The sequence below is a fragment of the Alcaligenes sp. Lyrl_28 genome (assembly GCF_051948705.1).
GTDB lineage: Bacteria > Pseudomonadota > Gammaproteobacteria > Burkholderiales > Burkholderiaceae_B > Alcaligenes > Alcaligenes ammonioxydans.
This window is the reverse complement of sequence record NZ_JAYJLG010000002.1, coordinates 1-115343: the sequence shown is the minus strand read 5'-3', so window position 1 is coordinate 115343 and position 115343 is coordinate 1. Positions and strand designations below refer to the sequence as shown.

105 protein-coding genes and 1 tRNA gene are annotated in these 115343 nt (G+C 56.8%); 56 read left to right on the top strand and 50 right to left on the bottom strand.

Features of this window, described 5'->3' with window-relative positions:
* Positions 1-13 precede the first annotated feature (13 nt).
* The gene (locus tag VF694_RS05125) at positions 14-970 is read right to left on the bottom strand and encodes a LysR family transcriptional regulator (protein WP_003803852.1); all 957 of its coding nucleotides are present in this window, start codon (positions 968-970) and stop codon (positions 14-16) included.
* 291 nt (positions 971-1261) lie between these two features.
* Between VF694_RS05125 and uraD the strand changes: the two genes are divergently transcribed.
* The 6 genes from uraD (at position 1262) to VF694_RS05095 (ending at position 6380) form a co-directional block, all read left to right on the top strand.
* The gene (uraD, locus tag VF694_RS05120; RefSeq protein ID WP_003803856.1) at positions 1262-1792 is read left to right on the top strand and encodes a 2-oxo-4-hydroxy-4-carboxy-5-ureidoimidazoline decarboxylase; all 531 of its coding nucleotides are present in this window, start codon (positions 1262-1264) and stop codon (positions 1790-1792) included.
* 146 nt (positions 1793-1938) lie between these two features.
* On the top strand, positions 1939-2451 hold the full coding sequence (locus tag VF694_RS05115) for an ureidoglycolate lyase (protein WP_003803858.1): 513 nt from the start codon (positions 1939-1941) through the stop codon (positions 2449-2451).
* A complete protein-coding gene (locus VF694_RS05110; RefSeq protein ID WP_003803860.1) occupies positions 2448-3239 on the top strand; it encodes a class II aldolase/adducin family protein in 792 nt (263 codons plus the stop codon). The genes VF694_RS05115 and VF694_RS05110 overlap by 4 nt, the downstream gene beginning before the upstream one ends.
* Positions 3240-3262: 23 nt before the next feature.
* Positions 3263-3448 carry a 4-oxalocrotonate tautomerase gene (locus VF694_RS05105; protein ID WP_003803864.1) on the top strand — a complete coding sequence of 62 codons (186 nt, stop codon included), beginning with the start codon at positions 3263-3265 and terminating at the stop codon, positions 3446-3448.
* Between the two features lie 368 nt (positions 3449-3816).
* Entirely contained in the window at positions 3817-5301 is a 1485-nt protein-coding gene (locus VF694_RS05100; protein WP_003803867.1) for a nucleobase:cation symporter-2 family protein, read from the top strand.
* Positions 5302-5501: 200 nt separating this feature from the next.
* Positions 5502-6380 carry a hypothetical protein gene (locus tag VF694_RS05095; protein ID WP_003803868.1) on the top strand — a complete coding sequence of 293 codons (879 nt, stop codon included), beginning with the start codon at positions 5502-5504 and terminating at the stop codon, positions 6378-6380.
* Between the two features lie 26 nt (positions 6381-6406).
* Here VF694_RS05095 and VF694_RS05090 read toward each other — a convergent pair whose 3' ends face one another.
* Entirely contained in the window at positions 6407-7324 is a 918-nt protein-coding gene (locus VF694_RS05090; RefSeq protein ID WP_059318628.1) for a LysR family transcriptional regulator, read from the bottom strand.
* 110 nt (positions 7325-7434) lie between these two features.
* Here VF694_RS05090 and gcl point away from each other — a divergent pair, with 110 nt between their 5' ends.
* The 7 genes from gcl (at position 7435) to VF694_RS05055 (ending at position 15235) form a co-directional block, all read left to right on the top strand.
* Complete coding sequence (gene gcl / locus VF694_RS05085) at positions 7435-9210, top strand: glyoxylate carboligase (RefSeq protein ID WP_003803878.1); 1776 nt, start codon at positions 7435-7437, stop codon at positions 9208-9210.
* 28 nt (positions 9211-9238) lie between these two features.
* Complete coding sequence (gene hyi / locus VF694_RS05080; protein WP_003803881.1) at positions 9239-10027, top strand: hydroxypyruvate isomerase; 789 nt, start codon at positions 9239-9241, stop codon at positions 10025-10027.
* 39 nt (positions 10028-10066) lie between these two features.
* Entirely contained in the window at positions 10067-10951 is an 885-nt protein-coding gene (locus tag VF694_RS05075) for a 2-hydroxy-3-oxopropionate reductase (protein WP_003803882.1), read from the top strand.
* Between the two features lie 223 nt (positions 10952-11174).
* The gene (locus tag VF694_RS05070) at positions 11175-12452 is read left to right on the top strand and encodes a glycerate kinase type-2 family protein (protein WP_440163867.1); all 1278 of its coding nucleotides are present in this window, start codon (positions 11175-11177) and stop codon (positions 12450-12452) included.
* Between the two features lie 23 nt (positions 12453-12475).
* Entirely contained in the window at positions 12476-12874 is a 399-nt protein-coding gene (locus VF694_RS05065; protein WP_003803889.1) for a GlcG/HbpS family heme-binding protein, read from the top strand.
* A 29-nt stretch (positions 12875-12903) separates the two neighbouring features.
* Positions 12904-14325, top strand: a complete 1422-nt coding sequence (pyk, locus tag VF694_RS05060; RefSeq protein WP_003803891.1) for a pyruvate kinase — start codon at positions 12904-12906, stop codon at positions 14323-14325.
* A gap of 610 nt (positions 14326-14935) precedes the next feature.
* Positions 14936-15235 carry a hypothetical protein gene (locus VF694_RS05055; RefSeq protein WP_440163866.1) on the top strand — a complete coding sequence of 100 codons (300 nt, stop codon included), beginning with the start codon at positions 14936-14938 and terminating at the stop codon, positions 15233-15235.
* Positions 15236-15442: 207 nt separating this feature from the next.
* On the opposite strand, the gene coq7 is transcribed toward VF694_RS05055, so the two are convergent.
* Genes coq7 through VF694_RS05025 form a run of 6 tightly spaced genes read right to left on the bottom strand, consistent with a single transcriptional unit; the run spans position 15443 to position 20331 of the window.
* Positions 15443-16111, bottom strand: coding sequence for a 2-polyprenyl-3-methyl-6-methoxy-1,4-benzoquinone monooxygenase (gene coq7 / locus VF694_RS05050; protein ID WP_003803894.1), 669 nt, complete (start codon positions 16109-16111; stop codon positions 15443-15445).
* Positions 16112-16142: 31 nt separating this feature from the next.
* Positions 16143-16778: a hypothetical protein gene (locus tag VF694_RS05045; protein WP_131071276.1), complete on the bottom strand. Its 636-nt coding sequence runs from the start codon at positions 16776-16778 to the stop codon at positions 16143-16145.
* The gene (locus VF694_RS05040) at positions 16778-17413 is read right to left on the bottom strand and encodes an SCO family protein (protein ID WP_003803897.1); all 636 of its coding nucleotides are present in this window, start codon (positions 17411-17413) and stop codon (positions 16778-16780) included. The genes VF694_RS05045 and VF694_RS05040 overlap by 1 nt, the downstream gene beginning before the upstream one ends.
* A gap of 21 nt (positions 17414-17434) precedes the next feature.
* A complete protein-coding gene (locus VF694_RS05035; protein WP_003803899.1) occupies positions 17435-18022 on the bottom strand; it encodes a c-type cytochrome in 588 nt (195 codons plus the stop codon).
* Positions 18023-18077: 55 nt separating this feature from the next.
* Entirely contained in the window at positions 18078-18668 is a 591-nt protein-coding gene (locus tag VF694_RS05030) for a cbb3-type cytochrome c oxidase subunit II (protein ID WP_003803902.1), read from the bottom strand.
* Positions 18669-18675: 7 nt separating this feature from the next.
* Positions 18676-20331, bottom strand: coding sequence for a cbb3-type cytochrome c oxidase subunit I (locus VF694_RS05025; RefSeq protein ID WP_039943885.1), 1656 nt, complete (start codon positions 20329-20331; stop codon positions 18676-18678).
* A gap of 539 nt (positions 20332-20870) precedes the next feature.
* Between VF694_RS05025 and VF694_RS05020 the strand changes: the two genes are divergently transcribed.
* The 3 genes from VF694_RS05020 to VF694_RS05010 are packed head-to-tail and all read left to right on the top strand — an operon-like array spanning position 20871 to position 22589.
* Positions 20871-21293: an OsmC family protein gene (locus tag VF694_RS05020; protein ID WP_003803905.1), complete on the top strand. Its 423-nt coding sequence runs from the start codon at positions 20871-20873 to the stop codon at positions 21291-21293.
* A gap of 7 nt (positions 21294-21300) precedes the next feature.
* On the top strand, positions 21301-22101 hold the full coding sequence (locus tag VF694_RS05015) for a thymidylate synthase (RefSeq protein ID WP_003803907.1): 801 nt from the start codon (positions 21301-21303) through the stop codon (positions 22099-22101).
* A complete protein-coding gene (locus VF694_RS05010; RefSeq protein WP_003803908.1) occupies positions 22098-22589 on the top strand; it encodes a dihydrofolate reductase in 492 nt (163 codons plus the stop codon). The genes VF694_RS05015 and VF694_RS05010 overlap by 4 nt, the downstream gene beginning before the upstream one ends.
* 355 nt (positions 22590-22944) lie before the next feature.
* Here VF694_RS05010 and gcvH read toward each other — a convergent pair whose 3' ends face one another.
* From gcvH to apbC, 7 genes are all read right to left on the bottom strand, one after another.
* A complete protein-coding gene (gene gcvH / locus VF694_RS05005; protein ID WP_039943780.1) occupies positions 22945-23319 on the bottom strand; it encodes a glycine cleavage system protein GcvH in 375 nt (124 codons plus the stop codon).
* 92 nt (positions 23320-23411) lie between these two features.
* Positions 23412-24635 carry an NAD(P)/FAD-dependent oxidoreductase gene (locus tag VF694_RS05000; RefSeq protein ID WP_440163864.1) on the bottom strand — a complete coding sequence of 408 codons (1224 nt, stop codon included), beginning with the start codon at positions 24633-24635 and terminating at the stop codon, positions 23412-23414.
* A gap of 6 nt (positions 24636-24641) precedes the next feature.
* Positions 24642-26915: an arginine/lysine/ornithine decarboxylase gene (locus VF694_RS04995; protein ID WP_003803916.1), complete on the bottom strand. Its 2274-nt coding sequence runs from the start codon at positions 26913-26915 to the stop codon at positions 24642-24644.
* Positions 26916-26924: 9 nt separating this feature from the next.
* On the bottom strand, positions 26925-27488 hold the full coding sequence (gene dcd, locus VF694_RS04990) for a dCTP deaminase (RefSeq protein ID WP_003803918.1): 564 nt from the start codon (positions 27486-27488) through the stop codon (positions 26925-26927).
* Positions 27489-27615: 127 nt separating this feature from the next.
* On the bottom strand, positions 27616-31665 hold the full coding sequence (locus tag VF694_RS04985) for a translocation/assembly module TamB domain-containing protein (RefSeq protein ID WP_440163862.1): 4050 nt from the start codon (positions 31663-31665) through the stop codon (positions 27616-27618).
* The gene (locus tag VF694_RS04980; protein WP_415302143.1) at positions 31665-33443 is read right to left on the bottom strand and encodes an autotransporter assembly complex protein TamA; all 1779 of its coding nucleotides are present in this window, start codon (positions 33441-33443) and stop codon (positions 31665-31667) included. Before VF694_RS04980 ends, VF694_RS04985 begins: the two co-directional genes overlap by 1 nt.
* A gap of 6 nt (positions 33444-33449) precedes the next feature.
* Positions 33450-34535 carry an iron-sulfur cluster carrier protein ApbC gene (gene apbC / locus VF694_RS04975; RefSeq protein WP_003803924.1) on the bottom strand — a complete coding sequence of 362 codons (1086 nt, stop codon included), beginning with the start codon at positions 34533-34535 and terminating at the stop codon, positions 33450-33452.
* 102 nt (positions 34536-34637) lie between these two features.
* Here apbC and VF694_RS04970 point away from each other — a divergent pair, with 102 nt between their 5' ends.
* The 3 genes from VF694_RS04970 to VF694_RS04960 all read left to right on the top strand — a co-directional run bounded on the left by VF694_RS04970 (position 34638) and on the right by VF694_RS04960 (position 38273).
* Positions 34638-34895, top strand: coding sequence for a hypothetical protein (locus VF694_RS04970; protein ID WP_440163860.1), 258 nt, complete (start codon positions 34638-34640; stop codon positions 34893-34895).
* Between the two features lie 216 nt (positions 34896-35111).
* The gene (gene metG / locus VF694_RS04965) at positions 35112-37181 is read left to right on the top strand and encodes a methionine--tRNA ligase (protein ID WP_440163859.1); all 2070 of its coding nucleotides are present in this window, start codon (positions 35112-35114) and stop codon (positions 37179-37181) included.
* Between the two features lie 195 nt (positions 37182-37376).
* Positions 37377-38273 (top strand): cation diffusion facilitator family transporter, encoded by an 897-nt coding sequence (locus VF694_RS04960; RefSeq protein WP_003803929.1) that lies wholly within the window; start codon positions 37377-37379, stop codon positions 38271-38273.
* A 42-nt stretch (positions 38274-38315) separates the two neighbouring features.
* On the opposite strand, the gene VF694_RS04955 is transcribed toward VF694_RS04960, so the two are convergent.
* The gene (locus VF694_RS04955; protein ID WP_336579845.1) at positions 38316-39221 is read right to left on the bottom strand and encodes a LysR family transcriptional regulator; all 906 of its coding nucleotides are present in this window, start codon (positions 39219-39221) and stop codon (positions 38316-38318) included.
* 410 nt (positions 39222-39631) lie between these two features.
* Between VF694_RS04955 and VF694_RS04950 the strand changes: the two genes are divergently transcribed.
* The 10 genes from VF694_RS04950 to VF694_RS04905 all read left to right on the top strand — a co-directional run bounded on the left by VF694_RS04950 (position 39632) and on the right by VF694_RS04905 (position 50494).
* Positions 39632-40468 (top strand): bifunctional allantoicase/(S)-ureidoglycine aminohydrolase, encoded by an 837-nt coding sequence (locus tag VF694_RS04950; protein WP_131071273.1) that lies wholly within the window; start codon positions 39632-39634, stop codon positions 40466-40468.
* 172 nt (positions 40469-40640) lie between these two features.
* Positions 40641-41114 carry a nucleoside deaminase gene (locus VF694_RS04945; RefSeq protein ID WP_059318622.1) on the top strand — a complete coding sequence of 158 codons (474 nt, stop codon included), beginning with the start codon at positions 40641-40643 and terminating at the stop codon, positions 41112-41114.
* Positions 41115-41373: 259 nt separating this feature from the next.
* On the top strand, positions 41374-42543 hold the full coding sequence (locus VF694_RS04940; RefSeq protein ID WP_440163856.1) for a YncE family protein: 1170 nt from the start codon (positions 41374-41376) through the stop codon (positions 42541-42543).
* Between the two features lie 370 nt (positions 42544-42913).
* The gene (locus tag VF694_RS04935) at positions 42914-44326 is read left to right on the top strand and encodes a GNAT family N-acetyltransferase (protein WP_426345515.1); all 1413 of its coding nucleotides are present in this window, start codon (positions 42914-42916) and stop codon (positions 44324-44326) included.
* A gap of 13 nt (positions 44327-44339) precedes the next feature.
* Complete coding sequence (locus VF694_RS04930) at positions 44340-44519, top strand: hypothetical protein (RefSeq protein WP_131071271.1); 180 nt, start codon at positions 44340-44342, stop codon at positions 44517-44519.
* Positions 44520-44699: 180 nt separating this feature from the next.
* The gene (locus tag VF694_RS04925) at positions 44700-45485 is read left to right on the top strand and encodes an aldolase (protein ID WP_003803942.1); all 786 of its coding nucleotides are present in this window, start codon (positions 44700-44702) and stop codon (positions 45483-45485) included.
* Between the two features lie 39 nt (positions 45486-45524).
* Complete coding sequence (locus VF694_RS04920; RefSeq protein ID WP_240208947.1) at positions 45525-46853, top strand: MFS transporter; 1329 nt, start codon at positions 45525-45527, stop codon at positions 46851-46853.
* Entirely contained in the window at positions 46850-47458 is a 609-nt protein-coding gene (locus tag VF694_RS04915; protein WP_440163854.1) for a 2-hydroxychromene-2-carboxylate isomerase, read from the top strand. The genes VF694_RS04920 and VF694_RS04915 overlap by 4 nt, the downstream gene beginning before the upstream one ends.
* Positions 47459-48096: 638 nt before the next feature.
* Complete coding sequence (locus VF694_RS04910; RefSeq protein WP_230406241.1) at positions 48097-49026, top strand: response regulator transcription factor; 930 nt, start codon at positions 48097-48099, stop codon at positions 49024-49026.
* Between the two features lie 334 nt (positions 49027-49360).
* The gene (locus VF694_RS04905; RefSeq protein WP_440163852.1) at positions 49361-50494 is read left to right on the top strand and encodes a calcium:proton antiporter; all 1134 of its coding nucleotides are present in this window, start codon (positions 49361-49363) and stop codon (positions 50492-50494) included.
* Between the two features lie 56 nt (positions 50495-50550).
* On the opposite strand, the gene VF694_RS04900 is transcribed toward VF694_RS04905, so the two are convergent.
* Together VF694_RS04900 and VF694_RS04895 are read right to left on the bottom strand one after the other, a co-directional pair.
* A complete protein-coding gene (locus VF694_RS04900) occupies positions 50551-51588 on the bottom strand; it encodes a DUF72 domain-containing protein (protein ID WP_440163851.1) in 1038 nt (345 codons plus the stop codon).
* A 473-nt stretch (positions 51589-52061) separates the two neighbouring features.
* Positions 52062-52135: transfer RNA gene (locus VF694_RS04895), tRNA-Gly, on the bottom strand.
* Between the two features lie 202 nt (positions 52136-52337).
* Here VF694_RS04895 and trmB point away from each other — a divergent pair.
* From trmB to lysM, 4 genes are all read left to right on the top strand, one after another.
* The gene (gene trmB, locus VF694_RS04890; RefSeq protein WP_003803950.1) at positions 52338-53105 is read left to right on the top strand and encodes a tRNA (guanosine(46)-N7)-methyltransferase TrmB; all 768 of its coding nucleotides are present in this window, start codon (positions 52338-52340) and stop codon (positions 53103-53105) included.
* Entirely contained in the window at positions 53102-54049 is a 948-nt protein-coding gene (gene pip / locus VF694_RS04885) for a prolyl aminopeptidase (RefSeq protein WP_440163849.1), read from the top strand. The genes trmB and pip overlap by 4 nt, the downstream gene beginning before the upstream one ends.
* A 42-nt stretch (positions 54050-54091) precedes the next feature.
* Positions 54092-54292 carry a sulfur carrier protein ThiS gene (thiS, locus tag VF694_RS04880; protein WP_003803952.1) on the top strand — a complete coding sequence of 67 codons (201 nt, stop codon included), beginning with the start codon at positions 54092-54094 and terminating at the stop codon, positions 54290-54292.
* A gap of 129 nt (positions 54293-54421) precedes the next feature.
* Positions 54422-54865 carry a peptidoglycan-binding protein LysM gene (gene lysM, locus VF694_RS04875; RefSeq protein WP_240208943.1) on the top strand — a complete coding sequence of 148 codons (444 nt, stop codon included), beginning with the start codon at positions 54422-54424 and terminating at the stop codon, positions 54863-54865.
* Between the two features lie 155 nt (positions 54866-55020).
* Here lysM and ffh read toward each other — a convergent pair whose 3' ends face one another.
* Entirely contained in the window at positions 55021-56445 is a 1425-nt protein-coding gene (ffh, locus tag VF694_RS04870) for a signal recognition particle protein (RefSeq protein WP_003803954.1), read from the bottom strand.
* A gap of 103 nt (positions 56446-56548) precedes the next feature.
* Between ffh and VF694_RS04865 the strand changes: the two genes are divergently transcribed.
* The 3 genes from VF694_RS04865 to ampD are packed head-to-tail and all read left to right on the top strand — an operon-like array spanning position 56549 to position 58284.
* Positions 56549-57400: a cytochrome C assembly family protein gene (locus VF694_RS04865; protein WP_003803955.1), complete on the top strand. Its 852-nt coding sequence runs from the start codon at positions 56549-56551 to the stop codon at positions 57398-57400.
* The gene (locus tag VF694_RS04860) at positions 57393-57644 is read left to right on the top strand and encodes a PP0621 family protein (protein WP_131071264.1); all 252 of its coding nucleotides are present in this window, start codon (positions 57393-57395) and stop codon (positions 57642-57644) included. The genes VF694_RS04865 and VF694_RS04860 overlap by 8 nt, the downstream gene beginning before the upstream one ends.
* A 4-nt stretch (positions 57645-57648) precedes the next feature.
* Positions 57649-58284 (top strand): 1,6-anhydro-N-acetylmuramyl-L-alanine amidase AmpD, encoded by a 636-nt coding sequence (gene ampD, locus VF694_RS04855; protein WP_131071263.1) that lies wholly within the window; start codon positions 57649-57651, stop codon positions 58282-58284.
* Here ampD and VF694_RS04850 read toward each other — a convergent pair.
* From VF694_RS04850 to VF694_RS04830, 5 genes are all read right to left on the bottom strand, one after another.
* Positions 58272-59384: an alpha-hydroxy acid oxidase gene (locus VF694_RS04850; protein WP_440163847.1), complete on the bottom strand. Its 1113-nt coding sequence runs from the start codon at positions 59382-59384 to the stop codon at positions 58272-58274. The two genes, ampD and VF694_RS04850, sit on opposite strands and share 13 nt — an antisense overlap.
* Positions 59385-59405: 21 nt before the next feature.
* Complete coding sequence (locus tag VF694_RS04845) at positions 59406-60086, bottom strand: Fe2+-dependent dioxygenase (RefSeq protein WP_003803959.1); 681 nt, start codon at positions 60084-60086, stop codon at positions 59406-59408.
* 99 nt (positions 60087-60185) lie between these two features.
* Complete coding sequence (locus VF694_RS04840; protein ID WP_003803960.1) at positions 60186-62381, bottom strand: TonB-dependent receptor; 2196 nt, start codon at positions 62379-62381, stop codon at positions 60186-60188.
* A 412-nt stretch (positions 62382-62793) separates the two neighbouring features.
* The gene (gene htpG / locus VF694_RS04835) at positions 62794-64698 is read right to left on the bottom strand and encodes a molecular chaperone HtpG (RefSeq protein ID WP_003803961.1); all 1905 of its coding nucleotides are present in this window, start codon (positions 64696-64698) and stop codon (positions 62794-62796) included.
* 93 nt (positions 64699-64791) lie between these two features.
* Positions 64792-65676, bottom strand: a complete 885-nt coding sequence (locus VF694_RS04830; RefSeq protein ID WP_003803963.1) for an EamA family transporter — start codon at positions 65674-65676, stop codon at positions 64792-64794.
* A gap of 166 nt (positions 65677-65842) precedes the next feature.
* Between VF694_RS04830 and VF694_RS04825 the strand changes: the two genes are divergently transcribed.
* Positions 65843-66154 carry a monooxygenase gene (locus VF694_RS04825; RefSeq protein WP_003803965.1) on the top strand — a complete coding sequence of 104 codons (312 nt, stop codon included), beginning with the start codon at positions 65843-65845 and terminating at the stop codon, positions 66152-66154.
* 64 nt (positions 66155-66218) lie between these two features.
* Here VF694_RS04825 and VF694_RS04820 read toward each other — a convergent pair whose 3' ends face one another.
* Positions 66219-66761, bottom strand: a complete 543-nt coding sequence (locus tag VF694_RS04820) for a carboxymuconolactone decarboxylase family protein (protein WP_003803967.1) — start codon at positions 66759-66761, stop codon at positions 66219-66221.
* Positions 66762-66892: 131 nt separating this feature from the next.
* Here VF694_RS04820 and VF694_RS04815 point away from each other — a divergent pair, with 131 nt between their 5' ends.
* Positions 66893-67747, top strand: a complete 855-nt coding sequence (locus tag VF694_RS04815; protein ID WP_003803969.1) for an AraC family transcriptional regulator — start codon at positions 66893-66895, stop codon at positions 67745-67747.
* Here VF694_RS04815 and VF694_RS04810 read toward each other — a convergent pair.
* Positions 67739-68632, bottom strand: a complete 894-nt coding sequence (locus tag VF694_RS04810) for a LysR substrate-binding domain-containing protein (protein WP_003803971.1) — start codon at positions 68630-68632, stop codon at positions 67739-67741. The genes VF694_RS04815 and VF694_RS04810 overlap by 9 nt on opposite strands.
* Before the next feature lie 156 nt (positions 68633-68788).
* Here VF694_RS04810 and VF694_RS04805 point away from each other — a divergent pair, with 156 nt between their 5' ends.
* The 7 genes from VF694_RS04805 to VF694_RS04775 all read left to right on the top strand — a co-directional run bounded on the left by VF694_RS04805 (position 68789) and on the right by VF694_RS04775 (position 76213).
* Positions 68789-69781 carry a Bug family tripartite tricarboxylate transporter substrate binding protein gene (locus tag VF694_RS04805; protein WP_003803973.1) on the top strand — a complete coding sequence of 331 codons (993 nt, stop codon included), beginning with the start codon at positions 68789-68791 and terminating at the stop codon, positions 69779-69781.
* A 15-nt stretch (positions 69782-69796) separates the two neighbouring features.
* Positions 69797-70972 carry an amidase gene (locus VF694_RS04800; RefSeq protein ID WP_440163846.1) on the top strand — a complete coding sequence of 392 codons (1176 nt, stop codon included), beginning with the start codon at positions 69797-69799 and terminating at the stop codon, positions 70970-70972.
* 262 nt (positions 70973-71234) lie between these two features.
* The gene (locus VF694_RS04795; RefSeq protein ID WP_059318795.1) at positions 71235-72548 is read left to right on the top strand and encodes a ferric reductase-like transmembrane domain-containing protein; all 1314 of its coding nucleotides are present in this window, start codon (positions 71235-71237) and stop codon (positions 72546-72548) included.
* Positions 72549-72626: 78 nt separating this feature from the next.
* Complete coding sequence (locus tag VF694_RS04790) at positions 72627-73007, top strand: RNA-binding S4 domain-containing protein (RefSeq protein ID WP_003803980.1); 381 nt, start codon at positions 72627-72629, stop codon at positions 73005-73007.
* A gap of 300 nt (positions 73008-73307) precedes the next feature.
* A complete protein-coding gene (locus VF694_RS04785; RefSeq protein ID WP_131071254.1) occupies positions 73308-74462 on the top strand; it encodes a mandelate racemase/muconate lactonizing enzyme family protein in 1155 nt (384 codons plus the stop codon).
* 30 nt (positions 74463-74492) lie between these two features.
* Entirely contained in the window at positions 74493-75467 is a 975-nt protein-coding gene (locus VF694_RS04780) for a Bug family tripartite tricarboxylate transporter substrate binding protein (RefSeq protein WP_003803983.1), read from the top strand.
* A gap of 104 nt (positions 75468-75571) precedes the next feature.
* The gene (locus tag VF694_RS04775; protein ID WP_440163843.1) at positions 75572-76213 is read left to right on the top strand and encodes an HD domain-containing protein; all 642 of its coding nucleotides are present in this window, start codon (positions 75572-75574) and stop codon (positions 76211-76213) included.
* A gap of 24 nt (positions 76214-76237) precedes the next feature.
* On the opposite strand, the gene VF694_RS04770 is transcribed toward VF694_RS04775, so the two are convergent.
* From VF694_RS04770 to kynU, 14 genes are all read right to left on the bottom strand, one after another.
* Positions 76238-76612, bottom strand: coding sequence for a nucleotide pyrophosphohydrolase (locus VF694_RS04770; RefSeq protein WP_003803988.1), 375 nt, complete (start codon positions 76610-76612; stop codon positions 76238-76240).
* A gap of 71 nt (positions 76613-76683) precedes the next feature.
* Positions 76684-77145: a YaiI/YqxD family protein gene (locus VF694_RS04765; protein WP_003803990.1), complete on the bottom strand. Its 462-nt coding sequence runs from the start codon at positions 77143-77145 to the stop codon at positions 76684-76686.
* Between the two features lie 3 nt (positions 77146-77148).
* Entirely contained in the window at positions 77149-77415 is a 267-nt protein-coding gene (locus VF694_RS04760; RefSeq protein WP_003803991.1) for a hypothetical protein, read from the bottom strand.
* 311 nt (positions 77416-77726) lie between these two features.
* On the bottom strand, positions 77727-78008 hold the full coding sequence (locus VF694_RS04755; RefSeq protein WP_003803993.1) for a peptidylprolyl isomerase: 282 nt from the start codon (positions 78006-78008) through the stop codon (positions 77727-77729).
* A gap of 100 nt (positions 78009-78108) precedes the next feature.
* Positions 78109-78810 carry a TerC family protein gene (locus tag VF694_RS04750; RefSeq protein ID WP_059318540.1) on the bottom strand — a complete coding sequence of 234 codons (702 nt, stop codon included), beginning with the start codon at positions 78808-78810 and terminating at the stop codon, positions 78109-78111.
* A 382-nt stretch (positions 78811-79192) separates the two neighbouring features.
* The gene (locus VF694_RS04745) at positions 79193-80002 is read right to left on the bottom strand and encodes a phosphodiesterase (protein WP_131071253.1); all 810 of its coding nucleotides are present in this window, start codon (positions 80000-80002) and stop codon (positions 79193-79195) included.
* A gap of 9 nt (positions 80003-80011) precedes the next feature.
* Positions 80012-80854: a carbohydrate ABC transporter permease gene (locus VF694_RS04740; RefSeq protein ID WP_059318538.1), complete on the bottom strand. Its 843-nt coding sequence runs from the start codon at positions 80852-80854 to the stop codon at positions 80012-80014.
* Positions 80854-81744: a carbohydrate ABC transporter permease gene (locus VF694_RS04735; RefSeq protein ID WP_440163842.1), complete on the bottom strand. Its 891-nt coding sequence runs from the start codon at positions 81742-81744 to the stop codon at positions 80854-80856. The genes VF694_RS04740 and VF694_RS04735 overlap by 1 nt, the downstream gene beginning before the upstream one ends.
* Before the next feature lie 12 nt (positions 81745-81756).
* Complete coding sequence (locus VF694_RS04730; protein ID WP_003804003.1) at positions 81757-83019, bottom strand: ABC transporter substrate-binding protein; 1263 nt, start codon at positions 83017-83019, stop codon at positions 81757-81759.
* 19 nt (positions 83020-83038) lie between these two features.
* Complete coding sequence (locus tag VF694_RS04725; RefSeq protein WP_003804005.1) at positions 83039-84133, bottom strand: ABC transporter ATP-binding protein; 1095 nt, start codon at positions 84131-84133, stop codon at positions 83039-83041.
* Entirely contained in the window at positions 84130-84900 is a 771-nt protein-coding gene (locus VF694_RS04720) for a DeoR/GlpR family DNA-binding transcription regulator (protein ID WP_003804007.1), read from the bottom strand. The genes VF694_RS04725 and VF694_RS04720 overlap by 4 nt, the downstream gene beginning before the upstream one ends.
* 170 nt (positions 84901-85070) lie before the next feature.
* Positions 85071-86933 carry an amidohydrolase gene (locus tag VF694_RS04715; protein WP_440163840.1) on the bottom strand — a complete coding sequence of 621 codons (1863 nt, stop codon included), beginning with the start codon at positions 86931-86933 and terminating at the stop codon, positions 85071-85073.
* A 167-nt stretch (positions 86934-87100) separates the two neighbouring features.
* Complete coding sequence (locus VF694_RS04710; RefSeq protein ID WP_240208929.1) at positions 87101-88474, bottom strand: amino acid permease; 1374 nt, start codon at positions 88472-88474, stop codon at positions 87101-87103.
* A 36-nt stretch (positions 88475-88510) separates the two neighbouring features.
* Positions 88511-89761, bottom strand: coding sequence for a kynureninase (kynU, locus tag VF694_RS04705; RefSeq protein WP_003804016.1), 1251 nt, complete (start codon positions 89759-89761; stop codon positions 88511-88513).
* Between the two features lie 143 nt (positions 89762-89904).
* Here kynU and VF694_RS04700 point away from each other — a divergent pair, with 143 nt between their 5' ends.
* Complete coding sequence (locus tag VF694_RS04700) at positions 89905-90366, top strand: Lrp/AsnC family transcriptional regulator (protein ID WP_003804018.1); 462 nt, start codon at positions 89905-89907, stop codon at positions 90364-90366.
* A gap of 42 nt (positions 90367-90408) precedes the next feature.
* Here VF694_RS04700 and VF694_RS04695 read toward each other — a convergent pair whose 3' ends face one another.
* The gene (locus VF694_RS04695; protein WP_059318535.1) at positions 90409-91113 is read right to left on the bottom strand and encodes a GntR family transcriptional regulator; all 705 of its coding nucleotides are present in this window, start codon (positions 91111-91113) and stop codon (positions 90409-90411) included.
* 114 nt (positions 91114-91227) lie between these two features.
* Entirely contained in the window at positions 91228-91656 is a 429-nt protein-coding gene (locus VF694_RS04690; protein ID WP_059318534.1) for a hypothetical protein, read from the bottom strand.
* Positions 91657-92124: 468 nt separating this feature from the next.
* Here VF694_RS04690 and lldP point away from each other — a divergent pair, with 468 nt between their 5' ends.
* From lldP to dld, 4 genes are all read left to right on the top strand, one after another.
* The gene (gene lldP, locus VF694_RS04685) at positions 92125-93792 is read left to right on the top strand and encodes an L-lactate permease (RefSeq protein WP_003804023.1); all 1668 of its coding nucleotides are present in this window, start codon (positions 92125-92127) and stop codon (positions 93790-93792) included.
* Between the two features lie 77 nt (positions 93793-93869).
* Positions 93870-94649 carry a transcriptional regulator LldR gene (gene lldR / locus VF694_RS04680; RefSeq protein WP_003804025.1) on the top strand — a complete coding sequence of 260 codons (780 nt, stop codon included), beginning with the start codon at positions 93870-93872 and terminating at the stop codon, positions 94647-94649.
* Entirely contained in the window at positions 94646-95785 is a 1140-nt protein-coding gene (gene lldD / locus VF694_RS04675; protein WP_003804027.1) for an FMN-dependent L-lactate dehydrogenase LldD, read from the top strand. Before lldR ends, lldD begins: the two co-directional genes overlap by 4 nt.
* Positions 95786-95787: 2 nt before the next feature.
* Entirely contained in the window at positions 95788-97509 is a 1722-nt protein-coding gene (dld, locus tag VF694_RS04670; RefSeq protein ID WP_003804029.1) for a D-lactate dehydrogenase, read from the top strand.
* A 135-nt stretch (positions 97510-97644) separates the two neighbouring features.
* On the opposite strand, the gene VF694_RS04665 is transcribed toward dld, so the two are convergent.
* The 4 genes from VF694_RS04665 to chrA form a co-directional block, all read right to left on the bottom strand.
* On the bottom strand, positions 97645-98196 hold the full coding sequence (locus tag VF694_RS04665; protein ID WP_131071246.1) for a GNAT family N-acetyltransferase: 552 nt from the start codon (positions 98194-98196) through the stop codon (positions 97645-97647).
* 120 nt (positions 98197-98316) lie between these two features.
* The gene (locus VF694_RS04660; RefSeq protein WP_131071245.1) at positions 98317-99318 is read right to left on the bottom strand and encodes a 2Fe-2S iron-sulfur cluster-binding protein; all 1002 of its coding nucleotides are present in this window, start codon (positions 99316-99318) and stop codon (positions 98317-98319) included.
* A gap of 763 nt (positions 99319-100081) precedes the next feature.
* A complete protein-coding gene (locus VF694_RS04655; protein WP_131071243.1) occupies positions 100082-100603 on the bottom strand; it encodes a ferritin-like domain-containing protein in 522 nt (173 codons plus the stop codon).
* 189 nt (positions 100604-100792) lie between these two features.
* Positions 100793-102019, bottom strand: coding sequence for a chromate efflux transporter (gene chrA, locus VF694_RS04650; protein WP_003804039.1), 1227 nt, complete (start codon positions 102017-102019; stop codon positions 100793-100795).
* A gap of 494 nt (positions 102020-102513) precedes the next feature.
* Here chrA and VF694_RS04645 point away from each other — a divergent pair, with 494 nt between their 5' ends.
* The gene (locus tag VF694_RS04645) at positions 102514-103890 is read left to right on the top strand and encodes a phage integrase central domain-containing protein (protein WP_440163836.1); all 1377 of its coding nucleotides are present in this window, start codon (positions 102514-102516) and stop codon (positions 103888-103890) included.
* A gap of 179 nt (positions 103891-104069) precedes the next feature.
* Here the strand turns inward: VF694_RS04645 and VF694_RS04640 are convergent, their stop codons facing one another.
* The 4 genes from VF694_RS04640 to VF694_RS04625 form a co-directional block, all read right to left on the bottom strand.
* Positions 104070-105395: an McrC family protein gene (locus VF694_RS04640; protein WP_440163835.1), complete on the bottom strand. Its 1326-nt coding sequence runs from the start codon at positions 105393-105395 to the stop codon at positions 104070-104072.
* Positions 105373-107355, bottom strand: coding sequence for an McrB family protein (locus VF694_RS04635; RefSeq protein ID WP_440163834.1), 1983 nt, complete (start codon positions 107353-107355; stop codon positions 105373-105375). Before VF694_RS04635 ends, VF694_RS04640 begins: the two co-directional genes overlap by 23 nt.
* Positions 107356-107415: 60 nt before the next feature.
* Entirely contained in the window at positions 107416-108765 is a 1350-nt protein-coding gene (locus VF694_RS04630; RefSeq protein WP_440163833.1) for a DNA cytosine methyltransferase, read from the bottom strand.
* 359 nt (positions 108766-109124) lie between these two features.
* A complete protein-coding gene (locus VF694_RS04625; protein WP_440163832.1) occupies positions 109125-110066 on the bottom strand; it encodes a helix-turn-helix transcriptional regulator in 942 nt (313 codons plus the stop codon).
* Between the two features lie 106 nt (positions 110067-110172).
* On the opposite strand from VF694_RS04625, the gene VF694_RS04620 reads away from it, so the two are divergent.
* The 5 genes from VF694_RS04620 to VF694_RS04600 all read left to right on the top strand — a co-directional run bounded on the left by VF694_RS04620 (position 110173) and on the right by VF694_RS04600 (position 114771).
* Complete coding sequence (locus tag VF694_RS04620; protein ID WP_424256443.1) at positions 110173-110349, top strand: hypothetical protein; 177 nt, start codon at positions 110173-110175, stop codon at positions 110347-110349.
* A gap of 106 nt (positions 110350-110455) precedes the next feature.
* Positions 110456-111529 carry a CBASS cGAMP-activated phospholipase gene (locus VF694_RS04615; protein WP_440163831.1) on the top strand — a complete coding sequence of 358 codons (1074 nt, stop codon included), beginning with the start codon at positions 110456-110458 and terminating at the stop codon, positions 111527-111529.
* Positions 111522-112661 (top strand): CBASS cGAMP synthase, encoded by a 1140-nt coding sequence (locus VF694_RS04610; protein ID WP_440163829.1) that lies wholly within the window; start codon positions 111522-111524, stop codon positions 112659-112661. Before VF694_RS04615 ends, VF694_RS04610 begins: the two co-directional genes overlap by 8 nt.
* Entirely contained in the window at positions 112661-114301 is a 1641-nt protein-coding gene (locus VF694_RS04605) for a ThiF family adenylyltransferase (protein ID WP_440163827.1), read from the top strand. Before VF694_RS04610 ends, VF694_RS04605 begins: the two co-directional genes overlap by 1 nt.
* Complete coding sequence (locus VF694_RS04600; RefSeq protein WP_440163825.1) at positions 114289-114771, top strand: Mov34/MPN/PAD-1 family protein; 483 nt, start codon at positions 114289-114291, stop codon at positions 114769-114771. Before VF694_RS04605 ends, VF694_RS04600 begins: the two co-directional genes overlap by 13 nt.
* Positions 114772-115343: the final 572 nt, after the last annotated feature.

The following is a 115343-nucleotide window of genomic DNA, read 5'->3' as shown; positions in this document are numbered from 1 at the left end:
GCGGGATTGACGCTCAGGAATCGGGTTGGGGCAACGGTTCGGTAGAAGCCAGTTGATTGCCGCACTCGGTCAAGAGCCGGCGCAACCAGCGATGACTGGGCGAGTGCCGGTTGCGTTCATGCCAGAGCTGATAAAACCGCATGGGCGGGAACTCCAGCGGAGCCTCCAGAATTGCCAGGGGCAGCAGGCGGCAATAGAACTCGGCAAAGTGGCGCGAAGTGGTAAACACCAAGTCTGTATTCTGTAGCAAATACGGTGCTGCCGAAAAAGACTGCACCACGACACTCTCATCACGCTGAATGCGCAGAGCCGACAAGGTAGTGTCGATGACACCGCGCTGATTGATGGAATACGGCATGGGCACCACATGGCGTGCACGCACGTAATCGTCCAGGGTCAGGCCCTTGCGCGCCAAAGGGTGGGTCGCCGCGACCAGACAGACGATCTGATCTTCCAACAGCACCGACAAGTGCATGCGATCGGGCGGCTCGGGCCAGTTGCCGATGACCATATCCAGATCCCCTTCAGCCAGCGAACGCTCAAAATCGAAACTGGCATCCAGGGAATGCAAATTCAGGCGTGCGCCCGGTGCTTCCCGGCGCAGACGCTCGACGACCCCACCAATAAAAACAGGCGCCAGGTAATCCGGCGCGCCGATATGAAATTCGCTACGGCTGACCTGCGGGTCGAAACTGTCCGGCGCATTGACCATGCAATCAATTTCAGCCAAAGCGCCCTTGGCGTGAGCCAGCAGGCTGATGGCACGCTCGGTAGGCACCATGCCGCCTTTCTCACGAACCAGCAATGGATCGCCAATAATGTCGCGCAAGCGTCGTAGAGCCGCACTGATAGCAGGCTGCGACTGGTTCATTTTGAACGCGGTACGCGAGACACTGCGCTCGGTAACGAGTAGGCAAAACACCCTCAAAAGATAGGTATCAAGCGGGTTATCCCCACGTCGGGCGGCCATCCTGGTCTCTCCTTCTTACGCTTTTTTCCAGCATGATAATGACATACATGCACAATACGAGATGGCATATATCATTTATACGCCTAATTCTATTTTATTTATAAGCAGAAAACTTAAACTGGTCCCACATAAGAAAATCATAGCCCCCCCTGGCGGTGGTTTATAAGGGTTTGATTAAAACAAGCAAACCATGTAAACGCCTCCCCACTACCCTTGATACAACGGCTCCCAGGCCTGGCCCTGGAGTCGGCTCGGCTCGCATTCTTTACGCTTAGACAATCGGACTGACACATGACTACTCAAACCCTCACCACCTCCCAGGCGCTGGCTGAACTCTCCAGCCTGGACCAGAGCCAATTTGTGGACAAGCTCGAAGGTATTTTTGAACACTCCCCTTGGGTCCCTGAGCGTAGCTGGAACCAACGTCCCTTTGAGAGCGTGGATCAACTGCATGCCTGCATGGTGCATGTGGTCGAACAAGCCTCTTACGAGGAACAGAAAAACCTGATCTGTGCTCACCCCGAACTGGCGGGCAAAGAAGCCGAGCAAGGCACGTTGACCACGGCGTCAACGGGTGAGCAGCGTGGCGCCGGCCTGGACCAGTGCTCAGCCGAGGAGCTGGCTCGCCTGCGCAGTCTGAATGCACAGTACCGCGAACGCTTTGGCTTTCCCTTTGTCATCGCTGTCAAAGGACTGAGCCGCTACCAGATCATGGACACGGTTCAAGCGCGTCTGAACAACAGCGCTGAAACCGAGTTCCAGACCTGCCTGACCGAAATCGGCAAGATCGCCCGCTTCCGTCTGGACGCGCTGCTGGCCTGAACCTGAAGCCTGCCGGATCACGCATTGATCCAACAAGATTATCAGGGCAGCGACAGCCTGCGGCACGCTGCCCTTTGTTTGCTCTGACCTTGCCTGCGCGGGGCTGCTTGCCACACCGCGCAGCTTTGCCTCATCGAGGATCTGCCATGACCATCACATTGAAGCTGGAAACCCTGACCGCTGATGCCTTCGCCCCGTTTGGCGACGTTATCGAGGCGAGCGACACGGTGCAGCATTTCACCATCAACGAAGGCAATACCGAGCGCTACCACGACCTGGCCAACATTGACCCCGGCACGGACGGTCGAGCCATCGTTTCGATTTTTCGCGGCCAGCCGCGCAGCCTGCCCTTTACCGTGGAGATGATGGAACGTCATCCCAAAGGCAGCCAAGCCTTCATCCCCCAGTCGGGCCAACCCTACCTGGTCATCGTGGCCCCCGCCGGTCCCGCCCCTAAAGCCAGCGAATTGCGCCTGTTTCTGGCCCGCGGCGATCAGGGTGTGAACTATGCAACCGGCGTGTGGCACCATCCGCTGATGGCATTGAATCAGGTCGCCGATTTCATCGTCATCGACCGTAAAGGCCCGGGTGACAACTGCGATGTCATCCAATTGGAAGAAAAAGCCATCATCGCGGAATTGGAGACCACCGCAGCGTGAGCCAGTCCTGTCCGATCACGCCGGACCTAGCGCCCATTTACGCGCATCGTCCGGCAGATATTGACCCCGAGCATTGGCGCGCCCGTGTCAATCTGGCCGCTGCTTACCGGCTGGCCGCCCGCCAGGGCTGGGACGACCTTATCTACACCCACCTGTCTCTGCGTCTGCCGGGCCAGGATGGGCTGTTCCTGATCAATCCTTTTGGTTTGCGCTTTGCGGAAATCTGCGCGTCCAATTTATTGCTGATTGACACGCAAGGGCAGGTCGCGGACGGAACCGGTCGCCGTGCCAATCCCAGTGGTTTTGCCATTCATGGCGCGGTTCACCGCGCCCGTGCGGATGCACACTGTGTCATCCATCTGCATACCGACGCCTCCATCGCCGTATCAGCGCTGCCCTGCGGACTTCTGCCCCTGTCACAGCACGCCATGCGCTTCTGGCAAGACATCGGCTATCACGACTATGCTGGACTGACCTTCCCGCCTCAGGAGCAAGAAGCCCTGCTGCAGCAGCTAGGTGCCCATCCGGCCCTGCTGCTTCGTAATCACGGCGCCCTGACTTGTGGGCGCACCGTTGCCGAAGCCTATGTCTTGATGGATGCTCTGGAGCGCGCCTGCCGCATTCAGCTCTCGGCCATGGCAGCCAGCCCGCAACTGCATCTGCCCCCGAAGGATGTGCTGGATTTGACACATCGCCAGCTTTTACCGGGGAACGAGCCCGAGGGCTTGCTAGAATGGCCGGCTCTGCTGCGCAAGCTCTACCAGAGCGAGCCGGACTTTTGCCGCTAATCCATCCCCCTTACGGAGTCTTTATGCCTTCTATCAACGTACAACTATTCGACGGCCGTCCAGTGGAAATCAAGCGTGAACTTGCTCAGGCCCTGACCAAAGAAGCCTGTCGCGTGCTTGGCTGTTCACCAGAGGCGGTTGATATTGTCTTTACCGACGTCAAGCGCGAGAACTGGGCCACAGCCGGTGTCCTGTGGTCGGACAAATAAGCGAATTTCCCAAAGCGGCTGGCAAGCCGCTTTTTTTTCATCAGCCTCGTCATCCCGCGACAAGCTGGCACGAATCAGTAATTTGGCGGCCTCTAACACAGTTTTTGACGCTGGACTAGGTGGGCAATACCCCTAGCAGCGAAAAACACCTGAAAAAAGCAGGAATAGACTCGACTACGGCGTGAACACAGCCCCCCGTCTACCGGGCTTATATCCTTTCACCCTTGCACCGATCAGCCTGCCATATGTTTTTACGTATTCTACTTATCAAGCCGTACCGCCTTCCAGTGATACCGCCCATCCGATAACTTTATGCTTACGCGGCCCAGGCATCGGCTGCGCATAACGTATTAAATAAGGAGACCCGGATGTCCGCCAACCCAGAAGTGTCCACACCCACTGCTTGCGACGGTGTAGACGAGCGCCTGCCAACGGCGCGCCTGGCAACCCTTGGTTTACAGCACGTCATGGTGATGTACGCAGGTGCAGTTGCTGTCCCCCTGATTATTGGCGCCGCCCTGGGCCTGACCAAAGAACAGATCGCATTCCTGATTAATGCTGACCTGCTGTGCTGTGGCCTGATTACCATCATCCAGGCTCGCGGCTTGGGTATCTTCGGCATCAAGCTGCCGGTGATGATGGGAGTGTCTTTTGCGGCAGTCAGCCCCATGATTGCCATTGGCCTGGACCCTCAACTGGGTCTGCCGGGCATTTTCGGTGCCACCATCCTGGCCGGTATCTTCAGCATTGTGATCGCCCCGGTATTCAGCCGTCTGATGGGGCTTTTTCCGCCCGTTGTGACTGGCATCATCATTACCGTCATTGGCGTGACGCTGATGCGTGTGGGCCTGAACTGGATCGGCGGCGGCTCTCCAACGATTACTGACCCAGCCACTGGCCTGTCCATGCCCAACCCTGAATACGGCTCGTTGGAGAACCTGGCCATTGCTTTGATGGTACTGACCGTCATCTTGCTGATCACCAAGTTCGCACGCGGTTTTCTGGCAAACGTAGCGGTGCTGATTGGGCTGCTTGCGGGCTTTTTCGTTTCACTGGCCATGGGTCGCATCACCTTCGATGGCCTAGATCAGACCAGCTGGTTTGCCGTGGTGACGCCCTTTCACTTCGGGGTTCCCACATTCAGTTGGGCACTGCTGGGCGCGGCGGCAGTATTGTCACTGATCATGGTGGTCATCATGGTTGAATCCCTGGGCATGTTCCTGGCACTGGGTTCCATCTGTGGCCGTCCTACTGACCGTGAAGCGCTGGTGCGTGGCCTGCGCACTGATGGGCTGGGTACGCTGGTCGGTGGCATCATGAACACCTTTCCACACAGCTCCTTCTCGCAAAACGTGGGGCTGGTCAGCGTGACCGGCGTACGCAGCCGCTGGGTATGCGTCATGGGCGGTGCTTTCCTGATCATACTGGGCCTGTTTCCCAAAATGGCCTTTGTCGTGGCTTCCATCCCCAACTACGTTCTGGGTGGCGCGGGCATCGTGATGTTTGGCATGGTGGCTGCCACCGGCATCAAGATCCTGATGTCTGCCAACCTGAATCGCAACCCCTACAACCCCTACATCGTGGCCATCAGCCTGGGCTTTGGCATGATTCCCCTGGTCGCCGAGCACCTGCTGGACAAGATGCCTCCCGCTCTGGCTCCCCTGCTGCACAGCGGAATCCTGTTGGCCGCCGTCTCTGCCATCGTGCTGAATCTGTTTTTCAACGGTGTTCAGAAATACGCAGATCAGGGCCACACGGTCGAATCCACTGCCGCCACCCAGGCCCGCAAGCAGGCCGACGCAGCCGAAACGACCGAAGACAGCAGCAACCATCTGGCCGCACAAAACGGCTAAGCAGCCCTCCTTTTCGAGTAAGCGCCCGACCTGAAACGGGCGCTTACTCAAATTTCCGCAGTACATACGGAAAAGTATCGACTGTCCATAATTAATCTAAGCACAGTCAGTAGCACCCCCTATCCAAAAACCAAAGCCTCAGGCCGAAAGGGACATCAGATCCCAAGGGCCTGCTTGCGCTCAAACAAAGAGGAGACACCATGAAACATCGACGCCCCGCCGCCCGTTGGGCATGCACCTTGCTGGCCGCCCCCCTGCTATCGGGCACTGCTCTGGCCGCAGACTGGAGCGACACGTTCCTGGGCTATCGCTTCAGCACGCAATACACCGAGCCCATGAACGATCGGACTATCCAGAAGCACATCCTGAGCCTGACGCACGTCAACGGCTACAGCCTGGGGCAGAACTTTTTTAATCTGGATGTTTTGCAGTCCGACCGCTACGACCCGTCCAGCGGAAATGGCAGCAATGGCGCCACCGAGTTCTACGCGACCTACCGCCACCAGCTTTCCATGGGCAAAGTGTTCGACAAGGACCTGGGCTTTGGACCGGTCAAGGACGTAGCCATCACGGCAGGCTTTGATCTGAACACCAAGAACACCGCCTTTGCACCTCGTAAGCGTCTGCTGGTGCTGGGCCCGACCTTCAAGTTTGATGTGCCCCGCGGCTTTGTCGATCTCAGCCTGATGATCGGTAAAGAATGGAACCACTGCGGCCTGGGAGCACCAGCCTGCCCCGATAGCCGCCGCTCGTTTGACCCTCAGTTCATGGCTAGTCTGAACTGGAACCTGCCTTTCGAGGTAGGCGCCTTGCCGCTGAAGTTCCAGGGTTTTGCCAACTATGCCAGCCCCAAAGGCCATGACTACGCCGGGATCAGCACCAAGTCTGAAGTCCTGGTGCGTACCTCCCTGATGGCGGACGTAGGCAAAGTGGCCTTCGACAAGAAAAACACCCTGTGGGTGGGCATTGGCTATGAATACTGGCACAACAAATTCGGCAACCGCTACATGGCGAACGGCAACCTGAAGCCCGGTATTAAAACCAGCGCTCCGACCGTACAGGTGGAATGGCATTTCTAAGCAGGAGACAAGAAAACAGCCCCCGTCTAGAACTGCACCTCGCCATCCCAGTAGCCTGGCGTGTTGTAGATGACTCGCAGGTAATCGATAAAGCGCCGCACCTTGGCGGGCAAATAGCGTTGCTGCTGATACACCGCCTGAATGTCATAGCTGGGGACTTCGAACTCATTAAGCACGGTGACCAGCTCGCCTCGCTTGAGTTCGGGCTGGATCTCCCAAGTGGACCGCCAGCCTATGCCCCAGCCCTGCTTGACCCAGTTAAAAAGCAGCTCACCGTCATTGCAATCGAGGTCTCCATCGACTCGTACCGCAAAAGGCCGGCCATCACGCAAAAAGGTCCAGCCCCGCTGCTGCCCGCCCTGCAAATTGAACGCCAGACAATTGTGACGCGCCAGGTCCTCGGGCACACGCGGCACGCCGTGGCGCTCAAAATACTCGGGCGTACCACACACTACCCGACGGTTCGGATACAAGCGCACCGCCACGTAATTGGGGTCGGTGACCTCGCCAATCCGCAAGGCCATGTCATAGCCTTCGCGCACCAGATCGACCACGCTGTCCGTAAAGTTAAAGGACAGCTTCAGTTCGGGATAGCGTTTTTTAAAGGACAAGGCATGCGGGGCTACATGGCGCCGTCCAAAGGCCGCCGGAGCCGATACCACCAGGTGCCCACGCACCACCTTGCGCTGGGCGCTGATACTGGCCTCCGCCTCCTCAAAGTCCTTCAGGATCTGCTTGCATTGCTCCAGAAATTGTTCGCCCAAATCCGTCAGGGTCAGACCACGAGTGGAACGGTGCATCAAACGTACGCCCAGACGCTGCTCCAGTGCATCCAGGCGACGGCCCATGACCACGGGGGTCACGCCCTCGACCACGGAAGCAGCCGCAAAACTGCCTTTTTCAGCGACCAACGCAAAACTTCTAATTTCGGTGTAACGGCTCATTCAATACTCCAAGTATCGATAGAAACAATCGTACCACCATTTCTAGGCAGGTCTATCACTCCTTATTATCGAGTTGTGAATTTCGTCAAACGATGATCTAGGAGATATCAATGGCTCGAATGAGAGCAGTGGACGCCGCCGCCGCAATTTTACGTAAAGAAGGCGTGAGCACCGTATTTGGCGTGCCCGGCGCCGCCATCAACCCCTTCTACTCCGCGTTGCGCAAAGAAGGTGGCTTTGATCACATTCTCGCCCGCCACGTGGAAGGTGCCTCCCACATGGCCGAAGGTTTTACCCGTGCCAATCCCGGCAATATCGGCGTGTGCATCGGCACATCCGGCCCCGCTGGCACAGACATGATTACCGGTCTGTACTCCGCATCGGCTGACTCGATCCCGATTCTGTGCATTACCGGCCAGGCCCCTCGCGCCCGCCTGTACAAAGAGGATTTCCAGGCTGTGGACATCGAATCCATTGCCAAACCCGTGACCAAGTGGGCAGTGACCGTTCGCGAACCCGATCTGATCCCGCGTGTGTTCCAGCAAGCCTTTCACATCATGCGCTCGGGCCGCCCCGGTCCTGTGCTGATTGATATGCCTATCGACGTGCAGATGGCCGAGATCGAATTCGATCTGGACACCTACTCGCCCCTGGAAGCGTACAAACCGACGGCCACCCGCGCTCAGGCTGAAAAAGCCATCGAACTGCTGAACGCTTCCGAGCGTCCGCTGATCGTCTCCGGTGGTGGTGTCATCAACGCCAACGCCTCCGAGCTGCTGCAAGAATTTGCTGAACTGGTCAATGTGCCGGTCATCCCGACCCTGATGGGCTGGGGCACCGTGGCTGACGATCACCCGCTGATGGCCGGTATGGTCGGACTGCAAACCTCGCACCGCTACGGCAACCAGACCTTGCTGGCATCGGACTTTGTATTTGGTATCGGCAACCGCTGGGCCAACCGCCATACCGGTTCGGTTGACGTCTACACCGAAGGCCGCAAGTTCGTGCACGTGGATATTGAACCCACCCAGATCGGGCGTGTGTTCGGTCCGGACCTGGGCATTGCCTCGGACGCCGGTGCTGCGCTGAAACTGTTTATTGAAGTGGCCAAAGAGTACAAGGCTGCCGGCAAGTTGCGTGACCGCGCCGCATGGGTTGCAGAATGCCAGAAACGTAAAGCCACCTTGCAGCGCAAGACCAGCTTTGACAATGTGCCCTTGAAGCCGCAGCGCGTTTACGAAGAGATGAACCGTGCCTTTGGCCCCTCCACCACCTACGTCAGCACCATTGGTCTGTCGCAGATTGCCGCCGCCCAGTTCCTGCACGTGTACAAGCCACGCCACTGGATCAACTGCGGTCAGGCAGGCCCGCTGGGCTGGACCATTCCTGCCGCTTTGGGTGTGGTTGCGGCTGACCCAGGCCGTGAAGTGGTGGCCATTTCGGGCGACTACGACTTCCAGTTCATGATTGAAGAGCTGGCCGTGGGCGCACAATTCAAGCTGCCTTACCTGCACATTCTGGTCAACAACGCCTACCTGGGTCTGATTCGTCAGGCACAACGCGGCTTTGAGATGGACTATTGTGTGCAACTGGCGTTTGACAATATCAATGCCCCTGAAACCGAAGGTTATGGTGTGGATCACATCACCGTGGTGGAAGGTCTGGGTTGCAAGGCCATCCGCGTCCACAAACCCGAAGACATTCAGCCTGCCATTGAACAGGCTCGTGCATGGATGAAAGAATTCAGCGTGCCGGTTGTGATTGAACTGATCCTGGAGCGCGTCACCAACATTGCCATGGGCACCGAACTGCACAATGTGACAGAGTTCGAATCCCTGGCCGAAGCGGGTATTGACGCCCCCACCGCCATCTCGCTGATGGACTGATTGCTGATTTAAAAAACGGAGTAGCACTATGCCAAAATTTGCCGCCAACCTGACCATGCTGTTTAACGAGCACGACTTCCTGGATCGCTTCCAGGCAGCGGCCCAAGCCGGTTTCAAGGGAGTGGAGTACCTGTTCCCCTACGCCTACGACAAACAGCAGCTGGCTGACAAACTGCAACAACACGGTCTGACCCAGGTGTTGCACAACCTGCCTGCGGGCGACTGGGACGGCGGCGAGCGCGGCATTGCAATCCTGCCCGAGCGTGTGGGCGAATTCCAGGACGGCGTTGGCCGTGCCATCGAATACGCCACCGCGCTGGGCTGCAAACAGGTGAACTGCCTGGCCGGCAAACTGGCCGACGGCGCTGATCGCGAACTGGCCCACAAAACGCTGGTCAGCAACCTGCAGTTTGCGGCAGCCAAGCTGAAAGACGCTGGTCTGCGTCTGCTGGTTGAACCCATCAACACCTTCGACATCCCCGGTTTCTACCTGAATCGCACCGAACAGGCTGCGGCTCTGTTGCAGGACGTCGGTTCGGACAATCTGTTCATTCAGTACGACGTCTACCACGCCCAGCGCATGGAAGGCGAGCTGGCCAACACACTGAAAAAGCACCTGGACAAGATCGCACACATTCAGATTGCAGATAACCCCGGTCGTAACGAACCGGGTACGGGCGAGATCAACTACGCCTGGCTGTTCAAGTACATCGACAGCATCGGCTATCAAGGCTGGATCGGCGGCGAGTACAAGCCCGCTGGCGTGACCAAGGATGGCCTGGGCTGGATGACGGAGCTGACAGAAGTCACCGCCTGATCGTCGGATACCTGCAGATAATTATTAGGAGATTACACAATGGCTAAAATCGGTTTTATTGGTTTGGGCATCATGGGCGCACCCATGGCGGTCAACTTGATCAAAGGCGGTCATGAACTGTTCGCCTACACCCGTGGCGACTTCCCCAAAAGCGTCAAGGAAGCAGGCGCTACCGTTTGCGAGAATGGCGCCGAAGTCACCCGCCAGGCTGACATCATCATCACCATGGTTCCCGATACCCCCCACGTGGAAGATGCCCTGTTTGGTGAAAACGGCGTGGCCGCGGGCCTGAGCGCTGGCAAGATCGTGGTGGACATGAGCTCCATTTCCCCGGTCGCCACCAAGGACTTTGCCGAACGCATCGTCAAGCTGGGCGGCGAGTACCTGGACGCTCCCGTCTCTGGCGGGGAAGTCGGCGCCAAGGCCGGCTCCCTGACCATCATGGTCGGTGGCAAGCAGGAAGCCTTCGACAAGGTCAAGCCGCTGTTCGAACTGATGGGCAAGAACATCACCCTGGTGGGTGGCTACGGCGACGGTCAAATCACCAAAGTTGCCAACCAGATCATCGTGGCCCTGACCATTGAAGCCGTGGGCGAAGCCCTGTTGCTGGCCTCCAAGGCTGGTGCCGATGCTGGCAAGGTCCGTGAGGCCCTGATGGGCGGTTTTGCCAACTCGCGCATTCTGGAAGTTCACGGCGAGCGCATGGTCAAGCGCACGTTTGACCCGGGCTTTCGCATCGAATTGCACCAGAAAGACCTGAACCTGGCCCTGACCACCGCGCGTCAGCTAGGCGTGGCTCTGCCCAACACCGCTACCGCACAGGAGTTGTTCAACACCTGCGCCGCGCACGGTGGCGCTGCACAGGACCACTCCGCGATGGTCCGGGCCCTGGAGATCATGGCCAACTACGAGATTGGTCAATAAGACCGGTTCAAGGGGGTTCCCGCCCGTGCTGGTTTGCTGCATGCCCCAGACCAACACAGGCGTGGCCTCCAGCAAGCGGGCTGCAGCCCGCTTTTTTTACCGCCGGACCTCACCAGGACAGCCTGCACTCCCCAGGGGGGCAGCAAGTCCCAGTGATCTCATGAAGGCGTGTTGTAGCGCGGTAAGATGGTCAGTTGCCATCGCTCTGCCTTAGGATTGACCCATGAAGATCGAGCCACAAGACTTACTCAGCAAAATGTTTCAGGCTGCCGTCAACGCGGCTCAACCCGAACACTGCATCCCGCCCTACCTGCCCGATGCTCCTAAAGGACGCACCATTGTGATTGGCGCCGGCAAGGCATCGGCAGCGATGGCCCAGGCGCTGGAGCGTCACTGGGACAAAGGCCCCATCAGCGGCGTGGTCGTCACCCGCTACGGCTACAGCGTACCCTGCGACCACATCACCATTTTGGAATCGTCTCACCCTGTGCCTGACCAGGCTGGCGAAGATGCCGCCCGCGAAATGTTGCGAACAGTCAGCAATCTCACTGAAGATGACCTGGTGATCTGTCTTATTTCCGGCGGCGGTTCGTCTCTGCTGCCTTTAGCCGGAGAAGGCATTACCTTGGCCGACAAGCAAGCCATCAATAAGGCCTTGCTGAAATCGGGCGCCTCGATTGGTGAGATGAACACGGTGCGTCGCCACCTGTCGGCCATCAAAGGGGGGCATCTGGCGGCGGCCTGTGCGCCTGCCCGTGTCCTGAACCTGCTCATTTCGGACGTCCCGGGCGACCAGCCCATGGACATCGCGTCGGGTCCCACGGTGGCCGATCCCACCACCTGCGCACAAGCGCTGGACATCATTCAGCGCTATGGCATTGACATCCCTGCCGCTGCCCGTGCCCGGCTGGAAAGTGGCGAAGGCGAAACCATCAAGCCCGATGACCCTCGCCTGGCTCATGTCACCACCCATCTGGTAGCCACGCCGCAACTGGCTTTGCAGGCTGCCGCTCGGGTCGCCCAGGCCAGCGGTGTCCACCCGGTCCTGTTGGGCGACAGCATTGAGGGCGAGGCCCGCGAGGTCGGCAAGGTCATGGCCGGCATTGCCCTGAGCGTGGCCAAACACGGGCAGCCCGCCCAGGCTCCCTGCGTCCTGCTCTCTGGCGGAGAAACCACCGTGACCTTGCGTGGCCAGGGCCGTGGCGGTCGCAATGTGGAGTTTCTGCTGTCCACGGCGATCGCCTTGAACGGCGCAGCCGACATTTATGGTCTGGCAGGCGATACTGACGGGGTAGATGGCCAGGAAGAGATTGCCGGTGCCTTCTGCGGTCCCGACACATTGGAGCGTGCCTGGCAACAAGGTATACGCCCCAGGGCCAGTCTGGACAATAATGATGGTCACGGCTTTTTTGAAGCCCTGGACGATGCCTTGGTTACGGGTCCGACCCTGACCAATGTCAACGATTTTCGCGCAATTCTGGTTTTATCCCCTAGCGATTAACGCTTTTCTTAAAGGAAATGGACATGAGAGACACAAAAGCACTGACCCTGACCGATGTCAAAAAAATGGCCGCTGCAGCCGAGCAAGAAGCACTGAAAAACAACTGGGCCGTCAGCATCGCCATTTGCGACGCGGGCGGTCATGCGCTGTGGATGCAACGCATGGATGGCGCTCCCCTGATGAGCGCCCAGGTTGCCCCGGCAAAAGCGCAAACCTGCGTGCTGGGCGGTGGCAAACCCAGCAAGGTCTTTGAAGACATGGTCAACAATGGTCGCTTTGCCGCTCTGTCCATGCCCATCACACCACTGGAGGGCGGCGAGCCAATCGTGGTGGACGGTCAAGTGATTGGTGCTGTCGGCGTGTCCGGCGTGAAAGCACCCGAAGACGCTCAGATCGCCCGCGCCGGTATCGCTGCTCTTTGAGCTATCGATCCCCCTAAGGACAACAACCCATGAAACGTCAACGTCATTCCCGCATTCTGGCTACCCTGGGTCCTGCCAGTTCTACGCCAGAACGCATTCGTGAACTGTTCGAGGCCGGCGCTGATGTGTTCCGCCTGAACTTCAGCCACGGCACACATGAAGACCATGCCGCGCGCTATCACACCATTCGTCAGATTGAAAAGGAAACCGGTCGCAGTATCGGTATTCTGATGGACCTGCAAGGTCCCAAGCTGCGCGTTGGCAAAATGAAAGATGGCCGCGTGACACTGGAAACCGGCCAGAAATTCCGCCTGGATCTGGACCCCGCCGAGGGAACCAGCCAGCGTGCCTACCTGCCTCACCCCGAGATCTTCGCGGCTCTGGAAGACGGGACAGACCTGCTGCTCGATGACGGCAAGCTGCGTCTGCGTGTGGACAGCTTTGGTCCGGATTTTGCAGAAACCACGGTCATGGTCGGCGGCCCGCTGTCCGACCGCAAGGGCGTGAACGTACCCGGCGTGGTACTGCCTATCTCGCCTTTGACCGAAAAAGACCTGATCGATCTGAAATTTGGTCTTGAACTGGGCGTAGACTGGGTTGCCCTGTCCTTTGTACAACGTCCTGGCGACATTCGTGAAGCCCGCGAGCTGATCGGCGACAAGGCCTGGATCATGGCCAAATTGGAAAAGCCACAGGCACTCGAACACCTGGAAGAAATTGTCCAGCTGTGCGATGGCGTGATGGTGGCACGTGGCGACCTGGGCGTGGAAGTTCCACCCCAGCGCGTGCCTGTGTTGCAGCGCCAAATCGTGCGTACTGCCCGCGCGGCAGGCCGTCCGGTAGTCGTCGCCACACAGATGCTGGAATCCATGATCACCTCGCCGGTTCCCACACGCGCCGAAGCCTCCGACGTGGCTACCGCCATCTACTCGGGTGCTGACGCCGTCATGCTGTCCGCCGAATCGGCCTCCGGCCAGTTTCCGTTGGAAGCGGTATCCATCATGGACAGCATCATCAAGGAGATCGAAAACGATCCCAGCTGGCGCACCATTCTGGAAGCCAACCACAGCACGGCAGAAGCCAGCACCGCAGACGCGATCTGCTGCGCCCTGCGTCGTGTGGCCAGCATTCTGGAACCCGCAACGAATGTGGCCTACACCACCACCGGCTTTAGCGCCTTGCGCGCCAGTCGTGAACGGCCCATCGCCCCTATCCTGGCACTGACGCCCCGTGTGGAAACCGCACGCCGTCTAAGCCTTGCCTGGGGCGTGCATGCCATTCCCTGCGAGGATGTCAGTGATCTGGGCGAAATGATCGATCATGCGACTGATATGGCAGCGCAACACGAGTTCGCCCAGGGCGGCGATACGATCGTGATGATTGCCGGTGTCCCCTTTGGCACCAGTGGACGCACTAACTTGCTGCACGTGGCGACCGTCCCACAAAAGTAAGTTCGTCCAAAGCAGGTCAAAAAAAACCTTGTCCATCACTATGCTGGACAAGGTTTTTTTACCGTCAGGCGCCAGCATCATGCATGGACATAACAAGCCCTAAGAACAAAGTTGCACGGATATGGGCAAAAAAAAACCCGAGATCTAAAGATCTCGGGCAAATCCACCAAAGGAGGAGGGTGGAGGAGACAATCGTGGCAAGTTGGGCTACCAGATACAATATCGAGCCAGAAAGCTAAGGGTTATTACGCTTGTTTTTCCTGCTTTCTTTTCAACATCCAATAACTAAAGTCTACCTACAAAAATGGTGCAATGCAAGATAAATACCGTGGAAAACCCTTAGACGCTGATCTTGTCGCTTTAATACATCAATTTCCTAGCGCAAATTCTTGATCGGGTATCTAGTCGTTAACCCTAAGCCGCCGAAACAGGGTTCAAGAGCGGCAGTCCGACATCAGGCAAATCAGCATAATGCCTGCATTTTGCCCTCTCATAAGACCGCAATCGTGCACCTCTCCCGTGCCTCACTGCCCATGCGCACAACAAGTGAAACGCTGACAGGACAGGTCGCTTCGGAAATGAATACCTCGCCAAATCACTGGGTTAGGCTATGGGGCACGCTCGCGGACTCACAGCGGGCATACAGCCCGACTTCAATGAAGGATGGAGTACCACTGTTGTGCAATGCAATCCCATGTTTGAAGAGCGCGACCGCGGAATTGCCCGCCTGACTGGCGAAATTCACACAGACAATGACTACATCAGGGAATTGCGTGCCGCATTGGAGAAAGTACAGCCCGTCAGCGGTCTGTACTATCGAGACCGTGACAAGTTTGTCGAGCTTCACAAACAAGAAAAAGCGCAGCGCGAGCGTCTGGAGCCCCTCATCGCGGTGGCCCGCCAGCCATAGTATCGATACTGAGCGTTTCGGGCGCTGAAGTCCCTTCTAGGCCGTTGATGCACCGGACCCGGTCCAGGCTGCTTGCCTGGCTCCCCCTGCGCCTGGAATTTCTGCGTGCCCTGCACCTGCATTGAAAAGCGGGCCCGTCATGGGCCCGCCTCTACCGCCAGAGAATCAGACTGAAGATCTGCTTTTGCCACGCTCCCGGCACAAGCATTACAAACGATACGCCGTGGTCGTCATCACTTTAGACATCATGCGCATCAGGGTCTTCACCGGAGGTGGCAAACCCACTGCCCCGTGATTTTCTGCCGTACGCCGATGTTCGATCTCGTCATCCCGCATTTTCTCTACGATGCGGCGGGAACGATGATCATTAACGGGCAAAGACTCCAGGTGACTTTCCAGATGCTCTTCCACCTGACGTTCGGTTTCGGCCATGAAACCCAGGTTATACGGCACACCCGCACGGCTGGCGAGCAAGCCCAAGGCAAAAGAGCCGGCATACCACAAGGGGTTGAACACACTGGGGCGGCTCTCCAGTTCACGCAGACGGTCATCGCACCAGGCCAGGTGATCTACCTCTTCCTGCGCGGCTTGCAGCAGCACCTCCGTTGCCTGGGGATCTTTGCACAACATGGCCTGACTGCGATACAAGGCTTGAGCGCAAATTTCGCCCACATGGTTCACACGCATTAGTCCAGCAGCATGACGAGCCTCGTCGACGCTGATCTCGGACACTTCCTTGCCTGCCGGATTGGGACGTGATGCTCGGGCCGAACGCCCAAGGACTTCCAGAGCCCGATTGGTCTCGCCGAGAATCTGATCAAAAAAGTTATTGCGCCGGTACAAGCGGGTATCGCTGTTGGAAACAGTATGGCTCATAGGGACACCTGCAAAACAAAATAGAGGGGTATTATTGCCGCAAAAAGGCGATCACAGCCTTGCTTTCGGACAAGAGCCACAGCAAAGGCAAGACACATGCCATGATGACCAGACCTATGCCGGCAATTTCCTGATCGGACTGCAGATAGAAATTACACAGGCGAACCGGATTGTCGTAATACAACAAACCTACAATCGCCATCATCCAGCTGAAGTTACCAAAAAAGAACAAGCGAAACACCAGATGGGCGCGACGCCAGGATTCCATGAACACCATGCCCATCAGCACCAGGCCAATATACTTGGCCGTTGCCATGGGAGGCGACACCAGAACATCGTCCAGCGCTTTGGGGACCATCCAGTAAGCCGCAGCAAAGCTGACCAGGATCAAACCGGGCAAACCGTATTCATTCAGGGCGTAGTAGGGACGCAGCAAGGACTGCACAAAGGCCGAGCGGCCCACACCCTGGTAACGCAAGGCCGACTGCAAGGCGACACCGGACAGGACCAGTAGCGGGATATGAACCAGCATATGCAGGCTCATGGAGGCAGTCAGGGGGCGGTCCCAGTATGCAGCAGCAGCAAACAGCACGGCGGCCAGCAACGCCAGTGCGCTGCCCAAATAGGGACGTATCGTGGAGGGCGCAACAACACGTTTCAACGACATTACCGGTCCTCCTTCTTGTCCAGGTCCTCTAAGGCCCGTTTCGCATAGGCCAGGGCCAGCATGGGTTCGCCATAGTCCACGATTCGCCCCAGGCGCGGCTCGGGGCTGACGACGTGGTAGGCCGCATTATGCTCGTACTCGTCGAAGGGAGCGGGAATCACGATGATGCCAAAATCATCCAGTACACGCTGGCGCTGTTCCCCTGGCATCATGGTCACGAACTGCCAGACAGCCGGATCGGCTTTCATGGTTTTGCTGTAACGGCGCAAATGATCGGGCGAATCGGTAGGATCGAAGCTGATACTCAACAGGCGCACACGGTCCTGCAGGCCTTCGTCCAGAATTGCTTTTTGCAGCTGCTGATACTCCGAGCCCATCGCCAGACAAAGCGTGACGCAACGGGTGTAGATGAAGTTGACGATGGTGATGCGACCATCGTTTTGCAACAAGGAACTTAGCGGCGTACTACCCCCGGTCGGAAGCAGTACCTCTACATCGGATATTAAGCGCGGGGAGGCAGCCACGTCATTGCGACGGGCTGTCTCGGCGGTCAAGGCAGTAAAGCCTTGTGTCAGGTGGGCCAGAGCCCCGATACCCAGGGCAACAACCAGGAGAATACTTAGAAACAGTCTCATCTCTGGCCCATCATTTCAGTCCTACTCTTCCATGGGAGCCAGGTCGGCATCCCCATTCCAGGGATCAGTTTTATCAGCAGTTTTTTCACGTTCGGCTTTGACAAAGGCCACATCCACAGGATCAGCACTGTTGCCACCTAATTCAGTACGCAGGTAATTGACCACTGCCGTCAATTCCTCGTCATTGAACTTCTCGCGGAACTCGGGCATCGCACCATTGTACTTATTACCCTTGACCGTAAGTTCGCCAACAATACCGTGCAGCATGATCTGGACCAAAACTTCTGGCTTGCGCAGCACCCACTCCGAACCAACCAGGGGCGGGAATACGCCCGGCACACCAGCACCGGTTGCCTGGTGACAGGCCGCACATTGGGCCACAAACAATTGCTGACCATCCACGGCGCCTTCTGGCAGCTCGAAATCGGCAACGATACGGTTGTCGCCCACTGTGGCGTCGTGACTCAGATCGCTGCTGAAAATGTAGTAGATGCCCCACAGGAACAGACCGGCAATAATCACCAGGACGACCCAGGGGATAGGCGCCGCGTTTTCTTCCGGATCCGCATTTTCGCGCAACTGCGCGTCATATTTACGATTGTCGCTCATTCTAATTCTCCGAGGCGCCCCGCCTTGCGGGGCGCACTAGCTCAACAATGCCTGCTTATTTGATAACGCTGGCGGGCGATACGGGATACGTACGATCCAGCGCCAACAGGTATTGAACCAGGTCCAGGGCTTCTTGCTTGGCTACCACCACCTTGCCTTCAGGGGCAAAATCGCCAGGCAGATTCACAACTTTATCGCCCTCGTCAGCCTTGTCCTTGAGCTCGAACATGAAAGGATAGGACGGCATATTGCTGCCAGGGGTATAAGCGCGAGGCTGGTACAAGTGCCCCAGGTGCCAGTCCACGCTAGGCTGACGGGCGCCGATATTGAGCAAATCGGGACCGGTACGCATGGTACCGAGCAGGTGCGGCGTGTCGTAGTAGTAGTCACCGGCCACCGAGGCACGACCCCAGCCGCGCTGAAAGTCAGGAGCCTGGTTCTGGCTGCGTGGCTGCTGCGAGTGACAGTACACACAGCCCATGTCGATGTACTGCTGACGGCCGCGCAGTTCCACCTCGGTGTAGGGCTTGAGCCCCGGAGAGGGCTCCACCTTCTCAACCTGCAGGTAAGGAACAACGACCAGAGCCGATGTGGCCAGGGCCAGCGTCACCATGGCGCCGCCCAATAGTTTGTATTCGCTTTCCATGACTAAATCATGCCTCCACTACATTGCGAGTTGCCGAGCGCTGGTGAAACAGGGCTGGACCAATACGACGGCTGCCATAGCGCAAAGCCATTGCCACAAAGTGGAAGGCAAACACAAGGTGACCCAAAGTCATCAAACCACCACCAATCGAGCGCGACTTCAGATAAGGCATCGTGACAAAGACCGATTCCATGAAGGCTTTGGCAGGGTCCAGCATCGCCAGACCTTGCAGCCAGCCGCCAATGCTCAGGCCGATTGCGTAGATGGCAAAACCGATCACCACCAGCCAGAAGTGCAGGGAGATCAGTTTAGGATAAGGCCATTCCCAGGACATCACGCGCGGCATCACGTAGTAAATCGCGCCGAACATCACGATCGTAAAGAAGCCGTACAAGCCGATATGGGCGTGGGCCACCGTAAAGTGCGTGAAGTGGGTGATTGTGTTGATGCTGCGCAGCGCCTCAAAGGAACCTTGAATGGAGCTGACGGTGTACATCATGCCGCCCAGCACGATAAAGCGCAGGGTGGGCGAGTGAATCAGGGTGCGGAAGTGACCTTTCATGGTGTAGTGCTGGTTAATCGAGAAAGCCAGCACGGGAATGATCATCATCATGCTTTGCACAATCGACAGCGTCACCATCCACTGCGGCACAGGGCCGCCAACCAGGTGGTGACCACCGACCTGACCGTAGAAAAACGCCAGACCCCAGAAACCCACCAGAGACAGGTTGTAGGAGCTGATGGGCTGACCGATGATCTTGGGCAGGAAGTAGTACACCGACGCCAGGGCCATCGGAGTGTAGAACAGACCCAGCACGTTGTGACCAAACCACCAGTTCATGGTTGCCTGCTCAACACCCACGTGTACGGCTGGCAGGTTGCCGACCAGGAACAGGATGGGGAACCAGAACAGCGCCGCGCCCATGTACCACACCGACACATACAGATGGTGGGCACGACGGTTTTGCAAAGTGAAGATCAAAGGCATGGCTGCCAGCGCGCCGCCAATAACCATCAGGATATCAACCTGCCAGGGCATTTCCAGCCATTCCATGCCGTCAGTAATACCCATCGCAATACAGGTCAGCCCACCGACCAGACCCAGGTTCCACAAGACACCGCCGGTGATGGCGTATCGGGCACCAATCAGGGGGGTCTTGAGCAGACGGGGCAGCATCCACATGGCAACGCCAAAGGCGGCCATCGGGGCCCAACCATAAGCGACCGCATTCAGGTGCAGGGTGCGCATACGGCCGAACGTCATCCAGGCGTGTTGCGTCAAGAACTCGGGCTCATGCAGCTTGATCGAGCTGATCAGACCCGCGGTCGAGGCCACAATCAGCCAGAACACCGAACAGGCCAGCAAAATGAAGGTGACCGACGCGGTGGAGCGGTCGGCTTCCACACGTTCTGCCAGTTCAACGCTCAGCGCCTGACGATCCTCAGCAGAAATGGTCTTGTGGCCCATTTCATCTTGAAGTGCCTGACGTTGTTCAGGGGTGGCGGAAGGGTCATCTACCTGCCCGATCTCGCCTTTGGAGAAAATTTCTCGCGAGGCGGCGGGACTGTGGTCAAAGAAGTTACGACGTAACGACCAGATGAAGACAAAAAGTCCGGTAACGGACAATATGAAAGCTAGTAGCAGTATTGAAACGGTATTCACAATGATCCAGGCCTGGTTAATGTGAAGCTGCCAAGCAGCTCGGCGGCACTTGACGCGTCGCAGATCGAAAGAGCATGGACGCAAAAAATCTGCGACTGCCTAGGTCGCGAGAGCCGTCATGTTAAAACACCCGTCTGTGACGTCTGAATAAAGCCCCCATTGAAAGCAAGGTTTATTGAGACAGGACAAATACGAGCACGACATTTTTTGGTATACGGGCGACTGTCATTATAGGCGAGGGTAAACCCGTGTGACATATCTGTTTCAAAATGCCGTATACCGCTCCGAAGTTTATCCTAGGACAATCAACAAAACCAGTCTAAATCTTACAAAGAGCGTGGTTCTGCCCCGATTTGTCCATACGGTTTTTCTTATATGGGCCTGGAACAGGACGACAAGCACCGGCATGCCGTTCAGTGGCAGTAGCCATCGCCCCACAGGTCAGATGCGGACGCTGCACGCGAGCGCGTCAAAAAGTACAATCACCCCTGACAATCTACTGACGAGTCTTGGCTCGCACTGACAACAAAGGAATTCATATGGAATGCACAATCGACTGGGGCGGCAAGGACGGCATGCTGTTTGTTGCCCGTACGGGCAGCGGTCATGTGACGGCCATGGACGGCGCTCCCGAAGGAGGCGGCAATAATCTGGCTCCCCGACCCATGGAAATGTTGCTGACCGGCGCAGGCGGCTGCGCAGCGTACGACGTGGTGCTGATTCTCAAGCGAGGTCGTCATGCCATTACCGGCTGTCAGGTCAAACTGACGGCTGAACGCGCCGACACCGATCCCAAAGTCTTTACCAAGATTCATTTCACTTTTGTGGTGACCGGCAAGGACCTGCCTCAAGCCGCCGTCGAGCGTGCCGTGCAGCTGTCGCATGACAAGTACTGTTCAGCCTCGGCCATGTTGGGCAAGACCGCCGAGATCACTTATTCCGTCGCTATTGAGCAAGCCTGAGTTCGCCATGTCCCTTTATCCCTACGAAGACCTGCTGCGCCTGGTCTACACCCAAGGCACTCCCAAAGGGGATCGCACCGGCACCGGTACGAACTCGGTATTTGGCCACCAAATGCGCTTCGATCTGTCGCAGGGCTTTCCACTGATCACCACCAAGAAGCTGCACACCCGCAGCATCTTTATCGAGTTGCTATGGTTTTTGCGCGGCGACTCCAACGTGCGGTGGCTGCAAGAGCGTGGCGTCTCTATCTGGGACGAATGGGCTGACGAGAACGGCAATCTGGGCCCCGTCTACGGCGTGCAATGGCGCTCCTGGCCCACTCCCGATGGGCGTCATATTGACCAGATCAGCCAGGTGGTAGAGCAGATTCGCAACAATCCCGACTCGCGCCGCCTGATCGTTTCTGCCTGGAATGTGGCCGATGTCAATCAGATGGCCCTGCCCCCTTGCCATGCCCTGTTCCAGTTCTACGTTGCCAACGGCAAGCTCTCCTGCCAGCTCTACCAGCGCAGCGCGGATATTTTCCTGGGTGTGCCATTCAACATTGCCAGCTACGCCTTGCTGACCCACATGGTGGCCCAGCAATGTGATCTGGAGGTCGGCGATTTCATCTGGACCGGAGGCGACTGCCACCTGTACTCGAACCACTTCGAGCAGGCTGAACTGCAGCTCTCACGCGACCCGCGCCCCTACCCCAAGCTGACCATCAAGCGCAAGCCGGCCAGCCTGTTTGAGTACGAGTACGAAGACTTCGAGATCACCGATTACGATCCTCACCCCCATATCAAGGCGCCCGTTGCCGTATGAGCACCCTCCCCCTTATCCGTCTGGTTGTCGCGTATGCGGCCAACCGTTGCATTGGCAAAGATCAGGACCTGCCCTGGCGTCTGCCGTCCGACCTGCAGCACTTCAAGCGTGTGACCATGGGTTTGCCCATCATCATGGGCCGCAAGACCTGGGAGTCGCTGGGCCGGCCCTTGCCGGGTCGCCCGAATCTGGTGATCAGCCGCAATGCGGACTATCAGGCCCAGGGCGCGCAGGTTTTCAGCAATCTGGACGATGCTCTGGCGGCCTGCCCCGGTTATGACACCGTTTGCGTGATTGGCGGCGAACAGCTTTTCCGTCTGGCCCTGCCCATCGCTCAGGAGCTGATTGCCACTGAAATCAAGGCAGAGGTGGACGGCGACACCTTCTTCCCGATACTGCCGGAAGGTGAGTGGGAAGAGATTGAACGCCTTCCCCAGCCTGAGGAAAATGGCTTTACTTACGACTATGTCACCTATCGTCGCCGCTAAGAAAGCCGTAGAGCAACGAGCGGGGCGCTTAGTCACTATGCGGCGCATGACTTCCTGGCAATGAGGTCAAGGCGTTATTTTTCATGCCTTGCAAGCCTTTGACCACCACCGCTCTATCGAGCTGACAGTCACCAAAGCCCACAAACCCTGGCTCGGGCTTCGCATCGTTTCAGTTGTCGGGACAGGCGTCAGGCACGGGCTTCAAGCAAGCACCGGGACCTCTGCACACCACCCTGCTGACGCCCGAAGCCAAATAAAAAGCCTGAACCCGTCAAACGGATTCAGGCTTTTTTCCGATCAGTCCGCCTGCATCAGGCAAGGCCAAACTGCATTCGCACGGGCTCTACGTCTGGCCTTACTCCGCGACCGCCGCGTAAGCCGGACCATCCAGCAAACCGTCCAGATCCGCCGGATTATCAGCCTTGAGCTTGAAAATCCAGGTATCGAACGGAGCTTCATTCAACAGGTGCGGCGCATCCGACAAGGCTTGATTGAACTCCACCAACTCACCCGAAACCGGCGCATAAATATCGGAAGCAGCTTTCACCGACTCCACCACCCCTGCCGTCTGACCGGCGGCCAGCCGGGTCCCAGGAGTGAAGTCCCCGACAAAAACCAAATCACCCAACTGGTCCTGCGCAAAGTCAGTAATGCCTACCAGCACAACTCCGCCTTCCTCCTTGGCCCACTCATGACTTGCTACGTACTTTCTATCTACTGGCAGTTGCATATTGCCTCCCTGACTAACCAGCCAACACCTGTGTTGATTTCAAAAACGGCCACCCAATCGGGGCCCTGCCGTCTTCACCCGCTTGCTTAACATTAAGCCGCCTGCGCCTTCAGTGCCCGCGCACAAGCCGCTGCCGAAGCCCAAGCCCATTGAAAGTTGTACCCGCCCAGCCAACCGGTAACATCCACCGCTTCGCCAATAAAGAACAGGCCAGGAACCTTGCGTGCTTCCATGCTTTTCTGATTGAGCTCACGGGTATCCACGCCGCCGCTCATCACTTCCGCCTTTTTATAGCCTGCAGTGCCACTGGGCTTCAACGCCCAGGCATTAATCACTTGCCCCACGGAACGCAAGACGCGATCCGGCAAATCGGCCAGACGTTGTTGGCCTACGCCTTTGGGCAACAGCTCCGAGGTATCGAGCCACTGCTCCACCAAACGACGCGGCCACAATGTCGACAACACCGTCACCAACTGCTGGCGATTCCCCGCCTTCAAGTCCAGCAACTGCTGGGCAATGTCCTGGCCCGGTGCCAGATCCACGCAAATGCTCTCACCTGGCTGCCAGTAGCTGGAAATCTGCAAAATACCCGGCCCTGACAAGCCGCGATGCGTAAACAACAGGTCTTCCAGAAAAGCCTGGCGCTGCTTACCCTGCCCGGTACTGACTTCCACTTCCAACGCCATGCCACTCAGGGCAGAAAATGGCTTCCAGTCACGACCGTCGAAAGTCAGGGGCACCAGTGCGGGATGGGGCTCAATTACTTTCAGACCGAAGTGACGCGCCACACGCAGGGCATAGTCCGTAGAACCCAACTGAGGAATGGCCATGCCCCCTGTCGCAATAACGACTTGCAGGGCATTGAGCTCACCCTGACTGGTGCGCAACACAAAGCCTTGCTCAGTACGACCAATGGACTGAACGGAACAAGGCATGCGCCAGGACACCTGCCCTTTCAGACATTCCTGACGCAGCATCTGGATAATGGACTCGCTGGAGTCATCACAAAACAGCTGACCTTTGTGCTTCTCATGAAAGCCAATGCGATAGTCGCGCACCAGCTGCAAAAAATCCTGTGGGGTATAACCGGCCAGCGCCGAACGGCAAAAGTGCGGGTTTTTGGACAGGAAGTTCTCGGGCGACGTGCCCGTATTGGTGAAGTTGCAACGTCCTCCACCGGAAATACGGATTTTCTCGGCCAGCTTTTCAGCGTGATCAATCAATACCACTCGCAGGCCGCGCTGGCCTGCGATACTGGCAGCCATCATGCCGGCTGCACCTGCGCCTATGACGGCCACATCAAAAAAAGGGATCACGCAAATTTACTCGTTGGGTTCAGACTCAAGCACGCAATCTACGTAGTAGCGCGGCAGTCCATCGGGGCCAATATCCTGCGCCAGTCCATGCACATAGGTTTCAAAGCCGGGAAAACGCGCATTGAACTCGCGCGCAAACTGCAGGTACTCCACAATGCGGGAGTTAAAGCGTTCGCCAGGTATCAGCAAAGGAATACCGGGAGGATAAGGAGTCAGCAACACACCGGTCACCCGGCCCTCGAGCTCATCAATGCCCACGCGCTCGATATCGCCATGCGCCATCTTGGCATACGCATCCGACGGTTTCAGAGCAGGAATCATATCGCTCAGGTAAACCTCGGTAGTCAGGCGGGCCAGATCGTACTTGCGGTAAGCCTGGTGAATCTGCTGACACAGGTCACGCAAGCCCATGCGTTCATAGGTGGGCTGAGCCTTGCAAAAATCCGGCAAGATGCGCCACATGGGCTGGTTGCGATCGTAGTCGTCCTTGAACTGTTGCAAGGCGGTCAGCAAGGTATTCCAGCGACCTTTGGTGATGCCAATGGTGAACAGGATAAAAAAGGAATACAGGCCGGTTTTTTCCACCACCACGCCATGCTCGGCCAGGTATTTGGACACCAGAGCGGCCGGGATGCCCTGCTCGGCAAAGGTGCCAGAAATATCCAGACCTGGTGTGACGACTGTCGCCTTGACCGGGTCCAGCATATTGAAGTTGGTGGACAACTTGCCAAAGCCATGCCATTCCGCATCGGAGCGCAAAATCCAGTCCTCGCGCTCGCCTATGCCTTCCTCGGGCAGCGTGTCAGGGCCCCATACCTTGAACCACCAGTCGTTCTCGCCGTACTCCTTGGACACCTTGCGCATGGCACGGCGAAAGTCCATGGCCTCGCAAATGCTTTCCTCAACCAGAGCAGTGCCACCCGGTGGCTCCATCATGGCTGCCGCCACATCGCAGGACGCAATAATGGCGTACTGCGGGCTGGTGCTGGTGTGCATCAGATAGGCTTCATTGAACACGTTACGGTCCAGCGGTCGGTTTTCCGCATCCTGTACCGTAATCTGGGACGCCTGCGACAAGCCGGCCAGCATTTTGTGCGTGGAATGCGTGGCGTAAATCATGGTGTCTTTGGTACGTGGACGGTCCGCCCCAATCGCATGCATGTCGTGATAGAAGTCATGGAAGGCCGCATGCGGCAACCAGGCCTCATCAAAGTGCAGCGTAGGGATCTTGGAATCCAGTGTTTCCTTGATCATTTCCACGTTGTAGATCACCCCGTCATAGGTACTTTGCGTCAGCGTCAAAATACGGGGTTTCTTATTCTTGGCCTTGCTGGCAAAGGGGTTCGCCTCGATCTTGCGTGCAATGTTTTCCGGCAAGAACTCCTCTTGCGGGATGGGGCCAATAATCCCCAGGTGATTGCGCGTAGGGCGCAAGAACACCGGGATGGCGCCCGTCATGGTGATGGCGTGCAGAATCGACTTATGGCAGTTGCGATCGACCACCACCACATCATTGTTGGCGACGTTGGCATGCCAGACGATCTTGTTGGACGTGGACGTGCCGTTCGTGACGAAAAAGCAGTGATCAGCATGGAAAATGCGCGCGGCATTGCGCTCGGCATCCGCGACCGGACCGGTATGGTCCAGCAACTGCCCCAGCTCGTCCACCGCATTACAGACATCCGCGCGCAGCATGTTTTCACCAAAGAACTGGTGAAACATTTGCCCAACCGGGCTTTTCAGAAAGGCCACGCCACCCGAGTGCCCCGGGCAGTGCCAGGAATAGGAACCGTCCGATGCATATTTGACCAGTTCGCGAAAAAACGGCGGCGCCAGACTTTCCAGGTAGGAACGTGCTTCACGGATAATGTGACGCGCCACGAACTCGGGCGTGTCCTCGAACATGTGAATAAAGCCGTGCAATTCGCGCAAAATATCGTTGGGGATATGCTGCGAAGTTCGCGTCTCGCCATACAGATAGATGGGGATGTCCTCGTTGCGAAACCGCAGCTCGCCAATAAAGGAGCGCAGGTTCTTGATCGCATTGGCGACATCTTCTGGGGAATCCACATCGAATTCCTCATCATCAATCGACAAAATGAAGGCGCTCGCGCGGCTTTGCTGTTGCGCAAAAGAACTAAGGTCACCATAGCTGGTGACCCCGAGAACCTCCACGCCTTCGGCCTCTATCGCCGCAGCCAGGGCTCGAATACCCAGACCCGACGTATTTTCGGAACGGTAGTCTTCGTCGATGATGACGATAGGAAAACGAAACTTCATCCAGAACTCCTAGGTACGGGGCAAGGTGACGCCCAGCTGACCTTGATATTTACCGCCACGGTCGCGGTACGAGACTTCGCACACTTCATCGCTTTCAAAGAACAGCATCTGGGCACACCCTTCCCCCGCGTAAATCTTGGCGGGCAGCGGAGTGGTGTTGGAAAACTCCAGCGTGACATGGCCTTCCCATTCGGGTTCCAGCGGGGTCACGTTCACAATGATGCCGCAACGGGCATAGGTGCTTTTGCCCAGACACATCGTCAGCACACTGCGGGGAATACGAAAGTATTCAACCGTGCGGGCCAGAGCGAAGGAGTTGGGCGGGATAATGCACACATCGCCGACAAAATCCACAAAGGACTTTTCATCAAACGCCTTGGGGTCGACGATGGTCGAGTTGATGTTGGTAAAAATCTTGAATTCGTTGGCACAGCGCACATCGTAACCATAGCTGCTAGTGCCGTAGCTGACGATGCGCTGACCGTCCACACTGCGCACCTGGCCTGGCTCGAAAGGCTCGATCATGCCTTGGGCAGCAGCCCGCCGAATCCAACGGTCGCTTTTGATACTCATAAGAAATTAGCCGCCTTAAATCAGTAACCGGTTATTTTATCGTTTAGAGACTTGCACAAGGCAACTGCGATGCAAATTTGTCTTTGCACCACAATTGCCTGTCCGCTTTGCGCCAGACAAGTCCGCCTCAATCCTTCGAGAACCAGCGGTAAATCAGGGCCAGACCATTGACGGTGCCGATACTGACTTCAGCGGTCAGGCCCCGTGCCAGGCGGTAACTGGCCCGACCCACGGTGCCGGTATCGGCCATGGCCTGCTCCAGGCTGACCGAAAAATCAGCCGTCAATGCCTTGGTAATGGCAATGAACTTGCGCTCTTCGTTGCTGGTGCCGCTGTTCAGGGATTTGACCACACTTTCCACCGGCAAGATGCTGCCCGCACTGCCCAGATCGCCCGAGCGCATGGACACCTCATCAATACCGAACTTGCGGTAGAAAGGCTCGCCATCTCCCAGAAAGGAAGTGCCTACACTGAGCAGCAACGCCATATCACCACCGGAGTCATCCGGGCCATGGCCCAGCAGCAACCAGGACAGTTTTTCAACCTCGCTGACTTCTGGATAGGACACCAAGTCGATTCGAGGTTTGCGGGCCGTCCCCACTACCTTAACACCTGCCTCTACAGCCTGGCCGGTACGCAAGGCTTCAATGTCCAGGATCGGAGAGGTGATATCGCCCTGAAACGTCACCGTACCGCGTCTGAGCAACAGTTTTTGCCCATACAGTTCGATCCGCCCACCCCGAGTGCGCAAGGCCCCGATACCCGTCAGTTTGCCGTCCATCATGGTGATTCTCAGACTGCCCACCAGACCCGAGTTCACGCCATAACCAGTCAGGTAAAAACGGGGTCCCAGATCGACATCAATTTGCAGGCTCATGTCCGTCGTGGCGGCAGATGGCTCAGCGGCAGGCTCATCACCGGCCCGCACAATCACCACATCGCTGTCTACGGTGGGAATGCCGCCCAACATGTCCAGATTGAACCAGCCAGCATCCGCCACCACCTTGCCAGTAATGGCAATGCGGGGCAGTTCCATGTCCAGATTGATATTGCCGGAAATCATGGCGTAACGATCGGAACGCTGCAAAATGGGGAAGCGGAAAATATCAACATCAAACGCTCCCTGCTGGGTGCTCAGGTTCCACTGGCCCGCAACAGTCAGCTTGCCATCCTTGGCATCCGGGCTTTCTTTCAACCAGGTCGCCGTACGCCACTCCTGGGGCTCCACGCGTAAACGAGCGGGAAAGGTCAAGGACTCCAGCCTGAAGACATCGCCATCAAAACGGGCATCCAGCTCACCGTCAATCAGGCGAATACCGTCATCGAGTCGGGTAAAGCGCAGCTCGCGCCCCGTTACTGTGCCCCGGCTGGTCCAGGCCCATTTGGCGCCCACATCAATATTGACGTCCGCATTCAAACGCCCGCCCAACTCCATGGCATCGCCCAGGAACAGGCGTGTCCAGCTCAAATCATCAATATTGGCCTGAATGCTGACGGTTTTACGATCGTTTTCATTCAAGACCAGCCCATGAATCTGCGTCTGCGCCTTGGCGGTCAAATAGCCCATTTCCTTGGTACGCAGGTCCAGTTGAGCATCCAGGCGACTGCTGGTGGCCGAGACGGGCTTAGCGTTGACGACAACGCTCAGGTCTTGCAGACCCAGGGAGGTGGGCGGATCAGCAAAGACCTGCACATCACCGGCCACACGGTCTACACGCAACTGCCCCGACAAAGCGCCGGCAAACTTCAGATCCCAACGCGCCTGAAGATCAATCTCCGGGGGCTGGGTTTTCTTGTGCTTGACAATCCTGACACCCCCTTGGTCTTTGTCTGTGTTTTCCTCTATGCCCACCTTGCGCAGCAAACGGGCAATACGGGGCTCGGACAACACCAAGTCCCGGACCTCGCCGCGGCTGGCCCATTGGCCGGGCTGGTAGCTGGATTCCTGGTGCCGTAGATTGATCCACGACTCTCCGTCAACAGACGTACTCACCGTAGCAGCTCCAACCCGAACCGACCAGGGAGCCAATGGCTCGGAAGCCTGCGATGTCCTGCCGGCGTTGTCTGAGCGGGTGCCCGCCTTATCCGTCTGGCCGGGTTTGGCTTGCGCTGGTGACCCGGCTTCTCGCTGTGCGACAGCCTGTGCTGCCGCCTCATCCGACGTTGACAACGCCGTCTCATTCTTCGCCAACCCAGCCGCCTGCTGAGCGGTGGTGCCTGTCCTGTCTTGATCCCCAGAACGAACCTGTGTTTCCAGAGCGGGAGTCTTGGGCGCCCGCAACGCATCGGTAAAGCGTACAGGAAGAGCGGACTGCAAACGCAGTGCCACACCGGCATGATCGGCTACCAGCCGACTGACTTTTCCGTCCCAGTATGCCGCCTGGCCCTGTTCCGCAAAGTGCCAGCCGCCTTCCAAGGCCAGATCCGCCTCGGCCAGACCTTGACCCAACTGCCCTTTCGCCTTGCCGCCCAGATCGTACTGGGCAGTTAACTGCAAAACATGACGGGCGATGTCCCCGCGCAATTGGCCTTGTACCGACGCCTTGCCCAACTCCAGTCCAGGCCATAATTGCTCGGCGCGTGGGATACGGGCCAGCAAATCCAGTTCGGCTTTACCCGACATGCCGAACCCCCCTTTAAGCTGGACCTGGTTGTCTCCCACTTTCATATCCGTAAGCACCTCGGAGACATTCAGCAAACGCCACCAGTCGGGCTGACCTGGTTGAGCCGGCGCGGACGCCTTGGCCTTGATCTGTCCCAGAGCGGGTTGCCTGTTCCAACGGCTACCCTGCAAAAGCTGGATGTCTACATCTGCCCGGAGCAATTGTTCTTTATCGGCCAGCACCACATCGAACTGGCCTTGCGTATTGATCAATGCATCGGGCAGAACATCGCCCAACAAGGCGTGTAAATCCAGCTTGTCGCTGCGGAACTGGCCTTTGAAATGGTCCTGAACGTGCCCGCTGTCCTGCGTGGCGTCCCAGGTAAAGTCCGCGTCCAGCGTGGATTCATCCGGTAACTTCACCGCCAGCTGGGCCTGCCTGACCGGCACGGAAGCCAAGGGGCTCAAATCTGCCTGAACATCCAGGCTGTAGCCCTGACCCTGCCCCGTGAGGGACAAGGTCGCTTGCTCCAAAGAGCCATCCAGCTTGATCTGAGCATTCACCACACAATCAGGCAAGGGCTCGGGCTCAGGAACAGCAACCGGCTCCTTGATACGCTCGTCAAGCACCACGCCTGTACCGTTTGACGGTGCAGAACGGATCAGCCCCGCAGCGCCCTGAGCATCATGGTGCTGCTCGGGAGCGGCTGCACCCTGAGCCGCTGACGCTCCCTTTGAGTCAACAGACGGGCTGGCGGACGTTTCCGTCGCCTTGACTGAGGTTTGCGCGGTAGCGGGCGCTGCGCTGGCAGAGCCAGTCACGTTGCGGGACGAATCAGCGGGGGCTGATTTTGTCGCGGGTGCGCTGGTTTTGTGAGGCTGCGCATAAGCGGGCAGATACTGCTTGGCACAAATGGGCGACTCTGCAGTTAAACCACGCGCAATAATTTGTATATCAGCTCGTGCCGGGTAGGGCGCCTCCAAGCCCGCCAGCTCCACCTCGCCTTGAAAGCCGGCACGAATGGACTCGTTGGCCACCATCAAATCGTATAGGCGTAGCTGCGCACGGTCCGACTCCAGCGCCAGCGCCGAGGACAAGTCCGCTAGGGCCACGGGCAAGGGGGTGCCATCCTGGGACAACAAAAACTGGCCAAGTGCCAGCTTGTCTACCGCAATACTGACCGGCAGCTGCGGCATTTTGAACGGTTCATCAGACTTGGGCGCATCCGACGTGCTCAAGGCCACATCTACTTTATGGGCACTTAACTCCACCACATGCAAGCGGCGGTCCCACAATTCGTCCCAGTTAGCCTCCAGGCGCAAACGCTCGATATCGATATGAGTATCGGGCAAGCCCAACACCAGATGATCGATGCTCAGCCCATCCCAGATGGTTCCGCGCACACCTTGCGCGCTGCCTTGTACATAAGGCAAAGCCGTGCGCAGCGCCCAGCGTGTCCCCACCTGACTGGCCAATACCCAGTACAAAAAGCCGCACACCAACAGCAGGGCAACCACAATGAAAGGGATGCCCCATAAGGCGAAATACCGGAACCAGCGCCGAACCCAGGCCATTAAAATGCGATTCCCAAAGAAAAGCTCAAACGGACACGCCTGTCTCGCTGACCATAGGCCAGATCAAGATTGAAGGGCCCGGCTGGAGTACGAACCACAGCCCCCAGACCGTAACCCCAGGCTAAATTCATATCACCAAAGCTGGGAGCGGCATCGCCCACGTCCACAAACGCCCGCATGCCATACATGCTGGTGAAAAAGTGCGTATATTCCACACTGGCAACTGCCATGGCAGGCGCACCAATCACAGCCTCGCCGCGTTGCAGACCAATACTTTGATATTTGTAGCCCCGGATACTGCGTGCGCCCCCGGTGCGATAACCGAAATCCGGCGGCGTCCGATCCGTCATGCCCCACACTTTGCCGACTTCGCCCCGTATGGACAAGACATCCCGATCTCCGATGGGCCACCATTGCTGCAAGCGCAAGTTGCTGCGGTAGAAGCGCTCGCCTCGATCCAGCGTGATACCGGCTCCCAGGCCAAAGTCGATCAGATTACCGTCTCGTGGATCGTATTTCTTGTCCACGTCACGACGCAGCCACTGCCAGGTTGCAATCGCAGACGGTGTTTCACGGGTCGGCAAACCGATGATCTGGGTTTTATCCCAGGCCCCCAGCAAGCCCCACTCGGTCTCGTACTCGACCCGACTATTACCTGCTGCCTTGCGCTCCTGCCGCAGTTTCCAGCCCACGGCGGCGCGCTGCGTATCCAGACCCTCAATGTCAGAGCGGTCGTACAAAAGCCCAAAACTGTTTTTATAGCCGCGCAGCGTCGGCGGCAGATGGACGTCATAAAAAGCACGCTGACGCTTTTTATCCACGCCAATGCCCGCCTCTGTCCAAACAGGCAGGCCAAACACAATATTTTTCCGATACAGGCCTTCAACTCGCAAACCGTGGTCACTGTCCACCCCCAAGGAGCCCGTAAACTGCTTGGAAGGCGCCTCCGTGACCCGCACCTGAACGGGCAATTCCACGTCCCCATCAGGCAGCTCTTTTTTCTTGCTGGCATCCTGATTCAAAGTAACAAAAGCCCCCCGAAAAAACGTGGTGGAAGCCAGGGACTGCTGCCACTCATCGAGCTTGTCCTGATCGTAGGGGTCGCCGGGGGTGTAACGCACATACCGATCCACCAGGGACTGCGGTACCCGTTTTAGCCCCGTCATCTCCAGCGGCCCCATGCGAACCCGCGGCCCACTGTCCACCTTCAAGGACAGATCGGCCACGCTTTCATCGGCGTAGACAGTGGCCCGCGTGTCCACATAACGCGCGTAATAAAAATCCTGGCGCTGCACGCTTTCAAGCAAATCAGCCTTGGCCGACGACCAGACCGAATTGAGAAACGGATCGTTTTTTTTCAGGGGGAAGCTGGCCTTGATGCCTTCAAGGCGCACCTCATACTCCGGCTCCTGAATCTTGCCTTTGAAATCCAGATTGACATCACGCACCCGCGTGAGCTCCCCGGGACGGATAATGATGTCCCAGTATTCTCCGCCCGCGTCCTCCCCCACTTCCAGGGTGACCACGGAATCAAAGTAGCCCTGCGTCTGCAAGGCAGAAACAGTCGCGTCATGCGCCCGGCGACGCAAGCGCGTGACTTCCCCAAGATCCTGGTCCTCAGCCAGCCGTGTGATCGCACCGACTGCACGCTGGATTTCCTTGAGGGCCTGGGGCGGCACGCCCCCTGGATCAATAATGACCTCAGGGACAGACGATTGCGCCCAGGCACCAGGGCTCAGGACCAATGAGAACAGCAGGCAAAAGCCGGATTTGCGCATACGTGCTCAAAGAGGACGGGGAACAACCTTGGGGCGCTGCCCCGACGTATCAGGTGGCAACTGAGACACGTTGGCCGACACGCGATTGGCAATCTCGTGATACAGGCGGGCCTCGGGGCTGTCCGCATTGGCAATGACGGTAGGTGTTCCGGAGTCGGTCTGCGCACGAATACTCATTGCCAAGGGCAAGGCACCCAGCCAGGGCACGTTGTACTGGCTGGCCATATCGCGGCCACCATGCTGACCGAATACCGGGTCAGCGTGACCACAGTTCGAGCAGATATGAACCGACATGTTCTCCACAATGCCCAGCACAGGCACATTGACCTTCTGGAACATCTTCAAGCCTCGTTTGGCATCCACCAGCGCCAGATCCTGAGGCGTGGTGACAATGACCGCACCAGTCAACGGTACTTTCTGAGACAGGGTCAGGGCAATGTCACCGGTCCCGGGAGGCATGTCGATAATCAGGTAATCCAGGTTGTCCCAGCGCGTCTGTGTCAGCAATTGGGTCAAGGCTTGAGTGGCCATCGGGCCCCGCCAGATTGCAGGAGCGTCTTCGTCCAGCAGAAAGCCGATGGAGTTCGCCTGCAGACCATGGCCGATCAGCGGCTCCATCATCTTGCCGTCTGCGCTACGGGGACGCTCGTGCAAACCGAGCATCGTGGGCACGCTGGGGCCATAAATATCCGCATCGAGCAGTCCGACCCGGGCACCTTGCATATGCAGGGCCAAGGCCAAGTTCACCGAGGTGGTGCTTTTACCCACGCCGCCCTTGCCCGATGACACCGCAATAATGTTGCGGATATTGGGCATGGGGCGCAGGCCCTCCTGCACGGCATGCACGCCAATGCGCGGATTCAGGTGCAACTTGGACAGGGTGGCACCCACGCCTGCCAAGGCCTGCTCAATGCGTTCACGCAGTTGACCCTGTATGTCATAAGCCGTGTAGGGCAGATGCAAGGTCAGTTCAACCTGATTCTGGTCAATGCTCAGTTCGCATCGACCCGCATCGACCGATAACTTCTTTAACGTGTTGGGATCGGTCACACTCGCCAGGGCTTGCAACACGCGCTCAGAACTCACTGTCATTTATCCAAAACCTTGATATAAAGAAACATCACCATACCTTTAAACCAGAAAATTAGCGGTTCAAGGGGAATTTTTTTACACTTATGATGTCATACTAACCCTATGAACACATTTAACCAGATTATCCGCACAGCCCTCTTTGTCTTGCTGACAATTTTCGGTGCAATCATGGCGTTTATCTTCATGGTTTCCACTGCTATTGCGATCGGCATTTTATACATTGTGGCGCGTATTAGTGGCCGTCCTTTCGGTGTCAAAGCCTATTGGGATCAGCGCCGCCGCCCCGCTACTGCCAGCAGACAGTCGTCCTCACCCCGTTCGCGTGATGTGACCGACATAGAGATGCGCGAGATGCCTTAACAGTTCTTGACTGTTTATCCTGTATTGGACGAACAGCAACACTGAACAGGTAGGCTTTCGAACACCCTGAGTCCGCAAAGGCTCAGGGTGTGTGCATTTGTGTGATTCACACTGCCTGATCGGGCTTGGCCCGTGTACGTTTCTCTGTCTTGCGCAGCACAAGTGGGCAATAGACCGTAGAATCCTTGTTCCCTTTCTCTTTTATTGTGTTAAGTCATGTCACGAACGATATTTGTTACGACTGCCCTGCCGTACGCCAACGGCTCGTTTCACATCGGCCACATCATGGAATATATCCAGGCCGACATCTGGGTTCGGTCCATGCGAATGTCGGGACATACGGTACATTTTGTATGTGCGGATGACGCTCATGGCGCTCCCATCATGCTTAAAGCAGAAAGTGCGGGCATCACCCCAGCGCAACTGGTTGACAAGATTGCGGCGGAACGCCCCAGCTATTTGAACGGTTTTCACATCAAGTTTGACCACTGGCACCGTACCGACTCGCCAGACAACGTCGAGCTGGCCCAGGATATCTACCGTACGCTCAAAAGCGCCGGTTTCATCGATACACGCACCATCGAACAGTTCTATGACCCAGTCAAAGGCATGTTCCTGCCCGATCGTTACATCAAGGGCGAATGCCCCAAGTGTCACGCCAAGGACCAGTACGGCGACAGTTGTGAAGTCTGTAGCGCGGTCTACGCCCCTACCGAACTGATCGAGCCTTACTCCACCCTGACCAATGCGCGTCCGGTGCTAAAGAGCTCGGAACACTTCTTCTTTCGCCTGTCCGACCCGCGCTGCGTGGCCTTCCTGCAAGAGTGGACCACGGGCAAGAACGCCCAGGGCAAGCCACGCCTGCAATCGGAAGTATTAGGCAAGACCCGCGAATGGCTGGGTACCGGTGAAGGTGCTGAGGCCTCCCTGAACGACTGGGACATCTCCCGCGACGAACCCTATTACGGCATCCCGATTCCGGATGCACCCGGCAAATATTTCTACGTCTGGCTGGACGCGCCTGTTGGCTACCTGGCTTCCCTGAAAGCCTACTGTGCCAAGGCAGGTCTGGACTTTGATGCCTTGCTGGACCCGGAAGGCAACACGGAGCAAGTCCACTTCATCGGCAAGGACATCGTGTACTTCCACGCCCTGTTCTGGCCTGCCATGCTGAAGTTCTCCGGCCGTAAAGTGCCTGACGCACTGAACGTGCACGGTTTCATCACGGTTAGCGGCGAAAAAATGTCCAAGAGCCGTGGCACGGGCATTTCGCCCCTGCGCTACCTGGAACTGGGCATGGATGCCGAGTGGATGCGCTATTACATGGCCGCCAAGCTGAACTCGCACGTTGAAGACATGGACTTCAACCCTGACGACTTCATCGCCCGCGTCAATAGCGACCTGATTGGCAAATACGTCAACATCGCCAGCCGTGCCGCCAACTTCATCAGCAAGCATTTTGATGGCAAGCTGGCTTACCAGGGTGACACCTCCGAGCTGCAAGACCAGCTCAAGGACGTTGCCGAGAAAGTCCGCGCCGATCTGGAAAGCCGTGAGTACGGCCGTGCCGTACGCCAGATCATGGCTCAGGCCGACCTCATCAACCAGGCTTTTGATACGGCGCAGCCCTGGGTCATGGCTAAAGGCATTGCGACTGCCGAACAAGCCCAGAAAGATGCGCTGCAAGACATTTGCTCGCGCACCCTGGCTGGCTTCAAGGGCTTGTCCGTCATGCTGACCGCCATTTTGCCTACCCTGACCGATCGCGTGGCGCGTGAACTGTTCGGCCTGGACCGCAGTTTTGTATGGGATGACGTGGCCGCCCTGCCCGATCACATCGCTCCCTTCAAACACCTGATGCAACGCGTCGACAGCGCCATGGTCGATGAGCTGCTGGCTCCCACACCCGCCCCTGTCGTGCTGCCCGGTGGTGAAGCCATTGCCGACACCATCGACATCAAGGACTTCATCAAGGTGGACCTGCGCATTGCCAAAATCGTCAGCTGTGAAGCCGTAGATGGTTCGGACAAGCTGCTGCGTCTGAGCCTGGACGCGGGCGAAGGTCGTTTGCGCCAAGTGTTCTCCGGCATCAAATCGGCCTACCAGCCCGAGGATCTGATCGGCAAGCTGACGGTGCTGGTGGCTAACCTGGCTCCTCGCAAGATGCGGTTTGGCGTATCCGAAGGTATGGTTCTGGCAGCCAGCCACGCGGATGAGGCCGTCGATCAAGGTATTTATATTCTGGAGCCATTCCCCGGCGCTCAGCCCGGTATGCGCATCAATTAAGACGCATTCCTGATACGCAAAAAAGCCTCGTCCCAAAGCGAGGCTTTTTTGTATCTATAAACCAAAGAATCTGTTCAAAACAAGCGGTTCAAGCCCTTGGGGCGCCCCTGCCTGCAGGAAAGCCGATACACTCTCTACCTTGAAAGCGCTGTATTGATACACAGCCTGACGCTCTGGCTGCAAGGACCTTCTGGCATGGAAAATCTCACCCCCTCTGATCTGGATCGGCACCATGGTGCCCAGCGTTCAACCTGGGTCAGTGTTCTGGTCAATATCAGCTTGAGCCTGCTGCAAATTGTGGTGGGTATCTTCGCCCATTCCCAGGCCCTGATTGCCGACGCCATCCACTCCCTGTCCGACCTGTTCTCGGACTTTGTGGTGCTGATTGCCAATCACCATAGCCGTCGCGGCCCCGATGCCGACCACCCCTACGGACATTTGCGTTACGAGACCGCTGCCACCTTGGCGATCGGCGGTTTGTTGCTGGCCGTAGGCGCCGGCATGCTCTGGAATGCCATCTCTTCATTGCGGGACCCCAGCAGCATTGAGGCCGTCCATCCCGTTGCCCTACTCGTTGCCTTTACCGCTCTGTGTAGCAAGGAGCTCCTGTTTCGCTACATGCTGCGCGTGGCAAAACGTCTGCGCTCAACCTTGCTGGTTGCCAATGCCTGGCACGCCCGCTCCGATGCGGCCTCCTCCCTGGTTGTCAGCCTCGGCGTCCTGGCCAACCTGGCAGGCTTGCCCTTGGGCGACCCTTTGGCCGCCAGTATCGTGGGCTTGATGATTGTGCGCATGGGCTGGAAATTTTCTATCGGCGCGTTTCATGACCTGACCGACAAAGCCGTTGATCAGGAAACCGAGGAGCGCATCGCCAAGCTGTTACGCGAGACACCCGGGGTGGAAGGGATACACCAGTTGCGCACCCGCAAACTGGGCGACATGATCTGGGTGGAAGTCGATCTGGAAATGGACGGCACCTTAACGATTGCCCAAGGCCATGCCATCGCTGTGGCGGCAAGAGATCGCGTCATGGCTGAAGAGCCGGTACTGGATGTAATGACGCACTTTGATCCGGTCACCCCCAAACAGTAAGATTGCACTTACCTGGATCACTGGCCCAGGCAGCCCGCCCGGCTATGACGCGCGGCGGGCGCTCTCGGGGGCCAGCATCTCGACCAGCACCCGGGACAAGGCGGTCACCATCTCGTTGGCGTGAGGCCGATGCAATATCGCCAGCTCAAAAGCGTCAATGCGCGGTAGTCCCTGAGCCTGTCCCAATTCAATATGATCCTGACGTACCGCACGCCGCGGCAGCAGGCTGATGCCCATTCCATCGGCCACAGCCCCCTGAATCCCGCTCAAGCTGGAACTGGTGAAGCTGATGCGCCAGCGCCGCCCCAAGGATTCCACGGCACTGATAATCTCTTCGCGGTAAACACCGCGACGCGGGAAGGTGACCAAAGGAATAGGGTCCAGATGAAAGACGGGATCAGTGGCACTGTCGACCCACGCCGTCTGCTCGGGCAGACAAGCCACCGCCTCGCGGGCATTATGCCGCTGCTTGACCAAGACCAGATCCAGCTCACCCTGATCATAGGCCGCCAGCAAATCACTGCTCAAACCACTGCTGACCTCCAGGCGCACTTGTGGAAACCGGCGATTGAAACCAGCCAACGCCCGCATGGTCTGGCCATTGGTGAAGTCCTCCGGCACACCCAGACGCACGGAGATGGTTACCAAAGAACCCGACAAGGCTTCAGAGAGCTGATGGTTCAAGGCCAGCATCTGACGCGCGTAAGCCAGCAAGGTCTGCCCCGCCTCTGTCGTGCTGACACCACGACTGGCCCGGTCCAGCAAACGCAGTCCTGCCAATTCCTCCAGACGACGCACCTTCTGACTGATCGTGGACTGTGTTGAGTGCAAACGACTGGCTGCCGCTGTAAAACTGCCGCAGTCAACAACCGTCAACAAGGCCAATAGCAGATCCAGGTCATACAAAGGCCGGTTCAGACTGGGACTGCTGGATCGTTGATGATCCATGTGTTCACCCCCTTTTCTCTATTCTCGATGAGCGCCCGGGGCGTGGCAGAACGATTTTTTCAAGCTGCCACACCGGCCGTTAAGACGCATCTTGCGGTGTGGCAAACGGAGTCTGCCTGTGAATTGACCGCGCTGCCGCGTCAGAGCATGGTGAGAGACGAATGCAGATCCTGAGGGCGCCTGTCTGGCCCACTGCGCGCCAGGTTTCAAATCCGAGCCCACGCTTCCAGCTATTCAAAAAACAAATACAAGAGATTTATACATTTAATTTGTAAATATCACCAGCTCTCGTTAATGTGTATTGGTCCCGCGCATTACAACGACATCCCGCCTCTGCCTTTGGGCCGCCGCAGGGATTGCGCCGTGCCGTTCGACAGATTTTTCCTTACTGAATTTCATTGGGAATCAACATGTCCAAAGTCAATTACTACGCCCCGCCAGGCGGGCATCCGCCACAGACACAGCTGCTGACGGATCGCGCCATGTTCACCGAAGCCTATGCCGTGCTGCCCAAAGGCGTGCTGCAGGACATCGTGACCAGCTACCTGCCCGGTTGGGAAAACACCCGTCTGTGGGTACTGGCACGGCCTTTGTCCGGCTTTGCCGAGACCTTCTCGCAATACATCATGGAAGTCGGCCCGCAAGGTGGCAGCGACCACCCTGAGGATGACCCCGAGGCCGAAGGCGTGATTTTTGTCGTCAAGGGCCAGCTCGAACTGGTTCTGGAAGGCACCAAACACATCATGGAAGAAGGCGGCTATGCCTTTATTCCTCCGTCTACCAACTGGTCCTTGCACAACCGCAGCAACGAACTGGCCAACTTCCACTGGATCCGCAAGCGTTACCAGCGTGTCGAAGGTCTGGATGCCCCCGAGGCTTTCGTGACCAACGAAAAAGACGTTGAACCCCGCGTCATGCCTGACACCGATGGTCGTTGGAGCACCACCCGATTTGCCGATATGTCCGACATGCGCCACGATATGCATGTGAATATCGTGAACTTTGAACCCGGTGGCGTGATTCCCTTTGCAGAAACGCACGTCATGGAACATGGCCTGTACGTTCTGGAAGGCAAGGCGGTTTACCGCCTGAACCAGGATTGGGTTGAAGTGGAAGCCGGCGACTTTATGTGGCTGCGCGCCTTTTGCCCACAGGCCTGCTATGCCGGCGGCCCTGGCCGTTTCCGCTACCTGTTGTACAAAGACGTTAACCGTCATGCCAACCTGACCATTGGCGGCAAACGCTAATATGGCCTGAACCCGAACAGCCGCTGCCTGCCAGCGGCTGTTTTGCGTTGCAGACAGGCCCAATCTGAACTGCCCGCCTTTAACCTCTTTAAGGTAGAGTCGGCACACCGAACACGACACAGCCCCGCGTGTCAGGACTTATTCCAAGCTTTGCTCTCTCAGGGAGAAAAACATGAACGATAAACACTATCTGCTGCGGTCCATCCAGATTGCGAAAGAGAACGTTGACCGTGGCGGTCAGCCCTTTGGTGCGGTGTTGGTACGTAACGACCAGGTGCTGGCCGAAGGGGTGAATGAAACCTATATCGCCCATGATCCTACCGCGCATGCGGAAATCCAGGCCCTGCGCAATGCCAGCCAAACCTTGAAAAGCAGCCAGCACACCGGCAGTACCATGTATGCCAGCGGCATCCCCTGCCCCATGTGCATGGCTGCCATGATCGCGGCAGGCGTAGAGCGCGTGGTGTACTGCGCCGATGATAAGGAAGGGGCTCCTTTTGGCTGGTCCACCCAAGCCTTCTATCAAAAAATGCGCCAGGACTTCGGACAGCAGGGTGTGAAAGTGGAACATTTGCCCTTGGCTGAAAAACGCCAAGTCTACGAAGACTGGCAAGCCCGTTTTGGTCAAGGCCCCGCCCAGGATTAGCCCAACACCCTCAAGACCCTGCGTTCGCGCAGGGTCTTGCGTATTGGCATGGACAGAATGACAAGAAAAGCTTATAAATCGAATTGTTTATAGTAACGATTCTCATTTATTAATTTATTACCGAATCAGAACAGGCGACTGTACAGGTCCGCAATGTGGTTATGGCCGTAAGTACTGTGGCTCTGACGCATTGGGGCTGACGGCAGCCTCACGCCCGTTCTGCAGTCAGTTTGTTGTTGTTCACGTCCAAAGGAAATCCATGATTGTGTGCCGCCCCGCCTCCTTGAAAATGATTGTTGCCTCTGTCATGGGGGCCTTGCTGCTGAGCGCCTGCCAAAGCACACCGCAATCTCAACAGTCGGGCCTGAACGCGTCTCGTGCCAACACAGCCCCGCAGGCGCAGGTGAGCTTTCGCCAGGACTCAATCGAAGGGGCTTACGAAGTGCTGGCCGCCAAGGACAGCAATCAATTGTTCGTGGCTGCCACCCCTTTGTTTGAGGATCGCACCGCCGGCTTTGTGCATGTTCTGGACCAGGACACCTTGCAACCTACACAGTTGATCCAACTGCCACGACGGGCATTTGCCTTGGGACTGAACCAGAAAACACACACCCTGTACGTGGGCAATACCTTGGATGGCTCCTTACTGGCCCTCAATAGCCTGAACGGTACGGTCAAACAATTGATTCAGCTGGGCCAGAAAGAGGACAAGGGAGGCTGGGAACATACCCGCAAGGTCATCATTGATGAACAAGACAACCGCATCTTTGTAACCAACCCCGCTGAAGGGGGGCGTGTGTGGATTGTGGACGGCACCCAAGGCCGTATTTTGCACAATATCGACAATGTGGGACTGTGGCCTGCGGGTGCCGCGTATGACGCCAACACCAAGCGTCTGTTCGTGGGTCAGGGCGGCAAGCAAGAGATTGCGGTCATCAACCCCGCCACCGGCACGATCGAGCAGCGCTTTAGCACGGGCGATGCCAAAAGCGACAAGCGTGAGGACTCGCGTCACTTCTTTGTGAATGTGGCCCTGAGTGCGGATGGCAAGCAGTTGTTCGGCGCCGATGCCAATACCGGCAAGATCTACGTCTTTGATACCACCTCAGGGAAAGTGGAAAACTCGGTTGACGTCGGCCCAGGGCTGCTCGATATCGTCTATAACCCGGCTCGCCAGGAGTTGATCGCCACCAACCGCGGCGTGGATCGTGACTCGCCTGCTGGCACCGGCGCCATCAACATTCTGGATGCCCGAACTCTGACCGTGAAACATCGCCTCAGCGCCCCCATTCACCCCAACAGCGTCACCTTGAGCGCAGACGGCCAGACCGCTTTTGTGACCATCAAGGCTCCGCATGGCGACAAGAGCCCCCATTACCTGAAAGGGGCCAAGGATAGCGTGCTGCGTCTGAACCTGAACCAACTCTAAACCTGCGGTCTGATACCCATCCCAAAGCCTGGTTTGTCCACTGTGCCAAGCCGGCTTTTTTTACCTCACAGTGGGGTCCGCCCACCCGCGTAACCCCTTCTGGGCCTCGCATCCAGCCTGGTTTTGCCCCTGGCTCCTACCCTCTTTCCAGGTCAGCCTCGGGGTGCGCCCGACGCATGTCACTCCCCTTGACACAAAGCGGTCTGGAAACCAGACCAAAAGCGGATTGCTGCAACCTGCCACTTGATCAATAGAATCAATTAGTGACCTAGCAAGACGCCTGCCGATTCCCGGCCAAGTCCATGCCTTTTCCACCTCCAGAGATGCCCCACACAGGCATCTCTGGAGCGTTTTCTATTGCAGATGACCTATGGTTCAGCTAAACGCTTATCATCAGCCTATTGGCCCCGCGCTTGCCCACTGGCAAGCCCGCCCCCAACCTGCACGCTGCGTTCTTCAGGGCACATACTGTCGCCTGGAAGCCGTGGACCCCGACAAGCATGGCGACAGCTTGTATCAGGCCTACAGCCGCGCCCGCGACGGGCGCGACTGGACCTATCTGTCAGTCGGGCCCTTCAGCAACCGGATACAGTTCGATCAGCACCTCCACGCCATCAGCCAGGCCAGCAATGCCGTGCATTACGCCGTCGTAGACCAGACGACCGGACAGGCGTTAGGCACCCTGGCCCTCATGCGGATTGACGCGCAAAACGGCTGTATCGAGGTAGGTTTTGTCGCCTGGTCACCCGCCTTGAAACAAACCCGCCTGGCCACCGAAGCCCACTATCTGTTGATGGCCTACGCCATTGAGAAGTTGGGCTACCGTCGCTACGAATGGAAATGCGACACGCACAACGCCCCCTCACAAGCAGCAGCACGGCGTCTAGGCTTTCGTTACGAGGGGGTGTTCCGTCAGGCCGTTGTCTATAAGGGCCGTTCACGCGACACAGCCTGGTTCTCCATCACCGATAAAGAATGGCCTGCCCTGAAAACAAATTTCCAGACGTGGCTGGCCCCGGAAAACTTTGACGGGCAGGGTCGACAAAAGCACCGTTTGGGTCAGCATGTAACGCCCACACCCACCGATGCGGGCGTGCGCCGACTCCAGCAGATGCTCGCATTGCAATCCGAGCTGAATCAATTGATTGACCCGAACTGGCGAGTAGCCAAACAGGGCTACTACCGCGCAATCTGGGTGGAATGCGCGGAGCTGGCTGCTTACCTGGACTGGAAGTGGTGGCAACAGTCCGAACGAAATCTGCCGCAACTACAGCTGGAGTTAATCGATATTCTGCATTTCGGACTGTGTGATGTGCTTCACGCTAACGATGCCTTGCGCGAACAAGAGGCCGCTGCCGCGCTGGAACAGCTCCAACACGCCCAAGACACAGCCGCCGGTGATTCCACCACGCTCATGCATGCCCTGGAACGCTTTACCTTGCGAGTGCTGCAAACCCGTCACTTTGATTTTGAGGGCTTTGCCTTGCTGGCAGGCCTGTGCGGTCTGACGCTGGATACGCTCTACCATGCCTACGTCGGCAAAAATGCCCTGAACCGATTGCGCCAGCTACGTGGCTATCAACAAGGCCACTACCACAAGCACTGGGGCGGGCAACAGGATAATGAACATCTGGCGCACCTGCAGGCGCGCCTGCCGGTTGAGCAGGACAACTACCCTGAGTTGATTCTGCAAGCCTTGCTAGAGCGCTATGACACGTTTTTTTCAGGAGAGACGCAAGCCCGCAACGGAGCTGCGCTACTACCTCCCCTTTCTTCACGCTGACAAAGGACTGTCCATGTACCTCGACTGCGATTGTTCCATTGATGTCTTTCTGGACTCGCCCAAACCGGACTCCAATCCCGTGGAAAATAATGACACGCGACATCCACCCGATCCCCGGCCACAGCCGCATAAGGTGCAACACCCCTGGTCCCGCTCGCGACGACGCGAGCGCTCCCGATGGCGTCAGGCGTAAGCGCAAAGGAGAAAAGTCGCCGCGCCCGGCTCATGCCGGGCCGGCATATGCGATCCCTCTTCATGCCAAATGGAATAGGAGCTATGAGCCAAGGCACATAGCTCCTTTTGATTTAAATCAAGACAATGACCCCATCGTCGGCGCATAGACCGGCGAAGCATGCTAAAGGAGACAAATCGCATGGATACCCCCCTCAGAGACAAATCCTATTTCGATGAACGTGCCACCCAAGAGATGGCCACGCATCTACCCCAAGTCCAGCGCGACACCCGCGAAACCATGGCGTTTGCCTGTCGCATTCTGGCCATGACCGAACAGGAGGCCGGTCTGGCCGGCCAGATCAGTGTCCGGTCCGAGCGTCCCGGGGCCTACTGGACCCTGCGCTTTGGTCTGGGTTTTGATGAAGCCACACCCGATGACTTCATTGAAGTTGATCGCGACCTGAACACCCTGAGCGGCCAGGGCATGGCCAACCCCGCCACCCGCTTTCACCTGTGGGTGTACGAAGCCCGCCCCGACGTCAACTCCATCATTCACACGCACTCACCCTGGGCGACCGTGCTGGCGACCGCCCGCCAGCCTTTGGTGATTTCGCAAATGGACATGACGCCGTTGCACAATGACTGTGCGTTTCTGGGCGAATGGCCCGGTGTACCCATTGCCGACCAGGAGGGCGTTATCATTTCCGAAGCGCTGGGCGACAAGCGCGCCATCATCCTGGCTCACCACGGTTACCTGACTGCGGGAAAAAGCTGCCAGGAGGCGACCTACCTGTCGGTCTACCTGGAGCGTGCGGCACGCCTGCAGGTGCGTGCGCAAGCGGCGTTTGGCCCGCTGACTCCCGTCGATGACACTCTGGCGGCCGAGGCCCACGACTACCTGCTCAAGCCCTCCATTGTGAACGCGACCTTCGATTACTGGTCCCGTCAGACCCAAGGCATTGCGCCCTTAACAACGACTCGCTGACGCCCACACTCAACACCCCGCTTCCACCAGGAGGTCGCTATGACGATGCCTCACACCGGACAGGCGCGTTCGTCGCGCCAGTACGTCACTGCTGGCTTGGCCAGCATGATGGGAACCACCATAGAGTGGTATGACTTTTTCCTCTACGGCACTGCTGCCGCACTGATCTTCAACAAGATCTTTTTTCCCGCCTTCGACCCGATTACGGGCACTCTGGCGGCCTTTGCCACCTATTCCGTAGGCTTTTTTGCCCGTCCCCTGGGCGGTTTTGTGTTCGGCCATTTCGGGGACAAGCTGGGCCGAAAATCCATGCTGTTAATTACGCTGTTTCTGATGGGTATTCCTACCATCCTGATCGGACTGATTCCCTCCTACGACAGTATTGGCTATTGGGCGGCCGTCCTGCTGGTCCTGATGCGTTTTTTGCAAGGGGTTGCCGTGGGAGGTGAATGGGGTGGCGCTGTCCTGATGGCGGTGGAACACGCCCCGGATGGTAAAAAAGGTTTTTTTGGCAGTCTGCCCCAGACCGGGGTCGCGCCGGGCCTTATTTTGTCCTCTTTGGCGATGGGAGCCGTTGCCAGCCTGCCCGAAGAAGACATGTTGAGCTGGGGCTGGCGCCTGCCCTTTCTGGCCAGTGTCGCGCTGCTGTTGGTAGGCTGGTGGATTCGAGCCAAAGTGGCCGAATCTCCAGACTTTGAGCAGATGAGCAAAAAGGGCAAGCAGGTCGCTATTCCCGCCCTGGAAGTGCTGCGTCACTACCCCCGTGAAGTTCTGCTGGTGGTCGGCGGCCGCCTGGCTGAAGTCACCTGGTTTTACACGGTGGTGACCTTCGCCCTGGCTTATGCCACCACCACCCTCGGGGTAGAGCGTAGTGTGATGCTCAATGCCACGGTATGGGGCGCCTTTGCCGCGCTGTTCACCATGCCCCTGTTTGGCGTACTGGGCGACCGTCTCGGCTTTAAATGGGTCTTTATGGCAGGTACGCTTTGCATGCTGGCATTCTCCTCGCCTTTCTTCTCCATGCTGGGCAGCCTGGACACCGGCACCATCACCTTGGCGCTGGTCATTGCCATTGGTCTGGTCTATGCAGCACTCTATGGCCCGCAGGGCGGTCTGTTTTCCACGCAGTTCCCCCCCGAGGTACGCTACAGCGGGATCTCAATCGCTGTCCAGGTCTCTGGCGCCATCGGTGGCGGTCTGGCCCCTTTGGTGGCGACTTCCTTACTGGCCTATGGAGACGGACAACCTGACTACATCGTCTGGTATCTGAGTGCGCTGGGCTTGATCGCTTTTGCCAGCAGTTGGTTCATGCACGGACCGGCCCACTTCTCCCTGCCCAATCTGTCCCGTCCCAAGGTGCGCACATGAGCACGGCCGGCATTCACTACTACTTCTGGATGAACTCGGATTGGGCTTACCTGGGAGCCGACCGTCTGGAGGCGATCGTCCGCAAACAGGGTGTCCCCATCCATTACAAGCCCGTCGATTTGCCGCAGGTGTATGCCCGTACAGGAGGTGTGCTGCTCGGACAACGCTCCCCCGAACGCCAGGCCTATCGGATCACTGAACTGCAGCGCTGGTGCCGCAAGCTGGGCATCCCCATCAACCCCACGCCCCGCTTCATGTGCCCGGATGCCACGCTGGCCTCGACCGTGGTCATCGCCATCAATCAGGCCGGCTTGCCCGTCCTAGATCTGTACAAGGCCATACTGCGGGCGCAATGGTGTGAAGAGCGCAATATTGCCGATCCAGCAGAACTGGCTCGAATCATGCAGTCACAGCACCTGGACGCTGACTACTGGTTTGAACAGGCGCCGCACATGCAACAACGCTATCAGGCTTATACCGACGAAGCGATTGCAGCCGGTGTATTCGGCTCACCCTCCTATGTGTATCAGGGCGAGCTATTTTGGGGGCAAGACAGGCTGGACATGCTGGACGAGGCCATCCACATGCATCCTGCCCCGGCTTAAGTCGACGTTCCGACTAGTGTTCAACGGGTTTTACAGCAAGGGCAGAACGAGGCTACCAAGCTTGTTCTGCCCTTAGCGATAGTCGCGTCAGAGACTGGCTGGGCCCCGTCTCCATCCTACTCAATGTCATTCAAGAGCGGGGACCCCAAAACGGTCTAAAAACCATCCCAACACCGAAGCCCGGCGCTTGAGAAAGCTCAACACTCAGCCCCCCAGGGTTCACGTCGATGCTCGTTCACTGACTGACTGAGCGCCGCGGATGAGTCCTCACAAAAAAACGGGGAGGCTCGGGTGAAACACCTGCGAACGGCTACACGCGCAGACCTGAAAAGCAACGGCAGACCTGCCAAAGCCCCCTCATTCGTTAGGTCTTAAAAGCCGTAGAATCACGCTTGTTCCTGCCAGGAAAATTCACCCATACGTCAACGTAGCATTGCTGAGAATCGACTTCTGGGTTCGGCCTAAAGCCCGGGATTCCGGCTTTCAGCACGCCGCCTGCCAAAAATAAAATGCAATGAGCAATTTTGAAAATTTACTTTTTCCGTTGATACAAAATGTTATGTCTGCCGTACGAATCATATCGATAGATTTTATCTATTCATAGAGTCTGTATTCTGAAGGAATTGGCTACTTGAGCAATGCCAGTAAAGGTAGCCGTCTTCGACAGAAGAAGGGCGCGGGGCTTTATATTGAACAAATACGCCACTATAAAGTGTCAGCCGGATCAAAAAACCAGGATTTTGCTGATCTCCAATAACACTCGACAGCACGAACACCTTCTGCAATCTCTGCTGGCTGGAGCGTTTCGGGTTTCTGTTGCCGCTGATGGAGTGCAAGGCTACACCAAGGCCCAGCTAACGCTACCCGAACTTATCCTGATGGATAAACAAGTAGGCGGGATTGATGCCTTATCGCTGACACACATGCTGCAAGGGCTAAAAGCAACCGCTCACATTCCCATCATCATTCTGGATTCACGCAGCGAAAGCAGCAGTGAAGAATGCGTCAATTTCCTGAAGGCAGGAGCCGTTGATTACATTGGCAATCCCTATGCCGTTGACGAAGTCAAAGAGCGCATCAACGTTCCTTTACGTAATCCCAAACAGGCGCTCTCCCACCTCTCTGCCGGCAAGCCTCTGACCCAACGGCCCAGCACCACTGCTGAAACCAGCATGCTGATCTACGCCATTCAAAAAACAATCGATGCCAATCTGGGCTCACCGCCCAGCCAGAAAGAACTGTGCGATATGTTCAAGATCTCAAGACGAAAAATCATGAATATATTTCAGCGCAATTTCGGCTTGAGCGTCAGCAACTATATCCGACTGCAGCGTATGTATCGGGCTGAGTATCTGCTACGAACGACCGCCTTGAAAATTGATGTCATCGCAACCGACTTGGGGTTTTCCAGCCCGGCCAATTTCTCGACCGCATTCAAAACCTATGCAGGTGTGGCGCCTGGCAAATTCAGACAGGCCATTGAAAAAAACAAACTCCCCACAGAAAAAACACCAGCTCTTCGATCCCTGGGTTCTCCCTCTTTTTCATCAGAATGGTGCCCACCTTAAATAGGAGGGAATAAAGCGGCACGCAGGTGCGCAAAAGAAGATTCCCGTCCGCGAAAGCACCACTTGGGAAGGCCCCGACTTGCCGTATGGGCACAGGATGATAAAATCGTGGGCTTGAATAGCTCAATTCAAAACAGATCCGGGACGACCTGGATCTGCCTTTTCAATACAGGGACGGCCCTACTCCTTCAAAAGGAGCATCCACGATGGTCCCCCCTGCCTCACCCTCACATGCCCTGGCGCATGTTCCTGCTTCCCATTCCTGCCTGTTTTTTGAGCACGACGCATCGCGTCGCCTGGCCATCTTCAGCGTTGCGCGCGGGAAACAACAACCATGAAACACACCGGCTCCTCCCCTCTGCTTGCACCTGTCACCTGGTTACGCCTGTTCGGCTCCTGGTCCATTGTGGGTCTGTTCACGGTTTTTGGCAGTCAATGGCTGGGCGACTCCCTGAACGGCACTACGGCAACCCTCGCCTTTCTGGTTCTGTTCATCACCATTCTGGCCGCCTCCTTTGGCGTCGTTCGTGAGGCAGACCATCTGGCCCATCAACTGGGCGAACCTTACGGCACCCTGATCCTGACTTTATCCATTGTGCTGATCGAGGTCATTCTGATTGCCTCGGTGCTGCTGGGGCCGGGCGACTTTCCCACCATAGGCAGAGATTCGATCTATGCGGTGATGATGATTATTCTGAATCTGATCACTGGGCTGTGCCTGATTGCCGGCGCGGCGCGCAATGGCGATCAGGCGTTCAACCGTCAAGGTACCCGCACCTACCTGTCCATGATCGTCTTGCTGACCAGTATGGCGCTGATACTGCCCAACTACACCCGCACTGCGGGCGAGTTCAGCACGACACAGGCCATCGCCATTTCGATACTGACGGGCCTGATCTATGCCCTGTTCCTGTCTCTGCAAATGGGTAGCCGTCGTCATGACTATATGCAACCCCATGACACGGTGCCAGGCGCCAAGAACGCAACGCCCCCACCGCGTGATCCCCAGGCTACCCGCGCCATGCTGATACGCAGCCTGGTGCTGATCGCCCTGATTTTGCCGATTGTCTTGCTGGCGCATGATTTGGCCATCGTGACCGATTACGGGATTGCCGCCTCCGGCGCGCCCGTCGCCGTCGGGGGGGTGCTGATTGCCATTATCGTGTTCACCCCCGAGTCCATTACCGCCATCAAGGCTGCCATGAACAATGAAATGCAACGCGCCATCAATCTTTGTCTGGGGGCCTTTGTCTCTACCGTTGGGCTGACCGTACCCGTGGTCCTGCTTATCGGCTTGATAAGCGGTAAACAGGTCGTTATGGGTATCAGCAATACCGACATGGTGCTGTTTCTGCTTACCGTCATGCTGAGCATGCTGAGCTTTGGCGGCCCACGTACCTCTCCCATTCACGGCTATATGCACCTGATGGTTTTTGCCGTGTTCGGACTGCTGCTGTTTTATCCCTGATTAGGCACCAAAAGGACCCCTCTTGACGCAGACAAACGGGCCCGCCCGCCTCGCCTTTACTTTTTCTGCGCCGCAATAAGCTGCGCCAGCCGCTGAATGGACAGCGGTGCGCAGCCTTCTGCATCATTGCTGATCGTCACATAAGCAGCTTGGCCCGCCCCCGTGATGCCGCCAATCGTGCGTGCCAGCACGGTACGCGTAGGCAAGTCCTCGCTGACAATGGCATTAAAAGGGGTGTGTTTTTTCTGAGCATCGGCATAACCGTAGGCCCCAAACTCCCGATTCAGATTCCAGCGACACACCAAAGGACCGGGCCATAAGGCGCGCAATATCGGCAACTGCTCCTCGATGGGCGGCATCTTGCCATGCAGGCCCAGACAAAACGTTGCTCCATTGGCCTTGAGCGTATCGACCAGATTTTGACTCAGCAGCTCGGGGTCTCGCACTTCTACGGCAAGCACCACTGAGGAGCCTTGAGGCAAAGCCTCGCGTGCCGCCGCCAGCATGTGCCCCAATTTATGGAACAAGTCGACGGGCCGATGCAACCAAGCCCAGGACAGTGGGCTTAACTGGAAGACCAGTACCCCCAGGCTGGCCCCCAAGCCCTCCACGGCAGGCTGCACAAACTGCTCCACCGCCAGACGCGGGTTCAAAAAGTCGGGATTGGACTTGCGCACCTTGCCCTGCTCATCGCGCACTTGCGCGTCCGTAATCAGGGATGGACACTTCACGACGAAGCGAAAATCCTTATCGACCTGCGCGGCGTAGGCGCCATACTGCGTGACCGTCAAAGGACGCCAGAAAGTCCGATCAATGCACACCGCGCGCATTAAGGGGTGTTGGTGGTAGGCCTCCAGGCCGTGCTTGGACAAGGTACTTGGCTCGTACTCGCCATCCCAGACCAAACCTTGCCAACCGGGGTAAGACCAGGTGGAGACACCGAAACGCAGGGTTTCAGGCAGCTGAGCCGCCAGATCGCTTAGCTCCAGGGCGGAAGCAGCAAGGCTGACTTTGGTGATTTTGCGTCGCGAGGGGGCGGCGGGCTTTGAGGCGGGTGGCTGAGGAATGGCATCGCCGAAAAGATCTTCTTGCATGCCAAATATAGTGCCATGGGAAGGAGCTGGTCGCCAATGAGCAACGTGATCAGCATCGTTTGATGAGGAATCAGCTGCGCAGCTTGCTGAAGCTCCGCCCATGCTGTGCGCACCTCAATGCGGGCTTTTAGAACAACACGACTGTCCAGTGCATGCTTGGGCAGCGAAGTAGGTAGCTGGATATAAGGCTGGCTCGGATTCCACACAGCATCAAGCGTCATGATGCCAAATCTCGATTTCGTCGACAGGTTGCCGCCTTATGTCGTCACCAGTGACACGTCGATAAAAGGTGTACCTATTTTCAATACATAGCGACGTGCATCCAGTTTCGCTGAAAGAATCAGCGGCTACCACCGCCTAAGAAGTAGAAATGCAGTCGTGTTGCAGCCCAACACACCCGAATCCCGAGAGCGGCAAAGACTGGCTTGGGAAATCGCTGCAGAAAAACGGGGGAGTTGGAAACAAAGCAGAACTGGAGCGGGTGATGGGAATCGAACCCACGACGGATGCTTGGGAAGCATCAGTTTTACCATTAAACTACACCCGCCCTGTTGGAGAGGTCTGCGTCAAACGCAGACGGTCCCGCGAAAGGGGAAGCGAAAATTATAGCGCGATCTGGTGGCTGTGCGTCACACCCGCCCTATCTTTTTCACCCACCACCACATGAATTTGGCGGCAAGACTCACTACAATAGAGCTTTCCCGCTTTTAGCTGATACGCGAGCCATTTCCGATGCCCGCGCCCCAACCATGACCTCCAGCAACGAAAAACAATCCCTGTTGTCGCCCACTGTCGCCAACAGCAATTCCGGCGAGACCCATATCCGTAGCTTTGTTCATCGGCGCGCGCACATCACGCCCAGCCAGGAGCAAGCCTTGGCGCGCCTCTTGCCGCTGTGGTCGATCAGCTACCGCGACAACATCCTGAAACCGGAAACGGTGTTCGGCAACGACAGGCCCGTGATTCTGGAAATTGGTTTCGGCATGGGTGAAACCACCCAGAAAATTGCCCAGGCCCGACCCGATGACAATTTCCTGGGTGTGGAAGTGTTTAACGCCGGTGTCGGCGCTTTGCTCAAGCGTATTGATGACAATCAGATCAGCAATATCCGCATCATTCAGCATGACGCAGTGGAAGTGGTGCGCGACATGATCGCGCCTGCTTCGCTGGCTGGCATTCACATCTACTTCCCCGATCCCTGGCCCAAAAAACGCCACCACAAGCGCCGACTGGTCCAGTCGCCCTTTATTCAGTTGCTCAGCAGCCGCCTCAAGCCCGGTGGCTATATTCACTGCGCAACCGATTGGGAAAATTATGCGGAGCAGATGCTGGAAGTGCTGTCGGCTGAACCCATGCTGACCAACACGCACGAGGGCTACGCACCTCGCCCCGACTTTCGGCCGCTAACCAAATTTGAGAATCGCGGACTGCGTCTGGGTCATGGCGTATGGGATCTGATCTTCACGCGCAATGACACCCCTACCCCTGAACTGAACTGGCCCAAGAAAGAACAATGAGCGCAACCCTGTTCCCGCCGATCGAGCCTTACGCACAAGGCACCTTGCATACCGATGATGGCCACCATATCTACTGGGAATGCTGCGGCAACCCGGCCGGAAAGCCAGCCATCTTCCTGCATGGTGGACCGGGATCAGGATGCTCTACCGATCATCGCCGCCTGTTCGACCCGCAAAAATACAATGTGCTGTTGTTCGATCAGCGCGGTTGCGGGCGCTCATACCCCCATGCCAGCCTGGAGAACAACACCACCTGGCATCTGGTTGAGGATATGGAGCGCTTGCGCAGGGAAAAGCTCAAAGCGGACAAGATGCTGGTCTTTGGCGGGTCCTGGGGTTCGACTCTGGCGCTGGCCTATGCCCAGACTCACCCCGAGCACGTCAGCGAACTGATCGTGCGGGGCATCTTCATGGCGCGCCCGCAAGAGCTGCACTGGTTTTATCAGGACGGTGCCTCGCGCCTGTTCCCCGATATGTGGGAACAGTACCTGGCCCCCATTCCCGAGAACGAGCGCCATGATTTGATCACGGCCTACCACAAGCGTCTGACAGGTGACGACCCTGCTGTACAGCTGCGGGCCGCGCATGCCTGGTCACAGTGGGAAAGCAACACCATTACACTGTTGCCCAGCCAGAATCACCTGGATGCCAAATCCAGTGATAAGGCGGCCTTGGCTTTTGCTCGTATTGAAAACCACTATTTCATGAATCAGGGCTTTCTGGAGCCGGATCAACTGCTCACAAATGCCCACCGCCTGCACGGCATTCCCGGGGTAATCGTCCAGGGGCGCTATGATGTGTGCACTCCGGCGCATACAGCCTGGCAACTGCATCGCGCCTGGCCCCAAGCAGAATTCCATATGGTGGCCGACGCGGGTCACGCTTATGACGAACCGGGTATTTTGGCCCGTTTGTTGGCTGCCACCCGGAAATTTGCCATCTGAATCACGCGTCCGACCCTTGTCGGGCCCTATCCAGAGACAAGAATGAACATTACCTTGAATGGCCAGAGCAAGACTTTGGCAAACTCCGATACGATTGGCTCGCTGATCCGCGAGCTAGGCTACGAGAACAAGCGCATTGCTGTAGAGCTTAACGGCGATATCGTGCCCAAAAGCCAGCATGCCAATACCCCTATCAAGGACGGCGACACGATTGAAATCGTGGTTGCGGTCGGAGGCGGCTGACGCCCCTTCCTAAAATGCACAATTGCTGACATTCCGGTACCGCTTCACCGTTAGAAATGCGGTCATAATGGGTGGATTGGCCTGCCAGCGAGCAGGCTGCCATAGAACCCTAACTTCAGGAGCAAAGCGATGGGCGTATTCAGTTTTCTTAAAGATGTCGGCGAAAAACTCTTTGGCGCCAATGAGGCCAAAGCAGCCACCGCAGACGAACTGCAGAAAGAACTGGCCAAACACCAGCTGTCCGCTGACGGTCTGAATCTGACGGTAGAGGGCGATAAGGTCACGGTCAGCGGTCAGGTTGCCTCCACCGAACAGGCGGAAAAAATCGTACTGGCACTGGGTAACACCTTGGGTGTGGCACAAGTCGATAACCAGTTGACGGTGGCACAGCCGTCCATCGAGGCCACCATGTACACCGTCCAAAAAGGCGATACCTTGTGGAAAATTGCCGAAGTCCATTACGGCACACCCCATGGGGCCAAGTACACGGTCATTTTTGAGGCCAACAAACCCATGCTCAGCCATCCTGACAAGATCTATCCCGGTCAGGTACTGCGTATTCCTGCCCTGTAAAACGGGCTTGTACCGGTCTTTGTCCATCGGTGACAGGCCTGGATTTTCGCTCAAGCCACAACAAAACGCCCGATGCAGTGCATCGGGCGTTTTTTTATTGACTCAAGCCTCCAGGAGAAGCGGATCACGCCACTCCCGCCGACTTTAACGGCTGCCTAGCGAAAACCCTTGAAACCTTTACCGGCCAGACCTTTCAAGGCTCCCATGCCGCCCAGGCCCCGCATCATTTTGGCCATGCCGCCCTTTTTCATCTGTTTCATCATGCCCTGCATCTGCTCGAACTGATTAAGCAGACGGTTGACCTCTTGCACCGACACGCCCGAACCAGCCGCAATGCGACGCTTGCGCGACGCCTTCAGCAACTCAGGCTTGGCACGCTCGGCAGGAGTCATGGAATTCAAGATGCCTTCAGTACGGCGCAATTGCTGCTCAGCCTGACCGCCTTGCAGCTGGGACGCCGCCTGAGAAAACTGGGCAGGCAGTTTTTCCAGCAAAGAGCCCATATCGCCCAGCTTTTTGACTTGCTGTAACTGATCGCGAAAGTCGTTCAGGTCGAACTTGTCGCCGGCCTTGATCTTGTCGGTAATCTTTTGCGCGTCGGCAATGTCGATGTTGCGCTGAGCCTGCTCGACCAGAGAGACAATATCGCCCATCCCCAACACCCGCTGAGCCATGCGCTCGGGGTGGAAAGGCTCCAGACCGTCCAGTTTTTCCGATACTCCCACGAACTTCAACGGTTTGCCGGTGACGTGGCGTACCGACAAGGCTGCACCACCTCGGGCATCACCGTCGAGCTTGGTCAAGACCACACCGGTCAGGGGCAGAGCGTCGGCGAAAGCCTTGGCAACATTGACCGCGTCCTGGCCCTGCATGGCATCGACCACAAACAAGGTTTCGATCGGGTTCAGCAAATCGTACAGCGCGCGTATCTCGCGCATCATCTCTTCATCAATGCCCAGACGACCGGCCGTGTCGACAATCAACACATCGAAATGATGACGCTTGGCATGATCCAAGGCATGACGGGCAATGTCTGCAGGCTTTTGGCTGGGATCGGAAGGCAGAAACTCCACACCGACCTGCGCGGCAACGGTTTTCAACTGCTCGATAGCGGCAGGACGGTAGACGTCGGCACTGACCACCAGCACTTTTTTCTTGCCTGTCTTGCGGCCATGCTGGATATGGCCGCCTTCGCTAAGCCATTTGGCCAGCTTACCAGTGGTCGTGGTCTTACCGGCCCCTTGCAAACCCGCCATCAGAATCACAGCAGGAGGCTGGGCAGCCAAGGACAGCTCGCTGGCGTTGTCGCCCAGGTCTGCCCCCATCAAGTTGGTCAGCTCCTGGTGAACAACCCCTACCAGCGCCTGCCCCGGATTGAGGCTGTCGGCAACTTCAACACCAAGTGCCTTTTCCTTGACCCGTGCCACAAAATCGCGCACGACCGGCAAGGCCACGTCCGCCTCCAGCAGCGCCAGACGCACTTCCCTCAACATATCCTGAGTATTGGATTCGGTCAGACGAGCCTGGCCGCGCATGGTTTTCACCACACGTGACATACGCTGGGTCAGATTTTCAAACATAGGACTGGGTTCGCTTAAACTAGGTTATCGTGTGGTCTACGAATAAGAATAAAATGGCCACTTGAGGTACGCCCCGTACCGTTTTTCAGGAAAACCGGGACTTATGTCTGCAAGTATTGTATTTCACTTGCTCGCCGCACTGGCGTACATCGTGCTGTCGATCTCGCTCTGGCGTCCATTGACTCGCGGCAGCACCCGAACCGTACTGAACGCCCCCAGCCGGGTAGCCTTGCTATGCGCCATCATTGTGCATGGAGCGGGCCTGTTGCTGACGATTGTGCAGCCCCAGGGGCTGCATCTGAGCTGGGCATTGGCCCTATCGGCGGCAATCTGGCTGGGTATGGTGGTGTTCTGGTTCCAAAGCCTGTATCTGCGTCTGGACAGCCTGCTGCTCATTCTACTGCCTGCAGCCACAATCGTCAGCCTGCTGGCCATGGCTTTTCCCCAGGGCCATATCGTCAACCATGTGGGCAATGAATGGTTGCGCATCCACCTGATGATCGCCCTGGTCGCTTATGGTCTCAGCACAGTGGCTGCCTTGCATGCCGTCCTGATGACCGCGCTGGACCGTCAACTACACCGCCCCGTGGCTCATCAGGAGCAACGCGGCCTGTTCAGCCGGGTGCTGGACACCATGCCGCCCCTGCTGGTCCAGGAAGAGCTGCTGTTTCGTCTGATCCGCGTCTCTTTCCTTATTCTGACCCTCACGATTTTGAGCGGAGCCGCTGTCTCCATGGCCATAGATGGTAAATTTCTGCCAGCGGACCATAAAACTGTCTTTACCTTGCTGTCCTGGGTTACATTTGGTGGCTTATTATGGGGTCGAAAACAGTATGGATGGCGCGGTCGGGTAGCCTTGCGCTGGACCTTGGCCGGCTTTGCCTTCCTGCTGCTCGCCTATACAGGCAGCCACTTTGTACTGGACGTCATCTTGCAACGAGGGAAAATTGGGTAAAGTCTTATTCTGGGTTGTGGTCATTCTGGGGGCCATGATCATTGCCCGCATCGTGTCACAAAACAAGGCCCGCAAGCGCACTCCACCCAACCCGACCACGCGCCCCCCACGCAAGAAAGGCGGTGCCGAAGAGATGGTTCGTTGTGCGCACTGTGGCATTTACCTGCCGCGCTCTGAAGCCCTGATGAGCAATCATCACACCTGGTGCAGCCTGGAACACGCCAAGCGCGGCCCGCGCAATTGAAGCTATGGCTCGCATGCACCACGCCTACGACCTGGATCGCCAGGGCTGGCTCAAACCTCATGCCAATGTCCTGCGGGCCCTGTCTCCCAATCAGGATGAGCGCCCCGAGGGCGACACCCCGACCTTGCTGGTGCTGCACAACATCAGCCTGCCCCCCGGGGAGTTTGGCGGACCCTATATTCGGGATTTCTTCCAGAACCAGCTGGATATCAGTGCTCATCCCTGGTTCGAGAATATCCGGGACCTGAAAGTATCAGCGCACTTTCTGATTCAGCGCACGGGCCATATCATCCAGTTTGTGCCCACTACCCGCCGTGCCTGGCATGCGGGTGTGTCACGCTTTGAAGACCGTGAGCGCTGCAATGACTTCTCTATTGGCATCGAGCTGGAAGGCAGCGATTTCGAGCCTTTTACAGAAGCGCAGTACCGGGAACTGTCCCGTCTGAGCCGCGCCCTGCGTATGCGCCATAACTTGACCGCAGTACGTGGACACGAGCATATCGCCCCGGGGCGCAAGACCGATCCGGGGCCATGCTTTGATTGGGAAAGGGTGAAGCGGGAACATGGCTGGCCCAAAGAAAGCTTGCCGGAGCAAGAGCTGGAACCCAAGCCGCAACCAGTGCCCGCTCAGGATCGATAAAGCAGTTCAGGGCCAATATCAGCCAAGGTATTGCAACCCGTCAGAGCCATTGCCACTTCCAGTTCCGCCCGCAAAATATGCAGGACATGCGCCACGCCGGCCGCTCCTGCGGCGGCTAGAGCATAAATATAAGGACGGCCAATCATCACGGCTGTTGCACCCAGCGCCAATGCCTTGAGCACATCGGTTCCGCGTCGAATACCGCCATCCATCAAGACCGGCACCCTGCCCTGCACGACCTGACAAACCTGTGCCAAGACGTCCACAGAGGCGGGAGCACCATCCAACGTTCGCCCTCCGTGATTGGACACCACAATTCCGGCGACCCCCCTATCCAGGGCTCGCTGAGCGTCTCGGGGTCGCATCACACCCTTCACCCATACCGGTAAAGGACTGTTCTGCACCAACCAGGCCAGATCCTCCCAGGTCGGCGCCGTATTCAACAAACCACTAGCAAACAAAGGACTGGTTCCTGCTGCACCCAAAACCACCTGTTGCTTGGGCGCCCCCCGCAGATTCACGGCGTCCACCCCCTCAGGCAGGCTAAAGCCGGCACGTTGCTCCTGATTACGCACACCATTAACCGCAGCATCTACCGTCAACATCAGCGCGGCATAACCGGCCGCTTCGAGCCGCCTCAATAAATCCACAGTAAAGGCGCGATCCGTTTGCCAGTACCACTGGGCCCACAAAGGGGCGTGCGCCCGTGCGGCGATCTCTTCAAAGGAATGACTGGCCTGCATGCTGATTACGCTAGTCGCCCCCATCGCACCCGCGCCCAACACACTGGCCAATTCACCGTCAGGGTGAGCCAGGCGCTGATAAGCCACGGGAGCCAGAAGAATCGGGTAATCCATGGACTGCCCGTGCAGCGTCAAGCGGGTCGAGGGCTGATCAAATTCGCTGAGAGCAGCAGGCCATAGGCCCCAACGCCCGAAGCTGGCCAGATTGTCTTGCAAGGTAAGCTCATCGGCTGCCCCCGTGCTGAAGTAAGCCCAGTCCTGCGTACGCATACGCTGACGGGCATAGGATTCGTAATCCCTCAGGCAGCTAATCTGGGCCGGGATGTGAGTGAGTGGGGGCAGTCGTTCGTGGGACATGGTCAATCAAGCTCCAGGCGATCAGACATCGCTCCATTCACGCAACAAATTGTGGTAAATCCCCGTCAGGCGTGACAGCTCCTGGGCATCCGCATTCTGCCTGGCCAGTTGCTGAATGCTCTGATCAAGCTCCCACAGCAATTTGCGTTGATGCGCGTGGCGCACCATGCTTTGCGTCCAGAAAAAGGAGGCATAGCGCGTTCCTTTCGTTACCGGCTCTACGCGATGCAAGCTGGTACCGGGATACACCACCATATGTCCTGCAGGCAGCTTGATGGATTGAGTGCCGTACACATCCTCGATGATCAGCTCGCCCCCCTCGTACTCGTCGGGATCACTGAAAAACAAGGTTGTGGACACATCGGTACGCAGGCGCTGGGGCGTGCCAGGAACGGTAAAAATCGCGTTATCAATGTGGTTGCCATATTCCCCGCCACCCTCGTAACGATTAAAGCGTGGCGGCAGCATGCGCAGTGGCAAGGCAGCGGCAATAAAGCCGCTGTGCTGCCCCAGTACGTGCATCAGAAACTCGCCCATCTGACGGGCAAGAGGCGCATCCAGAGGCAACTGCAAATTGCGCTTGCTGTGCTGGGCCAGATAGCCTGCCGTCGTGCGTCCGTCCTCCCACTGCGCCTGCTCCAGGGCCTGGCGACAATCGCGCAATTGCTCGGCATCGAGAACGTCGGGAATAGTAATCAGCATGAGAGACCTGCGAGAACAAAGACACACATCGGAACGCGGAAAAAGCAGATGAGCCGCCCCCGCGGGCGGCCCATCTGCCATCAGCCTACCCGAGGCAATTTACTCGAAACGGTAAGACGCATTGAACATGTAAGAGCGGCCGGGGCCCACGTTGGCAAAAATCCCCACGTGGGAAGCATCATACATGCGTACATTGCTGATGTTGTTGACGTTGAACTGGAAGGACACGTTCTTGTTCAGCTCGTAGCGCGCCATCGCATCGTAACGCCAGTACGACGGCAGCTTCAGCTGATTGGCATCATCCACAAACCGCTTGCCCACAAAGGTGGCGCCTGCACCCAAGGTCAGCTCGGGCATCACTTTGTAAGTCGTCCAGATATTGAAGCTTTGTTTGGCGATGAATTTCATCTGATTGCCGTCAAAGACGTTGCTGCCATTGCGGTACTTCTTGATCTTGGGGTCCAGGTAGGTATAGCCTGCCCACAGATTCCAGTTCGGCGTGATCGCGCCAGCCGCACCCAGCTCCAGGCCCCGCACACGATTGCTGCCGCTTAACGACACATCACCGGTCAGCGGGTCGGTAGAACGGGCATCTTTCTTGTCGGTCTGGAATACGGCGGCGGTCAGCGACAATTTTTCGTCGGCCACATCCCACTTGGTACCCAGCTCCCAGCTGTAACTGCGCTCGGGCTTCAGATCACGGATGGCCGCGCCGCCTGCCGGGCCATCTGCTCCCCCAGCCTGCCCCAGATTTTCGCCTGTCGGGTTGGAGGACGTACCGTAACTCAAGTAGATGGAACCGTTCTGAGCGGGCTTATAGACTACGCCCAGCTGATAGTTCCACATATCGTCGGTGCGGGAGTCCTTGGTATTGTCGGCCTCAAAGCGATCAAAGCGCAGGCCGCCATTCACCATCCATTGCTCGTTCAATGTCAAAGTGTCAAAGAGATACGCGGAACGGGTATTGATGTCGCCTGTCTTGGTCTTGGGACCGTACTGCAAGGAATAGTTGTACTGACGATTGGGGTCGGGGTTGTAGAACGAGTCCGTGTCACGGCCTGGCCCACCCGTCATGGCTTTGTTGTGAATTTCCTCTTTGCTGATCTCCACACCCGCCACAATATCGTGCTTGATCGAACCGGTATTGAAGCTGCCATACACATCAGTCTGGTTCAGCAAGGACTCAGCCACCCGGTAATTCGTCCGGTCATCGCGACGAAACTGCAGACCAGGTCCCTCCGACGCGCAAGCACCACCCGCCCCTGCCACGCAATTGTCAAAGGACGGACGGGTCATCAGGTAATGGTTCAGCGTCTTGCTGTAACGGGTAACGTTACGCACCGTGAAACGATCATTGAGATCATGCTCAATATTGGCTGAGGCGGTATCGGCAATGTATTTGCGGAAATCTACATTGTGACGACCGTAGAAATTGTCACGATCCGCTTCCAAAGGCGTGACACGGCCCGGGTTGGCGGCATTCTTGAAGGGGAAGCCCAGATCGGGCATATCCTTGTTTTCAAGCCGGGAGTAGGACAACGTAACACGCGTGGGCGTGCCCAAACCAAAGGCAATCGAAGGAGCGATTCCCCACCGGTCGATTTTTACCCCATCGCGACCCGGGACATCGCCGCCCATACGCATCAGGTTCAAGCGAATTGCCCCCGTATCCGAAAACGCATAGTTGCCGTCGGCAGTCAGACGATACTGGTCCGACGTGCCATAACCCGCTTCCACCTGGAAAAAGTCCTTGAGCTTGGGCGACTTGGTCACCAGGTTCAAGCTGCCGCCCGTGCCGCCACGGCCGGTATAGGCCGAGCTGGGGCCTTTCAGAACCTCAACCGATTCCAGATTGAAAGTCTCATGCGAGCCACGAGAGTAATCGCGCACACCATCGATAAAAATATCGGTACTGGCTTCATAACCACGGATAAAAGGACGGTCCCCCACGGGCGTGCCGCCTTCACCCGATCCCAGCGTAATGCCAGGGGTCGTGCGCAGCACATCTTGCAGCGAGGTCGCGCCACGGTCCCGGATCACCTCCTCTGGAATCACGGTGATGGAACGCGGTGTGTTCAACAAGCTCTCAGAGAATTTGACCGACTGCGCTTTGTGGGCCTGAAAGCCATCTATGCCATTGGCGTCTGCCGAACCCTGCACTTTAATCGACTGCAACTCGGTCACACCCGGATCAGCGGTTTGCGCCATCGCAGGCGCGGTCAGGGCAGCAAACAAGGCAGCAGACAAAACCGTCTCGGCAAAGCGGCGAGGCGGTACGGAAGAAACAAACAACATACCAGCTCCAAATGGTAGGTATCACTTTTTCAAGACAGGACTAAGGGAGCCAGGCCAATCGCTTGCGTCGGCGGCTTCTCACTGCTTGATAAGTTCTTTTAATAAAGGAAACGTAATATTAATCATTCTTATTACTAAGTCCATCCAAAACAGGCCTTTTCCTTAAATTCTGCTGAAAAAAAGCAGGATCAGCACCAGAGTGTGGCGTTCCCGCATCGTACTGAGATCAATTCTCATTAAGATAGACAAAAAGTGAAAAATCGCTTAATACCTATCGCTTCCTGATGAGGATTCTGGGCTTTTGCGCCGCGTTAGCCGACTGACAAACACAAAAAAGCCCTGATCCTCGTACAGAGGATCAGGGCTTTTCCAAGAAGTCCCGGACTGCGCTTTACGCACAGTCCATACAAGGTTACAGATTCAACAACAAACGATTCACCCGTTTTACGAAACTGGCGGGATCTTGCAATGCGGCACCTTCAGCCAGCATGGCTTGTTCCAGCAGCAGTTGCGCCCACTCCCCAAAGGCTTCATCGTCAGCGGCTTGCACCTTGGCAATCAAAGCATGCTCTGGATTGATTTCCAGAATCGGCTTGACCTCCGGCGCTTCCTGCCCCGCCGCCTGCAACATGCGCAGCAGGTGCGGACTCAGCTCGTTGGCGTCCACCACCACGCAGGCCGGGGAGTCGACCAGACGGGCCGTAATACGCACCTCTTTGACCTTGTCGCCCAACGTGGTTTTCAGACGCTCCACCAAAGGCTTGAAGGTCTCGGCGACTTCAGCCTGATGTTTCTTTTCCTCTTCGTCAGCCAGCGAGTCCAGGTCCAGCCCCCCTTTGGCCACGGAAACCAGTTGCTTGCCTTCAAATTCGCGCAGATAAGACAACATCCACTCGTCCACGCGATCAGACATCAGCAGCACCTCGATCCCTTTCTTGCGGAACACTTCCAGATGCGGGCTGTTGGAGGCGGCGGCGAAGGTATCTGCCGTCACATAGTAAATCTTGTCCTGGCCTTCCTTCATGCGACCGATATAGTCGTTCAAGGACACCGTCTGGGCCGAGCCCTCCTGATGCGTGGACGCAAAGCGCAGCAAGGCCGCAATCCGGGCCTGGTTGCCCATATCTTCGCCCGTGCCCTCTTTGAGCACCTGACCGAACTGATTCCAGAACTCAGCATATTGCTCGGGCTGGTTCTCCGCCAGATCTTCCAGCAAGGACAGGATGCGCTTGGCGCTGCCTTCGCGGATGGCGCGTACGTCGCGGCTTTCCTGCAAAATTTCGCGCGAGACGTTCAAGGGCAGATCCGCCGAGTCGATCACGCCACGCACAAACCGCAGATAGGCCGGCAACAACTGCTCAGCGTCGTCCATGATGAACACGCGTTTGACGTACAGCTTCACGCCGCGGCGAGCGTCACGATCCCACAGATCAAAAGGAGCCTGCTTGGGCACATACAACAGTTGGGTGTATTCGCTGCGACCTTCCACCCGGTTGTGTGTCCAGGCCAAGGGGTTCTCGTAATCGTGAGCGATGTGTTTGTAGAATTCCTGGTACTGCTCGTCGCTAATTTCCGACTTGGAGCGCGTCCACAAGGCACTGGCCTGGTTCACGCTTTCCCATTCATCTTGTTTGACCTGCTGCTGCTTGTCTTCGTCCCAGTCCTCTTTGCGCATTTGTACCGGCAAAGAAATGTGATCCGAGTAGCGGCGCAGCACATTGCGCAAACGCCAGCCATCCAGGAACTCATCCTCGCCTTCGCGCAGATGCAAGGTGATGCTGGTGCCGCGCTCGGCTTTCTCGGCAGACGCGATGGTAAATTCGCCCTCGCCGGTGGACTCCCACAAGACGGCTTCCTGGTCCTCGCCGGCACGACGTGTCAGTACCGACACTTTATCGGCGACGATAAACGAGGAATAAAAGCCCACCCCGAACTGACCAATCAGTTGGGTGTCTTTTTGCTTGTCGCCTGTCAGCTGAGAGAAGAACTCCTTGGTGCCGGACCGGGCGATCGTGCCCAGGTTGGCAATGGCTTCATCACGCGACATGCCAATGCCATTGTCGGAAATAGTGATCGTGCGTGCTTCCTTGTCAAAGTCCACACGAATGCGCAGTTCCGGGTCGCCCTCAAGCAAGGCAGGATTGTCGATGGCCTCAAAGCGCAGTTTGTCACAGGCATCCGACGCATTGGATACCAGCTCACGCAGGAAAATCTCCTTGTTGCTGTACAAGGAGTGAATCATCAAATGCAGTAATTGTTTGACTTCAGCCTGAAAACCCAAGGTTTCGGACGTATTCGCAGTGTCAGTCTGGCTCATGGTGAAAAAGCAAAAAATGGGTTGATGGCCACGCGCAGGTGCGCGCCCTATTGCAGACAGATAGGGTCGGCCCCGCATATTTCAAGAGAGTAATCAGGCAGACGGTCCGGCAGTCAGGGCGATCACCCCGGCGATCATGACGGCACAGCCCAGCAAACTCCAGGCATTGGCTTTCTCGCGCAGGACCACCATGCCCAGCAGCGTGCCCGCCATCATGGACATTTCCCGAGCTGGTGCCACCATGGACAGGGGGGCTCCCAGGCGCAGCGCCTGCAAAACCAGTATGTAAGACAGGGGTGAGAGCAGGCCCACGGCTGCCGCCAGCTTCCAATAAGGCTTCAGTTTGATGAAGCCTTCCCGTCCACGCTTGGCAATGAAGGGGGCCAGCATGCCCAGACGTAGCACATTGCTGAACCAGTCCAACAAGAACGGCGAGATCAGTAATACTTTGACGCCGTAGGCATCCACCACGGTATAGGCCGCAATTAAAATCCCCGTCTGCATGCCCCAGCGCACGCCGGTTAGCGCAGCGGGGTTGAAGAAACGCCGCAAATGACCTTGCGTGGCAATCAGCAAGATCCCCATCACCACCAGCAAGATACCAAGCACCCCCACAGGCCGTACCGGCTCACCAAGCAGAATGAAGGCGCCCACGGAAGAGAGCATGGGACCGGTGCCGCGTGCAATCGGATAGACCACCGACAAGTCCGCCACCTGGTAGCCTTTTTGCAGACTCAGGCTATAGCCCATATGCAGCAACGCGCTTAACACCAGACAAGTCACGGTCTCGGTGGTCCAAGGCATATTGCCTTCGGTAAACACCACCCACAACATGATGGGAAAATAAAACAGGATGGCAAAAAAGGAGTACGCAAATACAAAATGGGCTCCTGCCATCGCCGCTCGTTTGGAGAGCAGATTCCAGCCCGCATGAATGAACGCAGCACACACCACCAACAACACAGCGGTCCAGGACATGAGGGCTTCCACCGGCAAATCGCAAAACAAAAACTATACGCCCCCTTCAGGAGCGAGGCCAGCCAATCACGCCGCTTTCAACGTCCCATGACAAATAAGAGACAGTACGGGAGCATTCCATCATCAGGGTATGATGATCGTCACGTATTTTGATTTGGAGCCGACCATGAGCACCTTGCTGTATGTTGATTTTCCCTACCCCGGCCCCTGGGGCGAGGACATGGCCATCGCCATGAAAGAACTGGCGCAATCCATTTCGCAGGAACCGGGATTGATCTGGAAACTCTGGACGGAAAATCAGGAGCAGTCCAAGGCTGGCGGAGTGTATTTGTTCAGTGACAAGGCAAGCGCACAGGCCTATCTGGACATGCACAGCAAGCGGCTCAACAGCGTTGGTATCACCGGCATCGACGCCCGCTTTTTTGATGTAAATCCGGCACTGAGCGAAATTAACGCCGGCCCGTTGTCCGGCAACTAGCGCCGGCCGTACCGACGCAGTAAAACCCGCCTGCCTCTCCAGCAAGCGGGTCATCAAACCTTGTTTAAGCCGTCAGCTCAACCGCTTTGAAATCGACCGGAACATCCAGCGCATTGTTGATGTAATTGGTGAACAGATTCAAGGCCGTGACACCGACCAGCTCCACCACCTCACCCTCGGAAAAACCTGCGTCGCGCACGGCTTGCACATCCGCCGCCGACACTTGACCCCGCTGATCGACCAGCTTGAGCACAAACTTCAGGGCGGCCGCCGTGCGTGGATCATCAGACTGACCACGTTGGGCCTGGGCCAGAGTCTCCGAGCTCAAACCAGCATTGGCACCGAGCACATTGTGGGCAGCCAGGCAATACTCGCAACGATTGCGGTCAGCAATAGCCACTGCCAGTTGCTCGCCCAGTTTTGCACCCAGCTTGCCACCCGCAAAAGCACCGAAAGACCCCCACATGCTGCGCAAAGCGGCGGGCGAGTTGGACACCATTCGGAACATGGCAGGCACATTGCCGCCAAAAGCCTTTTGAATTTCCTGCAAAGCAGGTTGGCTGGCGGCGGGAGCTTGAGCAACATCAGGCAACGTAAGACGGGACATGGTGATCTCCTGGTAAAGTAGGCCCTGAGGGCCAAAATGAATCTGACAGGGATAGTGTCTCGCCAGAATCAAGATCATTGGATAAGATTAGTCCCGACAACTTATCTTTTCATCCAGAAAGGGATGATTTCATGAATCTGGATCGCCTCTCTCTTTTGCTGGAACAATTCCGTGTCCGGGCCCATTTGTTTTACAACGGCTCCTTATGCGGCATGACCCGCTTTGCGGCTCAGCCCGGGCGGGCCTTTTTGCACATCCTCAGACGGGGTCAGTTGGGGGTGCGTCACGATCCGCGCGATCCAGTGCCGGAAATCCTGACGATTGATCGTCCCAGCCTGCTGTTCTATCCACGTCCGCTGGACCATACTTTCTACGATATGCCCGAGGAGGGCTCGGACTTTACCTGCGCCACCCTGGATTTTGACGGTGGTGAACATCACCCGCTGGCCCGGTCGCTGCCGGACCTGATCATTGTTCCCCTGGAAGAGGCGGCAGGTCTGGAGCAAGCATTGAGCCTGTTATTTGCAGAAACAGAATCAGTACGTTGCGGCCATCGTTTGCTGGCCGATCGTCTGTTTGAAATCGTGCTCTTGCAACTGCTGCGCTGGTTGTTTGACCATCCCGACCGCTGCGATATTCCCGTGGGCCTGTTCCGGGGGCTGTCCCATCCTCCCGTCGCCCGCGCCTTGCTGGCCATCCAGGCCGACCCGGGACGAGACTGGACTGTGCAATCGCTGGCTGAACAAGCCAAGCTCTCGCGCAGCGCGTTTGCCGTCCAGTTCAAGCAGTGGGTGGGTGACACGCCGGCCGACTATCTGGCCCAATGGCGTCTGTCGCTGGCCTGCCAGCGCTTGACCCAGGGCCAGTCCGCCAAACGCATCGCACTGGATCTGGGCTACGCCAATCCCTCGGCCCTGTCACGCCTGTTTCGACAGCGCACTGGTCAATCCATGCGCCAATGGCTGGCTGCCCGCCAGTCAGACTGAACGATCCTGTTCCAGCACCGCCAGAAAATTCTGGAGCGCGGGATTGGTATTGTCGGAAATGTAGGCGCTCATCAGCTCGGCCGCAATATCGGCAGCATCGAGCAAGGGCAGATACACCAGCGTATCCGTGCGCAGCCGAGCCAGGGAGGCCGGCACGATAGCCGGTGCGATCCCTGCCTCCACCATAATTAACACCGTGGGCACCATGCTCTCCTGGACAAAGCGCGGCAGGCAGCCCGAACGCTGCAGCAAACGTTGTTGAAGCAGATGGAAGTAGCGCGATTGCTGACGTGAATAGGCCACCATTTCGTAAGAAAACGCCTGATGTAGCGTCAGCCCCTGGCTATGTTCCTGCGCACGGGGATCATCGCGTCTGAGCACGAACATCATGGGTTCGGACTCCACCAATTGCGGATTCAGATCGGGCACCGCAAAAGAGGGGCGGATCAACGCCACATCCACCCGGCGCTCATACAAGGCGGCAGGCATGTCACTGGAGTTCATCTCGTAAACCTGCATATCCACTTGCGGGAAGTCCTGACGAAACCGGTACAAATGCCGTGATACGCCCGCATAGGCACTGCTGGGCGTCAGGGCGATACGCAACATACCGGTTTCCCCGCGGTGAACCTGCTGCACCGCTTGCAAAGTCTGCTCCATCTCATTGCCGATAAGGCGCAGGCGACGCTGCAGCTCCGCGCCGGCCGCAGTCAGTTGCACCGTGCGCGTCGTGCGGATGAACAAGGTGGCCCCGACCTGCTCCTCCAGCCTGCGTATGGCCTGACTCAAGGGAGGCTGGGTCATGAACAGACGCTGTGCCGCACGACCAAAGTGCAACTCTTCGGCCAGAACCAAAAACATTTCACTTAATTTCGAGTCCAGCATATGCCCACCAATTAGGTTTTTAAAAAGATTAATAATGACTATTTTTAATATTAGACAACATAATAAGCTCTCTCTACTATCCGTTCTGACTTCTATCAAAAAAACAGGGCCATACTGCACGCCACGGCGAATCTTGGCCCATTGCAGGAGATGAACATGACGGTATTCAAGCATCGTGCCTCATTGCTGGGCGGCCTACTCACACTGACTTTGCTGGGTTCCGGCTCGGCACTGGCCGACGCCCCCTACCCTTCGCAAGCCATTACTTTTGTTGTGCCTTATGCGGCCGGCGGCAGCTCGGACACCCGTTCGCGGATGCTGGCTCAGAAAATGAGCGACAGTCTGGGAGTGACGATTGTGGTGGAGAACAAGCCTGGCGCCAGCGGCAATATCGGCACCAGCATGATTGCCCGTGCCAAGCCCAACGGGTACACCATCGGTCTGGGCAACTTTGGTCCAATGTCCGTGAACAAAGCCCTGTACGGCAGCAACCTGCCCTTTGATCCCGAACAGGATCTGCAGCCCATCGCCCTGATTGAGCGTGGCGCCATGGCTTTGGGTGTAAACAGCAACTCGCCCTACCAGTCGTTGGCCGACCTGGTGAACGACGGCAAGAAGAACCCACAAAAACTGGACTATGCCTCGACCGGAGCGGGCGGCGCCTCGCACCTGCTGACCGAGCAGTTCAAAGCCACGTCGGGTTTTGACGCGGTACACGTTCCTTACCGCGGTGGCGCACCGGCATCCAACGATCTGCTGGCCGGCAATATCTCCTTCTACCTGGAATTGGCCAGCCTGTTCTTGCCGCACATGCAAATCGACAATCCACGTTTGCGCATTCTGGGTGTGACCTCTGAAGAGCGTGTCAAGGCCATGCCTGATGTTCCCACCTTCAAAGAGCAAGGCGTGGATCTGGTCGCCTCCAACTGGTTTGGCGTGATTGCTCCCGCAGGCATTCCAGCCGATGTGCTGGAAAAACTGAATAAAGCCGTCAACGATGCACTGCAAGACCCCGAGTACCGCAAGATTGTGGAATCCCAGGGCGCAGAAGTGGTGGGCGGCACGCCTGCAGAGTTCTCTGCTTTCATCAAGGAAGAAGCAAAGCGCTGGACGGCACTGATCAAGGCACAAAACATCTCGATTCAGTAATTGCTACTCTGCGCTATGACTGCCCATCCCTCTCCTCTCGCTGTGCAGGACCAGTCCATTCAGGCCTGGTCCTGGCTGGCGGACCCGCTTACCTGTATCAGCACCCACCCCGAGGGCCCCTTGGCGGGCCTGAGCTTCGGCGTCAAGGACGTGCTGGATGTGCAAGGCATGCCCACGCGTTACGGGGCCCATTTCCCCGACGCGCGGCCCGCGCAGCATGACGCGGCCTGTGTGGCCGTGCTGCGCCGGGCCGGTGCCATTCCAGTCGGCAAGACCGTGACGGCAGAGTTTGCCTATGCGGCGCCCGGCCCGACCCGTAACCCGCTGAATCTGGAGCACACTCCCGGCGGCTCCTCCAGTGGGTCTGCGGCTGCCGTGGCCGCGGGCATGGTCGATTTCGCTTTGGGAACCCAAACGGGCGGCTCCATGATGCGCCCTGCTGCCTTTACCGGCATTGTCGGCTTCAAACCTAGTTTTGGTGCCATTCATCGCAGCGGTCTTTTCCTGCTATGCGACAGTCTGGACACCATCGGCTACTTCAGCCGCGACTTGTCCGTATTGCGCCGTGTGGCGACGGTTCTGCAAGGTTTGCCCGATGTTAAGGTGCCCGCCTGTCCCCGCATCGGCGTGCTGGATGGCAAAGATCTGGGCCCAATTACCCCCGCTGCCCTTGCTGCTCTGGAGCAAGGTTGCCTGCACCTGGAACAACAAGGTGCCCAACTGGAGCGTCTGCCCGCAGACCCGCAACTGAAAGAGCTGCTGATCCTGCAAGGCCAGATCATGGCTTACGAAATGGCCCGCAGCCTGCTGCCCGTCTGGCAAGCCAGCCCCAATGCCTTGCGACCCATTACCGTGCAAGCGATCAAGCAAGGCTTGGAATTGCCACCGGCGGATTACCACGCCTGGCAGGCACGCCGTCGCCAGCTCCAGACAGAATGGCAGGACCGATATGCTCATTTCGATGCCTTGCTAACTCCGGCGGCCCCTGGCCCCGCGCCCTATGGGCTGGACAGCACAGGCTCCTCGATTCTGAACCGCCCGTGGTCCTTGTTAGGCTGGCCGACCTTAAGCCTGCCCGCGCCCGCTCAGGACTCCCCGCTGCCCCTGGGACTGCAACTGATCGGACAAGCCCATCAGGACGCGGCCTTGCTGGATCTGGCCGTACTGCTCAGCCCTGAACAGGCCCGCTGAAAAACGCCCTGCCAGGCGGTGTCCCTCCGAAACCACCCCAGGCAGGGTCAACACGATAAACAGCAACCAGAATCATTAACAAATACTTTAAATAACAACTATTTAGGGGTATTTTGAGTTTTCTCAATTCACGCCTGAATACAACCCCCCCAGACCACCACGCTACGTACTAAGATGGGCAGATGTCCCCGGTGCGCTGCGTCGGTACTTTTGCATGGTGCGACTTGCCAGCTCCCGGCCCACCCATCATTCGGAAAAGGCCATGCGTCGCCCTCTATTTCTGCTGCTCTCCACCTTCTTTCTGATCTGGGCTGTACAAGCCTTGTGGCTCTCTCCCTCGCCCCCAGGCGACACGCTGTGGGTAATCCGGCAGGAAGGCATGCTGCTCACCGGCATTCTGGCGCTGGGCACCATGACGGCCATTATGGTCCTGGCCTTACGCCCCCGTCGCCTGGAACCGTGGCTCGGTGGCATGGACAAAGCCTACAAGCTACACAAGTATCTGGGCATCCTGGCGATTTTGCTCAGCCTGGCGCATTGGCTAAGCAAACAATCCAAAGACCTGATAGCCGCCGCCATCGGCACCAGCGGCAAATTGGCCAAAGTGCCCGTCCCCGAATGGGTCAGCCTCTTCAAGCCCTATGCCAAGACGCTGGGGGAATGGACGTTCTACGCGCTGATTGTGATGTTGATCATTACCCTGGCGCACCGCACGATTTCCTATAAAAAATGGTACAGCCTGCATCGGCTAATGCCGGTTGCCTATCTGATTCTGGTCTTTCATGGCGTAGTCTTGACCCCACCTGCCTACTGGAGCGGGATAGGTGGCTGGCTGCTGGCCGTCAGCCTGGTGATCGGAACAGTAGCCGCCAGCATTCAGCTGTTACGCAATCTCAGTTCGGCTTACCCGCACACCGGTACCGTCATTTCCTGTACCCCGCAAGGCGATGTCCTAGAAGTGCAATGCCGCATGGATCAATCCTGGCCGGGTCATCAGGCGGGCCAGTTTGCCTTCCTGCGTTTGAAAGGCGAAACCGAGTCTCACCCCTTCACCCTGTCCGACGCGGATCAGGACGACCAGATTGTGCGTTTTCACATCAAGCAACTGGGCGACTGGACGCGCCGCCTGCCAGAGCGCCTGCATATCGGACAGAACATCGAGCTGGATGGCCCGTATGGCCGTTTCACTCAACCGGGCCGTGACGACAAGGGGATTTATATCTGGGTCGGCGCAGGAGTGGGAGCGACCCCCTTTCTGTCCTGGTTAAGCCAGGAGCATGAGGAGGGCCATGCTCCTTACGCCTATCTGCAATATGCCTGTCAGCACAGTTCCGACCCACTCGCCCAGGCCTTGAGCAACGCCGCCAAAGAGCACCCGGATGTCAAGCTGGATATTTATGCCGATGGCCGCCGCTGGACTCCCCAAGAGGTAGTGCAGCACTATCAGGCGGGCAGACCATTACATATCTGGTTTTGTGGCCCTGCCGGGATGGGCAAGCAGTTGCAGCGGGAGCTCAAGCGTGCCTTGCCCACTAAGTCCTGGACCTTGCATAAGGAACACTTTCAGTTCCGCTAGAACCGGGCTGGCCACCAGCAAGCTCGTCACACCGGGTTCCGCCTTTCACGGGGGCCCGGCCTGGATTTACAATACGGCATGGACAAATTACGACTGGACAAATGGCTCTGGGCGGCGCGCTTTTACAAAACGCGCAGCCTGGCCAGTGAAGAGATCACTAAAGGACGGGTTTTGCTCAATCAGCAAAGCACCAAGCCGGCCCGCGAGGTATCGGTAGGGGATCTGATTACCCTGCGCAAGGAAACGCCAGCCATGGAAGTTCACGTTCAAGCCTTGAGTGGGGTACGTGGCCCCGCTCCCGTGGCGCGCACTCTCTATCAAGAAACCGAGCAAAGCAGTGCACGACGCGCGCAGGCCGCGGAACAGCGCCGTCTGGCGCCTGAGCCTGCCCTGGATTTTGACGCGGGACGCCCGACTAAAAAAGATCGTCGTCAGATGCAGCTACTGCGCGGTAAATAAGCCACTCACTGCTCATACATCCCGAGAGTTCACCGGCCCTGCCAGGCCTTGCCTGGCAGAGCCTTTTGCATGCACAAGGGCCAAGAGCGCCTAGCGGCGTACATCACCACTCTCCTGCATCTTTTTCCCGCCGCATGCGCCGCTCTTCGCCCCTGAACCCGCCCTTTTGATATATCAGAAATGGCTTTTATATATCAATAAAATCAAGGGTTTACACCATTGCCCACCTACTCTCCAAAACGCTATAAACCTAAAACAATTACATGCAAACGCATTTAAAAAATGTGAGGAGAACGGAGAATGAGAATCACGGCAGTACGCGCAATTCCCTTGAACGTACCTTTTCAGTTCCATAGCGCGGGCATCAAAAAACCCAGCAATCTGGCCATCTGTCATGTGGAAATCGAAACGGATGAAGGCATTACCGGTTATGGCCTGAGTGCCATTACCGAAGAGCACCCCGTGGCCAGCACCATCAACGACATCCTGGCCAGTGATTTGGTCGGACAAGACCCCTTGAACACGGAGCGTCTGTGGGATCGCATGTACTGGAACGTATGCCCTCGCGGCCAGACCGGCTATGCCATGCATGCGATCTCAGCATTGGACATTGCCTTGTGGGATATCAAGGGCAAGGCCCTGGGTTTGCCTGTCTGGAAACTGCTGGGCGGCGCCCGTGAGAAAGTGCCCGCTTATGCCACGTTTGGCTTTGCCTTCCTGAACGAGGAGGAACTGGTCAAGGTCGCCCAGGACTGCGTCAACCAAGGCTTCAAAGGCTTGAAGATGGTCGTGGGCCATCACGGCCTGCAACGCCGAGATGAACCACGCCCCTTAGCCGAGCTGATTCGTCAGGACATGCGCCGCATGAGCCTGGTACGAGAATCCATTCCTGCCGAGATGCCCTTGTATATCGATGGCAACTGTAGTCTGGACTATGTGCACGCCAAGACCATTGCGCGCCACGCCCGTGACCTGGATGTAGGTTTCTTTGAAGAACCCATCACACAAAATGACACCGGGCGTATGCGTGAACTGCGCCAGAGCACGGGCATCACTGTGGCGGCCGGCCAGAACGAAGGCCAGGCCTATCGGTTCCGCGATCTGCTGATGCAGCAGGCGGTGGACATTGTGCAGCCTAACGTACTGATATCCGGCGGTTTTACCCAGTCCCGCAAGATCTTTGCCCTGGCTGAAAGCTTTAATGCTTCGGTAGCCAATGGCGGGGCATTCCCCTCCCACAACGGTCACTTGCACTGCGGCTTGCTCAATGGCGGTGATGTGGAATGGCATCTGGCCGCCAGCGCCATGATGGCCGAGATCTACACCGGCCTGCCCCAGCCCGAACAAGGCTGGCTACACATGCCAGACGCCCCCGGGCTGGGTCTGAGTCCCCGGCAAGATCAGATCGACAAGCTGCGCAGCAACCCTGGCAGCCTGGGCTCCGGCAAAGGCTGAAACCACCGACTACCGAGGAGGTAAAAAAACATGAAACCCTGGTCCCGTGTTGTACTTGCCCTCAGTTTTATCGTCGCTGCCGCACCCCAAAGCTGGGCAGCTCCCCCCGCCTGGGCCGAGCGCCCGGTGCGCTTGATCGTCCCTTCTGCCGCAGGTGGTTCGGGCGACACCCTGGCTCGCCCTCTGGCCGAAGCACTGGGTAATGAAATCGGTCAAACCGTTGTCGTAGAAAATAAAGGTGGTGTCGGTGGTGTGCTGGGTGCCAGCATGGTCGCCAACTCCAGCCCCGCAGACAATCAGCTCTTGTTTGGTGCCGTGCATCACATGATTGCGCCTGCCGTGTTGAAGAACTTCCCCTACGACACCCGCAAAGACTTGAAAGCGGTCACCTTGATTGCTGCCATGCCCAACGTGCTGGTGGTCAATGCCAACTCGCCCTACAAGAGCGTGGATGACCTCTTGGCTGCGGCCAAGCAAGGCGCAGGCGTGAACTATGGCACGAGCGGCGTGGCCACGATGCTGCATTTGATGGCGGGCAAGCTGGAGAAACGCTCTGGCACCACCATGACTGCCGTGCATTACAAAGGCAGCGGCCCGGCCGTCATGGCGCTGATCAGTGGCGATCAGGTGGACTTCATGTTCGAGACCATGCCTTCGGCTGTCGCACAGATCCGCAATGGCCGCTTGCGCGCTCTGGCCGTCTCCAGCCCGGAGCGCGCGGCTGCCCTGCCTGATGTGCCGACGCTCAAAGAACTGGGTATGGATGAGATCACCGCCCAGACCTGGTATGGCATCTTCATGCAGGGTGACGTGCCTGATGCCACGGTACAAGCCGTCGCGGACAGCATTCATCGAGCCTTGGACACTGAGAAGATCAAGGAGATCTGGCAAGGCAACGGGGCCACCCTGCTTACCAATAGCCCTGCCGAGTTCACACAATATGTGGATCAGGAACTGAACTATTGGGCCGATGCTGTCAGTGATCTGGGCCTGAGCGACTTTTAAATCGCTGGACTCAGGCCAGAAAGGAGCTGCCTGGTGCAGCTCCTTTTCTTTGTCCTGGACTGCTTCGCGGTATGCTGTGTGCCTGACGATTGCAGACCATGACCATGACCCGTCCTTTTCATCCCTTTGAGGCGCTTGCCACTCAACTCCTGCCCCATAGCAGCACCAGCCATAACGATGGCTCTCACGACCAGCCACACCTGCAGCGTGTCTGGAAGAATGTCTGTGCGATTCAGGAAAAAGAAGGTGGGGATCTGCGGATTTTGCTGGCAGCAACGGTGCTGCACGACTGCGTTGCGGTAGAAAAGAACTCGCCGCTGCGTTCGCGCGCTTCCACCCTGTCAGCGGAACAGGCACAACACATTCTGGCCAAGATAGGCTGGTCCGGGCAGGACTGCGAGGCCGTGGGCAAGGTTATCCAAAGCCACAGCTTTTCAGCCAACATTAGGCCGGTCAGCCTGGAGGCCCGCATTTTGCAGGACGCCGACCGGCTGGATGCCATTGGTGCCTTAGGGATAGCTCGCTGCTTCTATACCGCCGGGCGCATGGGCTCGGGCCTGTATGATCCCTGCGACCCGCAGGCACAACACCGCCCCCTGGATGACAAGCGCTACGCGCTGGACCACTTTGCGGCCAAGCTGTTGAAACTGGCTGAGGGCTTTCAGACTAAACGAGGACAGGAAATCGCCCGCGAAAGACACGAGCGGATGGAGCAGTTTGTGCAGGATCTGCTGAGGGAGCTGTAAGGCAGCGCGTTTGCCGCGACGTTCTTACAGTTCCGTATATTTCTTGTTCGTCCCGCGCACCTTGTCGGCGGGATACTTCTGCGCATTTTTCGCCAGTTTGCAGGCGACCGCGTCGTTCATGTCCACGCCCAACACGAACGCCAGACGGCTCAAATAGATCTGCACATCCGCCAGTTCGTCACGCACGGCTTCGGCAGTTTTCGGGTCCCTAGCCACCTCGTGCGATTGCGCTTCTGTCAGCCATTGGAAAATTTCGATCAGTTCGCCCACTTCATTGGTCAAGGCCATGGCCAGGTTTTTAGGGCTGTGAAACTGGTCCCACTCACGCTCGCGCGCAAACTGGGCGACGGCCTCATTCAGACCGGATAAATTCATCAAAGGACGGTTTGAGTCTGTCATTGCGTACTTCACTTAAAAAAATTCAATCCGACCACAGACTCACACAAAGGTGGCCGCCAAGGCAAGTCTGCTCATCGTCGGGCTGCGCTATTCAGACTCATCATCAGACGATCCAGCGCATTGGCAAACTCGCGCCGGTCAGCCTGGCTGAAGGGCGCCGGACCGCCTATGTCCACGCCGGTGCTGCGCAGCTCTTCCATCATGTCGCGCATGGCCAGACGCTCGCCTATGCTATTGACATCCAAACGCTCACCTCTGGGGGTCAGGACCAGAGCCCGACGTTCCAGAACCTGCGCCGCTAACGGGATATCGGCGGTAATCACCAGATCTCCCACACTGGCGTGCTGAACAATATAGTCATCCGCCACATCAAAGCCACGCGCCACCTGCACGGCCCGCAGCCAGGGTGAAGGGGGAGTGCGCAGCATCTGGTTGGCCACCAGGATCACATGGCGACTCCAGCGCTGCCCGGCGCGATACAAAATTTCTTTGATGACGACCGGACAAGCGTCTGCATCTACCCAGATCTGCATAAATTACAGGTCCAAGGCTTGGGCCAGTAGGCGATCAATGACCTCATTGGTCGAGACACCTTGCTCGGTAGCGCGAGCGCGCACGGCATCAATAACAGGCTGCGTCAGCTTAACGGGAAAGGACACCAGGCCAGCAGCCTGATCCAGACGACGTTGTTCGCGCCGATCGGCCACGGCGGAATCAGCTGCAAAGCGTTGTGGCGTGCCCGCCTTTTTTACATTTCCCAGCAATTTGACGGCGCTGAGTTTTTCCATATCGGTGCGTTTCATGGGATTTCTTTATAAGAATGGGCTGAATTGCTCGAAACAAGCGAGCAAGGCGTGGGCAAGGCCCCACGAGCCGGCATGGCTGGCATACTGCGCAGCTTGTGGATAAATGTCCAGACTTTTTATGTATATGTCTGGCAAATACCAGCATGAAGCCACTCCAGAGCCAGGCCTATTGAACAAGAGCCTACTGACATCGCCGTCGCGAAAAGACGGGATTGCGCTTGCCAAAACAGTTCAAGCCCTGCCCAGCATACACAGGCGCAGCAGGCGCAAAAAAACCCGCCGAAGCGGGTTTTTCTGGCCTGATCGTATCAGTCCTGACGTGCAGTCACTTCTACCAGATGGTAGCCGAACTGGGTCTTGACGGGGCCTTGCACAACGCCCACGGGGGCGCTGAACACAACCTGATCGAACTCGGGCACCATTTGGCCACGACCAAAAGTTCCCAGCTCACCGCCCATGCGGGCCGATGGGCAGCTGGAATTGTCCTTGGCCACCTGAGCGAAGTCAGAACCACCTTCGATAGCGGCTTTCAGTTCATTCGCTTTCTCTTCGGTGCTGACCAGAATGTGGCGTGCGGAGGCTTGTGCCATGGTGTACTCCTTTTTTAGAAAATCGTTTGAGCTTAACCCAGAACCATGCCGGAAGCGAAGTCTCCGGCATGGCTTTATACGGGCTGTTTCAATTTCAGACTCAGGCAGCCTGCTTGCGCTTGTAGGCCGCAATACCGTGACCCAACGCGACAATCAGCAAGGCACCAGCCACTTCCGCAGCCAGCTTGATGGTGGTGCTAGGCTCGCCGAAGTACTCGATGTATTTAACGTCCGTCACCAGCATGCCGCCGGCAATCCAGCCCAGCAACGCGGCGCCCAGCGTTACCACAATGGGGAAACGGTCGATCAGCTTCAGAACCAGTGTGCTGCCCCAGATAATGATGGGCACGCTCACCACCAGACCAAAGACCACCAGACCAATCTGATGATCCGGGTCCGCCGTCTGAGCGGCACCCGCAATCGCGATCACGTTATCCAGACTCATCACAAAGTCCGCGATAATAATGGTCTTGATGGCCTTCCACAAGGTTGCCCCCCCTTCCACATTGCCGTGACCATCTTCCTCGGGGATCAGCAGCTTGACGCCAATCCAGACCAGCAACAAGGCACCCACCACTTTCAGGAATGGAACGGACAGCAAGGTCAGAGCAAACGCGATCAGGACAACGCGCAGACCAATCGCCCCTGCCGTTCCCCACAAAATACCTTTTACGCGCTGCTGTGCAGGCAAGTTGCGACATGCCAGGGCAATCACCACAGCATTATCGCCCCCCAGCAATATATCGATCAGGATGATCTGAAATACCGCCGCCCAACTCATTGTCTGCAAAAATTCAATCATTTATAAGACCGCCTTTTCATATTGTTTAATTGAAACCCGACGACCATCTTGCATGACTGTACAACGAGAAAATGACCGCTGTTGTACAAAACAAAAATGGCCTGATCCATTAAGGACACAGGCCATCTTTTTTGAGGATGCACCTTGCCCATGAATGGCAAGGTCTCGCTTGCAACCCTAAGGCTGCCCGGGCACCGGGAATCGGTGAAAAACACAAATTGCCGTGATGACGATGCGCCGGAAAGTAAGCTACTCCCCCTGATAGTTCGCAAGTATAGCGATCTTGTGGCAAACAACAAAGCGTTTCGCCGAACATGGCGGTTTTTCAGTACACGTTCGAAGACCGCGTTGCATGCCAACCTCAAAATCGACCGCCCCGCATTTACAGACACTTCAACGCGTTCAGGTCTCCCGTGTACGGAAAGCGCAGCTCTTCGTAAGCAAAGGGCTGAAAATGCACGGTCAGACCGTCTGCATTGGGCAGGATCACCGCGTAGCTGGCCGGTTCAAAAGTGGACGTTGCCGCTCCCTCGCGCTCCAGATCCAGTTCATGCTGATGGTTGGTGCCACTGACCGTTACAAAGTGCAGACCGTTCCACACGCCGCTGGCACAGCGATGCACATGACCGGAAAACAAATGTACGGGTGCTGGGTGCGCCTTCAACGCAGGCAGTAGCTCCAGGGCATTGCTCAAACGCAGCCAGTCCATGGAGGGATACTGCAAGGCGGGCAAAGGATGGTGCGAGAACAGCATCACCGGCCCGTTATGCGAGGCCAGTTCCTGCTGCAACCACTGCAAACGCCGCGCGCACAGATAACCGTTGGTGTAGCTGTCCTCCAAGGTATCCAGATAAATCAGACGCCAATCGCCCCTGGTTTCGGCATATTGCACAAACCCGGGCAAATCGGTCCTGGCGTCTGGAAATACCCGCTGAAACGCACTGCGGCTATCGTGATTGCCCATCAACAAGCGCACGGGCGGAATCAAGTCTAGCAAGCCTTCACGCAGGCGCTCGTACGCGCGTGGGTGACCGGCATGGGTCAGATCGCCCGTCAGCACGCACAGATCCGCATCGGCATGATGGCGATTAATGTGCTGCACACAGTGACGCAAGCGATCCAGAGGGTCCGAACCAAACAACAGGCCATCGGGCGGGGTAATGTGCAAATCCGAAAACTGGATAATCTTCATCAGAATTCCTTAACGAATGCCGGCGCGCAAAAAAGCCTGCATGAACTGCTTTTGAAACAGCAGAAAGCCCAGCAATAGCGGCAGGATCGTCATGATGGTGGCGGCGCTGATCAGGGAAATGCTGACACCACTTTCAGGCGCGCCAAACAGGGACAAGCCCACAGTCAAAGGCCGTGTGTGATCCGAGCTGCTGATCACCAATGGCCATAAAAAATTGTTCCAGTGCGTTGACACCGACACCAGGGCATAAGCCAGGTAAACAGGCTTGACCAAGGGTACATACACACGCCACAACACCCCCAAACGGCTACAGCCCTCCAGACGCGCCGCCTCTTCCAGCTCACGCGGCACCTGCTTGAAGGCCTGACGCAGCAGGAATACCCCAAACGCACTGGCCATATAAGGCACACCCATGCCCCATACCGTATCGGTCCAGCCCAGCCAGGCCACCATGCGGTAATTTTCCACAATCAGCACTTCGGGCAAAATGAACAATTGCAACAGCAGCAGCATGAACAGAAACTGGCTGCCAAAGAAACGAAAGCGGGCAAAGGCGTAGGCAGCCAGCGTACACAGAACAAACTGACCGATCAGAATCGTCAGCACCAACGCGGTCGTATTGAAGATGTAGCGCAGCCAGGGCGCACGATCCCAGGCCGCGGCAAAGTTATCAAAGGTCCAACCTGCGCTCCAGTCAAAACGCAAGGCCGCTGACGGGTCACGAAAAGCAGCCCAGCACGCGTAGAGCAAAGGCGCGATCCACAGCAGGGCCAAAACGTGCGCTCCTACCGTATCCAGTGAGGGCAAACGCAGCGGGCGGCTGGGGGCAGTCAAAACAGTGTCCATGTTCATCACTGGTAGTGCACGCGTCGTTCGGCGTAGCGGAATTGAAAAATAGCGACGGCGCCCAGACCCAACAAGAGCACCACCGTCAGTACGGCAGCCGCGGGCGTATCCATGTAAGCAAAAGCCGTTTCCCAGATCCAGTACAACATCAGCTTGGAAGCGTTATTGGGGCCGCCCTTGGTCAGGATAAAGAGGTGGTCAACCAGTTTGACCGAGTTGATCAATGCATTGATCAGAATGAATAAAGTGGTGGGAGCCAGCAAGGGCAGCAATACACGGTGCCCATATTGCCAGCGGCTTGCGCCTTCCAGACGGGCAGCATCACGCAGTTCGGGCGGGATGGTTTGCAAGGCGGCCAGATAAAAAATCATGAAAAATCCGGCCTCTTTCCAGATGGTCACCACCATGACCGCGCCCAGGGCAGTTTGAGGCTGGCCTAACCAATTGGTGGCCCCGGCGCCAAACAACTTGGCAATCTGATCCAGCAAACCCAGATCCGGCGTGTAAAAAAACAGCCAGAGGTTCGCGGCGGCGATCATGGGCAACATGGTGGGCGTGAAGTAAGCGCAGCGCACCCAGGCACGCATGCTCATGGCCCGGTTGGCCCACAAGGCCATCAGCAAGGCCAGTGCCATGGACACCGGAATCACAATGGCGGCGTACCAAAGATTATTCTTCAGAACCAGCCAGAAAGTCGGGTCAGCCAGCATGGCATCGTAGTTGTCCATGCCCACAAACTGGGCCGGACGACGAGCCGTGCCTTTACTTAACAGGCTGGACCAAAACGTGTGCAGCGCCGGGATAAAGGCAAACACGCTTAGCAGCACAAACAGCGGCGTCAGCAAGAGGTAGGCAAATACCCACTCTTTACGCAGCACACGCAATGGTTCAGCCATTCCTGCACCTGCTTAGTTGAAAGGACGCAGCAAGCGATCCGCGGCGGCCTGGGCCTCATCCAGGGCGGCTTGAGGCGTCTTGGCATTGGTCAGCACGGCCTGCACGGCGTTGGACAACAGTTCACGCACACGCGCTGTTTCGTACGTGGCAAACTCGGGCGAGGCCACGGCCAGTTGATCACGCGCTACCACGGCCTGTGGAAAGGTCTTGGCGTAGTCAAGCAGCGCCTGTGTTTCGTAGGCTGCAGGGCTGACACCCACATAGCCCGTGGCCATGGACCACTTGGCAGCACGCTCGGGGGCCGTCATCCAGCGCACGAAATCCAATGCGGCTTTTTTCTGCTCGTCATTAGCGCCCTTGAACAGGTAGAAGTTGCCACCGCCGGTAGGAGAAGCCGCTTTTTCCTTGGCGGGCAGCATGGCCACGCCAAAGTCGAACTTCGCTTCGTTCTTGACGGCCGTCAGGTTGCCCGTGGTGTGCCACATCATGGCGGTCTTGCCCTGCACGAAGGCCTGGCGCAAGGTACCCCATTCAATCGTGCCCGCGGGGCTGACCTTGTGCTTGTAGGCCAGATCGTGGAAGAACTGCAGCGCTTGCACCGACTTGGGATCATTGAAGTAGACCTGCGTGCCTTCTTCATTCATCAACTGACGGCCGTTTTGCAAGGCCATGGCCTGGAACATCCAGTAGGGATAGCCCGTCGATGGAATCATCAAGCCGTGATGCTTGTCATTAGTCAGTTTCTGGGCAGTTTGCACCAGCTCGTCCCACGTCTTGGGAGCTTGATCGGGGTTCAGACCCGCCTCACGGAACATATCCTTGTTGTAGAACATGACGATGGTCGAACGCTGAAAGGGAATGCCCCAGACCTTGCCCTCCAAGGTGCCGTTAGCCATCAACGCAGGGTAAAAGCTCTTGAGCCAGTCCTGGCTGGGGGCATCCTGAGCCACATCGCTAAAAGCCTCGACCAGGCCCTGCTCCACCAGATCATGCGTATCCAGTGCGCCCAGCACAGAAAGCTGCACCGGCTCGCCCGCACGCAGGGCCGACAAGGCACGCACCCGCGTTTCATCGTAGTTGCCGGAATAGACGGCCTTCACGGTCACTTCCGGGTTCTGGGCCTGATAGTCCTTGATCATTCCATCGACCACCTCGGTCAGCGGACCACCCACGGCAATCGGGTAATACATGGTCAATTCCACCGCGCTGTGGGCACTGGTGCCCAGGCCCATCAATAAAGCGCTGGAAGTGGCAAGCAGACAATTCTTCAACATGAGTAGACTCGCAGTACGTTTAGGGAACAACAGCAAAAGAAGCAGCGGTCAGCGCATCGGCAGACGGTGTCGGCAGGCGAGCGCCGCTGTCCTGATTAAAGTAAAAAGCGTCAGCGGGATGCCAGCTCAGACCACAACGTGTACCCGCCTCGAAACGGTGGCTGTGCGGGGCACGCACGATCAAGGTATGCCCATCATCAAGTCGCACGTACACATAAGCATCTGCCCCCTGAAATTCCTGATGCACCACGGTGGCCGCCACAAACTGCTCGCCCGCCTCGTGCAGGTTCAGGTTTTCGGGGCGCACGCCCACCAGTACACGATGCGGCTGGTCGTACTGCCGACGTGAAGGCCACAGTCCCAGGGGCACTTGGTCACTGTGAATCATCATCATGGGCGGGCTGCCGATGAAACTGGCGGTAAAGACACTCATAGGCTGGCCATACAGGTCCTGGGCACGGCCCTGCTGTTCAATACGCCCGGCATTGAGCAACACCACGTGATCCGCCATCCCCATCGCCTCGGTCTGGTCGTGAGTGACATAGACCACCGTCAATCCCAGACGCTGTTGCAGGGAGCGAATTTCGTGGCGCACGGTGTGACGCAGCTTGGCGTCCAGATTCGACAAGGGCTCGTCCATCAAGCAAATGCGATGCCCTGAGACAATGCTGCGCGCCAGGGCCACCCGCTGTCGCTGCCCTCCCGAGAGCTGGCCGGGTCTGCGCTCTTGCAGCCCTTCCAGATTGGTCAGGGCCAAGGCCTCGCGCAGACGCTCTTGTTGCTGCCGGCGGTCCGCACGGCGCACCTGCAAGCCGAACAAGATGTTGTCGGCCACATTTAAATGGGGAAACAGGGCGTAGGACTGGAACACCATGCTCAAGCCGCGCTTGGCGGGTTCCATATGGGTGGCATCGTGCCCATTAATCAGCAAACGGCCCTGATCGGGCGCTTCCAGCCCGGCAATAATGCGCAGCAAGGTCGATTTGCCACAGCCCGATGGGCCCAGCAAGGCCGTGAATTTTCCTTCCTGAATGGTCAGATCCATCTGCTTGAGCACAGCCTGCTCGCCCCAGGATTTGACTATGCCCTGCAACTCGATCGCGCTGCGGCTCATACCTGCACCTCATCCGCAATCACAAGCTGAACACGCGCAGGAATCTGATCGCGGTAAGGTTCGGGAATGGGCTGATCGCTGACCAGAATATCCACATCGTCCAAGGAGCCGCTGCGCACCGGGGCGCGCCGACCGAACTTGGTATGGTCCAGCACCAGAATCCGCACCCGGCAATTGCCCCGCAGCGCCTTGTGGCAGTCGGACTCGGCCATATCAAAGTCCAGCAAGGCACCATCCGAATCAAAGCCCCCAACCCCGGACACCCCGAAATCTGCCTTGAAGCTGTTGAACAGCCGTTCGGCACCGGGGCCCAGAATTTCAGGATTGGGTTGTCGCAGCTCGCCCCCCGTCAGCACCACGCGATGGCTCATATTGTGCGACAGGGCCAAGGCGGCACTGATGTTGTTGGTCACCACCGTAAGATCTCGGTGATCTGCCAACGCCAAGGCAACTTGTTCGGGAGTGGTGCCAAAACCCAGCAGCAGGCTGGCACCGGCAGGGATCAGCTTGGCAACGGCTCGACCAATACGGGCCTTGGCTTGCAAGTGGGTAATGCGGCGCGTTTGAAAAGGCGCATTGCGCTCGACCACGTTCAGCTCGGCGCCGCCATGACGACGACGCACCAGATCGGCCTCATACAGGTGGTTCAGGTCGCGCCGTATCGTCTGGGGCGTCACCCCGAAATGCGCGGCCAGGCCATCAACGGACACCGCCCCCTGGGCGGCGAGCAAATCCACAATAATGCTTTGCCTGACGGATAGGTTCATAACACGGCATACAGGTTTCGTTTGAATACCTGGCAGTGTAGGAACGCGACATGACGACTCAGTGACGCTCAGATGAAAGTTTTATGACGCCGACATGTTCATATGAACATGTCGGCGCTCAATCCAGACAGCATTCGCGCCGGCCGCCTGGTGTCAGTGACGGACTGGCCTTACTCAAAACCTTGCAACAGAGCCCCCATCAGCAGCTCAGGCCCATGTGCGTGCTCTGCAGCGCCTGTTTCAGATGCCTGGTGTTGCCACTCATTCAGAAAACGGGAAAGCATCTGCCCAGTCTGCGCCTGGCTGAGTTGCTCGTTCTCCGATGCCTCGTCCTGTTCATAAATGAGCTTGCCTCGCTTGATGGTCTGAACCACGCGCAAGCTGGCCAATTGCTCGGGATCGACCGCTGTCGGATCTTGCGACAGGACAACAAAGTCCGCCAGTTTGCCCGGCTCAATCGACCCTTTTTCCTTCTCCTCAAAATGCTGGAAAGCCGGCCAGATCGTCATTGCCTTCAGGGCCGTCATGACATCTACCCTCTGATCCGGCCCCAAAATATCGCCCGATCGGGTGCGACGCGTGACGGTCGCCGACAACACCCGCATGGAATCCGGGAAGGCCACGGGCGCATCGTGGTGGGTTGAAAACATCAAGCCATGCTCACGCACCCAGCCAGTGGGAGAAATATTGTCGGCATTGACCGGCCCCACCGTACGGTCACGGTGCCAGTCTCCCCAATAAAAGGTGTGCATGGGGAACAAGGACGGAAAGACATCCAGGTCTGCTATGGCCGCTATCTGGTCCCGGCGCAGAAACTGCCCGTGAATCAAGACGGCCCGCCGATCCCGGGGACCATACTTTTCACGTGCTGTTTTAATCGCAGCCAACAGCAGATCCGAGGCGGCCTCCCCATTCGCGTGAGTCAGCAGCTGTATATCGTTCTTGAAGGCCCAGTCCACCGAATCAAACACCTGGTCGGGCGTGACCGCTGCGTACCCCCGGTAATCGGCGCGGTAACCTGCTGGTGGCTTGTAATAGGGGCGGTCGCGATAGGCCGTAAACCCCTGAGGGGAGCCATCAATCGTGAGCTTGGCACCGGCCACCCGAAAGCCATCGGTGTAGCGCCGCGATACATGACGCGCGATAAAGTCCCGGTCCTGGAGCACATCGACGTAGGCAGCGACATCAATATCGATCTTGCCCGCCGACGCCGCGGCCTGCATCAAAGGCACCGTATCGGACGTGGCCCGCCCTTCCTGTCCGGTCGTGTAGCCGTAACGCTTTAACAGATCGGTCCCGGCCACAAACAGGGCCTGAACCTGCTCGGGTGTGAGTTTGCCCATCTGGCTGGCCACGCTTGAAAAAAAGGCCATCTCTTCGAGCACCCCATTGGGTTGGGTGCTGCCCTCTTCCCGCCGAATGACACCGCCTGCCGGGTCCGGGGTCTGGGCGGAAATGCCCGCCATCTCCAGCGCCTTGCTGTTGAGCACGCCAATGTGGCTGGACTGATGAATGATGATGATCGGCACGGACTCGGACACTGCATCCAATTCCTGTCGCGTGGGGTGGCGCTGCTCTGCCAGTTGGGCGTCGTCATACCCAAAGCCCAGGATCAAGCCCACCTGCCTGGTTTTACCTTGCTCATCCAGCCATTGCCGGAGCGTCTCCTGCAAACTGGCGATGTCTTTGACCGCCCCATCCGGGGGCGATAGCAGATTGGCGGACATGGCCTGCACACCAATCATGAAGGCGTGGCTGTGCGCATCCACAAACCCCGGCAGCAAAGCCTTGCCCTGCAGGTCGATCACAGAGGTGTTTGGACCTTTATAGGCTTGCATCGCCTGCAAGGTACCCACATCCAGAATCCGCCCCTCCTTGACCGCGACCGCTTCGGCAGCAGTCTGGCTGTCACTCATCGTCAAGACCGGCCCGCCCATCCAGATCTGATCGGCCGTTTCCGCTGTCCAGGCCGAGCCAGCCATCACCAGACTGCCCGCCAGCACAGACACTTTCAGAATGTTTTTGAACCACATATGCTCCCCTTTCTGCTCAGAAAAAAGTGGCCAACTCGTTTACTGTGCCACAAGGAGACCGGCTCTGTCCTGCTGTCTGTATCGGTTTGCTGGCCATGCTGCCGCTCATTCGTGCCAAGCCCCAGACTGAGCACGAATGAACGGGACCACGCTATGCGGCTACACGGTTACGCGACTCGGCTTTTTGAGCGTACAACATAAATCACGATCAAGGTCAGCAAGAACGGCACACCAAACAAAAGGGTGTAATGGAAGATATTGATGAACCAGGTGGTAATCAGAATCGCCACAATACCGATCAGACCCAGCAAGGTGCCGATGGGATAGGCCGGCATCCGGAAACGCAGCTGCACCCCTTCCTGCGCCACGCGGCGGCGGAAAAACAAATGGGTCAGGAAAATCATGCCCCAGGTAAACAGGGCACCGAACATGGACAAGGCAATCATCACCGGGAACGCCGTTTCCGGATTGTAGGCATACACCACGGCCGCCACACCCACCCCGCTGGCCGACAAAGCCAGGGCATTTAACGGCACTCCATTGCGTGCCACCTTACCCAGTACCAGTGGCGCATCCCCCGCACGCGACAGGCTGAACATCATGCGTGTAGAAATGTAGAGCATGCTGTTCATGGCCGACAAAGCAGCAATAATCACGATGAAATTCAAAATGCTGTCTGCATAAGGAATGCCCACCGACTGCATCACCGTAATGAAGGGGCTGCTTGTGCCATCTGCAATCAGCACCTGCCAGGGCACCAGCATCACAATCAGGGACAGAGACAAGAGGTAGAAAATGATCAAGCGCCAGATGGTTGCCTTGAACGCCTGGCGCACCGCCTGCTCAGGGTTTTCTGCCTCGCCCGCCGCAACCGCAATCATCTCGATACTCAGATAACTGAAGATGGAAATAATCACGCCCACCCAGACTCCATACCAGCCATTGGGCATGAAGCCACCCTGGCCCAACAGGTTTTCCTGCACCTGTGCGGGCTGGTAATAACCCGTCAACATGCCAATGGCCAAGACGATAAAAGCAATAATGGCAAATACCTTGATCAGGGCAAACCAATACTCCACCGAGCCGAATGCTTTAACGCTATAGGCATTGACCGCAATCAGCACGGCCGAGAAAAAGACGATCCAGATCCACGGCGACACCTCCGGAAACCAGAACTTCATGTAGTCGGCCACCGCCGTCACCTCAGTGCCGACAGCCAGCACAATGCAGGCCCAATAGCTGTAGCGCACCAGAAAACCGGCCAGCGGATGAATATAAAACTCGGCATACGCGCCAAAGGAGCCCGAGGTAGGATGTTCTACCGTCATCTCTGCCAGGCACCCCATCAGCACCAGGGCAATAAAACCACCAATGACGTAGCTCAGCACCACCCCGGGTCCCGCAAAGCCAATAGCAAACTTGCTGCCCAGGAACAGGCCGGTACCAATGGCCCCCCCGATCGCAATCATGCTCATCTGACGGGCATTCAGCCTCTTGTGCAGTCCGGCCTCGCGCGATTGAATCTGTTCAAATCGGCTCATGTCTCCTCCTTATGATTGTTTTTTTAATGAGTGCGATCAAGTCACCTTGGAGCGGGTTTTGTAGGCCGGCTTGTCCCATTCCCTGTCCGTCAGCACCGCCTTGAGATGCTGGACGGCCTGCCAGATATCCACAAAAGACAGATACAAAGGGGTAATGCCAAATCGCATCACTTCAGGTTCGCGATAGTCGCCAATCACACCCCGTGCAATCAGGGCCTGAACAACGGCGTAACCTTGCTCATGCGCAAAACTGACATGACTGCCGCGGAAATGATGATCGCGGGGCGTGATCAGGCGCAAGCCAAACTCGGCACATTCCTGCTCGACCAGACGGATGAACAGGTCAGTCAAGGCCAGGGATTTACGACGCACGGCCTGCAAATCGGTTTGCAAGAAAACGTCCACGCCACAGGCAACCAGGCTCAGGGACACAATAGGCTGGGTACCGCACAAGAAACGCTCGATTCCGCTGGCCGCCTCATAAGAGGGGCTCATGGCAAAAGGATGCTTGTGCCCCCACCAACCCGACAAAGGCTGACTGATCTTGTCAAGCAGCTCGGGATTCACCCACAACAGGGCCGGTGCGCCAGGACCGGCGTTCAGATACTTGTAGGTGCAGCCAATTGCAAAATCAGAGCCGCTGGCTTTGAGCTCGATGGGCAAGGCGCCCGCCGAGTGGCACAAGTCCCAGATCACCAGCGCATGGTGCTCATGTGCCAGACGGTTAGTGGCCTGCATATCGTGCAGATAGCCGGTACGATAATTCACATGGGACAAGACCACCACGGCAGTTTCGTCATTGATGGCGGTTTTCAGGTCGGCCGGCTCATCAATCAATTCCAGCCTATAGTCTTTACCAAAAAAGGCGTTAAACCCTTCAATGATGTACAGATCCGTTGGAAAAGAGTCGCGCTCGGCCAGGATGACTTTCTTTTGCGGATGACGCTCTTTTTGCAAATTGACAGCCGCAGCCAGAACCTTGAACAGATTGACCGAGGTACTGTCACTCACGATGGTTTCGCCCTGACCAGCACCGATCAGCGAAGACATCTGATCGCCCAGGCGCACAGGCAAGGTCCACCAGCCTGCCTTGTTCCAGCTGTTGATCAAGTCGGTACGCCATTCCTGGGCAATCACTTGCTGCGCACGCTCCATCGCGTGTCGGGGCATGGCGCCCAAGGAATTTCCATCCAGATAAATCGTGTTGGGTGGCAGATCAAACCTGGCTTTGAAGCCAGCCAGTTCGTCGGCCTGATCCCACTGCTCGCATTGCTGCAAGGTAATCATGTTCATGCTCCTCGATTCTGCTTTTTACGTCATTTAGTCTAGCATCGAGGCTCTGGCAAATTATTCCAAAGTGACGAACATTATGATTAAATTTGGAAGAAAAATCGTTTTTTAAAAACTCTTTTCGAAGATAATTCTAAAACATGAGACTAGACGAGACAGACCTTAAAATCCTGCGTCTTTTGCAGGATAACGGCAGACTCAGCAACCAAGAACTGGCTGATCTGGTGGCCCTTTCCCCTTCCTCCTGCCACCGACGCGTGAAAATCCTGGAGCAGGAAGGACTCATTGAAAACTACAGCGCCAACTTGAGCGCCAGCAAACTGGGTTTTGCCATTGAAGCCTTTGTAGAAGTGAATATCGCCCAGCTCAATGAAAGCGAACACCAGTACCTGAGCAAAGCACTGGCCACCATGGATGAAGTCCTGCATGCCTACATCGTGACGGGTCAGGCCAACTACATGCTGCACATCCGCACGCGCAATTTCGAGACTTTCTCCAACTTTGTCGTTCACAAGCTCAATACCCTGCGCGGCGTCACCAAAATCCATTCACAGATTGTGCTGTCCTGCATCAAAGCCAAGGGGCAACGCTTGCCGGTGTAACCGCCGTCGCGGCACGGGCTGGCATAAAGCCAACGCTTGCACTCAGAGGTAATTGAGCGTGAAGCGGCGTTTGAAATGCTCGCTGCGCCACCAGCCCCTGCCACTTTGTACCGGTTTGTCATCGACATCGAACAAGTCGATACGCTGCACGATCACTGCCTGGTTTTCCTTGATCCACAACTGCTTGGCCATCTCCGCTGAGGCATCGGCCATGCTGATCTCTTCTTGCGCATGCTTGATGGGCACATTCAGCACAGAGGTCAGCATCTCCACCATGGTGCGGGTTTCCAGATCCTGTTGCCCAAGACGTTCGCCAATCGAGCGCAGCACGTAGTTTTCTGCAAAATAAAGCGGCACGGCAGACTTGTAGCGCACCGCTTGCAGCTTATACACCGGCTCGTCGGACGCAAAGAATTCGGCAATCTCCGCCGGAGGGGCGACCAATTCCCACCGGGCAACCTTGGTACTGGTGTCCTTGCCCAGCTGGACCAGATCATTGAGGGAGTTCAGCTCCCAGGAACCTGTATTCTTGCGCTCCAGCACAAAGGAGCCACGGCTGGGAAAGCGCTCGATCAGGCCATTACGGGTCAGGATTGCCAGACCCTGCCGTACCGTAATGCGGCTGACACCAAACATTTCCCCCAGCTCGGCTTCCGTGGGCAAACGGTCGCCCGGCTTTAAACGACCGTCCTGGATATAGCGGGTCAGCTTGTCAGCAAGCTGTTCGTAGAGCGGTTTTGTACTCACTGCGTAATTTCATCCCCATTGATGGCCATGTGCGGCTGGCCCCACCCACCTGCGGTATTCACCCTGCTGTGTTCAGCCGTCTCTCCTGGCTTTCCCTGCCTGCAAAGCACCTTGTTACTCGCGCTCCAAGAGCCCTTTAATCAGAAACATCTCGGCTTCGTGGACGCAACAGATCTGCTCCCAGGCGGCATCGCTTTGCGTGGCCAGGCGCCAGGTGAGCAAGCTCACTACACATTTATCCGCCCCCAGCTTGAGCACCTCGCCGGGAATGACACGCGACATATTGCGAAACTGCATCGCCTCTTTGCTGGCCCCCACGTCGTAATCCACCTGCAAACGCGCTGCATCCACATTCAGACGCACATAGGTTTCCTGACCGCTAAAGACCGAGGTTCCCTTGAACAAGCCTGGTTCCACTTCGCTACGGTTCGCACTGCCCCAAGCCCACTGACCTTGCAGGAGGCCATCGGACATGATTTCAAAAGCGACCTGTGCCGGGCGCTCCACCAAGATGCTGCTGGAATGACAATGTGGGTCTTTCACTGACTGGCTCCTGTTCCATCGTTATTGTTATGACAATAAAAACATTGTCATATCAAAATCCCGCTCCCACTAGACGGGAAAACACGTATTAGCCACGAGCAAAAGGACACGCAGACTCCGGCCCCTCCCAACGCAAACAGACGATAGTGTCCTTGGTAGTCCGGTATGGCGACCAGTGTCTTCTTCTGCACAAAACGCCCTTTTTCCCCTATGAAGCCACGCTAGGAACGCTAGCGTTGACCTCCTTCACACCCCACTGCCGCCCTTAAATTGGTCAGACCAATTATTGGCAGAAAAAGACATTGAGTTTTAAATTATTAGGGTAAACACTTACGTTCAATCAAATTACCCTTTGGATACAATGCGTTCTACTCTCGACCACACCCTTAATGGTCAGACCAATTTGGCGACCTACTGGTACGCTTCCCCTACAAGCGCCCCCCTTTGCTCCTGCGGAGATAGAAGAACATGCAACAAGCGTGGCTGCAGCAATACGATCCCACCGGCAATATCTGGCTGTCGGCCCTGATCGCCCTTATTCCCATCATCTTTTTTTTCCTGGCCCTGACCAAGTTGCGCATGAAGGGCTATCAGGCAGGCACCATTACCGTGCTGCTGGCACTGGGCGTAGCCCTGTTTTTCTATCGCATGCCCGTCTCCACCGCCTTCGCTTCGGTGGTCTATGGCTTTTTTTACGGACTGTGGCCCATCGCGTGGATCATTGTGGCAGCCGTATTCCTGTACAAGATTTCGGTAAAAACCGGACAGTTCGACATTATTCGTGCCTCTATCCTGTCCATCACCCCTGACCAGCGCCTGCAGCTGATTCTGGTCGGTTTTTGCTTCGGGGCGTTTCTGGAAGGCGCGGCCGGCTTCGGCGCTCCCGTCGCCATTACCGCAGCTCTGTTGGCCGGTCTGGGTTTCCGCCCCTTGTACGCTGCTGGTCTTTGTCTGATTGCCAATACGGCTCCCGTAGCCTTTGGCGCCATGGGCATTCCCATCATTGTGGCTGGCCAGGTCTCGGGCATTGATCCCTTCCATATTGGACAAATGGCCGGTCGCCAACTGCCCTTTATGACCATCATTGTGCTGTTCTGGCTGATGGCCATCATGGACGGCTGGCGCGGCATCAAAGAAACCTGGCCTGCCGTGCTGGTGGGCGGCGGCTCCTTTGCCTTGGTGCAGTTCCTGACGGCCAACTACATTGGCCCCGAACTGCCCGACATTACCTCGGCCCTGGTTTCCCTGGTAGCCCTGACCTTGTTCCTGAAGGTATGGCAGCCCAAGCGCATCTTCCGCTTTGACGAGCAAGAAGCTACACCGGTCCAGAGCGATGTAGCCCAACAAGCTACTCTGCCGCTGACCACCGGTCGCATCATCAAAGCCTGGTCGCCCTTCATCATCCTGACTGTCATGGTCACGATCTGGAGCGTGCAGCCTTTTAAAGTACTGTTTGCCGCCAACGGTCCGCTGGCCTCGACCATTGTGAACATTCCTGTGCCTTTCCTGCACAATCTGGTCGAAAAAGCCCCTCCCGTCGTCGCCTCGGCTACTCCTTATGGCGCGGTCTATGCCTTTAACTGGCTCTCGGCTACCGGCACAGCCATTTTGATTGCCGCCTTGCTGACCATTCTTTTTCTGCGCATGAAGCCCGCCAAAGCAGTGGAAACACTGGGTGAAACCTTCAAGGAACTGGCCGTTCCCATTTACTCGATCGGCATGGTGCTGGCCTTTGCTTTTATCGCCAACTATTCCGGCTTGTCGGCTACTTTGGCCCTGGCCCTGGCCCACACCGGCAAAGCCTTCACCTTCTTCTCCCCTTTCCTGGGCTGGATTGGCGTGTTTCTGACCGGTTCCGATACCTCGGCCAACGCCCTGTTTGGTGCCTTGCAAGCCACCACGGCCCAGCAACTGGGTTTGCCTGAAGTGCTGATGGTCGCGGCCAATACCACGGGTGGCGTGACCGGCAAGATGATCTCTCCCCAGTCCATTGCCATTGCCTGCGCCGCCGTCGGCCTGGCTGGCAAGGAGTCCGACCTGTTCCGCTTCACCGTCAAACACAGCCTGATCTTCGCCGTTCTGATTGGCCTGCTGACCACCCTGCAAGCCTATGTGTTACCTTGGATGATCCCCTAAGGGCCCGCCCTCATCCTTCATCTGCAAGGCCGTAGACTCGCGCCTTGCAGATTTATCTTTTCGGTACCTCAAGAACTATGCGCCTCTCTGATCACGTTGCCCAACAATTGCTGGCGCTCATTCAGTCCAGCGATTTCAAAGCGGGGCAACGTTTGCCCGCCGAACGCACGTTGGCAGCCCAATTGAACGTGTCTCGCGCCTCCTTGCGCGAGGCCATTCAGCAACTGACCAGCCAAGGCATTTTGCGCAGTCAGGTCGGATCAGGTACTTACCTGACCTCTCAAACGCCGCAGTGGACCCAGCGTTCGGTGGACCCGCTGGCCGCCTTGATGCTGTCCGATCCGCAATACCGATACGACGTACTGGAAGCCCGTATCGCACTGGAGAGCAGCACGACCTGGCACGCTGCCTTGCGCGCCTCGCCCGAGGACAAGAGCAAGATCCTGCAATGTTTTGAGCAGATGATCCGCTACCAGCAAAGCGGCGATACCGATCTGTCGGCCCGGGCCGATGCCCAATTCCATCTGGCCGTCGCCGAAGCCTCGCACAATCTGGTTCTGGTTCAGGTCATGCGCGGACTGTTCGATCTGGTGCTGAGCAGCGTGACACAAAACCGCGACATCATCATGTTCGTCCATGACAGTCCCGAAACCCTCACCCACCTGACCGCCCAGCACGAAGCCCTGGTCAAGGCCATTATCGATGGCGACGCGGCCCATGCGCGCCATGTCGTGAACGAACATCTGGGCTACGTACGCAACACGCTTCTTCAGGCGGACGAAGACCTCGCCCGCCGCGAACGTGCCGCGCGCTTGCAGACCTCTCCCTCCGTCTTACCCGACCCCATCCTGCCATGATTATTTCCTCCTCGACCGACTACCGGCGTGCCGCCCAAAAACGGCTGCCTCCCTTTTTGTTCCACTACATTGATGGTGGCGCCTATGCCGAGCACACCCTGCGCCGCAATGTGGACGATCTGGCGGAGGTCGCCCTACGCCAGCGCGTCCTCAAAGACATGAGCCAGCTGGACACCAGCATTGATCTGTTTGGCGAAAAATTGTCCATGCCGGTGGCTCTGTCTCCGGTCGGACTGACGGGTATGTACGCACGCCGGGGAGAAGTTCAGGCTGCCCGGGCCGCCGATGCACGCGGTATTCCCTTTACCATGTCCAGCGTATCCGTGTGCCCGATCGAAGAAGTGGCGCCTCGTCTTAGCCGACCCATGTGGTTTCAGCTCTACGTGCTGAAAGACCGTGGCTTCATGCGCAATGCACTGGAACGCGCCCAGGCTGCCGGTTGCAGCACCTTGGTCTTTACCGTGGATATGCCCGTACCCGGCGCGCGCTACCGTGACGCACACTCGGGCATGAGCGGCCCCAACGCCGCCCTGCGCCGCTACGCTCAGGCCGTCATGCATCCGCGCTGGGCCTGGGATGTAGGTTTGCTGGGTCGTCCGCACGATTTGGGCAATATCTCGCGTTACCTGGGCAAACCCACGGGCCTGGAAGACTATATGGGTTACTTGGGCGCCAACTTTGACCCATCCATCTCCTGGAAGGACCTGGAGTGGATCCGTGAATTCTGGAAAGGCCCCATGCTGATCAAAGGCATCCTGGACCCGGATGATGCCCGCGACGCCGTGCGCTTTGGAGCGGATGGGATCATCGTCTCGAACCACGGTGGCCGCCAGCTTGACGGCGTCCTGTCCTCGGCCCGCGCCCTGCCGGCCATTGCCGATGCTGTCAAAGGCCAGATCAAGATTCTGGCGGACTCCGGTATCCGCAGTGGTCTGGACGTAGTGCGCATGATTGCCCTGGGTGCCGATGCCGCCATGCTGGGACGCGCCTACATCTATGCACTGGCCGCCGCCGGACAATCCGGCGTCGACCACCTGCTGGGCCTGATTGAAAAAGAAATCCGCGTCGCCATGACGCTGACCAGCGTCAGCAGCATCTCTCAGATCACCTCCGAGCTGCTTGTCCGGGAGCCTTGAGAATGACCGCTTCCACCCAACGCACGGATCTGCTGCAGCAACTGCGCTCTATTGTCGGCCAGGCACACGTCCTGACCGACGATCGCAGCACGCGCCGCTATCGCAAGGGCCACCGCACAGGTGAAGGCAAGGTACTGGCCGTGGTTCGGCCCGGAACGCTGCTGGAGCAGTGGCGCAGCCTGCAAGCAGCCGTCGCCGCGGACTGCATCGTGATCATGCAGGCGGCCAACACGGGCCTGACCGGGGGCTCCACCCCCGACGGCGACGACTACGACCGCGACATCGTGTTGATGAACACCATGCGCCTGCAAGGTATACAGGTCATTAACGATGGCGAACAGGTTGTCTGCCTGCCCGGCGCCACGCTGGATCGTCTGGAACAGACACTGGCCCCCCTGGGGCGCGAGCCTCATTCGGTCATTGGTTCCTCCTGTATTGGCGCCTCTGTGCTGGGCGGGGTCTGCAACAACTCCGGCGGTGCCTTGGTACGCCGTGGACCCGCCTACACGGAATTGACCCTGTACGCCCAAGTGCGGGACGATGGCAGTCTGCAACTGGTCAATCACCTGGGTATCCATCTGGGCGACACGCCCGAAGAAATCCTGAGCCGCCTGGAACAGGGCAACTACCGTGCTGCCGACATCCTCAACGATCCGCAACGCAAAGCCAGCGATCCCCGTTACGCCGACGACGTACGCGACGTGGATGCCCAAACTCCTGCCCGTTTCAATGCTGACCCCTCCCGCCTGTACGAAGCCTCGGGCTCAGCGGGCAAGCTGTGCATTTTTGCCGTGCGTCTGGATACCTTTCCCAAAGAATCCAGTACGGTGTTCTACATTGGCACCAATGAGCCGGATGAGCTGACGGCTGTCCGCCGACACCTGCTGACCCAGTTGCCACGCCTGCCCATTGCGGGCGAATACATCCATCGCACCGCTTACGATATTGGTGAGCAGTACGGTAAAGATACGTTCCTGCTCATCGACCGCTTTGGGACTGCCAAAGTGCCCTCCGCCTTTGCGATGAAAAGTCGTATCGACGGCTTTTTTGAACGCTTTGGCTGGCGCGGCGTCACCGATCGTGTGATTCAGGCCGTCATGAATCGTCTGCCCAGTCACCTGCCCGCACGGATGCGGCAATGGCGTGACCGTTTCGAGCATCATCTGCTGCTACGCGTCTCCAACGACACCGCCCAGGCCACCCGCGATTATCTACAGCAACAATTTGGCGACAGCACGCAGGGCGCGTATTTTGAATGTGATGCCGAAGAAGGCCGCAAAGCCTTTTTGCACCGCTTTGCGATCGCCGGTGCCGCCATCCGCTACCGCGAATCCCATCCCAACAGCGTGGAGGACATTGTGGCGCTGGATATTGCCTTGCGCCGCAACGACCGGGAATGGGTAGAGCAGTTGCCCGACGATATGGAGAAAGATATCGTCCACAAACTCTATTACGGTCATTTCCTGTGCCACGTGTTCCATCAGGACTACATCATCAAAAAAGGCGTGGCGCCCCTGGAGATGGAACACCGTATGTGGAAACTACTGGATGAGCGTCAGGCTGAATACCCAGCCGAGCACAATGTGGGCCACCTGTACGTCGCCAAACCCGCACTGGCAGGTTTCTACCGCGAACTGGACCCTACCAACACGTTCAACCCCGGTATCGGTCATACGTCGCGCCGTAAATGGTGGAGTGCATGCTGCGCCGGCAAACACGACTAATTGCCCGCTTCTGGAAGGCTTCACTCCCAGGGGACGTAGCGCTATAGGCAGCACACGCGTTCGTGCTGCTTATAACGTGGTTATCTGAAGGAGTGTGCCGGGGCTTGATAGCGGGGGTCGCGCCGTCGAGCTCCGTCAGGTAGCCAGATGGCAAAGCAGGTGGATATCCTCGGGGTCCAGCGCAAACAAACGTGGGTCCGGCTCGGGTGCGATCACAAAGCCCTGCGCCCTATAAAAGTCCACGGTATTGACTGAAGGCGTGGCCGAGACATAGACCGCCTTCGCCCCCCACAGGATCGCCTGTTTCTTGGCCTGATCCAACAAGCAGGCCCCCATGCCTTGCCCACGCAGCGCCTGGCTGACATGCAGGAAGAAAAGCTGACGCCAATCGCCTTGCGGGCCCAGAGGCAAACGGTCCAAACCCACCGCGGCCACCAGACGGTCATCCTTGAAGACCCCCATAAACCAGGCACCGCGATGAAAGGCCTCCTCGTGTTCCGGATGGTATTTCTCGGGATCGCCTTCTGGCCAGCCACGCAGATCTATCGCCACCTCTTGTTTGTGCAGCACGCCTTCGCGCCATTCATACAAGGCCTCAATTTGCTCGCTGCGATCAATGGACCACACCCAATACAATTCGGTTTCACTCAAGGGGCGCAGCGTCAGGCCAGCAAGCACAAAGGACATGATGATCGGTTTGAAAAATACGGTTTTACAACAGTGAAGGTTAAGCCCAGGCTTGAATCATAGCGTTCCTCCCTCCTCTTGCGAGACGGAACGCCATGCTCGGGTTCACACGCAAATCTCCTAGGGGGTCACATAGATTTGCGCATGCAGATCCTGAATCTTCAGGCCACGCTTGAGCGCCATGCCAATGGTAGCGTCGACCAGCGTCGGGGAGCCCGCCACATAGACCTTCCAACCCCGCAAATCCGCTTGTTCACTGCCTGCAATATCGGTCACCAGGCCCCGACTACAGTGTGCGACCGGTATCCCCGAGACGACTGGTGTGAAAAGCAGCGTGGGATAGTCGCGCGCCAAGGCTCGGAACTCCTCAAGCCCGTACAAATCCCGCCCTTCACGGACACCAAAATACACATGAATCGCCTGGCTCATGCCACTGGCCAGCGCTGTCTCCACAATCGATTTAATGGGAGCCAGACCTGCTCCCCCTGCGATACATAGCATGGGCCCACCATGCCCCTCACGCAAATACGACGTTCCCTTGGGCAATTCCAGCGTCACCCGCTCGCCAGGCTCAAGCACGGTATGCACATACGCAGAGGCCACCCCGCCGGGGACACGACGGATATGAAACTCCAGCTCCGCCTCCCCCGGTCGATTAGCCATGCAGTAACTACGCGCTGGCGCCTGCCCGAACTTGATATCAGCATATTGACCGGCAAAAAACATCAGGGGCTGCTCGTCGGCCAGACGAATGCGAACACGCCGTATATCGTGGGTCAACGCCTCCAGCGTGACGACTGTGCCCTCGACCTGACGCAGGGGGACCTGTCCCCGGACGTCATCGGTCCCTATCCAGTCCAGCGTGACATCGCTGCGTGGGATGGCCCGGCAAGCCAGAATCAAGCCGCGCGCGCTTTGAGCTTCCGTCAGGGCAAAACGGGAGTAATCCAGCAGGTCCACCTGTCCCTGCACCAAACGGGTCTTGCAGCCACCGCAGCGGCCCTGACGACAGCCGTAGGGATAGACGATCCCGTTCTCCAACGCTGCCTGCAGAATGTTTTGCCCTTCCTGAGCGTCAAACTGCATGCCGGTCTGGCGGATGATAATGGTTTTGCTGCTCATTGCTGCCCTTTCAAGTAGGGCCGCACAGGCCCTGCATAGCGGTCAACTCCAGCCCCTTTCTTGGCACCACAGAAAGGTCTGACTGTCTCATCGTTGTATGTGACATGACACTTTCCCGGAAGTTTGCACGCAAACCCGGCAATATGTCTGTTTTTTCAAGAGATTATTTCACGCCCAGGCTTACTTGGGGCGACGAAACAAGGCCCGCCAACCGACACGCCAGGCCACAGCGGCACAGTGAAGGCTCCAGCATTTCGCCTTATCTGTGCAGCCACGGCTTGGAATGTCACCCTGCCCCTTGCCCTACAGCCCCCCCTAGGCTGCGTTTATCCAGTCAAGGGCTAGCCCAGAAGCTCAGTCGGGGTTCTTGGGCCCGTGGCGCTTGGGCAAAATGGCAGGGGTATCATCTTTTGGTTTGAACCAGTTGGGGCTAGGGTCAGGCTTTGGCTTGGGAGAGCCGTCAAACTGCGTCGCCTTCTGATCACCCGTTTTGCTTGGCGTCCTGTCCTGACTCTGCTTATTTACTTCTTTCAAATCTTCCTGCACCCGCCTCGCAATATCCGCTTGAGATTCACGGCTGGGTTCTGGGGCCTCGGGTTGCGTTGGCAATGCCCGGCGATCTTGGCGTGATGTATTCATATAAGCCTCCAACAATCAGGTTTTGCAGGCAAATTCAGGCAAGCAGCGTATCTATGGCAAATTTGCATCACCCCCGCCCAGCCAGACCAGCAAACCGGGCGCCGCTCGCCTCCTTTGTCGTGTGTCAACGCTTTGCCTGGGGGTGGCCCTCATCGGCCCGAGCCAGAAAGACCCGTACCAACTCAGGGGAATGCACTTCCAGCCAATGGGCCATGGCACGTTCCTGCTCCAGAATCTGTTGGCAAACGGCGGCCGTCTCGACGTCCCCCAAATAGTCAGCCGCTTCCTTGATCTGGCTGTAGGCGGCAATTTCAAGACTCTCAAAGGCAAAACTGAACATGCTGCCCTTGACCACCTCGTCAGACGCAAACATCCCCGAAAACCCCTGAAAGGTTGCCATGACCTTGCCGCCCAGATCCTTGAGCAGGGATGTGTCACCACCGCGCCGCTCAATGCACTGACGCACCAAGCTCTGCTGAGTCCGGGTTTCTTCAATATGCTGCTGAATGCGCTGATGCAGTTCGGGATAATGCTCGACACGCGAGAGCATGCTGTTCAACATTGTTTCAGCTTGTTCTTCCATCGCATGCGCGTCCCGCAGCCAGTCCATTAAATGTTTGCTTGCGCGTGAGTGAGTGCTGTCCATGAGATCCTCCAGTCGGTTTACCCTGTCGCAACGGCGACAAGCGATGGATACCCAGCACAAAGCGTTCCCAAACCGCGAAATTGTTGTCCCTGCCCTCAGAACAAGACTGACCGCAGGGCGACTTTTAGCCCGTTCGGCCCGCCCGAGGCGGGTGTGAAGCAAGCGTGCCGCAACCCCACTTAAGCTCTATCAGAACACGGCCAGCAACGATGCCCCCAGCCCCGCCAGAAGCACGACCAGGGCGGGCGGCACACGCCCTACTGTCAGCAAACCAAACAAGAGCAAAGCCAGCCCAAAATCCGCCCGAGTATGAATGGCACTGGTCCACACCGGGTCATACAGAGCCACGCCCAAAATGCCCACTACACCCGCATTCACCCCGGCCATCGCCGTGCGAATCCCCGCCCTGTGCCGCAAACCCTGCCAAAAAGGCAAAACCCCGATCAGAATCAGCAAGGCCGGAACAAAAATAACCCCCAACAAGACCAACCCGCCCAGCCACCCGTGCAAGGGGCCTTGAGCCATCGCGCCGATATAAGCCGCAAAGGTAAACAATGGCCCTGGAACTGCTTGGGCAGCGCCATACCCCACCATCAAATCGGCATTACTGACGAGCCCACTGGGTACGACCGCAGCCTGCAACAAAGGCAACACCACGTGCCCACCACCAAACACCAAAGCCCCGGAACGGTACACCCCTTCCAGTAGTTGCGCCGTGGACGAAGCACTGACTGCTGCCCACACCGGTAAAACCATCAACAGACCCGCAAAGAGCACCAACGCCGCCGTCCCGACCGTACGTGACACTGGATACGAATGGGCCTGCATAGCACCGGCCTGCACAGAATCCAGCCTCCACCAGGCCAACAAGCCCGTGACCGCAATCGCCAGCACCTGCCCGAACGCAGAAGGCAGCAAGAGACTGAGCAAAGCGGCCAGAATCGCCAACGCCGCCCTGCCCCGATCAGGACATAAGGAACGGGCCATACCCAGCACCGCCTGAGCCACAATCGCCACCGCTACAATTTTGAGCCCATGAACCCACGGGGACTGCGCGATCCCCTGCTGCCCGGCCAAACCCAAGGCGAACAGAATCAAGGCAATCGCGGACGGCAAGGTAAACCCCGTCCAGGCAGCCAGCAAACCCATCCAGCCAGCCCGCCCCAAACCAATCGCCATCCCCACCTGACTGCTGGCCGGACCCGGCAGAAACTGACACAAGGCCACCAGATCAGAGTAGCTGCGATCGTCCAGCCAGCGCCGGCGTTCGACGAACTCCGCACGGAAATACCCAAGATGGGCAATAGGGCCGCCGAACGAAGTCAGGCCTAATTTCAGGAAGGCCCAGAACACCTCCAGAGCGGAGCCATTCCCAGACTCCAATGACGCCTGTCGCGGCGGAATCCAACGGTTCATTGCAGCTTTATTCTCCTGTCACGACCGGCCATGCGCTGTGTCCAAATAAGAGGACGGGCTAAAGAGACACACGAGAATTGCCAGTCTTAAGCAGTAAACCCTGTGACGCTAAAGACCACTAGTGTACGAGTTCCTGGTTCATTGAGATGAGAAGGCCAGCATAAGAAATAACCGAAACCGTATCAGCCCAACCCACTGCTCTTTTTTTAAAGATTATTACTTTTTCACAGAGCCGGCCTGGAAGGGGGAGATCGCTGAGGGGAGGCTAATTCAAGGGTCAGGGATACTAACTACCAGGAGGGTGGGAGGGGATGGGTGTTTTTTAGGCGGGGGATTTTGAGAGTGGCAATCCTGTACTTTTCTGGACTTCTATAGGCAGCCGAAATACTGCTAACTTATTGATTAATAAAGAATCGTTGTCTATTACTGTCTGTTACGGTTTTATTCCATCTTGCGTTAAACTGTGCACAGGACTGTGCACAAAATTGAGCTAGATGAAAGAACAGATGACGTTAAAAACCGCGATTGAGACGATTAAGCCGAGGCAATTTTTGCGGATTGAATCGGTATCGCCACGCGGTAGCCTTGAGGTGAGAAAGGCAGCTAAAGATGGGCTCACTTTTTATTATCGATTCACCCACGATGGTAAACCAGATCGAGTGCTGATCGGTCTATATGACAAGCTCGCTCCGCCCAAAAGTGTCAACCCTACAAAACAAGGGTACTCACTTTCTGCTGCTCGTTTTGCGGCGGCTGCCTTGGCAGCTCAGCACTATGAGGCGCGCGATCACGGTGGCCTACGGGGACTCTTGCAGCAGGCGAAAGCAGAGGTAGAGGCCAAGAAAGAAGCGGAGGCCCTAGCTGCTGTCGCCAAGGGTTATACCTTGGAGAAATTGATGGCCGTGTATGCAGATGGCCTGCGCAATCCTTCGACGGCGAAGGATACAAGGAACTCGGTTCAGAAGAACGTGAAGCTAGCCTTTCCCAAAATTGCCGCTACCCAGGCTAACCAGGTGACGACCGAGCAAATTTCGACTGTGCTGCGCAAGATTTTGGAGGCGGGACACAAAACGACTGCGAGACAGGTGAGGGCGTATCTCCATGCCGCATATGAGCAGGCCAGGAAGATCAATAACGACCCAGCTGCCTCCAAAAGGTACGCTCCGTTCAACGTCAAAATCAATCCGGTTTCTGATGTATCAAGTATTCCGAACTCCTATGGCGTGGACAAGAACCCGTTGATGCCTGAGGTGATGCGGGAGTACTGGAAGGTCATCAACGTACCGGGTAGAGAGTCGGCGTTCCTGCGATTGCATCTCTTGCTTGGCGGGCAGCGACTGGAACAACTGCTTCGGCTAAAGAATGAAGATGTGCGCCCCAACGCTGTTGTCTTGGAAGATACCAAGGGACGCTCGGGCAATGTGCGCCTCATTCTCATTCCATTGATTGAGGCGGCTGAAACTGCACTCAGCGAGTTGCGGTGCACAGAAGACGAGTTTGCACTGTCAGTAATGCCAGGTACGCCCCTGAGCGCGACCACTGTGCGGCGCTGGGCCAAGAATGTAGTGGGAGACTCCATCGAGGGTTTCTCACTGAAGCGAGTTCGCTCTGGCGTGACCACCTTGCTGGCCAAGTTGAAGGTGCCGAAAGAATTTCGGGATGAGCTTCAGTCTCATGGGCTGTCGAGCGTGGAGAAGCGGCACTACAACCTCTATGAGTACTTTGATGAGAAGAAAGAGGCGCTACAGGCGATGTATGACTTTCTTAATGCGTCTGGCGAAGAGAAGGAACGGGAGCGCCGGCCGCGAGAGCGACGTGTTAGAGCAAAGTCGCTAACGGGGCTCGGGGAGTGGCGGAATCGGAGGCGTTGATAGCCAACAATTAATGTTGGCCAACAGGCTTTGCACCAAAGCAGAAAAATCGACCTTGTAGTGGTTTGGGCATCCGCACACGAATATGCATAGCTTGTACTTTGGGAGGATATGTCTGGCCGTCTCGGCAGCTTGACACCCAGCCGATATCCCCGAAGATCTTGACGCTGTGCATGCTCCTATGCAACCAGAGAAGAGGTTTGTGGTTTAGGCTGAATAACTGAAAACTCTTTCCCTTCCAGTAGTTTCCTAAGAAAATCCCTTGCGACCATGAGCGTGGCTGCGAGCACTGGTATCTTTACAACATGGAGGGAATATATTCGACCACTCAGCACGGACTCAAATTTTTGGTAGTAACCAGTTTCCCCCGATTCTGTTGTTACATCTGGGTATAAAAGGACCACGTCGGGACAATTGAACCGCGATGCGTAAATCAAAACTTGGTACACATCCTCACGAGAAATACCAAGATGACGCTTGCGCAGATCAAGGAACTTCCACTTGGAGTCTACAATCAGCGCAGTCCTACCAGTGCTGTCGATCAACCTAACATCGGGAATTAACTCGAAGGCACCTTTTCCATTGTCTTGTGAACAAGCAAATGTTCCTCTATTCTGGGATTTTGCAATTAGACCAACCATTGGTGATAGCCACGATAATTCCTTTGCTACAAATTGCTCAAAGAGACGGGACGTGAAGACAATCTCTGCGGTAGCAAGCTTTTCTCCAACAAATACTCCGACGCCCTCTTCATCCAAAAGCGCTTTGCTTTGCCGCAACAAGGAGTGATAAAGCAGAGGGAGACGGTCTGTGCGCACCTTTGACCACTCCAAGCGATGATCTCCAGAGGCATCAACGCAGTCAAGTTCAGATAGGCACAGATCAATGCGCCCACGAATTCGCGATGAGCATCGTGGCCGATAACGGAGTAGGACTTCTTTGAAGATCCTGTTTTCAGGAACGTCTTCAGTAAGTGCTACCCATTGTGAAGCAAAACGGCCAGGTCTCCGAATGTTTTCGTAGCATTGATCTGGGAAGGATATTCGGCCTCTGGGTGCCGGCAGGCTATCGGAGGTCGATACATACCGTCGGATCACTTGGCGTCGACGTGCGAGTTCAAACTCATCGCAAAACACTTCAAGAAGAGCGTCATACCTACTTCCATCGGGACTTAGAGACGCTAATCCTGCTGTCATTGACTGCGCTGACATGGCGGTTGCTAACATCGCAGAGAGGCTACCATCCAGTCGACTCCTCATTGCGGGTGGCAATAGCTTTGCTCCGATGGGGGCAACCTCAAGGATTAAATGCGCAGACTCCAGTGTTCCAGTCCAGAATTTAGGCACTAGCGCAGTGGGCAATATATCGAAATACGCATCAGGAGCCTCGCCTGTGTTGGATTGCCAAGCATCAAGAAGTGATGTGAGCATGTCAAAGGACTCCAGCTCTAGCCCTGGACCTACCCTTAGCTTGGACCATTCCTCACATTGAATCAGACGCTTCATTAAACTCTCCCTCAACACTACTTGAGTTCGCAGGAACTGGTAACTCTGCAAAGCAAAGCTTTAGGAGACAGTTGATAGCATAGGCTTCGTCATCAGGCCCAGGAATCAGCCTTGCTGGGTTCCAAAAACGAGAATCTAATTCTAGGCTCTTGGGAGTTGTGTGAGGCCGATAGCCGAATGCAGTCGCCGTGTCCTGAGCTACCCCAAACAGTTTTTCGAATTGCTTCCCGGGAGGATTTAGCTTGAAGAAATTTGTAGTCTGAGAGGTAGTATCCCCAAGGACTAACAGCATCAAACCTTCGTTGCCGTAGAAATACTCGCGCAACAAGGGGATAACCTTAGTTGCGAGGCGTTCAATCACTTTTGTATTAGTGTCACAGCCAACGAAATAGCCATGACCAATGCAATGATCTGCATCCAGCAAATGCTCGATCCTAGCGTTGATAGTTTTAAGCAGCTGCGCACAATCAATAGAATTTACGTCATTCGTATTTTTAAGCAGTGCAGGCTCTGGAGGAATTTCTATGAAATCAAACCGACGTCTCAGCGCATGATCAACGAGCGCAATATTTCGATCGGATGAGTTCATTGTTCCGATAAAGTGTAGGTTTGATGGCATAAATAGCCGAGACTCCAGCTCTTCTGCACGTGGATACTGGAGTTCAATCCCAATTGGAAATTCAGCTCCGACTCTCTTGTCCGAATCTAAGGTTGAGATCAATGGCCCTAGAATTCTACTGACATCTCCCCGATTAATTTCGTCAATGACGATGACAAACTCCTTGCCTGGGGTCTGTAGCGCTCGACGAATCATCCGGAGTATCAGTCCCTCATGCACCCTATAACTAAGCTTCCCATGTGAGGGTGTATTGTCAGGCATGTCGCTTTCATTCTCTGCGGAATCATCGTCTTCAGAGATCACCGGTCTAATCGACTCGACAAGATCTTCATACTGAAGCGAAGGGTGAAAAGTTATGAAAGCACCCTGATCTCGGTAGTCGTTGAATTTTTCGAAAGACGCCGCTGGGTTTCCTTTGTCGTCGAAACCTGGCTCAATGAGCTTTACCGCTTCGCGAACGGCGGATAAGGTCTTGCCTGTGCCTGGTGGTCCATAGTAGATGCGAACCATAGATCGGGTTGAGCTTTTTTTTCGCAATAACAACCGAGTTCCGGCCGCCGCCAAGTCCTGGAGCGCAAGGGCACGAAGAGCCTCAAATTCTTCAAGTCCTCCGAAGGGATAGACCTTTGCTGAGAGGTACTTTGCTGAAACCGCCAACTCCTTGAGTTCGCGATGTAGGTCGGCTTGAGCCACCGAGTTGGGCAGAGCCTTGACCGCGACAAAGGATGCCAAGATCTTCTTGAGCGTTGTCGTTCGAATGTCTTTCAGAAAGATAACATCTGGAGCAACGGAGACGTCTGCGATGGACGTTAGCGGCGTCGGAAATAAGCCGTTCTGATCCCAGTCTACGCTTGAGATCTTGCGGCCGTACATTGGCCCTTTGCCATCGCTCACTAACGCTTCCGAAGCGATGTCGAAAAGAAGATTCGACACTTCGCCGAGCTTGTTGTGATTTTGTGCGTTTTGGTAATGGGACGCCAAGCCGACCAATATTGCACCTGCTCGCGGTAAAGCCATGAGTACGAGGCGCCACCCTGCGTTACTTCTATATCGATCAAAGAGGCTTCTGCGGTAAATTCCAATATTCAGGAAATGGACGTCTCCAAGCCAAGTTCTGTAATCTGTTTCATCAAGGCCCGCCCCCTCGATTTTATTCTTTATGCCTCGCCGAAGTTCGTTGGACCAGAGGTTGTCAATGTTGGCTTGCGTGTAATAGTTGAAGTCGGCGTCCACGCCCCACTCAGTGTCCGGGAATAGCCCACCCAGCTCAGCGAGAGCGCTTGTGCGCTCGGCTTCGCAGGTCGGCTTGCTGTTTGATCGGAGTAGGTCGAGAAGAGCCATATTTATCCTGGAAGAAGAAAAGGGGCGGCGAGCCCCTGTGAATACAATCTGGTTCGTTGCTCAATCCGCAACAATCCCTGAAAAGATCTCTTCCTGCACTGACACCTTGGGGTGATGTCTTGCTGTCGGTGCGGGGGATGCAGCGGCAGCTTGCGCATTCAGCAAGTCAAGGAGGTTGCGTAAGGCCAGTCCAACACCTTCAGCCAGCAGCGGAGGCACCGCATTGCCCACTTGCGAACACCTGGCTACATCGAGCTTTCGGCGCGGTCCGTTGATAGTATATCGACCGTAAAAATGGAAATTATCTGGAAATGATTGAAGTCTAGCCATTTCGCGGACGGTAATATTCCGAGGTTCCGCATAGTGAATAAATTCATCGGGGTGCGTTGTAATTGTCGAAACAACCGCTGAAGCATCGATGAGAACTTTCTTATCTTTTTTTGTGCCGTTTTCAAGCAAAAAGGCTTTCGATAGTCGTCCGGGTGGTTGGGTCTGGTGAGCCAAGTTGTACAAGGCCTGGATTCGCTCACCATGTTTCGAAAAACGGTGGGAGTTTGGAATGCTCCCCGTCTTTTGGCCTCGTCTCATCGCACGTGCATACGCAGAGGTGGCTTTGGTGTACACCGCCGCCTCAAACCCTGGGGAGTCTGGGCACGCCACCCTTGTGCCTCCCGTGAGATCGCCTATGGCTTCCTTCGCACTGACGCTATTAGTATGATGTAGACCCCAATGTTGACGTACTGCAACTGCTGCTTTGTTTAGCAAATCATCGAAGGTCGTCTTAAGGTCTCCAGACAATATCGAGCAATTTTGGATGCCAACAATAACAACACGGCGCCTGGCCTGAGGGGCTCCGAATCGGCTGGCATCGAGCACATTGAAGATGCTCGTATAGCCAAGATCCGACAGTCGTTCGATTATCGCGTCAGCAACAGACGTACTGGCCTCGCCTGGGCGTGCAATGAACCGGCGCGCAATTCCCTCTACGTTCTCAATCAGCACAATTCGCGGGCGTACCAAATCGACCATGTCAAGCATTTGATAGACGAGGCTGTTCCTTTCGTCCGCGCCATCGCGACGGCCTCCTACGCTAAACCCTTGGCATGGAGGGCCTCCCGCCATCATAGTCACTGCACCGCGCAAAGAGCGAAGGTGTTTTCGCACTGACTCGTTCTTCAATAGAGTCACGATGTCATGGTTTGTTTTTGGTAGCCACGTAGGCCAGTCTTCAAAACTTGCGTATGGCGCGTCCTGGGTCAGGAAGTTCTGCGATAGGGTTTCGAACGCCATGGGATCGCGCTCGATTGCAAAGAGTCCCCTCCATCCCGCTTCCTTGAGTCCGAGGCTCAGGCCGCCACATCCGGCAAAGAGGTCAATACAGGAAAATCTTGGCTCGTTTAGTGTTGTCACTTCTTGCTTCCCGTTCTATCGGCTTTTCTTTGAACTTGCGGAGTCCCGACCATCAGCGGAGCCCGACGTAAGCAGCGCCCCTTGGAACGGGTACTGCTCTCTATCCAAGTGATCCTTGATCAGTCGAACAATTAGTGTCGATTTTTTGTACCCTCGTTCGCTGCAAAATGCTTCAAAGCGACGGGCCTCGTCATCGGGGACAAGTACTGAGATCTTTGTTGGCACAGCCACAGTGACTCCTAAAGCAAAGTAATATCCATTAGATCAGCAAACTCCGCACAAAGCAACACAAATGCGCACTTATGCGCAATTAGGTCGCCAAGATGGCTGGTGCTACCCCCTGAGAAGCAGGAGAGTTTCTACAGCGCTTTTATTGGCACCGCTGGTACATCAGTCCTAGGATCGCGATATCCCGGAGCCAATCGAGCATTGCTTGCTCCGTACAGTGCCAGAGGATCCTTCAACCAAAGAGCATACTCAAGCCCTTCAAGGCTATGATCAGGAGAACAGTCGATCGTAGACATGCGCAGCATGTAGCCCGCATTCGCCGCCCGGACTTTGACATGCAGCACACCGTAAGGCATGTCGTAATCCATCAACACCACCTCAGGTCGCGGGTGGCTTGGATGTGGGACCAGCTCAAGCTCAATGATGCGATTCCACTGGACGTCTTTTTCGACTTTTTCCTCCTCGCCGATGGGACTCTCCTCTAATACGACGGGATCCTCCATACGAGTAAGTACGAAATCACGGAATCCTTTGCGCCTGCGATCGAAGGCCCGTACGTGCCATCTAATGCCGATGTCGACAAGGGCTATAGGAACGATCTCACGTTCGGTACGACCACTTTCTACTGATGTGTAGACCAGCTTGACCGCCTTGCCGCGGTTGATAGCACGCGTAATAGGTGCCAAGACCGACATCTTGGGCTGATTCAGCGCTGTAGGAAACTCGCATCGGACCATCGACTTCAGGGAATCACCCACCCCTTCGCCAAACCCATGGGACAACGCCGTTAGTACGCGTTGAGGCGAATGATCGAACAGGGGAACGAAGCTCTCTGTAGGGCGATAAACCTTGTCGACGTTGTCTAGAACCAGGTTTTCAGGCGCGATCTCCCTGTACTGCGCGATGTCACGAGTCGCCGCAGCCGGACCAGTGCCAAAGCGGCCCACTACATCAGCACGTCGCAGCTCCCCAAGGAAGTACAACTTGAAATCTATGTGCGACAGCCGCTCACGCTGGGCTTGAGTCAGCTCATCCAGTAGCGCGCGTCTCTGTTCAGTCGTGTTCGTAGTCATCCCAAGATAATAACAAACCATGCGACGTAAGGCGATATATTTATGTGCTTGATCTAATCATTTTGATGATGTATAGTGATCTCACGAACTATGAATGGAGGCTTACATGGCAAAAAACCATCCAGTCGGAGACGGCCATCGAGTTGGCGCGGTGCGAGATCGCAGCCAAACACAGACCCCTTCTGGTCATTACGTCAAACGTGATACCGGAACAGGCCGCTTCATGGACGTTAAAACATCGGACAAGACCCCGTTCAAGGGTGTGCGTCGCGAGAAACGGTGACCTACATGCCAGATCAACGTCCATCTTGCACAGCACGGGCGCATCGCTCGCCCCTGACCGAACCCTTGCATTGGTCCTACTCGCTCGTGATGAAGGAGGAATTTGGATGTTGACTGGGCACGACACTCACTTGCCAGACCAAGGCGCAGAGCCTAGTCAGGATCTAGGAAGCCAGACTGGCGCTACAGCTCCCTTCCATGTTTTGGCGCTATCCGGCGGCGGCTTCCGGGGGCTGTACACCGCCACCGTCTTGAAGCACCTGGAGGAGCAGCTGGGAACGCCGCTGGCCAAGCGGTTCGATTTGATCTGCGGAACCTCAGCTGGTGGCTTGCTTGCTTTAGGGCTAGCAGCCGAGATTCCGGCGCCTCAGTTGCAAGACATGTTCGAGCACCATGGCAGTCGCATTTTTGGTGGCTCAGGGATCAGGCGCTTTCTTCCTCCAATCTTCAAAGCCAAATATGCGCCCGACGGACTGAAGGCAGTCCTAACCGAAAACTTTGGCGATCTCACCCTCGGCGACCTGAAGCATCGCGTACTTATCCCGACGGTTAACTACTCCAAGGGCAACGGGCAGTTCTTCAAGACGCCACACTCCCCAAGGTTCTTCATGGACTACAAGCGCAAGCTTGTGGATGTCGGGTTGGCGACTGCCGCAGCGCCGACGTACTTCCCGCTGCACGCCATCGGAGAAGAAGGTGTCTTTGCTGATGGTGGTCTGGTCGGCAACTCTCCAGGCTTCTTTGGCTTACATGAGGCCCACCACGCCTTGGGGGTGCCGCGCGGGAAAGGAAACGTCCGAGTCCTTGCGATTGGGACGATGACCCTGGGTGCAACGAAAAGTGGCAGCACGGGCCTTGACTGGGGTATCAAACAATGGGGAACACGAATCTTCGACCTCGTCATATCTTCGCAAGAACACTCTGTCGACGCGATGCTGAGCCATCTGCTCGAGGAAGACTATGTCCGGATCGATGACCCTGCCACACCGGATCAGAGCAAGGACATTGCAGCTCTCGATGTGGTCACTCCAGCCTCCATCGAAGTGCTAAAGAGCCGAGGAACACAGGCCGCCCGTCGGGCTCTGGGTGATAAGGCACTGACACCATTTTTGAATCACACCGCCGCCACCCCCGTGTTCTTCCACGGGCCTAACAAAACCGTGGAGAACCACCATGCTTAACCTGAGCCCTCTCTTCTACTCTGGCGTGAAACAACCTACGCTCCTGGATAACATCACCCTTTCGGATCAACGTTGCGAGTTCATCCTGGAAGCTAAGGAGGCTATCCGTACCCAGTTGCGCACCGGGCTTCCGGCCGTTCTTAAAGAGCTTGGGCACCCAGGGGCGGCTGTTCAGCCGCGCTTTTTCACGCAAGGATCTTGGGCATACAAGACGCTCAACGCACCTGCGCATCCAGAGCAACAAGCGGACATCGATGATGGCGCTTACCTGCCGCTGAGTTTCATGCGGCTCACCTCGAAGCCAAGCATAGCCAGCAAGGTGTTTTTCGCGGCAGCTGAAACAGCCCTGATGCCACTGGTTCAAGAACGCAAATGGCGCCTCATTACTGACAAGCCAACGTGTATTCGTATTGAAATAGCCCAGTTCGCTCATATCGACGTTCCTTTGTACGCAATTCCGGATGAGCAGTTTGAACAGCTGCGCAAAGCAGCTCTCTCTACACACGGCTACTACGCTCTTGATGAGGCGATGAAACGCGCCGAACGCGATGCTTGGACAGCACTATCGCACGATCAGGTGCTCCTCGCCCACCGGGAAGACGACTGGGTTAAGTCTGATCCACGACCAGTAAAGCGGTGGTTCCTCGGCGAGGTAGAACGACACGGCGAACAGTTCCGCAGGGTTGTTCGCTATCTCAAAGCCTTTAGGGACTGGCAGTGGGTACAGGGCGGCCCGTCATCGATCCTTCTTATGGCTGCGGCGGCTCCCTTGTTCGATTCGCGTGATCGCAGAGACGACCTTGCTTTGCTCGACTTGCTTGATAGCCTGCCCGGGGCCCTGCGAGAAGGCGTTCTTTGTCCGACGGACCCCAATGAGTCGCTAACGGAGCGCCTCGGAGCGCCTGGCGTCGAGGATGCTGCGAAAAAGCTGGAGCAGCTTGAAAGGTCGCTCCGGGGAGCGATTCATGCTAGCTCGCCAAGCCAGGCGATCATCTGGGTACAAGGGCAGTTCGGACCAAGGTTCCCGAATGCCCCTGAGCGCGTCAAAGCAAGCTCCGCTACAGCAGTGGTTCAAGCCACTCCGGCAGCGATTGTGTCAACGCCGCTCGTAGGGCGTACGCAGGCCGGCTGATGAGCGACGAGACCCAGCTGTCTAAGCTTACCCGCGCGATGAAATCACGAGGGTTCGCCTACATAGGGCGGGATGCGAACGATTGGCTAGCGTTCAAAGGGGTCATGGCAGCAGGAGACGCCACACACGCAGCGTATGTAGCTGTTGATCCGGCCGGCGTGGAGCTTCCTCGCATTGGTGTACAGCTACCCCCTGGAACGCCGAGTGTTTTAGCCCATGTCGGTGCCAACGGCCAAATCTGTTACGCCGCCCAAGGGAGCGTCGTTCTGGATATTTTTGACATCGCTGGCCAGACGTTAGGCTGCCTTGATCGGGCCGAGGAAGTCTTGGATCTATCGTTGCGCGGCAAGATGGATCAGGACCTAGAGGACGAGTTCTTCGCGTTCTGGCATGGTGATCTCTGCTTTCTTGACATCTACCCCGGCGATCCAGGAGCACTCGACATCCTGTTTGCCAGGCGCGGCAATGCCGAAATCAGCGCTGTATTCGTCACTAACGATGTAACCCGCACTCGCGAGAAGCTTCAGGCCATGTCGCTCCAAGAGCGAGAAGTACTGAAGGGAGCTGCTTTCAGGGTAAGCACTTCTGCAAAACCAAAACCATCACAAGGTGTATGGCCACCTCCAACGGTAGCCGCGTTGTTGAAATGGCAGGGGATGCTTGATCCGGCGGCAAGGCGCAACATAGAGCGCCGGTTGCTTCAATCGATGTCTGCCAGGCAGAGCGTGGCACTGTGCGTCGTAGATTCACCATTGACACAGTACGCCTTCTGGGCTGATTTCGAAGTCAAAGATCAGCAGGACTCTCGATCACGACAAGATCCAAGAGTAATGCTCTACGCCTCAAAAGTGCATCCTATGATTTCGATCAGAATGGACGATAAATACGTCGCCGAACGCAACGTGCCTGGGAATCCGACTCTAGCGGGCAAGCGCATCGCCCTTCTTGGGTGTGGAACCATCGGAGGCTTTCTGGCGGAATTGCTGGTGAAGGCTGGCGCTGGCCTGAATAATGGCGATTTGGCCCTCATTGATCCAGATATCCTGCTTCCACAAAATGTCGGCAGACACCGCCTAGGGCTAAATCGAGCATTACAGAAGAAGTCCAATGCTCTAAGGGAAGAGCTTTCGCTCGCAGCGCCGACGGCTAAGATTCGAAGCCTACCCGTGAGAGCGGAGGAAGTCGACCTGACCTCCTTCGACTTGATCATCAATGCAACAGGAGAAGAAGCATTAGGCCACTACCTGACACGTGCAACCACTGACTCAGGGAGTTTTGTTCCGACGCTGTCTGTGTGGGTTGAGGGGCCAGGCGTCGCAGTACGAGCACTGTTTCGTGATACTGAGCAAGCAGCATGTACTCGCTGCCTTTCAGACGCCCATCGAACCTCGCTTCACCCCGTAGTAAACGAACCAGTGCCGATCGAGTTAGCAGGGCACGGATGCGAAAGCTTATATGTACCTTTCCCCGCCAGCGTCTCGGTTCAGGCTGCGTGCCTGGCTATCGAAATGACAACCAGTTGGGTGGCGAACCAACCTGGCCCACGGCTGCGCACTCGCGTGACTCGACCTGGCTTTAGTCAAGCAGCACCCGATAGCGATCCAGTGCGGCAACCCACGTGTGCAGCATGCCATTCGTAGCTGAATGGTCAACTGGGGACAAACGCAATCTGGTGGTTTTTTCGCCAGATGTTCTCAGGGTTTTCAAGCGTTATCGGCAGCGGTTCTTTTGGCAGCCCGAGGGTGGAGGCATTCTCTTAGGGCGCAGGCGCGGCAAGCATCTTGAGGTCATGCTTGCAACGGAACCAAGTCCTAAAGACAGTCGCTCAGCATTTTCCTTTGTTCGTGAAGCTGATGGGCATGCGGAACTTGCTGAAGAAGCTTGGCGCCAGGGCGAAAAGCAGATCGACTATCTTGGGGAGTGGCACACTCACCCGCAGAGGGTGCCGACTCCGTCAAGCATCGACCGGCGTGAATGGGGGAAATTGGTACTTCAACGGCCTAAGTTAACGCCCATTTTGGTCGTTGTAGTCGGTACGAAAGCAATATATGCGGAACTCATTGATGGCACTCGAGGTAAGGTGCTGTCGCCAATAGGATTGTCGGAATAGGCCCGCCTACTCGGCCGACAACTCATCAGGCTGAACTATGGCTTCAGAGATTTTGCTTTCGTTTCATCAGGACAACGAATCCGGCACCCAGGCGGCCAGTGGCCGCAACACCGTCCGCGCGGCGGAACTCCTCGTACGAAGCTATGGGTTTACGTGTCCTTCTAACGAGGTTGAGTAGCGCAGAGGTCGTCACCCCTCAGCCCTGGGTGCAGAAACCAAACCTCTTCGCCCGAAGGCATCCTCCAACTTTAAGGCGAGTTGAAATGCGGCCGGGCAGCTAGACGGCTCCTTGCTCGCATGTCACCTCAAGATTTCGAGCTCCGTCCTGTGAGAGGCTACGCATGCTACAGAGTCTACAAAGTCTATGGCCACATCCTCGCTCGCAAAACTCCGCTTATTTGCGATGTGTTTTCCGCCATGACTCCAACTCATCTGCTGTAGCCTACAAGTAAACGTGCTGTAGCCTACAAGTGATTTGAGGGCTATTTGTTTACGGTTAATTTCGCTGAATCATGCAGGGAGCTCTTTCATGTACGTTAACTCCGTCATGAGTCTCCTATGTGGAGCTATAC

Excerpts from the sequence above, each read along its gene's own strand:
- VF694_RS05125 (WP_003803852.1), bottom strand. The coding sequence starts at position 970 with ATGGCCGCCCGACGTGGGGATAACCCGCTTGATACCTATCTTTTGAGG.
- uraD (WP_003803856.1), top strand. The coding sequence starts at position 1,262 with ATGACTACTCAAACCCTCACCACCTCCCAGGCGCTGGCTGAACTCTCC.
- VF694_RS05115 (WP_003803858.1), top strand. The coding sequence starts at position 1,939 with ATGACCATCACATTGAAGCTGGAAACCCTGACCGCTGATGCCTTCGCC.
- VF694_RS05105 (WP_003803864.1), top strand. The coding sequence starts at position 3,263 with ATGCCTTCTATCAACGTACAACTATTCGACGGCCGTCCAGTGGAAATC.
- VF694_RS05100 (WP_003803867.1), top strand. The coding sequence starts at position 3,817 with ATGTCCGCCAACCCAGAAGTGTCCACACCCACTGCTTGCGACGGTGTA.
- VF694_RS05095 (WP_003803868.1), top strand. The coding sequence starts at position 5,502 with ATGAAACATCGACGCCCCGCCGCCCGTTGGGCATGCACCTTGCTGGCC.
- VF694_RS05090 (WP_059318628.1), bottom strand. The coding sequence starts at position 7,324 with ATGAGCCGTTACACCGAAATTAGAAGTTTTGCGTTGGTCGCTGAAAAA.
- gcl (WP_003803878.1), top strand. The coding sequence starts at position 7,435 with ATGGCTCGAATGAGAGCAGTGGACGCCGCCGCCGCAATTTTACGTAAA.
- hyi (WP_003803881.1), top strand. The coding sequence starts at position 9,239 with ATGCCAAAATTTGCCGCCAACCTGACCATGCTGTTTAACGAGCACGAC.
- VF694_RS05075 (WP_003803882.1), top strand. The coding sequence starts at position 10,067 with ATGGCTAAAATCGGTTTTATTGGTTTGGGCATCATGGGCGCACCCATG.
- VF694_RS05070 (WP_440163867.1), top strand. The coding sequence starts at position 11,175 with ATGAAGATCGAGCCACAAGACTTACTCAGCAAAATGTTTCAGGCTGCC.
- VF694_RS05065 (WP_003803889.1), top strand. The coding sequence starts at position 12,476 with ATGAGAGACACAAAAGCACTGACCCTGACCGATGTCAAAAAAATGGCC.
- pyk (WP_003803891.1), top strand. The coding sequence starts at position 12,904 with ATGAAACGTCAACGTCATTCCCGCATTCTGGCTACCCTGGGTCCTGCC.
- VF694_RS05055 (WP_440163866.1), top strand. The coding sequence starts at position 14,936 with ATGGGGCACGCTCGCGGACTCACAGCGGGCATACAGCCCGACTTCAAT.
- coq7 (WP_003803894.1), bottom strand. The coding sequence starts at position 16,111 with ATGAGCCATACTGTTTCCAACAGCGATACCCGCTTGTACCGGCGCAAT.
- VF694_RS05045 (WP_131071276.1), bottom strand. The coding sequence starts at position 16,778 with ATGTCGTTGAAACGTGTTGTTGCGCCCTCCACGATACGTCCCTATTTG.
- VF694_RS05040 (WP_003803897.1), bottom strand. The coding sequence starts at position 17,413 with ATGAGACTGTTTCTAAGTATTCTCCTGGTTGTTGCCCTGGGTATCGGG.
- VF694_RS05035 (WP_003803899.1), bottom strand. The coding sequence starts at position 18,022 with ATGAGCGACAATCGTAAATATGACGCGCAGTTGCGCGAAAATGCGGAT.
- VF694_RS05030 (WP_003803902.1), bottom strand. The coding sequence starts at position 18,668 with ATGGAAAGCGAATACAAACTATTGGGCGGCGCCATGGTGACGCTGGCC.
- VF694_RS05020 (WP_003803905.1), top strand. The coding sequence starts at position 20,871 with ATGGAATGCACAATCGACTGGGGCGGCAAGGACGGCATGCTGTTTGTT.
- VF694_RS05015 (WP_003803907.1), top strand. The coding sequence starts at position 21,301 with ATGTCCCTTTATCCCTACGAAGACCTGCTGCGCCTGGTCTACACCCAA.
- VF694_RS05010 (WP_003803908.1), top strand. The coding sequence starts at position 22,098 with ATGAGCACCCTCCCCCTTATCCGTCTGGTTGTCGCGTATGCGGCCAAC.
- gcvH (WP_039943780.1), bottom strand. The coding sequence starts at position 23,319 with ATGCAACTGCCAGTAGATAGAAAGTACGTAGCAAGTCATGAGTGGGCC.
- VF694_RS04995 (WP_003803916.1), bottom strand. The coding sequence starts at position 26,915 with ATGAAGTTTCGTTTTCCTATCGTCATCATCGACGAAGACTACCGTTCC.
- dcd (WP_003803918.1), bottom strand. The coding sequence starts at position 27,488 with ATGAGTATCAAAAGCGACCGTTGGATTCGGCGGGCTGCTGCCCAAGGC.
- VF694_RS04985 (WP_440163862.1), bottom strand. The coding sequence starts at position 31,665 with ATGGCCTGGGTTCGGCGCTGGTTCCGGTATTTCGCCTTATGGGGCATC.
- VF694_RS04980 (WP_415302143.1), bottom strand. The coding sequence starts at position 33,443 with ATGCGCAAATCCGGCTTTTGCCTGCTGTTCTCATTGGTCCTGAGCCCT.
- apbC (WP_003803924.1), bottom strand. The coding sequence starts at position 34,535 with ATGACAGTGAGTTCTGAGCGCGTGTTGCAAGCCCTGGCGAGTGTGACC.
- VF694_RS04970 (WP_440163860.1), top strand. The coding sequence starts at position 34,638 with ATGAACACATTTAACCAGATTATCCGCACAGCCCTCTTTGTCTTGCTG.
- metG (WP_440163859.1), top strand. The coding sequence starts at position 35,112 with ATGTCACGAACGATATTTGTTACGACTGCCCTGCCGTACGCCAACGGC.
- VF694_RS04960 (WP_003803929.1), top strand. The coding sequence starts at position 37,377 with ATGGAAAATCTCACCCCCTCTGATCTGGATCGGCACCATGGTGCCCAG.
- VF694_RS04955 (WP_336579845.1), bottom strand. The coding sequence starts at position 39,221 with ATGGATCATCAACGATCCAGCAGTCCCAGTCTGAACCGGCCTTTGTAT.
- VF694_RS04950 (WP_131071273.1), top strand. The coding sequence starts at position 39,632 with ATGTCCAAAGTCAATTACTACGCCCCGCCAGGCGGGCATCCGCCACAG.
- VF694_RS04945 (WP_059318622.1), top strand. The coding sequence starts at position 40,641 with ATGAACGATAAACACTATCTGCTGCGGTCCATCCAGATTGCGAAAGAG.
- VF694_RS04940 (WP_440163856.1), top strand. The coding sequence starts at position 41,374 with ATGATTGTGTGCCGCCCCGCCTCCTTGAAAATGATTGTTGCCTCTGTC.
- VF694_RS04935 (WP_426345515.1), top strand. The coding sequence starts at position 42,914 with ATGGTTCAGCTAAACGCTTATCATCAGCCTATTGGCCCCGCGCTTGCC.
- VF694_RS04930 (WP_131071271.1), top strand. The coding sequence starts at position 44,340 with ATGTACCTCGACTGCGATTGTTCCATTGATGTCTTTCTGGACTCGCCC.
- VF694_RS04925 (WP_003803942.1), top strand. The coding sequence starts at position 44,700 with ATGGATACCCCCCTCAGAGACAAATCCTATTTCGATGAACGTGCCACC.
- VF694_RS04920 (WP_240208947.1), top strand. The coding sequence starts at position 45,525 with ATGACGATGCCTCACACCGGACAGGCGCGTTCGTCGCGCCAGTACGTC.
- VF694_RS04915 (WP_440163854.1), top strand. The coding sequence starts at position 46,850 with ATGAGCACGGCCGGCATTCACTACTACTTCTGGATGAACTCGGATTGG.
- VF694_RS04910 (WP_230406241.1), top strand. The coding sequence starts at position 48,097 with ATGCCAGTAAAGGTAGCCGTCTTCGACAGAAGAAGGGCGCGGGGCTTT.
- VF694_RS04905 (WP_440163852.1), top strand. The coding sequence starts at position 49,361 with ATGAAACACACCGGCTCCTCCCCTCTGCTTGCACCTGTCACCTGGTTA.
- VF694_RS04900 (WP_440163851.1), bottom strand. The coding sequence starts at position 51,588 with ATGCAAGAAGATCTTTTCGGCGATGCCATTCCTCAGCCACCCGCCTCA.
- trmB (WP_003803950.1), top strand. The coding sequence starts at position 52,338 with ATGACCTCCAGCAACGAAAAACAATCCCTGTTGTCGCCCACTGTCGCC.
- pip (WP_440163849.1), top strand. The coding sequence starts at position 53,102 with ATGAGCGCAACCCTGTTCCCGCCGATCGAGCCTTACGCACAAGGCACC.
- thiS (WP_003803952.1), top strand. The coding sequence starts at position 54,092 with ATGAACATTACCTTGAATGGCCAGAGCAAGACTTTGGCAAACTCCGAT.
- lysM (WP_240208943.1), top strand. The coding sequence starts at position 54,422 with ATGGGCGTATTCAGTTTTCTTAAAGATGTCGGCGAAAAACTCTTTGGC.
- ffh (WP_003803954.1), bottom strand. The coding sequence starts at position 56,445 with ATGTTTGAAAATCTGACCCAGCGTATGTCACGTGTGGTGAAAACCATG.
- VF694_RS04865 (WP_003803955.1), top strand. The coding sequence starts at position 56,549 with ATGTCTGCAAGTATTGTATTTCACTTGCTCGCCGCACTGGCGTACATC.
- ampD (WP_131071263.1), top strand. The coding sequence starts at position 57,649 with ATGGCTCGCATGCACCACGCCTACGACCTGGATCGCCAGGGCTGGCTC.
- VF694_RS04850 (WP_440163847.1), bottom strand. The coding sequence starts at position 59,384 with ATGTCCCACGAACGACTGCCCCCACTCACTCACATCCCGGCCCAGATT.
- VF694_RS04845 (WP_003803959.1), bottom strand. The coding sequence starts at position 60,086 with ATGCTGATTACTATTCCCGACGTTCTCGATGCCGAGCAATTGCGCGAT.
- VF694_RS04840 (WP_003803960.1), bottom strand. The coding sequence starts at position 62,381 with ATGTTGTTTGTTTCTTCCGTACCGCCTCGCCGCTTTGCCGAGACGGTT.
- htpG (WP_003803961.1), bottom strand. The coding sequence starts at position 64,698 with ATGAGCCAGACTGACACTGCGAATACGTCCGAAACCTTGGGTTTTCAG.
- VF694_RS04830 (WP_003803963.1), bottom strand. The coding sequence starts at position 65,676 with ATGTCCTGGACCGCTGTGTTGTTGGTGGTGTGTGCTGCGTTCATTCAT.
- VF694_RS04825 (WP_003803965.1), top strand. The coding sequence starts at position 65,843 with ATGAGCACCTTGCTGTATGTTGATTTTCCCTACCCCGGCCCCTGGGGC.
- VF694_RS04820 (WP_003803967.1), bottom strand. The coding sequence starts at position 66,761 with ATGTCCCGTCTTACGTTGCCTGATGTTGCTCAAGCTCCCGCCGCCAGC.
- VF694_RS04815 (WP_003803969.1), top strand. The coding sequence starts at position 66,893 with ATGAATCTGGATCGCCTCTCTCTTTTGCTGGAACAATTCCGTGTCCGG.
- VF694_RS04810 (WP_003803971.1), bottom strand. The coding sequence starts at position 68,632 with ATGCTGGACTCGAAATTAAGTGAAATGTTTTTGGTTCTGGCCGAAGAG.
- VF694_RS04805 (WP_003803973.1), top strand. The coding sequence starts at position 68,789 with ATGACGGTATTCAAGCATCGTGCCTCATTGCTGGGCGGCCTACTCACA.
- VF694_RS04800 (WP_440163846.1), top strand. The coding sequence starts at position 69,797 with ATGACTGCCCATCCCTCTCCTCTCGCTGTGCAGGACCAGTCCATTCAG.
- VF694_RS04795 (WP_059318795.1), top strand. The coding sequence starts at position 71,235 with ATGCGTCGCCCTCTATTTCTGCTGCTCTCCACCTTCTTTCTGATCTGG.
- VF694_RS04790 (WP_003803980.1), top strand. The coding sequence starts at position 72,627 with ATGGACAAATTACGACTGGACAAATGGCTCTGGGCGGCGCGCTTTTAC.
- VF694_RS04785 (WP_131071254.1), top strand. The coding sequence starts at position 73,308 with ATGAGAATCACGGCAGTACGCGCAATTCCCTTGAACGTACCTTTTCAG.
- VF694_RS04780 (WP_003803983.1), top strand. The coding sequence starts at position 74,493 with ATGAAACCCTGGTCCCGTGTTGTACTTGCCCTCAGTTTTATCGTCGCT.
- VF694_RS04775 (WP_440163843.1), top strand. The coding sequence starts at position 75,572 with ATGACCCGTCCTTTTCATCCCTTTGAGGCGCTTGCCACTCAACTCCTG.
- VF694_RS04770 (WP_003803988.1), bottom strand. The coding sequence starts at position 76,612 with ATGACAGACTCAAACCGTCCTTTGATGAATTTATCCGGTCTGAATGAG.
- VF694_RS04765 (WP_003803990.1), bottom strand. The coding sequence starts at position 77,145 with ATGCAGATCTGGGTAGATGCAGACGCTTGTCCGGTCGTCATCAAAGAA.
- VF694_RS04760 (WP_003803991.1), bottom strand. The coding sequence starts at position 77,415 with ATGAAACGCACCGATATGGAAAAACTCAGCGCCGTCAAATTGCTGGGA.
- VF694_RS04755 (WP_003803993.1), bottom strand. The coding sequence starts at position 78,008 with ATGGCACAAGCCTCCGCACGCCACATTCTGGTCAGCACCGAAGAGAAA.
- VF694_RS04750 (WP_059318540.1), bottom strand. The coding sequence starts at position 78,810 with ATGATTGAATTTTTGCAGACAATGAGTTGGGCGGCGGTATTTCAGATC.
- VF694_RS04745 (WP_131071253.1), bottom strand. The coding sequence starts at position 80,002 with ATGAAGATTATCCAGTTTTCGGATTTGCACATTACCCCGCCCGATGGC.
- VF694_RS04740 (WP_059318538.1), bottom strand. The coding sequence starts at position 80,854 with ATGAACATGGACACTGTTTTGACTGCCCCCAGCCGCCCGCTGCGTTTG.
- VF694_RS04735 (WP_440163842.1), bottom strand. The coding sequence starts at position 81,744 with ATGGCTGAACCATTGCGTGTGCTGCGTAAAGAGTGGGTATTTGCCTAC.
- VF694_RS04730 (WP_003804003.1), bottom strand. The coding sequence starts at position 83,019 with ATGTTGAAGAATTGTCTGCTTGCCACTTCCAGCGCTTTATTGATGGGC.
- VF694_RS04725 (WP_003804005.1), bottom strand. The coding sequence starts at position 84,133 with ATGAGCCGCAGCGCGATCGAGTTGCAGGGCATAGTCAAATCCTGGGGC.
- VF694_RS04720 (WP_003804007.1), bottom strand. The coding sequence starts at position 84,900 with ATGAACCTATCCGTCAGGCAAAGCATTATTGTGGATTTGCTCGCCGCC.
- VF694_RS04715 (WP_440163840.1), bottom strand. The coding sequence starts at position 86,933 with ATGTGGTTCAAAAACATTCTGAAAGTGTCTGTGCTGGCGGGCAGTCTG.
- VF694_RS04710 (WP_240208929.1), bottom strand. The coding sequence starts at position 88,474 with ATGAGCCGATTTGAACAGATTCAATCGCGCGAGGCCGGACTGCACAAG.
- kynU (WP_003804016.1), bottom strand. The coding sequence starts at position 89,761 with ATGATTACCTTGCAGCAATGCGAGCAGTGGGATCAGGCCGACGAACTG.
- VF694_RS04700 (WP_003804018.1), top strand. The coding sequence starts at position 89,905 with ATGAGACTAGACGAGACAGACCTTAAAATCCTGCGTCTTTTGCAGGAT.
- lldP (WP_003804023.1), top strand. The coding sequence starts at position 92,125 with ATGCAACAAGCGTGGCTGCAGCAATACGATCCCACCGGCAATATCTGG.
- lldR (WP_003804025.1), top strand. The coding sequence starts at position 93,870 with ATGCGCCTCTCTGATCACGTTGCCCAACAATTGCTGGCGCTCATTCAG.
- lldD (WP_003804027.1), top strand. The coding sequence starts at position 94,646 with ATGATTATTTCCTCCTCGACCGACTACCGGCGTGCCGCCCAAAAACGG.
- dld (WP_003804029.1), top strand. The coding sequence starts at position 95,788 with ATGACCGCTTCCACCCAACGCACGGATCTGCTGCAGCAACTGCGCTCT.
- VF694_RS04665 (WP_131071246.1), bottom strand. The coding sequence starts at position 98,196 with ATGTCCTTTGTGCTTGCTGGCCTGACGCTGCGCCCCTTGAGTGAAACC.
- VF694_RS04660 (WP_131071245.1), bottom strand. The coding sequence starts at position 99,318 with ATGAGCAGCAAAACCATTATCATCCGCCAGACCGGCATGCAGTTTGAC.
- VF694_RS04655 (WP_131071243.1), bottom strand. The coding sequence starts at position 100,603 with ATGGACAGCACTCACTCACGCGCAAGCAAACATTTAATGGACTGGCTG.
- chrA (WP_003804039.1), bottom strand. The coding sequence starts at position 102,019 with ATGAACCGTTGGATTCCGCCGCGACAGGCGTCATTGGAGTCTGGGAAT.
- VF694_RS04645 (WP_440163836.1), top strand. The coding sequence starts at position 102,514 with ATGAAAGAACAGATGACGTTAAAAACCGCGATTGAGACGATTAAGCCG.
- VF694_RS04640 (WP_440163835.1), bottom strand. The coding sequence starts at position 105,395 with ATGAAGCGTCTGATTCAATGTGAGGAATGGTCCAAGCTAAGGGTAGGT.
- VF694_RS04635 (WP_440163834.1), bottom strand. The coding sequence starts at position 107,355 with ATGGCTCTTCTCGACCTACTCCGATCAAACAGCAAGCCGACCTGCGAA.
- VF694_RS04625 (WP_440163832.1), bottom strand. The coding sequence starts at position 110,066 with ATGACTACGAACACGACTGAACAGAGACGCGCGCTACTGGATGAGCTG.
- VF694_RS04620 (WP_424256443.1), top strand. The coding sequence starts at position 110,173 with ATGGCAAAAAACCATCCAGTCGGAGACGGCCATCGAGTTGGCGCGGTG.
- VF694_RS04615 (WP_440163831.1), top strand. The coding sequence starts at position 110,456 with ATGTTGACTGGGCACGACACTCACTTGCCAGACCAAGGCGCAGAGCCT.
- VF694_RS04610 (WP_440163829.1), top strand. The coding sequence starts at position 111,522 with ATGCTTAACCTGAGCCCTCTCTTCTACTCTGGCGTGAAACAACCTACG.
- VF694_RS04605 (WP_440163827.1), top strand. The coding sequence starts at position 112,661 with ATGAGCGACGAGACCCAGCTGTCTAAGCTTACCCGCGCGATGAAATCA.
- VF694_RS04600 (WP_440163825.1), top strand. The coding sequence starts at position 114,289 with ATGCCATTCGTAGCTGAATGGTCAACTGGGGACAAACGCAATCTGGTG.